Here is a 111,681-nt window from a genome sequence, read left to right on the forward strand (position 1 = left end):
TTTTGTCTCAGTCGGCTGCTCCGCAGCCTCCTTCGCAAAATCTGGACCAAAAAGTCCAAAAATATTCGTCTCAGGGCAGTTCGAACTCGATCGCCGCACCCTGACCGAAGCCGACGCACTCGGTCGCGATGCCGCGCTCGACGCCCTCACGGTTCATCTCGTGGACGAGCGTGACCGGCAGGCGCGCACCGGAACAGCCCAACGGGTGGCCGATGGCGATGGCGCCGCCGTTGACGTTCAGCTGGTCGTCCGGAATCCCCAGTTCTCGCTGGGAGTACAACGTCTGGCTCGCGAAGGCCTCGTTGATCTCGACGAGTCCGTAGTCGTCGATCTCGCGGCCGGCCCGCTCGAGCAACCCTTCAGTCGCCGGAACGGGGCCGACGCCCATCTCGGTCGGGTCGACGCCGGCGACGTAGCTGGTGCCGACTTCGGCGAGGACCTCGAGATCGTTCTCGTCGGCGAACTCCCGGCTGGTCAGGAGGACGCCGGCCGCGCCGTCGGCGATCTGGGAGGCGTTGCCGGGCGTGACGGTGCCGTCCTCTTTGAAGACGGTCGGGAGGTCTGCGAGCTTTTCGGGCGTCGTTCCGGGTCGCAGCCCCTCGTCCTCGTCGTGGACTCCGTCCTCAGTCTCGAGGGGGACGATCTCGTCGTCGAACTTTCCTTCCTCGGTGGCCTCGACGGCGCGCTGCTGACTCCGAGCGCCGTACTCGTCCTGTTCCTCCCGGGAGACGCCGTACTTCTCGGCGACCTTTTCGGCGGTCATCCCCATCATGAGGTTGGCCATTCCGTACTCCTCGTCGAGTTTCGGGTGCATGCTCCCGCTCTCGGCCGAACCCATCTTCACGCGGCTCATGCTCTCGACGCCGCCCGCGAACACCGCCTGTTGTCGGCCCGCGGCGATCGAGTCCGCCGCGCTGATGATCGCCTGTGCGGAGGACGCACACTGTCGGTCGATGGTGGTCGCGGGAACCCCCTCGCCGAGGTCGGAGAAGAGGGCGATCTGTCGAGCGATGTTCGCTCGCTGTTCGTCGCGCTGCTGTGCACAACCCCACATCAGGTCGTCGATATCGTCGCCGGAGAGACCGGTCTCCGCGAGCATCTCGTTGACCAGCGGGATGGACATATCCTCGCTCCGGAACTCGGACAGCGCGCCGTCTTCCCGTCCCTGTGCTGTTCGGACCGCGCTAACGATTACCGGCGTGGTGTCTGCCATGGTTTATCACCATCTTTGTATGCACATATAACTAGGTACATCGGTAAAATCTCCGACGATATGCTATCCACCGTAAACGTCACGCGGTGGTTTAGTTATCTTCGTTACGCAGCTCGATCGAGCGAGGCGCCGAGGTCCTCGAGCATCGCGAAGAAGCCGGGGAACGAGACGTCGACGTGGTCGGCCCCCTCGACGGTCGTCTCGCCGTCGGCGACCAGTCCCGCGAGCGCGAGCGACATGATGATCCGGTGGTCGCGACGGCCGGAGACCGTCGCTCCAACGAGGTCGGAGTCGTCGCCGTGAACCGTGAGCGAGTCGCGTTCCTCGGTCGTCTCGACGCCCATCTTGCCCAACTCCTCGGCCATCGCGCTCACGCGGTCGGTCTCCTTGAACCGGACGTGCTCGGCGTTCGTAATGTGGGTGTCGCCCTCGGCGACGGCCCCGAGCGTCGCGATCGTCGGCAGCAGGTCCGGCGTGTCCTCCACGTCGACCTCGATTCCCGAGAGCGGAGCGCTCGAGACGTCGATCGTTCCCGCCTCCCGGTCCCACTCGACGTCGGCTCCCATTCGGTCGACGATATCGACGATCGCGGTGTCGCCCTGCGCGCTCGGGTTCGCTCCCTCGATGCGCACCGCTCCGCCGTCCGCGCCGGCGATGGCACCAGCCGCGAGCGGATACGAGATCGACGAGAAGTCGCCCGGGACGGCGTACTCGCCGCCGACGGGTCGGTAGGACTGGCCGCCGTCGACCGCGAAGCCGTCGTCGGTCTTACGCGCGTCGACGCCGAAGTCGGCGAGCACCTCGAGCGTGATGTCGACGTACGGCGCGGACTTGAGGTCGGTCTCGAGGACGACGTCGATCCCCTCGTCGGTGACCGCACCGGCCATCAGGAGCGCGGTGATGTACTGCGAGGAGACGTCGCCCGGAATGGAGACCGTACTGCCCGACAGGGGGCCGGTGACGACCAGCGGGGCCTGGCCGTTTCCGCGCGTGCTGAACGCCTCGGTGCCGAGGTCTCCGAGCGCCTCGAGCAGCGGGCCCTGGGGTCGCGTGCGTAGCGATTCGTCCCCGGTGAGCACCGAGGTGCCGTCCGCGAGCGCGGCCGCGGCGGTCACGAGACGCATCGTCGTGCCGCTGTTGTCGCAATCGATGACGTCGGCGGGGACGTCGGGTCGGCCGTCGAAACCGCCGATTTCGAGGGTCCCGTCCTCACGTCGCTGCACGTCGCCGCCGAACAGGTCGACGGCGCGAGCGGTCGCCTGCGTGTCCGCGCTCCAGAGCGCGTCACGAACCGCCGCGTGGTCTCCGTAGCCCGCGGCGAGGATCGCCCGATGGGTGTAGCTCTTCGACGGCGGTGCCCGCGCCGAGCCCTCGACCCTCGAGGGCGTGATACTGACGTTCATGGTCGGTCTGTGGAGTGGCCGCCCTATACCGATACCGATCCGCGAAGTCGAACGCCGGCCGTCACGAGGTGAACCGTCGGTGCCGACCCGGGCGCACACTGCCACAGCGGTGGCTGGCTCAGTCACCGGATCGAAGTTCTCGTTCCCGCTCGAGCCGTTGACAGCCGAGGACCAGCGAATCGGGAATGTCGGTCACCTCCGATTGCAAGGCGTCGAAAACGACGGCGACCTCGTCGAATCGGGGGCCGCGGGAGGCGACGAACGGCTCGAGTTCCCACTCGATAAAGCCCATATCCGCCAGCATCGGGAGGTGTCGGTGGAACAGTTCCCGTCGGAGGTCGTCCGGATTCGGGGGCACGTTCGGGTTTACCGCGCTCTCCGGCAGCGGAACGGATCCGTCGGCCGGACTGTCGAGCAGGGAAACGATGAGTTGCCGACGCGGTTCGGCCGAGGCGGCCCTGAAAACGGCGTTCCAGCCGTGAATGACGCGCTTTCCGTTCTCGAAACGTACTCCGGTCATACTCGCTCATTCGAGCGATAGGACATAAACAATGGTGATGGTTGGGATCGTTCACGTTCAGTTTTCGAATTTAAAACGGCCGCTTCGGACGGTTCAGTACGCCGGCTCGAGTCGGACCGAACGTCTCACGGACAGCCGATCGACGCCGCAATCTCGCGGATCGGCGCGTCGACCGTCAGACTCGAAACCTCGTAGTTCAGGTCGTCACACTCCCAGAAGACGCTCTGGATTCGTCCATCGCGGTAGTACGCCGTCCGGTCGTCGATCTCGACTTCCTCGAGGACGTTCGAATTGAACCGTCTAACCTGCCGAACGACCACGAACAGTTCCCGAGCGACCGCGTTCGGATCGTTGTACCACAGCGTCGTCGTCGTTCCGAACCGTTCGGCCTTCTCGACGACGGTGACGCGATCCAGTCTGTACGCGTTTGGGACGTCGGGATCCGGCAGCTCGTACGGGACGGCGTCCGCCGCTTCTGTTCGCGACTCGAAGATGCCGTCCGGTTCGGGACCGTCGGTGACGACCCGTGCCTCCCTCGGCGGTTGGTACGTGAACGTCTCCGAGTCGGTTCCGTCGTCGATCGAGAGTCCCTCGTACGTGACCGAGACGCTGTATCGCGTCTCGCCGTCGTCCTCGACCGCGTTCCGCTCCCCGATCGGATACCGGTACTCGTCGTCGATCCAGATCGTCCGAGCGACGTCCAGTCCCTCGAGATCGGCCGTCGACAGCGGAATGACGTACGTCGTATCTCCGACGACGAGGTCGATCGAGCGACCGATATCGTCGACCGGCGGACGGGTTTCGACGACGTGTGCCTCGCGTCCGTCGACGGTCGTCGTCCCGTCGTACCCCAGTCGGTACTCGTCGAGGAGCGCCTCGAGGACGCGTCTCGTCCCGTCGGTGTCGACCTTGTACGGATGGTGCTGCAGGTCGACGATCCCCGTCTCCGGATTGTACTCCCACGTCCGTTCCCGGTTCGTCACCGTAACGGAGCCGACCGGCGCGTTCGGATCGGTCGACTCGAGCACCTCGATCCGCTGTTTAGCGGGCGGCGCTCGCACGACGTCCTCGGTTCGTTCGACGGTCCAGTCGGGGGTCTCGACCGACATCGTTCGACGCGCCGTGAGATCGGTCATTCGTCGACGCGTCTCGATCGCATCCTCGACGAGTGTTGCCGCGAACTCCTCGTCAGTGGGTTCGTCCGTCTCGCTACCGGGATAACTGACGCAGCCGGCCAACGCGAGCGTGGCTCCCGCCGCCAGAACCCGTCGACGGTCCATATGCGGGGAATGACTATCGTTAAATCATAAGTCTGTGGGTCCGAATCCAGTCTGCGATCGTTCGGCATCGACCGCGATCCGCGATATTATGTGCTCCCCGGCCACACTCCGACGCATGGATACTGCTGTCGACCTCTCCTCGTTACGGGAATCGCTCGAGGCGAACGGCGCTGACGGCTACCTGATCGACGACGACGCGTCGGACTCCGACCAGCGGTACGTCTCCGGCTTCACCGCGCCGGATCCGTACCAGACGCTCGTCACGCCCGAGGGCGTTCACCTGCTCGTTTCGGGGCTCGAGTACGGCCGCGCGAGCACGGAGTCGAGCGCCGATTCGGTGACGCGTCGAGCCGACTACGACTACCAGCAACTCGTCGCCGAACACGGCCCCTACGAGGCCAAGAGCCGACTGCTCGAGGCGTTTCTGGACGATCACGACGTCGACTCGCTGGCCGTGCCGCGGAACTTCCCGACCGGAACCGCGGACGGGTTGCGAGCGCGCGGCCTCGAGGTCACCGTCGAACCGGAGGGGATCGTCGAGGGGATCCGAGCGACGAAGAGCGACTGGGAACTCGCACAGATCGAAGCGACCCAGGACGCCAACGAAGCTGCGATGGCGACCGCCGAGGAGCTGATCGCGACGGCTGATATCGCTGACGACGGCACGCTCGTCCGCGACGGCGCGGCGCTCACGAGCGAACGGGTCAAAGAGGAGATCGAGATCACCCTGCTTCGCCACGGCTGCGGGCTCGACGACACCATCGTCGCCTGCGGCGCCGACGGCGCGGACCCCCACAACCGCGGCAGCGGCCCGCTCGCGGCCGACGAACTAATCGTGATCGACATCTTCCCGCGGGACAAGGAGACGGGCTACTTCGCGGACATGACTCGCACCTTCGCTCGCGGCGACCCGGGCGAGGAGGCTCGACGGCGGTACGACGTGACGAAGGAAGCCTACGAGGCCGCCCTCGAGGCCGTCGAGGCCGGCGTCACGGGGGCCGACGTCCACGGCGTTGCCTGCGACGTCATCGAGGACGCCGGCTACGAAACCCTCCGCAGCGATCCGAGCACCGACACCGGCTTCATCCACAGCACGGGCCACGGCGTCGGATTAGACATCCACGAACAGCCCAGCGTCTCGCCGTCCGGCGGCGAACTCGAGCCCGGCCACGTGATCTCGATCGAACCCGGCATCTACGATCCCGAGGTGGGTGGGGTGCGAATCGAGGATCTGGTGGTCGTTACCGAGGACGGGTACGAGAACCTGACCGACTATCGCGTGGGCCTCGAGCCGAAAAACGAGTAACGGTCCGCGGGTCGAGCCGAAACGCGAGTGACGAACCGGTCGACCGAACGTCACTCGGCTGCCGACTTGGGCGACGATTCCGCTCGCGGTTCGACCTCGAGCTCCTCCAGCTCTTCTAAGTCACCCTCCGCCGTCGCTTGCTCGATCTTCGCGATCTCCTCCGCGTAGTGGAGGAAGGTGTCGACGGAGGCGACCACGACGCGGGCCTCGATCGTCAGCAGCTCGATCCCGACGACGGAGACGCGCGCCCAGACGTCGATGACGACGCCCTTGTCGAGGATGCGGTCGAGCACTTCGGCGAGACTCGAGGAGTCGGGTCGTCGTTGTGGTGATGCCATTGTGATCTCCAGTTGAGCGTCCAGCGCGAGTTCGTTTCATTACACGGGCTGCATCGGCAAGCAAATATCCGAACCGAATCGCTGTAAACGGAACTCGGGATACGGAACGACCGCCGACCGATCGGTGACGCACCTCGTGGCACCGATCTCGACCAGCGGACAGTTCGGATCGACGTTCCGCCGTCGAATACCCGCGCTGTCTTCAGCACGACTCGACCGGTTCAGAGGCGTCCTCCGACCTCGAGCCCACTCCGTAACGCGGCGTGCAGTCGGCCTTCGCCGGCGACCCAGTCGCCGAGACAGTAGAGGCCCGACTCCTCTGCGCGTCGAAGGGGGTCGCGGTCGACGCCATCCTCCGGCAGCGCGTAGCGCCAGCCTTGGTGGTCCGTCCAGTCGGGCTCGAGCAGGCGCTCGTCCTCGACGATGGCCGCAGTGAGCTCGGCGAGTGCCTCGAGATTCGCCGCCGGATCTTCGTCGTACCGATCGGTGGACCAGTCGGGACTCGCTTGTACGATCAGCAGCGACTCGCCCTCGGGGACGTGGCCGGATTTGCACTCCTCCCGTGAGATCCAACCGATTTCGTGTTCCTTGTCGGTGTTGACCAGCGCGTAGTAGGGTCGCTCGAGTTCGAACGGGTAATGAAAGACGCCGGTCCAGATCGTTCGATACGGCACGTCGTCGACGGCGTCGACGAGTTCGTCACGGATCTCGGCGTCCCACGCCGCCGTCCGCAGCAACTCGGCCGTCTGCGGCGCGGGCGGATTCAGCAGAATCGCGTCGAACGGTCCCCACTGTTCTCCGCCGGCGTCCTCGAGCCGCCAGCGTTCCGCGCTGTCGTCCCGGATTACCGTCTCCACGCGCGTCTCGCGGTGGATCGTCGCGTCGGTATGGGCGAAGAGTCGCTTCGCGAGCTGGGTCAGTCCCGACTCGTAGCTCCACTTGTGCTCGTCCGCGTCCCGACCCACCGACACCTCGCCCGCGCTGTCGAAGGTCCAGACGGGATCAGTAACGTCGACCAGCCCGTCAGTGTCGAGCGTCTCCGTGAGCAACTCGACGACGCGCTCGTCGTCCGATTTCACGTAGTTCGCGCCGTAGTCGTAGATCACGTCGTCCCGGCGGCGGGTCGCCGCGCGCCCGCAGAGGCCGCGGGACTTCTCGAGGACCGTGATCTCGGGGTCGTCGAGTTCGTCCTCGAGCGCGTACGCCGCGGCTGCGGCCGCCGCACCGGCACCGACGATACCGATTCGTATCGTCATCAGTGTACGCTTCAGATCCCCACGTATTTGAGTTGAGGGTACGCCATGGCGACCGCATGCGACCGCGGACGTCACTTTGCGTCCAAGCCGACCTGTTCATACCACGTTCGGATCTGTTCGGGAAGTTCCCGATCCTCGCCTCCGAGTGCCGCGCGGGCATAGCCCCCCGTTCGAGAGAGTATTTCGACGTAGTACAGAAGCGCGATCAGCGCTTTGTGAAGGGGAGACAACGACTCCCACTCGCGACACTTCGATCGCAACACCGAACGAGGCGCGGGCAGATACGCTGACGAATCTCGGAGCCGAGATCCCTCACCGACTATCGATCCATACTGTGCGTCGAGTTGATACAGTCCCGTACCGGACTTGCAGCCCTTTGTGACGACCTCCAACAGCGACTCGCGAGCGGGATGTGTCAATGTAACGTTCGGACAGAAGCCGGTCTCGAATCCCAATGCAGACACCTCGACCCCGAAGACGACGTCCTCGCCCGCATCGAGGGTCGGATTGAACCGAAGGCCGGTTTCGAACACGCCGTTCCGAACTGCGAGGCTACAGGTTGGACAAAACCCGTATCGGGTCATGAACGCCTCGACGGGGAAGCGAATGTGACTGTCGTACCACCCCGCGACCGTCTCCGCCGCCCCCTCCCTGACGATATCGACGGGAAACCCCACGTAATCAGCGTCTCGAGCGGCAAAGAGGCCCGCGATTTTCAAGAGCCCGTTCTTCTCGATCGTCATATCCGCGTCGGTGAACAGTATGACGTCCCCGGTCGCTTCCTCGATCGCGACGTTCCGGGCGCTCCCTGGCGTCTCGTAATCGGTCTCCGTGTGGACAGTCACCTCGTCGATCGACTCCGAAAGCACCCCTAGCTCCGCTTCGGTCTCCCCGTCCGCTGGCGTGACCACCGTGTGGATTCCAACGGTCTCGTACGTAGCTGCCGCCACTGACGTCACTGTCTTTCGTATCCCATCGGGGTTATCGTAGACTGGGATGATGACCGAAATGTCGGGTAAAACCGACTCGTCACCCTCGTCTACGAAAGACTCGAGAGCAGACTCGTTGATCAGATACCGGTTCATTCGTTCGACTATTCGTACATATCAACCGTTCAAAAATCCCGCGTTCTGTCCGTATCGAGATATGATTTCGAACGACGACCGAACGATTTCGAAGTGACGGTCAATCAACGACCCGACGACCGGTTACACGGAGGAATCCCACGACTGCAGTTGTGTGGAGGCTGTCAGGATAGACGATACGTATCGAACTGTCTGGCCGCGCGAAGACACGAGACCGGTATCCCGGCGACGAGAAGGACGATCGTGATCCCGCTGAGGAGTTCGAGAGTGGATGGATCGACATCGAGAGCGTACGTCGAAAGGAGGCCCGTTGCGACGATCCGAGCCGTCTCATCCACGACGATCGCCGTTGCGTACGCTCCACAGATTACGACCATAGAAAACAACCAGAGGGTGTACTTACTCGGGAGCTCCAGATTCTTCGAACTGCTGATATCGACGGTTGTAACGCGTGGGAAGGTCGTTCCAATCCCAGTCGCCAGTGTCGCACTAGCAACGACGACTGCGGGAGCGGCAAAGCCTACACCGAGCAGTTCGGTCGGCGGCCGATTCGCTGCGACACCGGATCCAACCGCGAGAACCGACGTGACCGGGGCGACGACGATCGTTGCGGCCACAATCGACCCCCAAACGACCTGTAGGCCACTGGTCCGTGAGGTCAACAACAACGGTAGCGTTCGTCCTTGATTCCCCAGAACATTCGCAGTGAACGCGAGCCCGGCGAACCAACCGCCGTATCCGATCACGAGCCATGGCGTGTACCATGGGACGGATCCGGTCGTCAGCAACTGCTCGAAAAGCGGGATGGCTCCCAAAAGCGGGAACGCCCCATACGAGAGCGATGCTGGAGACCGATACCGCCGAAGCAGTGACACACGTGCAATCCCGTAGGCTTCTCGCGTTCTACAGAGCGATCCGAGGATTCGGGCGAACACGGTCGCATCCGTTCCATCGAGTTCGTCTGTCGAGTCTCGGGTCCCTCCGTCACCGTTAGCAATCTCCTCCACATACCAGGTGTGCCTGGCGGCAAAGACGGTTCCGACAATGCCAACGGGAACGAGTAGTACCGTTGCTGCCACCGCACTCGCTGCGTCGGCGCTCGAGACGTCTGCCCCGGGGACGGTTGCGAACGCGAGCGCCCCAAGCCAACCGAGCGGTGCCGAGGTGGAAACCGGCCGAACGATATCGACTACCGCGGTAAAGCCGCCGGTGAAGATCGTCGCGAAGTACGTGATACCGAGGACGACCCCGATAATCGGTTTGATCGCCTTGAGGTGACGGTACTGGCGGATGCCGCCGAGTAGCGTAACCCCGATCGGATACCCGATCAACCCGGAACTAACCGTGAGGACGACTCCGAGTGCGAGGCCGCTTAGGAACGGACGGACCGTTCCGACGCCGACCGATAAACCGAGATAAACGACAGCGATGGGCACGAACACGTATGGAGCCATCTTGACGATTTCAGTGAACAAGAGTCCGGGAGCGATGTCTCGTACCGGGCGCATCGTTAGGATGGCGCTTTTGTTCCCGATCTCGCCGTTCGATCCGGCACCGTCCGCGACGAAGAGACACACGGTGAACATCCAGCCGACGACGACGAGCGTCGTGGCCGTCGCAAGCGGCGGTGAACCGGTGACGAACGATTCACCGACATCGATCATCAACCGGTACGTGAACCACAGCCCGGGGGTCGCCAGAAGCGCAACGACGACGGTTCCGAGAAGAACGTAATCTTGGGCCCGCAGCCACCGAAGGTCCCGAAGTAATTCGATCCGTGAAACCGAAAGCCAAATCCGAAGGTTCGGGACGAGGCCCGATCCGGCCATCTCGTCCGAGGACGATTCGTTTCGCATCTGTGTCATCCGTGCATAGGTTGTGTTATCGGTCCGCTACTTGAATCCTGAAACTACAGGTACTGATACTCGGTGCTCGAAAGATACGACAATGGAACTGCCCTACTTTCGCGCTTCGATCAGTTCCTCGATGGACGCGTCCGCCGTAACCTCTTGTTCGGCTACCTCTGTGAGGGACGTTTGGTTGGACTTATACAGCTCTTCCCCGCTGTTTGCGACTCTCTGAGTCGCACCGTATCCGGCGACGAACGCGCCGGCACCGTATCCGAGACAGACGGGCGGACAGAGCATGGGTTTCTCTTCGTGGACCGCTTTCCCAGAAACGTCACTCGGAACCTGCTCCTGTGCGTTCACTTCGATAGCGTTCAGTTGTCTTTCGTCTTCTTCCGATCCACTGACGTGATTCTTCGAATTCACGTTCCTCGTTTCCATACTTCTATATCATGATCTGACTGAAATAGTATTAATCTAATGATCACGGCTACGCAAGTTGTGACGATCGAGTCGAAGTCAACCCTGCTTCACCGATCCACGCGGGCGGGAATCGGACGCGCAAAGAACGAATTTTCGGTTCAGTCTGCAGCCTGAACCGTTTCAACGATATCGTCGATCGATGCGTCGTCTTCGACTTTCTCGTCGATGTCTTTGAGTGGTTCCGGATTACCATCGATACACCGTTCTGTGTAACAGCCAGCCGCTGCGCCAGCCGCAAAGCCGGCACCGACATAGGCACCACAGACGTGCGGACAGAGTACGGGTTCCTCTCCGAGGGTCATTCCCTCGGTTTCTGACGGTATCTGCTCTCGTGCGCTCGCTTCTGCAACCGTTTCGTTTCGGTTATCACCTGTCATAGCCGTATTGCGATAAGATTTCTATTTTAGAAATTATTATATCTTTTGGAAAGAATAATGTATACAAATGTAAGAACCGACCTACTCGTGGGATTCAATTATTTCGTCGTCCGAAGCCAAAGACTCGAAGGAATGCCGTAGATGTTACCCGACTCGTACTCCTGGCCGATCTCGTCATAACTCTCGAACGCCTCCGCGAGTCGATCCGGGTGTTTTCGGTGCATGTAGTAAGTCGTCCAAAGGACTTCGAGGTCGTCGTTGTTCGTCAACAACGCTCGAACCAGGTACTGCTCGTTGAAAAACCAGCGACGCTCGGTGATCCATCGGCGCGGATACTGATACGGGATGAAGATATCATGGACGTGTACCAACACGCCGTCGCCGAGACGAGGGAGTGCTTCGAGAAACTCATAGAGGACATCGCTTCCGATCGTGGCGATGTGAGACGAGTCGATGAAGACGATATCGTTTTCTGACAGCGATTCGAATACCGACACCGGGACGTCCTGGACGTTCTCTTTGACGACCTCCGCATCGGTGTGGCGCTTTATGGATCGAGTCGGCGACGGATCGATAACGTAGTGATCGCACTCTTGCTCGTTTCGCTGGAGTGCCGCGTCTAACACCTGCGTCGAGTTACCACCGCCAATCTCAAGGATACACTCCGGCGAGTGTTCGCGGACCATCGAGTATGCAATTTCTGCATCGACGGATTCGAAGTAGCGGTTTTTAATTGCGAACCCGCTGTGTTCGTCGGACGACTCGATGAGCGCGAACTCGTCGTACTCGTTTTTGTACTTCGATTCGAATGTCGAAAGGAGTTCGAATTGTTCGTCGACACGGAGGTTGATGCCGGGCAAGTCCGACGGCTCTTCCCAGACGTCTGGGAGCGAGTGGACGTCCGGGATCGGCGACGACCAGTGGACCGGCGTCACGTGAATACCTAGTTTCTCCCACATGGCGAACGCGTCGACAGAGACGTATTCCGGCGAGGAACGGAGCAACTCTGCGATTGCGCCCTGTTCGGCCAGCGCGTTATCGATTTTCTCGGTGGCCTCCGGATACTCCTCTCGAATTGTTTCCGCGATTTCTCGGAGTTCGTCGTCGTCGAGTTCTTGTTTGAACCACAGATCCAGTCTGTGCATGCCATATCGTTTCATCGATGTAAAATAAATCTAGTTAATTAACTCGTTCAAGAATGGCTACTCGAGTGATAAACCACGAATAAGTAGTACCTGCAACTGATTCGGACTACGGACCCTCTTTCCACCAACTTTCGATACGAGTAATCACATATACTGTTGCTCATTTCCAAAAGTTTAAAATTAGCGTATTATCAACATTATTCTCGACATGATGGGGTCAATACCAATCGTAGTTATTCCAGTCGTAATGGGACTGTGGGTGCTCGCAACTATCGGAACAACGGTGGAAACGTGGAGCGACAATTCACCGCTATCCGACCGGTTAGGGCTCCTTACGTTCCTCATACCCAACTGGAACTTCTTCGCGCCGCATCCAGGACAGTACGATTACCACCTCCTGTATCGGGACAAACTCTCTGACGGAGAGGTCACGGCTTGGACCGAGACGACCGAACTCACGGATACGCCACAACGGTTGAAATGGCTCTGGAATCCGAACCTCTATCCGTCTAAGGGGCTGTTCGATGCGGGTCAAGAACTGACGAAGCGACTCGCGACCCCTGAGGAACCGATCGACATTGACGACGAACCCGAGGAGTCGGAGGGTGGAAACCTCCAACCGATCGAGTCGGACGATCATCTCCTAACGATCCAGTACATGATGATACTCAACTACGTCTCGAAGATGGACCATCGCGACGATGCGGAAAAAACGCAGTTTATGCTGATGCGTAGCAGCCTCCGCCAAGACGACGCCACGCCGATGTTCGTTTCTAACTTCCACAAGCTATGATCGGGATAGAGCTCACTACATTTATGACAGTACCGGAGATCGATCTCGAAACAGCAGTTCGTCTTATTACGGTTTTGACTGGACTACACTTGCTGTACAGTAGCGCCGAACTCTACAGTGTTCGCCGACAGTACGGCGTCGGCGGCTTCATGAGTTGGAAGGTCGTCTCCGTCTACGTCGGTAACATACGTGGAATATCGCTGTTATCGCCGCTTCTCGGCCGCTTTCCGACGCTGATACTCGTCCGGTTCTGCCTCGGCGGAGCGTTGATAGGGATCGGAGCGTTGGGATCGATGCTACCTCTTTACCAAGTCGTTCTCCCCGTAGCCGTCTTCGTCGCGCTCGTACTCGACGTTCTCGTGATCGTTCGCCACCCCGCGGGACTCAGCGGTGCGTTCGATATGTCGCTGGTTACCCACGCTGGATTATTCGTCGCGACGGCCATGCCGAACAACCGAACAATCCAACTTGCCGGAATACTCTTTATCGCCACGCAGGGGATTCTGGGGTACTTTTTGGCCGGTGTCGCAAAGGCCATCGGTAAGGAGTGGCGAACGGGCGAGGCTCTCGAGATGGTGCTCTCGACGAAGACGTGGGGTGACGACCGCCTTTACGAGCTGATTCAGAGCCATGCTTGGTTGAAACGGATCGTAGGGGGCAAAATCGTCCTCTTTGAAGTTCTGTTCCCGGTAGTGTTGTTCGTCGACCCGCAGATCGTGGTCGCCATCTTCGCAATCGGTATCATCTTCCACGTCGTCAACGCAGTCGTCATGGGGATCAACAGTTTCGTCATCATGTTTCCAGCAACCTATCCGGCTATCTACTACGCGAATCAGCTGATTCCGTGGACGATCGTCTAACGGATTCACCGGCTCACACGGAACTCGACCGTAGATACGGGTTTCGGTAGGAACCAGTCACGATCAGACTCGGTATGGCCGATCTCGGGTCCGGGTGTTCACACGTCGGAAAAATCGTCGTGCCCATCAATGGAAACGCCATCGGCAGTGATCGTCCCGATGAAAACGCCGTCTCCCGATTGAGTGTCCCTGCTGACACCGGACTGAACCGCTTTCGCCGCGAGACGAACTGCTGTGTCGACCGAGAGGTCGTCCTCGTAACGGTCTTCTAACACGCCATAAGCGAGTTGCATCCCGGAGCCGGTCGCCACGAAATCTTCACCGATAACGCCACCTGCAGTATCGACCGCGACGACGGAGATACCGTTCTCGTCGACGCCGCCGATCAGCGGAGAGATGTTCTGTATCTCGTGTTCTCGGACTAGATTCCCCGCGAGTGTCGCAAGCGATTCGATCGACAGCGGGTCCCCGTGTCGAATTTCATAGGAATCAGCCTCCTCGCGGAGCTGGCGTGCGAACGCGCGAGCGGGACCAATGTGTCCGACGAGAGTCATTGCCGCCGTCGGGTGGACCTTCGTTATTTTACGGAGGTTGCGATTTTCGACAAACGTTCCACCGTTGACCGTCGCCCGGGCATCGGTTGCGAGTACGACACCGTTGCGTGCAGTTAGTCCGACCGACGTCGTGCCCGTTTTCATCGCACCGGAGCCGCCGACGGCGTCCGTCAGCTCTCGTTCGTCCTGCTGTACGTCTGCCGCTCTCCCACCACGGTTTAGGTGCATTTTCGTCTAGTTAGAACAATAACAATAAAAATTTTCCGACCGGAAGTTTCGAACCGTCGGCCGCGACGGTCTCCGAGGCACTGGCCGTAGCGTTCGAAAAGGGATTTGTCCCCGTCTGGGCGTTCACTCGGCCACACAACCCAATAAGTCGTCCGGATGGGGAAGATATATATTAATGCAGAAAGTACATGTATCATATGAGCAACGCTGAAACTACGAGTGATTACGACTGGGCAACTGGAATGCGGTTTGCCGCGTTCTTTTTGGCGTCGCTAGTTCTTGTTTATGACGTACTAATCGGGATCTTACTCCTTGCACTCGTACTCATTCTCATCTCGGCGGTCGAACGCCGCTCAGACCAGTCGTGATATCGGGACGATGAGCCGTCGACTTCCGACTTCGTTCGAGGAAGTTGCTGGTCGATCTGTGAACGAACTTATCAGCGGCGGGTTGCTGGTGTTGTGTGCCTTCGTGGCCGTCACCGCTCTCAACGGCGTTTTCGAACCCAACAACGAACTGGTTGACCTCGCTCGAATTTGTGCGTACCTACTAGCCGCACTGGTAATGATCTTCGTGACCCCGCTTACCGGCGTCTTCGCACTCGTTGTATTCGAGTTGGCGTTTTCGTCGCCGCTTGACACCGGTGAGACCGCTTTCGCTATCGTCGTTTTCTGTCTCGTCTGGCTGCTCGTTTTCGGTGGCCGCGCGGAACGGGACCAGTCTGCCGAACGTTCCGGTCGATAGCGAAACCTTGACCCGTCTGACTTCTTCCCTCTCTAGTAGCCACTGATAGACAACCGGCGCACGCGGATCGGTCCGGCCGGTACGTTCGACGGACACCGGTTGAAGACCGTTGCAGTTATCCTGTGAGGACGACTGTCCGCCGTCGTCCACTCATAGGGATTCTCGTAGCCAACCGGAGATTCCGAGGCCTGGCCTTCGGCGGTGTCGCTCAGTTCTTCGTCGGAAAACTATGAACACTTACGATAATCCCTATCAGTAGTGACCGAGAACGCCGAGTTTTCGTGCCCGGCGTTGGCATAACTCGAAAATGCCGTATCCGACCACCAGATAACCGACACCGACGGCGACGAGGACGGTGACATCCGTCAGCGAGAACTCCCAGAGTCGTGTTCCGTTCCGCATCGCCGTCTGAATCATTTCGCTCCCCTTGGCGAGCGGGAGGAACTCCAACAACATGATCTCGAAAGCCGGTGCGCTGATAAGGCCGATAAACCCGAATTGAAGAAGCATCACCCAACTCTGGATGTTCTTGTAAAGAACAGTGAATCCGCCGACGGCGAACCCGATACCGAACACCGACGCAATGGTAAACACGAGTATCGGGATGATCGTCACGAGGTCGATACTGAGGGTCGTTCTCGTCGTCACTAGCATGATCAAGAGGATCAAAAACGCCGTGAGAAACGCGATTATCAGTTTCGCGATCGATTTGACGAGCATGATGACGCCGAACCCAAACGGCGTGAGTGCGAGACGTTCTAGGGTTCCCCAACTCGCTTCCATCCCGATTTCGTTCGCGATATTCGAGTAGGCGGTCAGAGACATGATCCACAGGAAATACCCGACGATAATCGCCTCTAAGGACTCGGAGAACCCGTCGCCGACGATCATCTGCCCACCGAGAACGATGATGCCGAACATCACGAGAAAACCGACTAACTGACCGGCGACTTCGACAGGGTACCGAAGGAAAAGAGTCACTTCACGCATGAAGATTGCGCGCGTCAACGTGATTACGCCGCCCCGTTTGGTGTTTGCTGTCTGCTCCGACATGGTTCTATTCGACGATCTCCATGAATATCTCTTCCAGATCAGCGTTTCTCGTTTCCACCGAAAGAAGCTGAATGTCCGTCCCCTCGAGATACGCCGTCAGTTCGAAAAACGTGGAAGTATCGGCGGCGACGACAAACCTGGTTCGATCCTCGTATCTGGTGAGTTCCGTCACAGTAAACCTCTCTCGAAGGTCGGCGGCCAACGCTTCGGAGAGGCTTCTGACGCTGAAACGGTACTCCTGTGTTTGGAACATATCGAGGAGGTTTTGGACCGTATCGTCGGTAACGATAGCCCCGTCGTTCAGAATGATAACACGGTCGCAGATGGACTGAATCGTATCCATGTCGTGGCTGGTCAACAGGACGGTGAGTTCGCGCTCGTCGACCAGTTGCCGAAGCTGTCGACGAAGCGTGAGCGAACTCTCGATATCAAGTCCAAGCGTCGGTTCGTCGAGAAAAACAACGGAGATGTCGCGGGCGAGTGCGCTGGCGAGTGCGACTTTTTGTTTCATTCCGCGTGAAAGGTTTCGCACCTGTTCATCGCGCTTGTCCAACAAATCCAGTTTGCGGAGCAGTCGTTCGTGCTCCTGTTCGATCGCATCGGGGTGTTCTCCGCCGACGCTGGCAAAGAATCGGAGATTTTCGTCGACGGTCAGCCGCCAGTAGTCGTTTCTGGCCCCTTCCATCATCGCGTCGATATCCTCGTAGACGGCCGTCGGATTCTCCGAAATGTCGTGGCCGTTGATCCGCACTGATCCGGAATCGGGATAGATCAGACCGAGAATCGACTTAATAAGCGTCGTTTTTCCTGCGCCGTTCGGTCCGAGAATACCGACGACGGAACCCGAATCCACGGTGAAAGAAACGTCGTCGACGGCGGTGACGACGTCGGTTCCGTTCTCGAACGTTTTTGAAACTCCTTCGATGGCGACTGCAGGCGTATCCGCTTGGTCGTCGCTCGGTTTGGATTGGTCGCCTGCCGACTGTTCCCGATCGCCGCCGGCGTCACGATCAAACAGTTCATTCATATTTTGTTCAAGTTAGCAATTATGTCTTCGACACTTAAATTTCATTAATGAAACGAGCAGAGTTGATCCCGGTGGTCTTCCTGCATCAACGACTGCGGAGAGCCATTGAAAAGACGGTTCGTCTGTCGTGGTGTGGCCGGCTATATAGTAACAACTGAAACGATTCACACACTGATCCCACAGCCGCCATGCGATCAGGTGTGCAGTGACTTTCAATGGCTACTCTGGCTTTCACGGTGGGCCGTACGAGCTAAGAAACGCCTCCACCAATCCTCCTTTGCTACTATCATAATACGTCCTAAACCGACAGTTTAATTGGTTGTATACAGAGTCAGTATGAATGATGTCATATGACAACCCTGCGGAAAAAGTGTATACGAATCAAGCCGAACTCTTTGCACCCATTCTCGAGAACATGGAGGAGGCAGGGTCCAGACAGGTACGAAACGTTTTGCAGACGATCAGAGAGAAACGCGGAGGACGGCCCGACCGTGTTCTCGATATCGGGTGTGGAATCGGCCGACACGCCATAGGGTTCGCCGAGGAGGGATGTCGGGTGGACGGTATCGACATCTCGGAGGCGTTCGTCAAGCAAGCACGGGAGAAGGCCGAACAGCGAGGGGTAGCCGACCGTGCATCGTTCGAAGTGTTCGATATGCGTGATCTCGACGAGTGGGACGAGAACTACGATCTGGTTACAAACCTATTTGATTCGTTTTGTTATTATGGGAAAGAAACCGACCGGGCCGTCCTCTCGAAAATCAACGACCTGCTCGAGGACGACGGCTACCTGTTCATGCAGTTAGGGAACAAGGAGGCGACGATCCGAAACTTCGAGGAGTCGACCGTCAAGGTGGTCAACGGGAACTTACACGTACAGCAAATGGAGTTCGACGTGAAAACGAGCCGCCTCAGCAGCACCATCGATGTCTTTTCTATTATCGACGACGGATACGAACACGAAGACACGATGGAATTCGAGCGACGGCTGTACGCACCCGCAGAATTTCGAGACATGCTCGAGACGGCCGGGTTCGACGAGATTACGATGATCGGCGAAGGGGCTAACCCCGGTCCGGAGTTGACCTTCGACTCGCCACGACTCGTCGTCTTGGCGACGTGATCCGGAGTAGCGCAGACAACAGCACTCACCGCCAATCAGTACTTGATCGTACAGTTGTTGCTGCAGTGGTCGGGGCCACGACAGTCGGTCGATGCTGCAAAATGAAGACGATTCGACGATCGATCGCTTAGTCGTCGGTTCGCGCCTCGAGCAACTCGTCGATGGATGCGTCTGCCGTAACGTCGCGTTCGGCCATGTCTCGAATAGCCAGCGACTGCTGTGCTCCGTTTGCCACCTCCTTGGTAGCAAGGTATCCGGTCGCAAACGCGCCGGCACCGTATCCCAGACAGACCGGGGGACAGAGCATCGGATTCTCGTCGTGAATCGCTTTGCCTGCTTCAGTCTTCGCGGCCACTTTCTCCTGTGCGGCCGCTTCGACATCATTGAGCTGGTGGCTCGTTCCGTTATCGGTCTCATCTCCGCTCCGAGGGGTGAGTTTACTACTACGTGACATCTGCGTATGATTTTACCAATGTATATTATATAAAATTACCGGCAACTAAGGAAATTCAGCGAAATACTATGGCTACTCACCTTGTTGATTAATGTTCGCCAGTGTCGTCGGAGAACGCAGTTGCAATCCTGACTCACCATCCGCCGGTGGCATCCATCGAATCCATTCGCGACCAGAGCGTCTGAACGCCGGACCGACCGAACAGCGACGCCACGGCCGTGAGATACTGCACTTTCGTCGCGTCGGGATAGTGGTACGCGTACTTTCCGTAGTGGTAGATCATACGCGGTGACCACCGTCTGTCGAGAAGCTCCAATTTGGCCAACAGGAAGTGCTTTCGCGACTGACCGTACTGTTCTATCGTGTCCGGCAGATGGTCATATACCTCGGCGTAGTGTTCGAACAGCGCGATTCGTCCCTCGATCGAATCTTCGGTGAGGCTCAAGCCGTGGTAGCCCTGCATCTCGACCAGTTTCTCTCCCACCGTCGAAAACCCGGTAACTGCGGCGAGTTCGATCACCACGGCGATATCGTCGTGCGGGAGCTCGCGCATGGGCGGAATCGCCTCGAGCGTGTCCCGTTCGATGAGCATTCCCGACAGCGAGAACGGTGCGACGAGGTTCATGAGCGTGAACTCAAGGACCGCTTCCGGATCGACTACCTCGTCGGAAGCAAAGAAGGGGTAGATCTGTTGTGGTGTAAGTAGACCGTCCATGATACAACACGCGACTCCGACATCGTCTTCGAGCGCCTCGACGAGTCGCGACAGTCCGCCGTTGACGACGACGTTGTCGTCGTCCAGAAAGTAGAGGTAGTCGCCGTCGGATATCGACGCACCGATATCGCGTGCGATTGCGACCTGCTCGAGTGCGTTATCGACGCTGAATGAGCGGATCGGGACATAGCGGACCCCGTATTCTTCTGCGACCGGTCGAGCCGTTTCGCGACCCGACATGTCGATGACGTAGATGTCGGCATCTACGTTCGGTTGATGGATGACACTCTCAATCGCACGCTGCAGTTGGTCGTTCCTGAAATAAGTGGTTATAACGACGCTTACCGTGCTCATGATTCGATCGAAATTGAGTCGTGATTGATTGATTTCGGTGTTCGTCCTCGGCTCATTGAAACTCCGTGGGCCAGTTTTCCACTCCGGCCACATGATTTTATCGAGTATCCTGGCTGTTCTCTATACGGATTGGCCTAATATAATATACAGCTAGCCAAACATAGCAGTGATTCTGTCAGCGAAGAACCTGCTGGCGTCTGCTGTAGGCGACCGAAATCGTCTCGAATCGACCTCTCGCGGCCGGTGCCGTCGCGCACGCGACCGACAGCGAAAGTGATCGTCCTGTTACGACGGCCGATGGCTACAGCTCGTAGGCCATCATCACCTCATCGACGCACTCCCCGTCGATTTCGTAATGGTCCCGCCGAATCGCCTCGGTGTCCCAGCCGTGGACGGTGAGGAACTCGAGCGCGCGCTCGTTGGTGATCGGCACGCTGTTGTACACCTTCCGGAAGCCGTTGGCTTCGGCCCACTCGACGCCGCGAGCGAGCAGTTTGGTACCGATGCCGTGCCCTCGGTACTCCTCGCGGACGCCGACCGTCTGTTGGGCCGTGCCCTGGGCGTGCTCGATCTGGGGCAGATCGAGGTGCGTCCAGCCGACGACGTCGCCGTCGACCGTCGCGACGAAGAACATCCGAGAGCTGACGCTGTTGTGACGGCTGACGGCGTCCTCGTAGAGCAGTTCCTCGGCGATGGTCTCCGCGACGACGTACGTCTCCGCGGCGGTCACGTCCCGAATCGTGTCGATGAGCCCGTCGAAATCGGCCTGCCTGCCGGGGCGGACGAGGAACGTGAGATCGTCGGTCTCGTACTCCGTGACCGCGCCGAACTCGAGGGCGATCTCGAGCGTTCCCTCCTCCTCTTGGAGATAGCCGTCCGATTTCAGCCCCTCGAGGTGTTCCCGGAACTCCTCGGAGGGGAGCGACACGACGTCCAGTAACTTGTGTCGCTTGACGGTCCCGTTTCGTTCGACGTACTCGTAGAGCCGTTTGCGTGCGTCCGAGGAAAACGCCGGTCGCTCCATCGCTCCCATAGGGTCGGTACGACGACCTCGGATTTAGAGCTTGGGTGGTATTGACACGCTATCGGCAGGTCGTCGACTCGACGGAACCGGTTACGTATCTCGTCGCTACCCCGACGATCGATCCACTGTGCGGACAGTCACTCGAGCGAATCGATCGAACGGCTTTTGCGATGCCGGGCGGTAGGAGCGAGCGATGGACGTACTGATCGTCGGCGCGGGCGCGATGGGGACGTGGTTCGGCCGCGCCACGGACGCCACCGTGACGTTCGCCGACGTGGACGCCGACGCCGCGGCCGGCGCGGCCGAACGGGTGGGGGCTGACGCCGAGACGACGGCGCTCGAGGGAACGGACAGTTACGACGTCGTCTGTCTCGCGGTGCCGATGACCCACGTCGCCGACGCGGTCGCCGATCACGCACACCGGGCGGAGCGGGCGATCGTCGACGTCTCGGGCGTGATGGGACCGCCGCTCGAGGCGATGGCCGAACACGCACCGGGCCTCGAGCGAGCGAGCCTCCACCCGCTGTTTGCGCCCGAACGGGCTCCCGGGTCGATCGCGGTCGTTCGCGACGAGTCCGGGCCGACGGTCGAGGCGCTCCTCGAGACCTTCGACGCGGGCGGCAACGATCTCATCGAGACGACGACGACGGAACACGACGACGCGATGGAGACGGTTCAGGCGACGACCCACGCCGCCGTCCTCTCCTTCGCTCTCGCCGCCGACTCGGTGCCGGACGGGTTCGAGACGCCGATATACGAGGGGCTTCGAACCCTGACCGAGCAGTTCACCGAGGGAACCCCGCGGGTCTACGCGGATATCCAGCAGACGTTCGACGGCGCCGACGCCGTCGCCGACGCGGCCGCAACCGTCGCCGACGCCGACGCCGAGGAACTCGAGTCGCTGTACCGCGAGGCCGCCAGCCAGTGGCAGCCCGACCCGCCCGCCGACGAGGCGGCAGCTCGGAGCGAGACGACCGACGACGCGACCAACGAGACACCCAAATGACCGACCAACGCGAGGCCGTCCGCTCGAACGCCAAGTATCTACGCAACGTCAGACCGATCGATCCCGAAGAAATCTGTGACTACATCGACGGGAGTCCCCACCCGGCCGTCGTTCGCCAACTCCTCCGAGAGGAGGCCCCAGACCTCGGACTGCTCGAGCGCGACGACGGCACCTTCGTTCCCGTCGACGACGAGCCGGTTCGACCGAATCGAGGTCCAGTCGAGCGGTTTCCCGCCGCCTACGAACGCCGGCTCGAGGACTTCCTGGTCGATCGCTACGGCGTCGACTGGCACGAGGACGCCACCGGCGACCTCCTGCGATCGACGGTTCGACGGTTCAAAGCCCGCTACCTCGAGCGCCAGCACGTCGAGTACGACGACGACGTCGCGGCGGGCTACGCGATCTACCACCTGCCGGGCTACTACGCCGCGGTGCAGTACGCGCTCGACGACCTCGCCGAAAGCGGGCTGCTGGGTCGGAATCTCCGCGTGCTCGACATCGGCGCGGGCGTCGGCGGTCCCGCACTGGGACTCTGTGACTACCTCCCCGACGACGCTCTGGTCGACTACCACGCCATCGAACCCAGCGCAGCCGCGGACGTCCTCGAGGAACTGCTCGAGGAGACCGGGCGGAACGTCCACCCGACGATTCACCGAACGACGGTCGAGGCGTTCGATCCGAACGTCATCGCGAACGGCGCCGACGGCGAAACCGGCGGTGCCGACCACGGCCTGGACGATAACGCGAGCAGTGGCGACGGAACCGCCAGCGGCTTCGATCCGACGGCGCCCGACGACGGGTTCGACCTCGTGATCGCCGCGAATGTGCTGAGCGAGCTCGAAGACCCCGTCGCCGTCGCGCGCTCCGCACTCGAGTTGCTCGCCCCCGACGGAACGCTGCTCGCGATGTCCCCCGCGGACAAGAACACGAGCATCCAGTTGCGCGAGATCGAACGAGAACTCGAGGACGAACGCCTGTGGACGCCCGAAGAGATGGGGGTCGGCGAGCGCGAGTCCGATGGGGATGTCGACGACGGCGACGGTGATGGCGACAACGTCGACGACGCCGGCCGACACGGACGGGTCACCGTCTACGGACCCACCGTTCGGCTCTGGTCGGGCGCGCGGCCGACGGACCGCGGCTGGTCGTTCGACGCCAGACCCGATCTCGAGGTCCCCTCCTTCCAGCGAAAGTTCGACGAGGCGACGCCCGAACACGACGAGGAACACGCACCCGGCGAGTTCGTCAACGTCGACGTCCAGTTCTCCTACTCGCTGTTGCGCCTCGATGGCCAACGGCGGCTGAACGTCTCGCTCGAGGCCAGCGACTGGGCGCGCATGACCGACATGGATCGCCACGTGACGAACCGGATCGATCTCGTCGCGGCGAAACTCAGTCGGTCGCTGAGCGGCGGCAGTGACGGCGACGACGGATACGGTAACGATTCGGGCCGTTCGAATCCGCTGTTCAAGATCAGCGACGGGAGCGAATCGATCGACCACTACGCCGTCCTCACCGGTGAAACCTCGCTCAATCGGCCATTACTCGAGGCCGACTACGGCGAGATCTGCTCGTTCGAACAGATCCTCGCGCTCTGGAACGACGACGAAGGGGCGTACAACCTGGTCGTCGACGAGGAGACGATCGTAGATCGCATCGGCTGAGGTCGGTTCACACCGCTTTTTCGTCCACGAATCACCTCGACTCGACGAGTAGTACGCTCCCGATCCGCCGAAGCGGTGGGCTTTTCGCGCCGGCCTCCGACCCGACAGCTATGAGCGATCCCCTCGAGATCCTGTTGACTAACGACGACGGGATCCAGAGTACCGGTATCAGGGCGCTACACGACGCCCTCGCCGAACACGCCAACGTGACCGTCGTCGCTCCGGCGACCGACCAGAGCGCTTGCGGCCGCTCGATGTCACACGAAGTCGACGTCGAAGAGCGCGACCTCGGGTACGCCGTCTACGGCACCCCCGCCGACTGCGTCGTCGCCGGGCTAGCCGAACTCGGCCCCGACCCCGACATCGTCGTCGCGGGCTGTAACAAGGGCGCGAACCTGGGCGAGTACGTCCTCGGCCGATCGGGGACGATCAGTGCCGCGGTCGAAGCTGCGTTCTTCGACGTCCCCGCCATCGCGACCTCGATGTACGTCCCGGTCTCGGACACGCCGCTGTCCGAGATCGACCTCGGTCCCGAGGAGTACGCCGAAGCGACCCGCGTGACGTCCTATCTGGTCGACAACGCGCTCGAGGCCGGCGTCTTCGACCACGCCGCCTACCTCAACGTGAACGTCCCGGTCGCCGACGGCGATCCCGTACCGATCGAGATCACCAAGCCCTCGAAACGCTACGAGATGGACGCCGAACGCGACGGGACGCGCGTCCACATGCGAGACCGCATCTGGGAGCGGATGGATCCCGACACGCTTCCCGATCCCGACGGAACGGACCGACGAGCCGTCGTCGAGGGACGAATCAGCGTCTCACCGCTCACCGCGCCCCACTCGACGAACCACCACGAGGCGCTCAGCGCGCTCGCTGAGGCCTATCTCGAGACTGGAAACCTACCGGAGTAATAATCTATTGGATCATCGTCACAACCGGGACTGATACTCCAGCGGCGAGAATGCACTGGCTACCGAACTGATTTGTATCGGGATGGTGAATCGTCTCCTATGACGAGCGTCGAGATCGAATACTGCGTCCCCTGTGGTTTCCTCGGGCGGGCCGAGAACCTCCAGCATGCGCTTCTGTCGACTTTCGGCGAGCAACTCGAGGCGGTGACGCTTGCGACGGGCGCGAACGGGGTCTTCGCGGTCCGTGTCAACGACGAACTCGTTTTCGAGAAGCACGAGGAGACGTACGACGTCGACGAGATCGTTCGTCGGGTGCGTGATCGGCTATGAGCACTGTGACCACGCACCAAGCATGTCGAGTCGTTGAAGTGATAACCGACTTGCGGGTCGCAAGGCCGTCGCTATTCGGTTACGGCGGTATTACGATAGTCATACCGTAACGAGCAGCGACAGGGATAGGTAACAAATGAAACAACAGTACACAAACGATGCGCGTTGGAACGGCGTTCGGTTCCGAAACGGGTGATCGACAATGGTATTCAATGCACTCTGGACCCGCCTCTCGTCGCTCTGGTCGAGCGATTCGACCGACGAGACGGCGGACGGCGACGCGAGGACAGACGAATCGGACGAGACGGACGACGAAACACTGAGTTACGCCGAGGAGATCGAGTACGGCGTCGACGAACGCGATCTCCCCGACGAGGACAAGATTCTCAGACTGCTCGTCAAACGCGGCGGTCGCGTCGATCGATCGACGGTCCGCAACGAGACCGGCTGGACGGACGACCACCTCGAGGAAGTCATCAGCAGCATGGAAGACGACGGCCAGGTCAGTGCGATCACCGTCGGTCGCAAGCGCGTTATCTGTCGGCGAGGATTCGAACCGAAAGGCTATCGCTCGCATCTCAACGAGTAGCGGCTACCGGCGATGGAGTCGCGTTCGGTGTTTCGATGGGACGGCGACTGACTATCGGGTATGTCTGGTGTTGAGCGATTCTGTTTCCGATTCCGTTCTCGTTCCGACCACGGGGTTTGCTGGATTAGGCAGTGTTCGGTGTCGAGGGTCGTTGCTCGAGCGCGAACGAACCGGAACAGGTCCGAAAACCGAGAGACGGATCGGCTCGAGGTCGACTGGCGCGACGATACCACCGATACGGGAACGCGTCTGTGGCGTATTCAGGCCGAATTCATTTCCATCGAACTGACCTACGTAGAGGTATGTTAGAACTCGCACTGTTGTTCTTCGTGATCGCGATCATCGCCGGCGCGCTCGGCGCGGGCGGCGTCGCAGGCATGTCCATGTCCATCGCAAAGTGGCTCGTACTGATCTTCCTCGTGCTCGCGATCATCTCGCTGCTACTGTGAGCGAGACGCGGGGAGCAGCCGGATTCCCACCGCGGGCGTCCTCGTAGCGCTCCTCCTCGCAACGACGTCGCTCCGTAGGGACACGCCGAGCAGCGGCAGCTCGTCGCAACGGACACTCGAGACGGATACCAGCAGGTGCCCCGAGAGAGTTCTGCTGTTAGGGCATCTGCTGATTACCGAGACGTCTGCTGGTTACCGAGGCGTCTATCGATGACCGGGACGCGTACCGACGGTCTCAGTGTGATCCGACCGACGATGACGTCCCGCAGTTACGCGGCGAGACCCACGGCCGGCGGTCGGTGTTCTCGTCGGACGTCGAATCCGAACTCACGGTCGCGAGATGAGGCGATTCCGGCGTTACCTGTGGGCGCAGGTCGACGACTGTTCTACTAGCAGGTCATCCCGACAGAGGACGCCGTCGACGAACAGCCGGCCGTCGCTCGTCAGCGTTACCTCGTGGTCGGCGATGTCGAACCGAAACGTCCACGTGCCGGTGTCGTGGCTGGCTAACTCCGTGAGGACCATCGGATTGATGTACTCGTAGAGGGTGTACTCGACCTCCTCTAGCTCGAGTCGGTCGGCTTCGGCCAACGCCTCGACGACGTCGACGATAATCGCATCCGGCTGTGAGTCCGTCGGTCTGTCTCGCTTCGGATCGTAGTTGGTCATCGGTTGGTCTGGATCTGCGTTCGCGTCGCGTTCGTCGGGCCGGCCACGCCCGGTCTTCTCCCCGCACCATCCCGCGCTTGCGTCGGCCGACTCTCGTATCGGTTTCGACCGAGACCCCGCCTCGAGTGCACCCCTCCGAGTCCGAACGAATCGGCGGCGGTCTCGATCCGCGGTTCTTGCCACCGCCGTCCCCGTCGTGTGCCGGTGTAATACGTTGCACTCCTCGAATCCCGGTTCACTGCCCGCACACGACCCCCAAACTGGTCGGTCATCGCTACGGATGGGGCGTCGAGGGGACCGTTATTAAATAGGATGTCACTAAATCTAACAGAAACGGATCGTTCGCTCGAGTACGGCGATATTGACCGATCCAGTGGCTCGAAACATTATATCAGGGCGCGTATCGTGACCCCGCTGACGAACGTCGTGTACTGCAATACGTATTCGAACGGATACTGAAACGACGGACTGGTTTTCGACGGAACCAGTATTCCACCGATCGTTGATTGTAACTCGAACGTGACGGACTTGGCATACTGACAAGTATACTACTTGATTCGGTGTCTTCGAACTTCCCGTGGTGGTATCGAACATGCCGGATTAGACAACAGTCCTGGTAAGAATTTCTCTTTTTCACCTGACGGTTTTTCGAGTAGAAAGTTTCATTCCAGCTATTCGCCTCTTCACATCGTGGGGATGGCACACAAAGACGACGTCACGCGGGTTCTCGCCGCGTGTGAGGACTGTGGTTCGGTTTACGCCGCACGAGAGTGGCCCGATGGGACCATTCGACTCATCGGACAGCAAGACTGTTCGTGTGGCGCGAGTACGTTCGTAGCGGTCGACGACGGAGGAGGAACGGACTCCGGAGCGAGTGCGGAGTAGCGTCTGCTGGTGTATCGATCTCGAGACCGGTTCGCCATTCGGTCGTCTCCTGAGCGACAGCGCCGCGACCGGTTGGGCTACTGCACATCGATACCGCGATACCGAACTCGCAATCTGTGAATACTCGGGACAGCCGAAGGACCGAAGATTTAGTGGTCCAGTTCCAACGTGCACCTCACATGCGTCTCAACACCGACTCGAGGTGGGCCCGATGATTCTCGACGATTCCGAGCGCCCCGCCGCGGAGTACGAGGCCTTAGCCGACGCGCTCGAGGACCTACGCGAGGAAGTGGCCGACGAACCGATCAAGGAGTCGCGACTCGAGGGGCTGTTCGACGAGGCGACGACGACCAATCCGAACATCTGGAACACGGTGACGGCGTTCATCGACGTCGAAGACGGCGAGGCAATCGTCACCGAAACCTCGAAACTCGCACAGGGAAGCTGGGCGCCCGAGATCGTCGACGACTGTGATGCGATGCTGACCGTCGATATCAACTACGGGCAGATGCCCGACGAGTTCAAATACACCGTGCTGAAGAAGTTGGAGGAGAAGATCGAGGAGGCTCGAGAACGGGCAACCGTCGCTCGGGACACGGATACGAGCGACGAGTAGGCTCGTCAATTATCCGGTTCGGACTCGAGCGGGAGCCACCAGAGGTGCCATCGATCCTCGACGCGATGGTGTTTCAGTATCCCGACTTCGACCATTGTGGAGAGTTGTTCGAACATTTCGTCGACCGAAACGTCGTGCTCGTCGGCCAGATACTGCGTGTTCACGACGGGTACCGGCGCGGTGCGGACCGATTCGACGACCGCTTCGGAAGATATCCGACCGCCGTCGGTGGACTTCCGGTCGGGGCCCGTCTCCGAGTGAGGGAGTCTGTCGGATGGCACAGCGTTCGTACTCGCCGCATCGTGTTGAATCCCACGTGGCGACACTGACGTTGCTCGCGGGGACGCGTGATTCGGTCGCGTCAGGTGTCGTCTTCCTCGATGTCCACACCTTGTGGTGTAGAACCCTGATTATAGCGGAAAAATTGGAGTGGACTCGCCGGGATTTGAACCCGGGGCCTCTCCCATGCCAAGGGAGTGATCTACCTCTGATCTACGAGCCCTCGTTCGCATTCCATCTTTTCCCACGGGAATAGATAAACCCCTCGAAACGCTCGAGCCACCCCTGACGGTAACACGCACAGTCCTCACGAACCCACATTCCAGTAGTTATAAGTTAATATCCAGACAAGACCAGTATGGAAGCTACGACTCCGATCCGCCGCAGGGGGCCTGCGCCGAAATGCCCCGGGTGTACCAGCACCCGAGACGTGGCTTCCAAGCGCTAGCTCGAAGCCATGATTACGTTCCGACCACGTCGATATAAACGTCCCGCAAGCCAGTCGCATCGCCTTCGGAGTACACCGCTCACAGCCAACGCTGGGACCCAGCATGAGTGAGGAAGAGCCTCACCCGTCAGTGTTGGGTCGGTGTCCCACCTTCGACGGTCAACTCGCGTGGGTCATCACGATGGGCCCGCACACCCACAACGCACAGCCCTGTGGCTGTCGGCTCAGCGCCCGTCAGATCAAGGCGTTGCTGTAGCCGCACGCGAGGCAGACCACCATTTTTCACATCAAACCCACGATTCTCGACTCGAGTCCAGTCTAGAAACCCTTTAGTCCGTCCGAGCGAAAGCGCTGGTGGGAAGCGCACGGCCGCAAATCTGACTGTGCCGTCCACTCTTTCGGACGGCTTGGGATTGCGGAAGTGCAACGGTAGTCGGATGGCCGACTATCGCACAATCGAGCGGTCAGTGCGGTTCCTATCCTCACCAATGGCACGAATGCATACCCGCCGCCGAGGCTCGTCCGGTTCGGACAAGCCAGCGGCAGACGAACCGCCGGAGTGGAGCGACGTCGACGCGGACAAGATCGAAGACCGCGTCGTCGAACTGGCAGAGCAGGGCTACGATCCCAGCCAGATCGGGATGAAGCTGCGTGACGAGGGTGTCACGGGCACGCCCATCCCGGACGTCAAGCTGGCGACCGGGAAGAAGCTCACCGCGATTCTCGAGGAGAACGACGCCAAGTCGGACCTCCCCGAGGACCTCGAGAACCTGATGGAACGCGCGATTCGACTGCGCGAGCACATCCAGGAGAACCAGCAGGACTACCAGAACAAACGCGCGCTGCAGAACACGGAGTCGAAGGTCCGCCGTCTCGTCACCTACTACCGAGGCAACGAGCTCGAGCCGGACTTCACGTACTCCTACGAGGTCGCGAAGGACCTCCTCGACGAGTAACCGCACCTCACTAATGTCCACAGAGGGTCGTTCCGCCGAGCCGTCGTCCGCCCCCGCCGCGAGCGTTCTCGAGAGTGCGGGCTTCGTCCACATCGTGGCACGAGCCGACGGCGACGCGCTCGCGGCGAGCGGCCTCCTCGCGAGGGCGCTTCGCGAACGCGACACGCCGTATCAGGTCAGCGTCGGACGGACCGTCGCGGACCGAACGGCACGCGTTCGCGATCGAGAGCCGGCGGCCGACGACGCCACGATCGGCGTCGGAGCCGTCGACGCGGATATCACGAGCCTCGAGACGGCCGATCGACCGGCCACGCTCGCGGCGCTCGACCTCGTCCGCGACCTCGACGCGACGCCGGATCCCGTACTCGCGCTCGCCGGCCTCGTCGCCGCCGACGTAGAACCGGGAGCCGGCGAGAGCGAGTGGCTCCTCGAGTCCGCCCGCGAACGCGGGCTCGTCGACCGTCGCCCCGGACTCGCGGTTCCGACTGCGGATCCGGTGGACGGACTCGCCCACTCGACGCGGCTACACGCGCCGTGGTCGGGCGACCCGGATGCGACGCGCGACGCGCTCGCGGGACTCGATATCGACCTCGAGGCTCCCGAGACGTACGACGGCGACGACCACCGGGCGATCGGCTCGGCCGTCGCACTCGACGTGATCGGCGACGACGACGCAGCCCCGGTCGCCGCGGAGACGATCCAGCGCGCGCTCCGGCCGTACGCGACGCCCGACCACGGGTTCGCGACGGTCGGCGGCTACGCGGACGTCCTCGAGGCGACGGCGCGAACGGAGCCAGGAACGGGCGCGGCGCTCGCGATGGGCCACGACGCCCACGAGCCGGCGCTCGCAGCCTGGCGAGCCGACGGCCGAGACGCCCACGCGGCGCTCGAGGGCGCGTCGACCGGCCGCTACGACGGGCTGTTCGTCCTCGGAATCGACGACGGGCCGGTCGACGCGGTCGCTCGAATGGCCGTCGCGTTCCGGTCGCCGGAGCCGTCGGTTCTCGCCGTCGGAAACGGCGAGGCCGCGGTCGCGACCCGGGGCGACGAGCGCCTCGGTGCGACCGTCGAGGCCGTCGCCCGCGAGTTCGAAGACGTCGGAATTCCCGACGTCGCCTACGACGGCGGCCGACGGCGCGGCTATCTCAGATACGACGCCGACGTGGACGAGTCGACGATCATCGCGACAGTGAGGGAGGTACTGTGAGCCGACGCGCGACTATCCGAACGAGCCACGACGACCCGGAACTCGTCGCACGGGCCCTGCGCCCGGATAACACCGACGAGATGGCGACCGAAGTCGAAGACGGCGCCGTCGTCACGCGAATCGAACGCGAGACGACCGGCGGACTCCACTCGAACGTCGACGACTACGTAGTCAACCTCGAGGTCGCAATCGACGTCGCTCGGACGGGACAGCACGGAGCCGAACAGCGCGACCGACCACAGGACACGGGGACCGTGTCCGACGCAGACAGCAACACCACACACGATACATCATGAGTGAACGATCAGTTTCACGAGCGAAACAGGAAAAGCGGTGGTACACCATCCTGGCACCGGAGCAGTTCGACCGGCAGGAACTCGGCGAGACCCCCGCTGACGAACCGGAGAAAGTATACGGCCGAACCATCGTCACGACGCTCGGCGAGTTGACGAACAACGCCAGCGAGAACAACACGAAGCTGACCTTCAAGGTCACCGACGTCGGCAGCGACTCGGCGTACACGGAGTTCGTCGAACACTCGCTGACGCGGGATTACCTGCGCTCGCTGGTTCGCCGCGGCGCCTCGAAGGTCGAGGCCTACGTCACCGTCCTCACGACGGACGACTACCGCGTCCAGATCCAGCCCGTCGCCTTCACGACCAAGAAGGCCGACGCGAGCCAGGAGAAGGCCATCCGCGAACAGATGGTCGCGATGATCGAAGAGGCCGCCGCCGAGCGCGACTTCGAGGAACTCGTCGACAGCGTCGTCGAGGGTCGCCTCTCCTCGGCGATCTACGGCGAAGCCAAGACGATCTACCCGCTGCGCCGCGTCGAGATCCAGAAGACGACCCTCGAGGCCCGTCCCGAGGAAGTCGCCGAAGAGGAAGCGACCGCGGTCGACGTCGACGAAGAAGACGTCGCAGCCGAGTAATCGGATCGAGACCCGATCCGCGATCGAGGAAGGCAGTCCACGTTTTTTGCGGAGCGATCGACGCGTACTCGAGCCGCCGCGCTCGGGTTGTTCGCGGCGGGGACCGCCCGCAGCGACGCGGAGGGAGCGGTGGTCGGCTCGTCGATCGGGGCTATGGGCCTCCGCCCGAGCGAGTGTCCGTCTATCGCCGCTGTTCTCGCTTTTAACACGGATCCGCCCGTACCGCCATCTATGACACCAACTCACTCGAGCGACGATCGGCGGGACTCGACCGTCCGATTCGAGTACGATCCCGCGACGATTCGGTTCGGTACCGGTTGCGTCGCGGAACTCGAGACCGAACTCGAGACGCAGGGACTCGAGCGCGCCCTGCTCGTCTGTGGCTCGACGGTCGGGAGCACGCCCGACGTGATCGATCCCGTCGAGGAGGGACTCGGCGACCGGCTCGCCCACATCTTCGACGAGACGACGCCGAAAAAGCGTCTGCAGACGGCCCTCGAGGGTCGCGACCGACTCGAGGATTACGACGCCGACGTCCTCGTGAGCCTCGGCGGCGGCAGCAGCCTCGACGTCGCGAAAGCTATCAGCGTCCTCGCGGCGACCGACCTCGGTCCGGCGGCCGCCGGCCGGGAGCTCGCCGAAACCGGTACGCTTCCGACCCCGGACGACGGGCTGATTCCGATCGTCGCAATTCCAACGACACTCGCCGGGGCCGACCTCTCGATGGCCGGGGGGCTTACCGCCTCGCCCGACTCGGGACCGGTCGACGAGGAGATCAGCGGCGGACTCTCGGCGCCGGGGCTGATGCCCGCCGCGGCGGTCTACGATCCGGAGCTGGTCGCGACCACTCCCGACTCAATCCTCGCGGGCTCCGCGATGAACGGGTTCGACAAGGGGATCGAGGCCATCTATTCGGCCGACGCGACGCCGGTGACCGACGCGACGGCCAGACACGGCCTCGAGAAACTCGAGGACGGCCTCCGCGCGTTCGGCGACGGCGACCGCGAAATCGACACGTTCGAGACGATCCTCGAGGGGATCGTGTTGGTCCAGTACGGCATCTCCCGACCCAGCGGGTCGCTACTCTCGATCGTCCACGCCTTCGGTCACGGGCTGACCCACACCTACGACGTCCAGCAGGGGGCCGCCCACGCCGTCGTCGTCCCGTACGTCCTCGAGTACCTCTTCGAGCAGGAGGGAGTCGACACGCGAGAGGGGATGCTCGCGAACGCGCTGGGCGTTGACAACGCCGCGGATCACGGCGCTGCGGTCGTCGAAGCGGTCACCGAGATTCGAGACGGACTCGACCTCCCCGCGCGGCTTCGCGACGTCGACGGCCCCGAACCCGACGAGTTCACCGCGGTCGCCGAGTACGTGCTTGCCGACCGGCTGATGGCGAACGTACCGCCGGGACTGGACCCCTCCGTCGAGGATATCGAGGGGATTCTCGAAGAGGCGTGGTAGGCGTACGGAGGGCGCGTGGAAGGCGGTAGGCGCTTGGCGGAGGTTTACCGGTGTTTCGCCGATCACCGAGTAGGCGTCGATTCCACTGCCTGCGGCGGGCTGGCGCCTCGGCGTGGTGGTTGGAGTCCGTCCTCAATCGGGGAGAGCAGCCACGCGAGATAAATCGCGAGAATCGTGCCGATCGCCGCCAGAACGAACAACACCGTCGGAACGGCGAGGTCGACGCCCTCGAGGAGCGAGAGTCCGAGGCCGCCGCTGAGAAGTGAGCCCATTGCGAAGTTCCGCACCCTCTCGGGGATGAGAGCACAGAGCCGTTGGCGCCAGTACGCCGCGTAACAAAAGCCACAGAGAGTCCCGAAGAGCACAGCACTGGGGCTCTCGAACGGATCTGGGAGCCCCGTCTCGCCCGTGACGACGAAGAGGAAAATTGGGAGTCCGATCACGAGCCCGGCGAGTTCGCCGCGGCGACCGTCCGGGGTCGTCCACCCATCGTCGTCGCGGAACCACTCGAGAAAGGAGACGGCCATTGCTATCGGGTTGGACGTGTTGATCAATAATTATGTCGGTGGGATCGACTGTGACCTGTGGCTCAACGGCTCGGTCTACTACTTGCCGGCTTCCTCGACGTACGACGGCCGCTCGGCGTACGCGATCGGATCCCGAACGCCGACGTTCTGGAACGCCTGTAGCCGGAACGCACACGAGTCGCAGGTCCCACAGGCTGGTTCGTTCTCGCGGTAACAGCTCCAGGTGTGTTCGTAGGGGACCTCGAGAGCAACCCCTCGCTCGGCGATCTCCGTCTTCGAGTCCTCGACGAACGGGGCCTCGATCGAGATCTCGGTCTCCGGTTTCGTCCCGACGTCGACGACCTGCTCGAACGCGTCGAAGAACTCGGGCCGGCAGTCCGGATAGCCCGCGAAATCCTCGCTGTGGGCGCCGATGAAGACGGCCTCGCAGTCGTTGGCCTCGGCGTAGGAGACGGCCATCGAGAGCAGGTTCGCGTTCCTGAAGGGAACGTACGAGGAAGGGATCTCGTCGCTGTCCATATCCGCGTCTTCGACGGCCAGCTCGTCGTCGGTGAGACTCGAGGCCCCGATCTCGGCGAGGTGGCCGGTCTCGATCCGCAGGAAGTCGGTAGCGTCGAGCTCGTCGGCGAGTCGGCGGGCACACTCGAGTTCCCGGTCCTCCGTTCGCTGGCCGTAGGAGGTGTGCAGCGCGTAGATCTCGTAGCCGCGGTCGCGAGCCTCATAGGCGGCGGTAGCGCTGTCCATGCCCCCCGAAAGGAGGACGACGGCGCGTTTCGAAGTCGATTCGCCAGTCGTGGGAGCGTCGGTGGTATCAGTCATTGCAAATCACGTCTCGGGGGCGTCGTTCCAGAGGTCGACGTGGAGTCGCGGCGTGTACCGGAAGCCGTGGTCCATCGCCAACTGGGCGACTCGAGCGCGGGTCTCCTCGAGTCGCTCCCGCGTCGCGCCTTCGGGCATCAGGAGGACGTCGTCGTCCCGGATCGGGACGGACGCCGCGTCTCGGAGGTCGGCGAGCAACTCGAGAATCTCGGGCATGTCCTCCTCGTCGGTGACGACGAACTTCAGTTGGAACTCGTAGCTCTCGACGAGGTCGGTGAGCGCCTCGAGATCGATCCGGTCGTTCTCGTGGCGCTCCGCCCACTCCCCTTCGCCCTGATTCGCGGCTCCCGTCGGTCGCCGCTCATCGCTCCGAGATTCCTCCGGAATCTCGCTCCTTGGATCGCGTTCGGGTGTCGGCGTACTGCTCTCGAGTTTCGGGCTGATCGACGCGAGATCGATCGGCGCGTCGCGGGAGATCGTCCCGTTGGTCTCGACGGTGGTGTGATAGCCGCGCTCGTCGAGCGCCTCGAGCAGGTCGACACAGCCCTCGTGGATCATGGGCTCGCCGCCCGTGAGGACGACGTGCTCGGCCTGTTCGTACGACTCGATCTCCTCGAGGATCGCCTCGAGATCCAGCCAGGCGTGGGTCGGCTCCCAGGAGGTGTGATAGGAGTCGCAGAACCAACAGCGGAGGTTACAGCCGCTCGTGCGGACGAACACCGACGGAACGCCGGCGAGCGTTCCCTCCCCTTGCAGGGAGTAGAACAGTTCGTTGATCGGGAGCTCGTCCGTCGACTCGCGGCCGCCCGCGTCGCCGTCGGTCGCGCTCGCTCGCGTCACCTCCCGATCGACCGAGTTCGAGACCGGCATCTCAGAACCGGCTCCCGCCGCAGAGTTCGCTCGTTTCGTTGACCTGAACGCCGATTTCGGTGACGTTCTCGGGCAGCGCGGCCTCGAGCTTTCGCTCCAGGATGACGCTCATCACCTCCGCCGTCGGCGGATGCTCGAGGACGATCACGCCGTCGTCGTCGCCGGCCGCCTCGAAGGCCTCCACGAGGGGGTCGCCCGCCTCGAGGAGGAACATGTGATCCCACTCGTCGATGACGTCGGTAATATCGCCTTTGTCGGCGACCCACCCCTCTTCGGTCAGTTCGCCGACGACGGTGACGGCGACCTCGTAGTTGTGACCGTGGGGTCGCGAGCACTTCCCGTCGTGGTGGAGAATCCGGTGCCCGGTGCTGATTCTGATCGGTCGATCCCGGCCGACGTGGAGAACGCGCTCGGTCCCGATAATCGCATCCTCGCCGCCGTCGGCACCGATTTCGTCCCGTCGATCGGACGTCGTTGCTCGTCCAGTCATATCATGGTATTCTCACAAGAGCACTTAACTGTGGTCCACTCGGTGCGTTGCCACACGAATGTGGACGGACAGGGCCGCAGGTACACGACTACGCACGGAAGGCTCGAGCGACGTACCGCACTCGCTAGCGAGCGAAATCTGAACGGCTCAAAAAGTACGAGGTCTCTGCGAGACCGCGGTCGGAACCGGCGAGCGTGGCGAAGCTACCCGGTCTCGACTCCGCCCGCACCACCTTCCACCGGGTAGTGACTACCTGCAGTCGTTCGCGAGCGACGCCTTCAGTCCTTGAGCTGATCCTGCAGCCTGTTTTTGGCTTCAGTTCGTCGTTTCCGAGAAAACTGCGGGCGCTCGTCGGAGAAGTCGACTTCGATTTCGTCGAGCGTCCGCCGATAGATGTTCGTCCGCCGGCCCTCTTCGGAGAGCTGTCGGCCCTCGCAGGTCAACAGTCCGGCGTCGACGAGTTCTTCGATGCGACGATAACACGTCGCGATCGGAATCTCGATATCGTTACTCAGTGCCTGTGCCGATTTCGGTGTGCCTGCAGCACAGAGAATCTCTGCGCTGTATTTGTTCCCGAGCGCTGAAAGAACCGTGGTCGAGTCCGCCTCGGGTCGTTCCCTCCGACTATGAGACATCGTTCACTGTGTACTGAATTATCAAGATTTAATCTTGTGGTTGTTTCGGGACCGGTTTTATAAGCTCGAGCGACGATCGTCGAACAGTATAGACGGCTGACACTGTGGCGTCGAGTACCAGCGCAGCGGTGACCGCGGGCCCGAACCGATACCTCGATACTCGTTTCACTCCGCGGCCCGAACGAGGCGTCATGAACGTCGCGGTCGTCACCGTCGGAGACGAACTGCTCGCCGGACGGACGATAAACACCAACGCAACCTGGCTCTGTGACCGGCTCAGCGACCGCGGCGTCTCGGTCGAGCGCGTCACAACGATCCCCGACCGAATCGGTGACATCGCTCGCGTCGTCAACGAGTACCGGGCCGAGTACGACGCCGTGATCGTCACCGGCGGCCTCGGACCGACGCACGACGACGTCACCATGGCGGGCGTCGCCGCCGCCGTCGGCCGCTCGCTCGAGGAACACGAGGGCGCGCTCGCCTGGCTCGAGGACGACGGCTACTCGCGTGCCGACCTGACCGAAGGGACCGCCGACCTGCCGACGGGAGCACGCGCGCTGCACAACGAGGCGGGGGTCGCACCCGGGGCCGTCCTCGAGGGCATCTACGTGCTCCCGGGCGTCCCCTCGGAGATGAAAGCGATGTTCGAGTCGATCGAGTCCGAGTTTTCGGGGACCGCGACGTACCGCGAGGAGGTCGTCGCCGACGAACCGGAGAGCGCCTTACTCGATCGAATTGCCGAAGTCCGAGACCGGTTCGACGTCGCGGTCGGCAGCTATCCGGGTGGATCGGTTCGGCTCTCGCTCGAGGGGACCGACGAGGCGACGGTCGCTGCGGCCGCAGCGTGGCTCCGCGAGCGCGTCGACGAACCCGAAGAATAACCGTCGACGTTCGACGGCCAGCGGTTCGTTATCGGTACAGATAGGCGAGCCAGCCGATCGTCACGAGCAGACTCAGTGCCAGGACCCCCCAGCCGGCGATCTCCATCGGCAGTTCCGTCTCCGCCTCGAGCACGGCGAACGCGAGTTGGTTCATGTTCGGCGGTGTGTTCCCATCCCTCTTAATCTTTCAGAATCCCGATGGGGAGCAGTTCTCGACGTCGCTCCGCGGGAGAGACGCCCGGCGGTCGTCGCCCGCTCCCTCCTGCGCCGAAAACACCACACGGCTTTTGGATCGGCTTCCCCTAACTCTGGTATGGAGTCTCTCGGTGTCGTCGTGAACCCGATCGCGGGAATGGGCGGTCGGGTCGGATTGAAGGGAACCGACGGCAAACTCGAGGAGGCGCGACGCCGCGGGGCCGAGCCGCGTGCGCCTGAGCGGGCGCGAGAAGCACTGCAAGCGCTTCACCGGCGGACACCGGAGGTGACCGTCTACACGGCCGCGGACGTGATGGGCGAGCGTGCGGTGCGAGACGCCGGTTACGACCCCGTGGTTGTCTACGATCCGGCAACTGCCGAGACGACCGCGGCGGACACGCGGGCGGCGGTCGAGGCCTTCCTCGAGCGCGACGTCGATCTCGTGCTCTTCGTCGGCGGCGACGGGACGGCCGTCGACGTCGCCCGGGTACTGGAGAAAGAAAGCGATGACGTGACGCCGATGCTCGGCGTCCCCGCCGGCGTCAAGATCTACTCCTCGGTGTTCGCGGTGACGCCAGCCGACGCGGGCAGAATCGCCGCGGAGTTCGACCGCGTCGCCGACCGGGAAGTCAACGACATCGACGAGGAGGCCTACCGCGAGGGGGAGGTCCGGACGGAACTGCGGGCCGTCATCCCGGTTCCCGTCGCGCCCGACGTCCAGTCGAGCAAGCAGGTCTCGAGCGGGAACGTCGACTCGCTCGCTGCAGGGTTCGCCCGCGAGATCGACGGGGAACGAACGTACGTCTTCGGTCCCGGCGGCACCGTCGGAGCCATCGAGCGGGAACTGGGAATCGACCCCTCGCCGCTCGGCGTCGACGTCTGGCGCGACGGCGAACTCCTCGCCCGCGACGCCTCCGAGAGCGAGATCCTCGCCGTTCTCGAGGGACCGGTGACGATCGTCGTCTCACCGATCGGCGGACAGGGGTTTCTCTTCGGCCGCGGCAACCACCAGCTCTCGCCGGCGGTCATCCGGCGCGCCGACGAGATCGAGGTCGTCGCCTCGGGGACGAAACTGGACGGCATCGACGCACTGCGCGTCGATACCGACGACCGCGAACTCGACGACGAGCTTCGCGGCTGGATGCAGGTCCGAACGGGGCGGTTTACGACCCGACTCGTGAAGCTTGTTTAAGGTATCGATAGGGGCAGCCCTCACAACCAACCATATTACTATCCGATTCAGATATAAGGATGGTATAGTCAAGATTAAGGTGTCGTCGTTCCATAGATGTCCATATGGAAACGCGGAAAGTGCAGCGACTGGGTCCGTCGACGCTTGCCATGACCCTCCCCGCAGAATGGGCGTCCGAACACGATGTCGAGAAAGGCGACGAGGTCTCCCTGCGAACCAGCGGGAAAGGGACGCTCACCGTCATGCCCGAATCGGCGAGCTCCGAGGAGACGGAGGCGATCATCCACGCCGACGACCTCGACGCCGACGCCGTCGAGCGCGCGATCGTCGCGCAGTACGTACTCGGCCGCCGCGTCATTCGGATCGACACCGAAGACGGCGCGCTCGAGTCCGACCACATCAACGCCGTCTATCAGGCAGAAACCCAGCTGATGGGACTCGGCGTCATCGAGGAGACCCCCGAGAGCATCTCGATCCGGTGTTCGGTCGATCCCGAGGACTTCACGCTCGACAACCTCTTAGAGCGCCTCGAGCGAACCGGACAGACGATGCGCGGCGAGGGCATCAAAGCGTTGGCCCACGGCAACCCCGATCTCGCCCAGCGCGCCCTGAACCGGGAACGGCAGGCGAACAAGATCTTCGTCCTCCTGCTTCGATTGATCTTTACGGCCTACCAGAACCCGAACCTCGCGCGTGCGGTCGGTCTCAACACCGGGTTCCCGCTGATCGGCTACCGATCGATCGCGAAGAACCTCGAGCTGACGGCGGACAACGGCGAGGACATCGCCGATATCGTCATCGAGACGGAGGGCCACAGCCTCAACGTCGATAGCTCGGTCATGCGCGACATCCGCGAACTGAACGAGCTGGTCGACGAGATCACCTCCCTCGCCGTCGAGGCCGCCGTCGAACGCGACTACGACAAGTCCAACCAGGTCCGAGCGATGTTCCACGAGATCTCCGATCAGGAGAAGGAGATTCTCGCCGAACTCCCCGAGATGGACAACGAGGATCTGCTTCGCGTTCGAGAGGTGCTCGTCAGCCTCCAGCAGACCGCTCAGTACGCGATGCGAAACGCCGAGATCGCGGCGAACCTCGCGCTGAACGAGGAGTCCGAACACACGACGATCAACTGAGGACGTCCCGTTCGGGACGACCCGTCGGGTCGGCCGTGTCCACCGATTTTCCGTTCCGTCGCTCGAGGCGACGAGACACGTTGCCGACGAGTGTCGACGAACTGGCCCGCGGGTATTTCGGTTCGAAAGGATAATCGGAACGGCTACCGCAGCTATAGCCGATGCGGGACCTCGCTCGTCGGATCGTCGCGCAGTTCGCGGTCGACCGACGAGTGCTCGCGCTGGCGTTCGCCCGGATGGCGGACGGCGTCGGCAACTCGTTTCTGATCATCGTCATCCCGCTGTACGTGGCGAGCGACATCGTCGGCGGGGCCACGTTCGGCCTCGAGGAGGCGATGGTGATCGGAATTATCCTCTCCCTGTTCGGCTTCCTGAACAGTAGCTTCCAGCCGTTTACCGGTCGCCTCTCCGACCGGGTGGGCCGTCGAAAGCCGTTCATTTTGATCGGGCTCGGCGGACTCGCCGTGACGAACCTCTCGTACATCTTCGCGGAGTCGTACCTCTCGCTGCTGGTGATCCGCGGCTTACAGGGCGTCAGCGTCTCCTTCATCGTCCCGGCGTCGATCGCGCTCGTCAACGAACTCGCGACGACGCAGGACCGGGGTGGCAACATGGGCGTCTACAACACGTTTCGACTGATCGGGTTCGGCGCCGGTCCCATCGCCGCCGGGGCGGTCGTCAACCTCGGACCGTACGCGATACCGACGGGCCTGGAAGTCACCGGTTTCGACGCGGTCTTCTACATCGCGACGGTGACGGCGCTGATCAGCTACCTGCTCGTCACTATCCTCATCTCCGACCCCGACGCGACGAAGGCGAACGCGGGCGCGGACCTCTCGATCGCGATCCGCGACCCGACCGGCAAACGGCTGCTCGATCCGATCTTTACCCTCGGCGTCGCCTCGCTGTTCATGGCGGCCGCGATCGCCCTGTTCGCGACGATTCAACCCCAGGTCAACGCTCGCCTCGAGCAGGGATCGACCTGGTTCGGACTCCAGTTCGCGGCCTTCATCCTCGCGCAGGTCCTGTTGCAGACGCCGATCGGTCGGGCCAGCGACTACTACGGACGACGGCCGTTCATCGTCGGCGGGATGATCCTATTGATCCCGACGACGCTCGTCCAGGGCTTTCTCTTCTCGTCGGAACTCATGTTCGTCGCTCGCCTCGCACAGGGCATCGCGGGCGCGATGGTGTTCGCACCGTCGCTCGCGCTGGCGGGCGACCTCGCAGGCGAAGGGGAATCCGGCTCGAAGCTCTCGATTCTGACGATGGCCTTCGGCTACGGGATCGCCATCGGCCCGCTCTCCTCGGGCGCGCTCGTCGGCTACGGCTTTTACGTTCCGTTCGTCTTCGGCACCGTCCTCGCCGTCTTCGGCACGATTCTCGTCTACACGCAGATCGAGGAGACGCTCGAGACCACGCGGCCGGTCCCGGTCGTCGGGAGCGATTGACCGAACGAGAGGCGAGCGCCGACCGGAGGCCGTACTCCTTTGGCACACGATACCGTACCAACTCGTATGACGACAGCCGACGAGTCGATCGAGCCCTTCGAACTGACGGTCGAAGCGGAGGCGATCGACGACCTTCGGGCGCGTCTCGAGCGGGGGCGCTGGCCCGACCAACTGCCGGACGCGGGCTGGGAGTACGGAACCGAACGCGAGACGCTGCGGTCGCTTTGTGCGTACTGGCGCAAGGATTTCGACTGGTCGGCCTTCGAGGGGCGCTGCAACGAGTTCGACCAGTACGCGACGGTGATCGACGGCCAACGGATCCACTGCTATCACGTTCGGTCACCCGAGCCGTCGGCGACTCCGCTCCTGTTGAGCCACGGCTGGCCGGGTTCCGTGATGGAGTTTCTCGACGTCCTCGGCCCGCTAACCGATCCGGTTGCCCACGGCGGCGATCCCGACGACGCGTTCCACGTCGTCGCGCCCTCGCTGCCGGGGTTTGGCTTCTCCGGGCCGACCACCGAACCGGGCTGGGACGTCCCGCGGATGGCCGACGCCTTTGCGACGCTGATGGACCGCCTCGGCTACGACCGCTTCGTCGCGCAGGGCGGCGACTGGGGCGCACTGATCACGGCGATTTTGGGCGCGAACTACCCCGATCGCGTCGACGCGATTCACACGAACATGGTCTTCCTGACGCCGTCGACGCTCACAGAGCCGATGGAACTGCTGGACGAGCAGGGACGGGCCGACTACGAGGAGACGAAGGAGTTCCGAGAGACCGGGACCGGCTACCACGAGATTCAGGAAACGAAACCCCAGTCGTTGGCGTACGGACTCACCGACTCGCCGGTCGGGCTCGCCGGCTGGCTCACGGAGAAGTTTCGCGCCTGGAGCGACTGCGACGGCGACCTCGAGTCCTCGTTCGATCGCGATCGACTGCTCGACAACCTGAGCGTCTACTGGCTGACGGAGACGATCGGCTCCTCGATGCGCGTCTATTACGAGACCGACGTCAGGTCGGCGACGCCCGACTCGGTCGACGTGCCGACGGGTCACGCGCGCTACCCCGCGGAGATCCACAAGACGCCGCGCGTCTGGGCCGAGGAGGTCTACGACGTCGTCCACTGGGCCGAGATGCCCGCAGGCGGACACTTCGCGGCGATGGAAGTTCCGGAGCTGTTCGTCGAGGACGTTCGGACGTTCGTCCGCGAAGTCGATCCGTAGCGCCCGTATCGGCGTGTGAGCGTCGCACAGAGGGGACTCGAGCCACCGATCGCTCCGTCGGCGCGGGGAGCGTCGGGACGCAACGCAAAAGTAGCGGATGCGCATACGGTTCGACGATGACGCTCTCGGAGGAGGCCACAGAACGACTGGCGGACGTGGTGGAGCTACAGCCGACGAAGAACTCGGAGCTACAGGAGCGATGGGACATGGACAGCGGCAGCGAGGTCCACCAGTACCTCGAGAACGAACTGGGCGACTACTACTTTCGCGACGACAACAGCCTGATCCGGGCGACCGCCGAGGCGAACGACCTCGTCGACGTCGAACCCGGAATCGAGAGCGATCCCGAAGACGAGGGAGTTCCGTCCCGAATCCGCGTGCCGGAGCTCCACGCCCAGATCGTCGCGGTGCTGGCCGGTCCCGACGACGAATCCGAGAGCGTGGTCTCGGTCCTCCACAGCCTCCGGGACGAGTTCGACGTCGACCCCGACTCCGAGGACGTCCGCTCGGGGCTGCAGAGTCTCCGGCGCAAGGGCGTCGTCGAGGTCGAGTACCGCACCGTCCCCACGTTCCGACTGGCCGTCGAGCGGGACGAACTCGAGGTCAGCATCTCGGACTGAGTGACGCGAGACGTTCGTCTCCGACTGGGAGGGCAACAGCGGCGTTTTCGGCGAAGCTACAGCCCGGGTCGTCGCCGTCGTCGCCGATCCTCGAGCAGCTGCCGACAGCGTTTTCCCGGCCCACCTTCGATCGGCCACCCCCGGGTTCGCCAGACCGGCGGCTCCGGTTCGAACGCGGGACAGCCGCCCGAACACTCGGCGGCCGTCTGGCAGCGGCCCTTGTCGGCGCAGTGCGGGCGCAGTTGACTGTCGTCCGCCGCGCGCAACTCGAAGTGTCGGCAGTCGGGTCGCATGGTGTCGACGAACGAGCGCCAGCCGCGCTCGTAAGCGCGCTCGGCGATCGCGAGCCGCTTCTCGGCCTTCACTGCGAGATCGACGTACTCGAATCGCGCCGCCGAGCCGTCTCGCTTGCCGCCCTCGGGCCGCTCGAGAATCCGCGTCCCCGGATCGTCGACGGCGAGGGCTCGGGGAAACCACTCGACCGCGGCGGTGAGCGCGTCGGGCTCGAGCGTCAGAATGCCCGCCTCGACCGGGAGCCGCTCGAACAGCGCGGGTTCGACGGCGTCGCCCGTCTCGCGCGTGGCGACCCAGACTTCGTCGGCCAGCCCCATCGCGACGTCGTACTCGAGTTGGGAACCCAACGCGCGCGCGGCACTCGCGTCGAGGTCGGGTTTGTTTTCGATGGCGACGATTCGCTCGAGCCAGTCGGGGTAGGGCCACTTCCGACGGATCTCGATGCGATTGCCGTTCTTTCTGGTCTCGAGGATACCCCGGTCGTCGGCTTCATGAATCGCCTCGCGGACGTAGCGCCACGGATAGCTGGGATGAGGGAGACAGTCGCGGTAGTAGGTCCACTCCGCGGGCGCGTTCTGGACGACGTGGAGGAGGTTGCCGTCGAGTCGCTCCGGGCCGAAGTTCGCGCGCTCGCGGAGGGCTTCGAGGTTGCACTCGAGAACGATCGTATCCCAGCGGCGGCGCTTCGTCCCGAGCTGGCGGGCGACGACGATCGCGTGGTCGTCGCTCGCGGCGTCGGGCGGCCAGGCGCGTTCGGCCCACCGGCAGGTCCGTAACTCGAAGCCGAACTCGGCAGTGTGACGAGCCACACCTGCCGTTCGGAGCGGAGAACGAAAAGCGCTACTCGATCCGCTCGCAGTGTCGATTGCGGTCGCTCACAGTCCGGATTGGGCGAGCCCTGACGGAGAGACACACCTCGGAGACCCTCTTCCTCGGGCGACAGTATTTAAATAGCAACTCTTATGAAATCTGACTGTAATCGGGAATCGTATGAAGAAACATCCCGCACCGCGACTCGGCACGAACGGCGACGTAATCGGTCAGCGAATCCTCGCCTTCCTGCTCGACGGGCTCATTATGGGGCTGCTCTGGGTCGTCATTATCGGACTCGGTGCCATCCTCGGTGACATAGCCTTTCTGCTCCTGTCGCTGATCGGCTTCGTCGGCGTTTTGGTCTACGCGTTCCTCCTCGAGGGACTCTACGGCTACACACCTGGAAAGTACATGCTCGGCTTGGTCGTCGTCAAGTCCGACGGCTCCGACTGCACGATCGGGGCGTCGATCCTGCGTAATCTGCTCTGGCTGATCGACAGCCTGCCGACGCTCAATCTGGTTGCGATCGTACTGATACTGCTCACCGACGAGAACCAGCGCGTTGGAGACTTCGTGGCGGATACGATCGTCGTCAAGCAGCAGTAATCGACTGCGATCGGCGAGCCAGCTATCGATGCTCTTCGCGGCAGAACGCGTGCCGCGTCGAGTACTCTTTCGGAACTGAGATCGACAAAACCGAGACTCGCAAGTCGGTCGGCACATGACCAATACTCGAACGGATCGGCGAGCATAAGGCTCGGACCGGACGGCGGACTGTCCCGATCGCGAGGATCGTGGGCCCTACTCTTCGTCTTCTTCCTCCCACTCGTCGAGGAACACGTGCGCGTCCTCTAAGATCTCCCGCGGCCCGTCCTGCGTGACGGTGTTGACCGCCTGCTCGTAGTCGCGCCACTGGAGGTCGCGGTGTTCGTTCGAAAGTTCCGCGCTCGCCTCGAAGGACTTCGCGATAAAGAGGTGAACGGTCTTGTGGATCGTCGTGCCGTTCGCCTCGAAGACGTAGTTGTAGTCCTTCCGGAAGCCGTCGAGTAGCCGGAACTGGTCGATACCTGCCTCTTCCTTTACTTCGCGGATCGCCGTCTGTTGTAGCTCTTCATCTCCTTCGACACCGCCCTTGGGGAACTCCCAATCGCCTGGGCGGCTCTTGAGTAGAAGATACTCGCGCCGGCCCCGCGTATCGCGGAAGAGGATCGCGCCTGCGCTCGTAGCTTCGACTGCCATTAACTTCGCTAACAGGTGCGACGTTAAGAGAATATCGGACTGTTCGTCCGCCGTAACGGAATCTCAGCAGGTTTTTACGCGCCGACCGTTCACGTTTGTACGATACCCCACATGACCTTCGTCACCCGTCTCACGCTCCAGAGCGGCGATCGAGCCGCGCTCGACGGCATCGTCGAGGACATCAAAACCTCCGCCGAACGCAAGGGGGCCGCGCTGAAGGGACCTCACTCCCACCCGCCGGAGAAATTCTCGGTTCCCCAGCGGTGTCGGCTCCACGGCGACGACGACCGGCGGTTCGACTCGTGGGAGTACACCGTCTTCACCCGCGAACTCGAGATCCACGGCCACGACAGTCTCGCGCGCAACATCGCCTCGCAGAACTTCCCCGATTCGGTACACATCGAGGCCGAAGTCGAGCAGATCCACGGCGCGGGCCGCGGAAACTGATACGGTTTGCTGTACCGATGTGTCGGTGGGACCGCGATCCGTCCTGCGGTCCCACCGGAACTGACGTACAGCAGAAAGTATGAGTCGTCCTCCCCGCAATCGCCGCCGCCGTCGGTGGTCGGTAGCATTTTCAGCGCTCACGACGAGGAGAAGGTATGAGCACGGACGATCTCGTTTCCCTTCGTCGAGACCTGCATCGCAAACCCGAACCCGCCTGGTGTGAATTTTACACCACCGCACGAATCGTCGCGGAACTCGAGTCGCGCGTCGACCTCGACGAACTCCACGTCGGACCCGACGCGATCGCGGGCGACCACCGGATGGCCGTTCCCGACGAGGCCGAACTGGCCGTCTGGCTCGAGCGCGCCCGCGAGGCCGGCGCCGACGAGGCCGTCCTCGAGCGACTCGAGGGCGGACACACCGGCGCCGTCGCCGTCCTCGAACGCGGTGAGGGGCCGACCGTTGGCCTCCGCGTCGACATCGACGCCCTCCCTCGACGGGAGAGCGACGACCCGGATCACGCACCCGCCGCGGAGGGCTTCCGCTCCGAACACGAGGGCGCGATGCACGCCTGCGGCCACGACGCCCACGCGACGATCGGCATCGGCGTGCTCGAGCGAATCGCGGAGAGCGACTTTCGGGGCACGCTGAAGGTGTTCTTTCAACCCGCCGAGGAGGTCGTCGGCGGCGGAAAGTCGATGGCCGAGAGCGAACACATCCGGGACGTCGACTCGCTGCTCGCGATCCACATCGGACTCGACCACCCGACCGGCGAAATCGTCGCCGGCATCGACGGCTTCCTCGCGGTCAAACACCTCGAGATCGAGTTTTCGGGCGAGTCGGCCCACGCGGGCGGCCACCCCGAACAGGGTCGCAACGCGGTGCAGGCGATGGCGACGGCCGTCCAGAACCTCTACGGTATCCCGCGACACAACGACGGCAAGACCCGGATCAACGCGGGCGTCGTCGACGGCGGCAGCGCCGCCAACATCATTCCGGACGAGGCGCGCATCCTCGCCGAGGTCCGTGGCGAGACGACCGAACTCATGAACTACATGGACCGGAAGGCCCGCCACATCGTCCGGAACGCCGCGAACATGCACGGCTGCGACGTCGAGTTCTCGACGGGTGCCGAAGCGCCGAGCGCGACGAGCGATCAGGAACTCGTCGATATCGTCGCCGACGTCGCGGGCCGGACCGAGGGGGTTTCGAGCGTTCTCGAGCGCGACGAACTCGGCGGCAGCGAGGACGCGACGTTCCTGATGCAGGCAGTGCAAGACAACGGCGGGACGGCCTGCTACGTCGGCATCGGGACCGACCATCCCGGCGGCCACCACAGCGCGACGTTCGACGTCGACGAGGCGAGCCTCGCCCACGGGATCGACGTCGTAAGCGGTGCGATCGAGCAGATCAGCCGCGAACAGGCCTGATCGACGCTTCTGGGTATTTCGCTTCGGCAACCGCGCACTCCGACGACGTGGAACGCCGTATCTGCCGGATCACGTAACAGCGAAGCGAATATGTATACTTCGTCAGAACGTAATCGGTAGCTAACGTATCGGTCGGAATCGAACCGACGCGTCTCGGCGCGTCGATTCGGACTCCACGGCGTTGGTCGAACAGTCCATGCGAGGAAGCTCTCAACGTCACGTTCGCGTCGGACTCTGGGCTCGAATGGTCGCCGCGAGTGCGTTCTTGCTCGCCGCGTTACTGGTACTGCTCGTCGCCGAGTTCCTGTTCGTGTTGCTCCTCGGCGGACTGATCTACTGGATTGCCCTCGGAACGGTTCTTCCCGTCCTCGCGTCCGTACCGACGGTCGCCGCCATCGTCGGCGTCGGCTGTTATCTCGGGCTCTGTCTCGCGGGCTACCACGCGGTTCGGGTTGCCTGGACGAATAGCCTCGAGTACGAGCCCACCGTCATCGCCTCGGAGATGGGGGCGGCGCTCGAGTCTGCTCGGCGACGGATGGACCGGCGAGGGACCGTCGCTATCGTCGCCACCGTACTGGCGCTCGTCGTCGCGAGTCGCTGGCTCGTCGAGCTGGTGGGTGCCGAACTGTTCTTCGTCCCCATTTCGGTCGTCGTCGCACTGATCGTCGTCGGTTCTCACTTCGTCCACACCGTACGCGCGGAACTGTCGGGCGACGTCGCCGTCCTGCGAACGCTCGACGACTCCGTGCACCTCTCGACCGACCTCGAGCGCGACCCCGAACTCGAGGCCATCCGCCGGCGCGTCGATCGACTGGCTCGGCAGGCGGACGTTCCGGCACCGACGGTCAAAATCGCCGTGACGCGAACGCCGACGGCGCTCACTGTCGGCTACCGTCCCGCTGAGTCGACGATCGTCCTCTCGCGCGGGCTGGTCAAAGAGCTCGACGAGCGGGAACTCGAGGCCGTGTTGGCCCACGAACTCGCCCACGTCGCGAATCGCGATGCGGCCATCATGTCGGTGATGACGATTCCGGCGGCGAAAGCCGAGGCGTTCCTCGAGCGCTACGACGGGGCCGGCTATCTCGGACTCCTCGCGCTCCTGTTGCAAGCACTCTCGCGGTGGTGTGTCATCGCCGTCGCTCGCTACCGTGAGTACGTCGCCGACGACGGCGCCGTCGCGATCACGGGTGAGCCGGCCGCACTCGCGGGCGCGCTCGAGACGCTCGATCGGTCGGTCGCCAGACGGCCCACGACGGATCTGCGACGCCACCGGACTGCAGCCGCGTTCTCGATCGTGCCGCCGCCGTGGGAGGAACACCGATTTTTCGACCGCTCGAGGCGATTCGTGGCTCGGCGGCTGCTCGGAACGCATCCTCCAACAAAAAAGCGGATCGAACGGCTGCGATTCGAGACGCCTGATTCGGCGACCACCGGCGGTCAGTAGCCGTCGTCTTCGTCGTCGTGGTCGTCGCCGTCGTGGTCGTCGTCCATGTCGTCGTGCTCGTAATCCACGACGACCTCGAGGTCGAAGGGTTCGTCAGCGGGGGCCGCGTCGGGCTCGAGGTAGCCGACAGCGAACGCCGAGTAGACGTTGCCGGCCGCGGGTTCGACGTCGAACGTCGCGACGACATCGCCGTCGTTGTCCTCGGTCGCGGGGCGGACCTCGAGCGTGTACGCGTCGGGGGCGACTTCGACGGCCGCGGCGTCGCCGAAGGCGGCGTCCTCGACCAGCACCGTCTCGCCGTCACCCACCGTCACGTCGACGGCGGGGGCGTCGGGCGAGGCGTGGACGAGGCGGACCCGGGCGTCCTCGCCGGGATCGCTCAGGTCGTCCTCGAGGACGACCGGGGCGAACGGCTGGTTCTCCTCGGCCAGTTCGCCGAGGGCGGCGATCGTGTAGTCGCCGTCGCCGACCTCGACTTCGTCGTCGAAGACGACGGTGTCGGCGTCGCCCGCAGCCGTGATCATCACGTCGTACGTCTCGGGCGGGAGCTCGAGGTAGTCGCTGACCGCGCGGTAGGGGACGTCCTCGAGGACGGCGTCGCCGTCGACCCAGACGTCGACGTTGGGCGCGTCGGGTGAGAGATGGGCGACGCGGACCCCGGCGTCGTGGTCGTCCATCTCATCCGCGTGTTCGTCGTCGTTGTGCTCGTCATCGTCGTGTCCATCGTCGGCGTGGTCGTTCCCGTCGTCCGCCGCGTCGTCGTCGCCGCCTAAGCAACCCGCAACTGCGATGACCCCGGTCGTGCCGATCAGTGACAGTGCACGTCGGCGTGTGTGGTTTTCTACCATCATCACGATATAACTGGCCGACAGGAATACCCGAAGCTCCTAACTAAGTAGGCTTTTGGCCAAATCATATTTACGTCATGAGATGGTTGAGATCGTCGAGAATCTACAACATCGGCCGGGCAGATACACATTTGTTCGAAGTTTACTGGCCGGGAGCGGACTCCGAGCACTGCGAGGAGTCCGCGACTCGGGGGAGGGCAGGCGGTTCACCGACAGTTACCGCGAGCGGGGCCGAAGGCCGAGCGAGCGGGCCGACGACTGATGTGAGCGACTAATAGGAGCGAGCGGAAGGAGGAGTGTCCTCGTGAGTGAAACGAACGAGGGCTCGGAAGTCGCAGCCCACGGAGCGAACGAAGTGAGCGAGTCGGAACGTCTTCCGGTGCTTTTGATCGAAATTTTATCGAGGGACATCGTGGTCGCGGCGTTTCGCGACCACGATAGACCGCAGAATAAAATTTCGGTGTTAGTACTTCGGCTCCGCCCCGGTCGTCTCGTACACCTGCTCCATCAGCTCGTCGCGGCGGTCCTGCCAGCCGGCGAGCCCCTCGGGACTGGTCGGGTACTGCTCGTAGTGGGCCAGCAGGTCGTCGGCACAGCGTTTGGTCTGGTAGAGGTTCCAGATGGTGCCCCAGTGGCCGCGGCTCTTGATCAGGGACTCGAGTTTGAGCTTCAGGCCGATATCCGTACTGCCGGAGTAGAGCGCCTCGGCGAGTTTGTCGCCCGGCATCGCGGCGAGCAGCCCCATCAGATCGTCGACGTCGATAGCCGTCGAGAGGATATTGTAGACGTCGAGCGCGGCGTATCGTGCGCCGAAGTGCTCCATGACGCGCTCGTTGTACTCCCAGAAGGTCGCCTCGCTGAAGTCGCCGGTCTCGAGCGCCTCGATCGCCTGATCGGCGGCGTACTTGCCGCCGTAGGCCGCGCCGGCGATGCCGCCGCCGGTGGTGGGGTTGACGTGACCCGCGGCGTCGCCGACGGCCATGTAGCCGGGGTGGACGGCCGAGTCATAGGGCCGGCGGGTGGGGAGGGCGGCACCGAGTTTGTCCTCGACTTCCGCGCCCTCGAACTCCGCGCGGTTCTCGAGGTCCTTTTTGAGATCCGCGACGAGTTTCATGGGTTCCTCGGTCATCTGGAAGCCCAGGCCGGCGTTGATCTCGGTGTCCGTCCGCGGGAAGTACCAGAGGTAGCCCGCGGCGCGCTCGGTCGGTTTGAACACGAGGGCGTCGTCCCATTCGACCGGCTCCTCGACGCGGACGATCTCGCGGTAGGCCGAGCAGAAGTGCGAGTAGTTGACGTTGGTATCGAAGGTGGAGTCGGCAAAGTCGACGTTGTCCTGTAACACCGACAGCGACCCGGCCGCGTCGATGACGATATCGGCTTCGTACGTCACTGGGTCGCCCTTTCGAATCGTGTCGACGCCCGTGACGCGGCCGTCGTCGGCCTGCCTGACGTTCTTCACGACGGTATCGTACTGGAACTCGACCCCGGTGTCCTCGGCGCCCTCGATGATGCGACGGCCGTACTCCCAGCGGTCGATGACCGCCAGTTCGCCGGGAACGGGAATCTCGAGGACGGTATCCTCCTGGGGAATCTCGAAGCGGCCGTGGTCGACGCCCGTGTTCGTGAAGGCTGGCTCGAGCTTCGACTTCGGGATCGCCTCGGGGAACGCGTCGGCACCCTTCAGTGCGTCCCCGCAGGCGATGTGGCCCGCCTCTGTCTCCGTCTTTCGCTCGAGAACGACGACGTCGTAGCCCTCGCGTGCGACGGTCGCTGCGGCGTAACATCCTGCAGTCCCGGCACCGACGACGACCACGTCCGGCGAGCGGGGCTCGGACGCGGCGGTGGCGGCGGACTGCTCCTGCGTGCTCATACCAACACAGTCCACACCACGGGAAGAAAACGTTTTATGTGTTAGCTGTCGGCTCGGCGAGCTCGGTGGCGCTCGCGTCGGTCGATCTGGCGATGGATCCTGGATTCGAGACGGAGACGACCGCGCGAACGGCCACTGACGAGCGATTTTCGTTGCGCTAGAGACGACAGATAGTGAATAAAGAGTTTTAGTGGGGTCTTTCGTAGCAGCCTGTATGACAGAGTACACGATCGAGTTCGTCGGAACCGGCGAGACGATCACCTGCACGGACAAGCAAACGATTCTCAGTCGCTGTCTCGAGGAGGGTATCGCTCAGGAGTACTCCTGCCGCGTGGGGATGTGTCTGGCCTGTTCGGCCGAGATTCTCGAGGGCGAGGTTACCCAGCCCGCAGCCCGGGGCCTGACCGAGGAGGAAGCCGAGAACTACGCCCTCACCTGCATGGCGCGCCCCCAGTCGGATCTGAAACTCGACCGAGGCAAGTACCCGCCGAGCATCGAGGGCGACCTCGAGAGCGAGGCCGGCGAAACGGGCGGCGCTGCGGCCGCGGACGACTGACGGATCTCACGGCCCGTGAAATCTCTCCTCTCTGTAGCCCGATAGTATCACGCCACACGGTTCAGTAGCGACTCGCCCACCTGATACCGGCGAACGTTCTCGCGGACCAACTCGGCGATATCGAGGTGGTAGCGGTTCGTCGCCGAGCCGCGGTGTGGCGTCACGATAACGTTCTCGAGGTCCCAGAGCGGCGACGACGGGGGCAGGGGCTCCGTCTCGAAGACGTCAAGCGCGGCGCCGGCGATAGTCCCCTCCTCCAGCGCTTCGATCAGCGATTCCTCGTCGACGAGCGGCCCGCGGGCGACGTTGATCAGGTAGGCGTCCGTCCGCATTGCGTCCAGCATCTCGGCATCGACCATCCCCTCGGTCTCCGGCGTGTGCGGGGCCGCGAGCGCGACGAACCGAGCGTCGGCGACGGCGTCCTCGAGCGCGGACGGGTCGTAGATCCGCGAGACCGACGGCACCGACTCCTCGGAGCGGCGGACGCCGACGACCTCCATGCCGAGGGCGTCGGCCCGCTCCGCGATGGCGGTGCCGATCGTTCCGAGACCGACGACGCAGAGCCGTTCGCCAGAGAGCGTAAACGGGCGCTCGTAGGCCGGGTCGTGCCACTCCCGTTCCCGTTGACGATCGCGATACACGTGCAGCAGTCGCGCCAGCGACAGCATGTAGCCGACGGCGAGTTCCCCGACGGTCTCGCCGTGGATCCCGGAGCTGTTGGTGAGCGCAACTCCGGCCGCCTCGTAGGCGTCGGTGTCGAACGCGTCGTACCCCGCGCGGATGCAGTGGACCCAGCCCGCCTCGAGAAACTCCGGGCGCGGTTCGAACGAGGCGACCGCATCCGTTGGGTCGTAGGACTCCTCGTCTCCGACGAGTTCGACCCGGACGTCGAGCCCGTCGAACGCGTCGACGAACGCCGCTTGTGGTATCTTCGTGCCGACCGATTCGTGCAGACACAGTCGCTCGAGTGAAGCCATCTATCTCGACTGACTGGCGTCGCCCGCAACAACGTTTTCGGGAGCCGTTCACCGACACGTCGGCTCCGCTGTGTGTACGAGGGTACGGTGTCGAATATCACGACACGCTCGAGTGACGAATATGGACTCCTCCCGGTCCTCTCCCGTTCGCGAGCGGGTGGCTGTCGACTGAAATCAGTCGACGAAGTCGATGTCTTCGCCCTGTGCGGGCGCTTCGGGCTGGACGGCCTCGCCGTCGGGCTTGCCGTAGATCTGCGGCGACTCGACGCCGGTGACGACGATCATCGTGCGCATGCTGCCCTCGAGGGACTCGTCGATCGAGGTCCCCCAGATGATGCGCGCGTCGGGATCGATCCGGTCGTAGATCTCCTCGACGACGCCTTCGGCTTCCTCGATGGCCATGTCGTTCCCACCGGTGACGTTGACGAGGGCGGAGCTCGCCCCCGAGATGTCGACGTCGAGCAGCGGCGAGCGCAGGGCGGTTTTGACCGAATCCTCGGCTTTCGCTTCGGAGTCCGATTCCCCGAGTCCGATCATCGCGACGCCACCGCGCTCCATGACCGTGCGGACGTCGGCGAAGTCGAGGTTGACGAGGCCGGGCTTCGTAATCAGTTCCGTGATGCCTTTGACCGAGCGCATCAGGACCTCGTCGCTCACCTTGAACGCCTGACGGACGGGCAGTTTGCCCACGGAGTCGAGCAGGCGGTCGTTCGGGACGACGATCACCGTGTCGCTCACGTCGCGCAGGCGCTCGAGGCCGGCTTCCGCGTTCGTGCGCCGAACCTCTCCCTCCGCGGTAAACGGCGTCGTGACGATCGAGATCGTCAGCGCGCCGGCCTCGCGGGCGGCTTTGGCGACGACCGGGGCGGAACCGGTTCCGGTACCGCCGCCCAGACCGGCCGTCACGAAGACCATATCGGAGCCGTCGATGGCGTCGTAGATGTCCTGCTGGCTCTCGAGGGCGGCCTCCTCGCCGACCTGCGGGAGCGAGCCGGCGCCGCGGCCGCTGGTCTTCTGTTTCCCCATCAGGATCTTGGTGTCGGCCTCGATCTCGACGAGGTGTTGGACGTCGGTGTTCGCGGCGACGAGTTTCGCGCCGTGAATCCCTTCCTCGTGCATTCGGTTGATGGTGTTTCCGCCGGCGCCGCCGCAACCGACGACGGTGATGTCGGTCTGAAGGTCCTGCAGCACGTCCTCCAGTTCGTCGTCGGTCATGGTTCCGGTCGGGTTCGATTCGTCTCCGGTCGGCGACTGCCCGTCCTGCGGTGGGGCATCGTCGGGGGCGCCTCCCGACTCCCCGTTTTCGGCCTCGTCGATGGCGTCGTCGATGATGGAGTCCATTCTTGACCCAGTCTAGAATATGGAGCATAATTACCTTTCCCCTACACGTCAGACGGATGTCTGACACAGTACGGAAAGATTACTGACCCACTGCTGACGGCTCAAATGCCGATACCGGGCCCGGTATGGGACCATTACCGCTCTATTCGGTCAGATTGGATCGGGAACTGAACAGTCTCTCTCGAGCGAACTCTCTCGGGCTTGATGGGTTCGCCGTCGACGGTGACTGACTCGCCGCTCGCGAGCGCGCCGAACTTCGGCCCCTCCGGAACTCCGGCCTCGAGCGCCAGCGCCGGGTCGAACGCGCTTCGCTCCGCGATCACGGCGTCGTCCTCGCGCGTCACCGAGTCGTACTTCTCCTCGAGGACGGTCGCCAGTTCCGCGACGATCGTCTCGCGCGCGCCCCCCGAATCGAGGGCCGAGTCGTCGGTTGAATCGTCGGCGCCGACGTCGGGTATCGCGACTCGAGCGCCGACTCGACTCCCGCCGTTTTCGGTCGTGAAGGCGACGGCGTTCGTCTCGACGATCTCCCGCACGCGGTCGGGATCGATCCCCTCCGCGGCGTCGACCAGTTCGGCCGGAAGATCGACGACGGTGAACGCGGCGTCCCGGCGATCACCGAACCGGATTCCGTCGTCGACGGTTCCGAGTGCGGACTCGACGTCGGCGACCAGGTCGAGCGAGCGGTCGCCGACCTCGCGCAGCCAGGTCTCGGTCACGAGCCGGCAGTCAAGTTCCGCGAGCGTCTCCTCGAGCACCGGCCACTCGCCGTCGAGCACGGCGATGTCGGTTCCGCTGGCGTCGAACGCCGCCTCGAGGACGTCCCGATGGGCGCTCGGATGTCCCATCGCCTCGAGCGCCCAGTCGGCCGCGACGTGACCCACGGCCCACGGCGTCTCGCGGACGATCCGCTCGAAGCGCGGGACGTAGTGGTTGCCGCCGAAGCCGACAAGCTGCCTATTCCGGTGCGGTTCGACGCCCCGAAGTTCGAGGATCGCGCGGGCGACGGCGGCCGCGCCCTCGGGGTCGTCCCACTGCTCGTCGTCGCTGCCGAGTTCGGCGAACAGCGACGGACAGCCGACGTCGGTGGGTCCGTGGTGGGTACACTCCAGCCCAACGTCGTAGTTGTCGGGAGCGTGCTCGTCGAACGCCTCGAGCAATCGAGCGAGCGCGTTCGGGGCCGCCTCGGCGACGGCGTCGTCCGCGCCGCCGAACTCGGCCGGGCCGAAGTTCCCCGTGACGTGGCCCGTCAGCAGCGGCCCCGTGTCGCCGGAGTGACGCGACGCGAAGACGAGCAGGTCGGGGTCGCAGTCGAAGGCGTCGGCGGGGCGCTCGAGTTCGAGGTGGAGGGCCTCGAAGGAGCGCAGTTCGACGTCGTCGAGTCGGTAGACGGTCCCGCCCCCTGCAGCCGCGGGCCGGGAGCCGTCGGTCGCGGTTTCCCAGTCGGCGAGTTCGCGGAGTCGGTCGCAGATGTGGACCGACGCGCGATCGGCCCGGCTCTCGACGATAGCGAGTGCAGTCATACTCGAGTAGGCGACCCGGGCGCCGGTAACGTCGTCGGTTTTCGATCGTTGTTCGCCGGCATTCCGGGTCGCTACCCCCGCTGTGGGATAAAGCCGTGGCGATGGCTACCATCGGTTTTTCCCGTTCGGGAATGGTCGTTGGTAACCTGCATCATCATTGGTGACGATTGACGATCCCCGACCGCGTACACCTACCTATGACTGATTCCCCGTCGAAGTGCGACGACTCAGCGACGGATTCCCCGTCGGAGAGCGACGACTCGACGAGCGAATCACCGTCGGGGATCGGCGACGGCCCGGACGACGCCGATCCGCCGGAAGACGCCGTGTTTCCGAACGGGATCGATCTCGACGTTCGTCAGCTGAGCGCTCTGGTCAGCAACCACGCCGTCTGGTTGCTCGACGCCGACGGTCGCGTCGCCACGTGGAACGAACGGGCGGCGGCGCTGACGGGATACGACGAGGACGAAATCGTCGGAACGCAGTATCGAGTCTTCTTCCCGTCGGAGAGCCGCGAAACCGGCCGTCCGGAGCAGCTCCTCGAGCGGGCTCGAGCCGAGGGTCGGGCCGAAGACGACGGCTGGCGACGCCGAAACGACGGGGATCGACGCTGGGTCCGCGAGGTCGTCGCCCCGATTCGAGACGACGACGGGGATGGAAACGGAGACGCAGCGGTCGATCGGAGCCGCGAGGGATCGTCGAGCGTGCGCGTCGGTGTGGGATGCGGTGAGGAAAGTGGCCACCTTCGGGGCTACGCGATATTCGTCCACGACCGGACGACCGAGTACGAACGGGAACGAGAGCTTCGGGAGGAAAAAGCGTTCACGCAGAGCGTCTTCGAGGCCCAACCCGACATCGTCTACGCGTTCGACGCCGACGGGAACTACGCCGAGTGGAACGATCGTGTGCCGGAGGTGACTGGGTACGACGAGGCGGAACTCGCCGACATGGCACCCCTCGAGTTCGTCGCGCCCGAACACCGAGAGCGGATCGCCGCCGCCATCACGCGGGTTCTCGAGGAGGACACCCACGTCACCGCCGAAGCGGATCTGCTGACGAAAGACGGCACCCGACTCCCCTACGAGTTCAACAGCGCGCGGATCACCGACGAAACCGGAACCGTCCTCGGCTTTACCGGTATCGGCCGGGACGTGAGCGATCGGAAGGCTCGCGAGCGAGAGCTGCGCGAGGAAAAAGCGCTCACGGAGAGCGTCTTCGAGGCCCAGCCGGATCTCCTCTACGCCTACGACACCGACCGCGGCCTGATCCACTGGAACGACCGGTTCGAGCAGCTCACCGGCTACGACACCGACGAGCTCGAGGGGATGAACCCACTCGAGTTCATCGCGCCGCCGGACCGAGAGCACATCGAACGCGCGATCGAACGGATCATGGACGACGGCGAGCGCGTCACCGAAGAGGGACGCGTGCTGACGAAGGATGGAGAACACATCCCCTACGAATTCAACAGCGCGCGGATCACCGACGAAACCGGGGCCGTCCTCGGCTTTACCGGCGTCGGTCGGGACATCACCGACCGAAAGATCCGGGAGCGAGAACTCGAGCGCCTCGAGCGACTCAACGCGACGATTCGAACGATCGACGAGACGATGGTCGCGGCGGAGACCCGCGACGAAATCGAGTCGGCGATCGTCGAGGCGTTCGCCGCCGCCGACGCCTACCGGTTCGCCATCATCGGCCGGGTCGACACCGGTGTAGCGCCCGATCGGCTTCCGTGGGAGCCACAGGCGCGGGCCGGCATCGATGCGGACGGCGTGGAAAACGTCCGCTCGTCGTTCGTCGACCCGACCGACGATCCGGACGAATCGCCGTTCGAGACGGGAACCGTCCACTGCTATCGACACCTTCGCGAGAGCGACGTCGACGAGCGACGAACCGACGCTCGGGATCGAGACTACGGCTCGGTGGCCGTCGTGCCGATCGTCGCGAGTGGGCGCGCGTACGGCGTGCTCGTCGTTGCAGCCCGCGAATCGGCCGCGTTCGCCGACCGCGAACGAGAGGTCCTCCAGGAGTTCGGCGGCACGATCGGGCACGCGATCAACGCGATGGCGGTCCGTCGACTCCTCTATCTGGACACCGTCGTCGAACTCGAGTTCGAGTCGACCGACCGGCAGGACGTCTGTATCGACCTCTCGGCCCGAACCGGCTGTCGCCTCTCCCTCGAGCACGTGTTGCCGCTGACCGACGAACGGTACGTCTACTACGTCACGGTCGGCGACGCCGATCCGGAACGGATCCGCTCGGTCGCGGGCGATCACGGGTCGATCAGCGAGGTCCGACGCATCGATACCACCGGCGACGACAGCCACTGGGAGTTCGTCGTTCAAGGTCCGACGATCACCGGCTTGCTCGCGGATTACGGCGCCCGAATGCGCTCGGAGGTCGTCGAAGACGGCGTCGCGAGCTGCGTCGTCCAGGTCAGTCCGGACGTCGAGGTTCGCGACGTTGTCGAGACGATGACGTCGGTTTACCCCGAGATGCGACTCGTCTCGAAACGCACGGACGAGCAGGCGGTCGAGCCCCGTGGCGACTTCCGCCGACGGCTCGAGCGCGAGTTGACGACGAAACAGCGAACCGCGCTCGAGGCGGCCTACTACGGCGGCTACTTCGAGTGGCCGACGCGAAACAGCGACGCGAGCGAAATCGCCGATCGGCTCGGGATCGCTCGCCAGACGTTTCACCAGCATCTCCGGGTCGCACAGGAGAAACTCCTCACGGCGTACCTCGACTCCGGCGAGACGAGTAACGGGTGACTGTCACGATTCTCTAGCTATATCTCCCGGTCATACCAGAGCACGCTGGTACACTCCTTTCCCGCACCCATCGTTTCTATCCGGCAATGAATTCGGACCTCGCTACCGAGCGAACGACTACTGCGTTCGACGTTCTCGCCGATTCCGGTCGCCGACGCGTGCTTTCGACGCTTCTCGAACAGGACGAGCCGCTATCTCTGGAGACGCTCGCGACCGACGTCGCGGTCCGGGTGCACGGGTCGCCGATCGTCACCGAAGCCCAGTCCCGGACGGTGCATATCGAACTCGTCCACAATCACGTTCCACGACTGCTCGACTGCGGTGTGCTTCGAGAGGTCGGTGACGACGAGACGCGTCGCGTCGCCCTCGCGGACCATCCGCTTCTCGAAGCCGAGTGGGTCACCCGTCTCCTCGAACCCCCGGCCGACGGACCCGAACACGACGAAGAGACGCTGAGTCGGACACTCGACGCGTTCCAGCCCGCACGTCGTCGAATCGCCTGTGCCGTCCTCTCGAGACACGACGAGTCGCTCCCCGTTGCCGACCTGGCTGCGATGCTCGCCGCTCGGGAGGAAGACACCCGACTCGTCGACGTCAGCGAGACGGACTGGGGTCCCGTCGAGACGACGCTCACGCACAATCACCTGCCAGCCCTCGACGACGTCGGCCTCGTCGAGTACGACGCCGCGAGCGAGACCGTCGGGCTCGCGACCGACGCCTCACAGTGGCGAGCGAACTGGCTGGCCGCGAGTCCGCTCGGGGAGATCACTGCGAGACTCGAGCCGGCCCGAAAACAGTTCGCCGACGGCGCGACGGGGACCGAATTCGATCCCGCGTCCGCGCTCGGTTCATCGGAGGTAGGTGCGTGCTGGACTATCGAGGGTCGAGCGAACGTCGTGAGCCGAGCCCACGACATCGCCGACAGCGCCGAGGAGGAACTGTTCGTGACGGTTCCGGACGCAGGGATGATCCAGAACCAGTGTCTCGAGCGCTGGCGGGCCGCGGCCGAGCGCGGCGTCGACGTCTACATCGGATCGCGGTCACAGGAGGTCCGGGACGTCGTTCGCTCCGCCGTCCCGCAGGCGACGATCTGTAAGCCCCAGTTCGACTGGCTGAACTACCCTCTCGACGGGGTCCACCACGGGCGCGTCGTCTTCGCCGACCGCGAACGAGTGTTGCTCGTGACGATCGACGACTCGAGTGCGACCGACAACCCGCACGTGACCGGGATTACCGGCGACGGATCCGAGAACGCCCTCGCGATGCTCGTTCGCGAACACGTCGGGCCGCGACTGGACCGACTCGAGTCCCGGTGTGCCGCCGGCGACTGGGACGGGCAGGCGACGCCGTTTCCGCTGTAAACTCCGTCTTCGAACAGTAGCGTCCGACTCGAGGGCCGATTCGACCGAAACCACCAGTGCTTAACGGGAGCCACCCACAGGTAGCGATATGATTCGAGGTGTGACTCATGGTCAGCAGTGAGGGACTCGGACGGCTCCTAATCGTCGTACTTGGCGCCGCGGTGTTCGCCGCCATCGGCGTCGCCCTGTTCGTCGTCGCGCCGTCGAACATGACGGACCTCGTCGGAATCGTCCTCGCGCTCGCGGTCGTGCTCGTCGGACTCCGCATCGCGGGGAACATCGCGAACTCGCTGTTCCCGGGCTACGACGTCGCCGAGGTCGCCGTCGAGGGACCGATCACCCGCGACGGCGGCGGCGGACGATTCCCCTCGAGTCCGGGATCGACCCCGGCAGACGACATCGTCGACCAGATCGACCGCGCCGACGAGGACGAGACCGTCGACGCCTTACTCCTGAAACTCAACACGCCGGGCGGCGAGGTCGTCCCGAGCGACGACATCCGGCTCGCGGCCGAGCGCTTCGACGGCCCGACGGTCGCGTACACGACGGACGTCTGTGCCAGCGGCGGCTACTGGATCGCCAGCGGCTGCGACGAACTCTGGGCTCGAGACGGCAGCATCGTCGGCTCGATCGGCGTCATCGGCTCCCGGGTGAACGCGAGCGACCTCGCCGAGAAGGTCGGCCTCTCCTACGAGCGCTTCGCCGCCGGGGAGTACAAGGACGCCGGCACCCCGCTGAAAGACCTCGAGGAGAACGAACGCGAGTACCTGCAGGGACTGATCGACGACTACTACGAGACGTTCGTGGAGCGGGTCAGCGACGGCCGCGACCTCGACAGCGAGTTCGTCCGGGACACCGAGGCCCGCATCTACCTCGGCGAGGAGGCCTACGAGATGGACTTGGTCGACCACCTCGGGACGCGCCGAGAGATCGAGACCGAACTAGCGGATCGGCTGGACCGGGACGAGATCTCCGTCGAGGAGTTCGAACCCGACCGGCCGCTGATGGCCCGCGTCGGCACCGGTGCCCAACAGGTCGCCTACGCGTTCGGCGCCGGTATTTCGGGGCTCGCGGAGGACCGCGAGTTCCGACTGCGGACCTGAGTCGACACCCGCCGTACACCGCCCACCAACAATTCGAACGAGTAAGTGGTTTTATCGTCACACAGCATGGAACAGCAACCGTGACAACGCTGGTCGTCTGTCTCGACCGGACCGACGACGTGGGACGCAAGACCGGTCTTCGCTCGCCCGTCGTCGGCTGGGAGGCAGTCCGCGCGCTCGTGACCGACGTCGGACTCGCGGATCCGGAGGATTCGGGAGTTAACTCCCTGCTCGAGACGTTGCGCGTCGCCCAGGATCTCCGCGACGAGAACGAGGAGGTCGTCGTCGCGGTCGTCTCGGGGGACCGAGAGTCGATGGTCTCGGCGGACCGAGCCGTCGCCAAGCAGATCGACGAACTCGTGGCCACGTACGATCCGGACTCCGCGGTCGTCGTCATCGACAGCGCGGAGGACGAGCGACTGGTGCCGATCGTCGAGAGCCGCGTGCAGGTCGACTCCGTCGACCGCGTCGTCGTTCGACAGGCGCGGGACATCGAGTCGACGTACTACCTGCTCAAGCAGTTCCTCGCCGACGAAGAGCTCCGCCAGACCGTGCTGGTGCCGATCGGGCTGACGTTTCTGGTCTTCCCGATGTTGGCGACGTTCCTCGGTCCCGCACAGGGAGCGGCCGCCATCACGACCGTCATCGGCGTCTTTCTGCTATACAAGGGGTTCAATATCGACGACTGGATAGCCAGAGTCGCCCATCAGGTTCGCGAATCGCTGTACTCCGGGCAGGTCTCGGTCGTCACCTACGTCGTCGCCGCCGGCTTGACCCTCGTCGGACTCTTCGCCGGGGTCCTCGGCGTCTCGAGTCTCGACGATCCACCGGGTGTCGTGATCCCGGCGATGCAGTTCGTCTTCGATGCCGTCCCGTGGCTCGCGATGGCCGCCCTAACGGCCAGCGCCGGCCGACTGCTCGACGAGGCCATCAGCGACGAGCCGATCCGGTCGTCCTTCCTCAACCTTCCCTTTATCGTCGTCTCCGTCTCGCTGGTGGTTCGCGGGTTCTCTGCGTACTTCCTCGAGCAACAGGGCGTCGAAGAGCCGTTCTCGGTGCCGGCCTACGAGTTCGGCGTGGTGTCGAACGAGAGCTTCGCGATCACGGCCGGCGAGCGACTCGCGCTGTTCGTCGTCGTCGCGATCGTGGTCAGTCTGGTCGGCGCGCGGGTCGCGTCGTACTTCAGCGGGACCCGAAACGAGGACGAGGCGGAGCTCGCGGACGGCTCCGGCTCGACGATCTCCGAATCGGATCGAGAGTCGAACGCAGACGTCCCATCAGAACTCACAGACGGCGGGCCCGCGAGGGAGTCGACACCGACGATCGATTCGGAGTCAGACGGCGACCCGGATTCGATGGAGTAACGCCCGCACAGGACGACTCGGTACCCATTTACTCCTGTACACGTACTGACGACCATGAGCGACACAGACGGCACGTGGGTGAGTCTCTTTTCGGGCGGCAAGGATTCCTCCTGGGCACTGTACCGGGCCCTCGAGGACGGACTCGAGGTCTCCCGGCTCGTCACCGTCCATCCGACGGGTGACTCCTACATGTATCACGTCCCCGCGACGGCTCTCGCCGCGCTCGCGGCTGAAAGCACCGGGATCCCGCTCGTCGACGTCGAGCCCGAGGACTTCGAGGCCGCCGACGCCGCCGACTCGGGAACGCAGGGCGACGACGAACTCGAACCGCTCGAGGTCGCGCTGACCGAACTCGATTCGGAACTCGAGAGCGGCATCGCCGGCGTCACCGCCGGCGCCGTCGAGAGCGAGTATCAGACGAGCCGCATCCAGGGGATGTGCGACCGACTCGGCTGTGAGCTGTACGCCCCGCTCTGGCAGGAGGAGCCCCGCGAACTCGCGGACGCGATGCTCGAGGCCGGCTTCGAGATCACAATCATCCAGGTCGCGGCCGAAGGGCTGGACGAGTCGTGGCTCGGTCGAACGCTCGACCGCGAGGCCATCGAGGAACTCGAGGAACTACACGAGGAGTACGGCGTCCACATCCTCGGAGAGGGCGGCGAGTTTGAGACCTTGGTCGTGGACGGGCCGCATATGGAGCAGCGGATCGGTCTCGAGTACGAGACCGAGTGGGAAGGAACGCGGGGACGGTTGCGGATTACGGATGCGCGGCTCGAGTAAGGGATTCTGCACCGCGAGTGAACGGAGTGAACGAGCGGCTCTTTTTCGATCTCTTCACGAGCAGAGCGAGCGAAGGTCAGCGGGAGCGAAGTTCTCGCCAGACAGATTTTTTGCGTGAGCGGTGGCGAACGGTGTGAGCCACCCGAACGGAAAAAAGGTGGTACTGAGACGGAGTGGGAGGGAACGCGTGGGCGGGTACGGATTACGGACGCACGGCTCGAGTGAAGAGTACTGTACCCAGAGTCGCGATCAGCCGTGATCGGCGGTCGATCCGTCCGCCTCGAGAACCACCTCGCGGTCGTCCGCGTCGGTGAACGTCCACCAGGCGAGCCGATCTATTTCCAGCGGCGTATACGACGACTCGAGCGCCAGCCACTCGCCGGAGGCGATGGTCCGCAGATCGGTCGCCGTATCGAGGGGAGACGACTCGAGGTCGTCGTCGACGGCGTTGATCAGCGCCACGACCGTCGAATCGGGCGTGATCGTCTCGATTCCCGCGAGCTGGCGGAGGGACTGAAAACTCGAGGGGCCGACGCCGGCGATCGATCCGACGGGATCTGCATCGTAGCGGTAGGGGTCCGCATCGCTTGCCCAGCCGACGAGCGCGGCCAGATCGTCGGCTTCCGGCCGTTCCGCGAGCACGCGGGCGGCCTCGAGCAGGACGTGGCGTTTTCGCTGCGCGCCGAACGCGTCGATCAGGCCCTCGTCCTCGAGATCGAGCGCCGCGAGCGCGTCGAACGAATCGATGCGGCCGGTCGTCACGAACGCCTCACGGAATCGTTCGACGGTCGGCTTGACGCCGCCGACGAACCCCTGGCCGGTCGTCGACGCGGCGGCCTCGGCCAGCAGGAGCAGGGGATCGTCGCCGCTCCAGCGGCGATGCTCGTGGAAGGCGGCTGCGAGCTCCTCGCAGGGAACGCCCTCGGCGTGCCGGTCGAGGATGGACTGCACCCTCTCGGACATGTAACTTGTCGACACACATCACACGGGAGACGTATAGCTGTATCGTCCAGCGGCGGCGTCGACTGCGGTTCGCTCGGTGGTGGGTGTGCGAACACCGGACGGTCTGCTCACTTCGGCGAACCGTTCGTAATCGTCGTGTGGGCTCCGATGAGCGCGCCGGCGAGATCCAGATCCTCGAGGTGGGTTCCCTCGTCGATGATCGAGCGACGGATGTCGCCGTTTCTGACGGTCGCCTTCGGGAAGATCACCGCCTGATCGAGGTTCGTGTTCTCGAGGGTGACGTCGGCCATCACGTGGACGTTGTCGCCGATCGTGGCGTTCTCGAGGGACGCCGAATCGTCGACCATCGACTCGCCGTCTAAGTGCCAGGCGACGGCGTCGAGGTAGCTCTCTGGGGTGCCGATGTCGAACCACGCGTCCTCGAACGTGTAGGCGTAGGTCGCCTCGCGCGCTTGGAGCCACTGGACGAACCAGCCGGGTTCGTCGGGGTTGTTCCCGTCCTCGAGGTACGTCGAGAGCAGGGTGAGCGAGTCGGCGGGGAACGCGTAGCAGGCGATCGAGACGAGCGTGCTCTTGGGGTCGTCGGGTTTCTCCTGAAAGTTGACCACCCGCTCGCCGTCGAGTTCGACCAGCCCGTAGGATTTGGCCTTCTCGCGCGAGCCGACGTCGTAAGCGGCCAGCGTCGGTGCCCCTCGTTGCTCGAAGTCGTCGATAAAGTCGGCGACGTCGAAGCTGATCAGGTTGTCTCCGGCGATGACCAGCAGATCGTCGGTGACGGTCTCGCGGTCGATCAGCTGGGCGAGCGCGCCGACGACGCCGAACTTGTCGTCTTCCTCGCTCGTCTCCTCGATCGACAGCGTCGGTTTGTCGAACTCGCTGTCGGCGAGGTGGGCCTCGAAGTCGGGCGCGAACCGCTCGTTCGTGCTGACGTAGACCTCGTCGATCCGGTCGTCCGCCTCGAGTTCGGCGAAGATACGATCGATGACGGTCGACTCACCGATCGGGAGGAACATCTTCGGCCGATGCTTCGTGATCGGCCACATCCGAGTCGCGTATCCGCCGGCAAGGACGACGGCCTTCATGTCACGGTGTTCACCTGCGCGGGGTAAGTGGTTTGTCCTTTCAGCAGTTCGCGAGTCGCCGAACGCGAGCGGGAGATGTAAGGGGCCGACGACCGTGCGTCCGAGTATGCGCGAGGCCGACGAAACGACGCGACAACGACTTGCAGACGCCCTCCGTGAAGACCCCGCAACGCCGAGCGAGCTCGCGGTCGAACTCGATCTCACCCCCCACTCGGTGCTCCGACACGCCGAACACGTCTTCCGGTCGGTGGACAGCGCGGAGACGGACGAACAGCTACTCGTCGCACCGCCGACGTGTCGCGACTGCGGTTTCGACGACTTCGACGACCTGCTGAACCTGCCGTCGCGATGTCCCAGTTGCAAGAGCGAGGCCGTCTCCGAGCCGACGCTGACGATCGAGTGAGACGTACCCCTCGGCTGGACAGTCACTTTTGGCTGACAACCTGAAACGGATTCGATACTAATATTTACCGTGGAGGCGAGAAACCGGTACGAACCCTCGAGCGACGGACGGTCGACTCCGCGCAGGTCCGACCGCCGCTCCCTCACCTCTCGTCTTCACGTCGCGGGAGGTCGTTCGTTCCGAGCGGTCTCACGGAATATACACATGACTGCCACACCCCCTACCGAGTCCGACTGCGTCGAGTTCGTGCTGGCGGTCCTCGACAACCTCGACTCCTGTGAGGCGTCGGCGAGGACGGTCGATCAGGCGTTCGGGCTGCTCTCCGACCAGCGCAGACGGCACTTCCTCGAGGTGATGCGCACGTACGGCGAATCGCTGACGCTGCCGGACGCCGCCGAGGAGGTCGCCGTTCGCGAAACCGGCTGTAAGGTGACGAACATCTCGGCCGAGCGCGTCCACGAGGTCTACATCTCGCTCTACCACGATCATCTGCCCCGACTGGTCGACGCCGGATTGCTCGAGTACGACCAGGAACGAGATCTGGTCTCCCCCGCGGCACTCCGTTGATCAGAATCTAGATTTTGACGTTCGACGTCGAGGTGAGGTCGTCGTCGTCGTCGATCGGCCCCTCGCCGACGAACGAGTAGTCGTCGTCGGTCAGATAGACGTCGCCGTCGTCGACGGTGATCTCGAGGTCGTTCAAATACGCGCCCTCGCAGGGGCCGTACGTACACTCGCCCGAGTCGCTGTCGAAGTACGCGCCGTGGTTGGCACAGACGAGTTCACCGTCTCGCATGGGGGCACCCGACCCTTTGTCGATCTTGATATGAGTGAGGTGTTGACAGTAGTTCAACCAGCAGGAGAGTTGCAGTCCGTCGGCGAGTTCTGCGGTCCGTTCGGTCTCACAGCCGTCGTGTAGGCCGTCATCGCAGCCGCCAGACGGACCGTCAGCGCCGTCGCCCGTGACGAGAATTGCCTCCCGTTCTTCGCCCTCGTCGTCTCTCACTCGAAAGAGCAGCGTCGACTCCGACGGCACCTCCTCGAGCGCGGCAATCCGCTCTGAGACGTCCATTGGCAACCCGGTTATCGACCGGAAATCCTGAACGTTTCGATATGGGACCCGTCTGACGCAACTTTAACACCCTGAGAACCAAACGACGGCCAATGGACTCCCTCCTCATCTACGGCTCGTACGGCTACACTGGTCGGCTGATCGCCCGCGAGGCCGTCTCTCGAGGAGGTTCGCCGGCCATCGCCGGTCGCGACGGTCGAGCCGTCGCGCGTCAAGCGGACGAACTCGGCGTCGAAGGACGCACGTTCGGCCTCGGTGACGACGTCACGTCCCACATCCGGAATTTCGACGCCGTGTTGAACTGTGCGGGCCCGTTCGTGAAGACGGTCAATCCGCTCGTCGAAGCCTGTCTCGAGACCGAAACCGATTACCTCGACATCACGGGCGAGTTCCGCGTCTTCGAGCGACTGCGACGACGAGACGACGCGGCTCGAGACGCGAACGTGACGATGCTTCCCGGCGTCGGCTTCGAGGTCGTCCCGTCGGACTGCCTGGCGGCGTTTCTCCACGAGCAGCTGCCGTCGGCGACCGGGCTCTCGTTAGGTGTCAAGGGGAACGGCCCACTCTCGCGGGGAACCGCCCGGACGTTCGTCGAACAGCTCGGAACCGACGGCGTCGTTCGTCGAAACGGCCGACTGATCAAGGTGCCGATGGGCTTTCGGACGCGCGATATCGATTTCGGTACCGGTCCCGAGCACGCGGTCTCGGTCCCGTGGGCCGACGTCGTCACCGCCGCACACAGTACCGGAATCGACTCGATCGAGGTGTACGCGGCCGTGCCGTCGTGGGCGACCCGGGGGATGGCCGTCGTCGACTCCCTGGGCTGGCTGCTCGAGCGACGCCCGATCAAAGGCGGACTGCGGCGGCTGGTCGATTCGCAGGCCGACGGTCCCGACGAACGGGAACTCGCCACCGATACGGCGACGGTCTGGGGAGATGCGGTCGACGAATCGACCGGCCGTCGCGCCCGCGCTCGAGTCCGCACGCCGAACCCGTACGCGCTCACGGCCGAGAGCGCGGTGACCGCCGCCGAACGGCTCCTCGACGGGCACGACCGGCCCCGAAAGCGGATTCCGGCCGGCTTCCAGACGCCGGCGTCGGCGTTCGGCAGCGAGTTCGTCCTCGAACTGTCGGGAACGGACCGCGAACTCCTCGCGGCGCCGAGCGAATCCGGAGAGCCCGAACGGTCGCCGCTCGAGTCCGACGATTAACGGTCAATTCTCGCCGGGCGTGCTGCCGCGCTCGTCCATCATCGTTTGCGTTCGCTCGATCCAGGCGCCGCGATAGAAGCCGATGGCGACGTAGACGGTCGCCCAGACGTAGTAGATCACGATCGATGCGTAGATCGCCGGTACGCCGTAGCCCAGATAGATGCCACCGACGGCGGAGACGCCGAGCATGCCAACGAACATTCCCGAGACGCGGGCGATGAGCGGCGTCTGCGTGTCGCTCCCGCTCGTGAGCGCGCCCGCGAGGACGATGTACAGCGCCGTAACGGGTGCGGCGAGCGCGTAGGCGCGAGCGAAGCCGCTCGCGTAGGACAGCGTCTCCGGATCGTCGGTGAACAACGCGACCAGCGGTTCGGCGGCCGCAAAGAGGACCGCGCCGAGCGTACCGATAGTTATCACGGCGAGTGCGGCGGCGGCCCAACCGTTGTACCGCGCTCCGGCGGGATCGCCGTCGCCCAGCGTCTGGCCGACGACGATACTCGTTCCGGTGCGATAGCCCCGGGAGAGCGGGCCGGTGAGTTGCTGGTAGACGCGGCGACCGATCTGGTAGGCGGCGTTTACCTCCGTCCCGAAGTACAGCAGGATCGAGTTGAACGGGAACTCGATGATGGTCGTCGCCAGCCCCTCAGCGATCCGCGGGGCGCTGATCGCGAGCAGTTGCCGCGTGATCGTCCACTGACGCGGGCGGACGAATCCCGCGGGCGTCCACGATCGCTGGATGGCTACGACGAGCACGACCGCGGAGAAGACGTTCCCGAAGGCGGTTGCGATACCTACGCCGACGATCTGTAGCTCCGGGGCAGGGCCGAGCCCCAGTCCAAGCACGAGCGTTCCGACGATGTTGAGCCCGTTCGAAACGCCGTTGACGTACATCGGGGTCCGCGTGTCGCCGGCTCCCTGGATCGACCGCGCGGCGACCAGCGTGACGTGTCTGGCGGGGGTCGTCGCGAAGATGATCGCGAGGTAGAGCCCGCCCATGCGGGCGACCTCCGACTCGGCCCCAAGTACGTCGATCGCCCACCGGCCGAAGAGGAAGCCGAACAGGACGAACGGTACCCCGGCGACTGCCCCGATCAGGATCGCCTGCGTGATCGCTTCGTCCCGGTTCGTCGTCGCGCCGCTGCCCGTGTCCTGACTCGAGAGTGCGATGACGCCGCTGCCGAGCCCCAGGCCGATCCGGAGCGGCAGCCGAGCGTAGAGGTCCGCCAGCCCGACGGCTGCCACCGCCGCGGGGGAGAACAGCGCCGTGACGACGATGTCCGTCGTCCGCATCAGCGTCCGGAGGAACTGTTCGACCATCACCGGCCACGAGAGGTCGAAGATGCGCCGCCAGACCGCGAACAGCCGTCGTCGTCCGCCGGGAAGCACACGAGAAGGTCGACTCCTTCGACGCTTGAACCTAGTGAAGGCGGCACTCGAGGTGAATCGTCGGCGCGGAACTAAGTGTGGCGGACGGGTCGCGGGACGATTGCGGTCGCGTTCGGGCTACGTTTCCGTGACTGATCGAGCCGCGCTTCCGCGACCGACAGTACTCACTCGTAACACGCCCGCTCGACGCGCTCGTCGTACAGCCGCGAGAGCCGTTCCGTAATCGGGCCGCCACCGATCGCTCGTCCGTCGAGCGTCGCGATCGGCCGCAGTTCCCAGGTGCGGTTCGTCAGAAACGCCTCGTCAGCGGCGCGAACATCCTCGAGTTCGTACCGACCGTCTCGAACCGGAACGTCGGCCTCAGCGGCCAGTTCGAGCACGATCGCCCGCGTAATCCCGGGCAACACGTCGCCGTCGGTCGTCGGCGTCTGCAGGACGCCGTCCCGGACGAAAAACAGGTTACTCGTCGCGCCTTCGGCGACGCAGCCCTCGAGATCGCACACGAGCGCTTCGTCCGCCTCACTGGCTTCGTCCTCGGTCGCGGCTCGCAGTTCCGCCCGCGCCAGAATCCCGTTGAGGTAGTTGTGCGTCTTCGCGGCGGCTGGAATCGACTCATCGGGGATTCGGCGGGTTTCGACCGTCCGGACGGTCGCCACGTCGTCCCAGACGGACTCGCCGTCGACTCCCCCGCGCGGAAGCGGTTTTGCGTAGATGACGACCGTCGGGTCGACCTCCGGCTGGGGCGTCAGTTTGCCCGGCTGGACGCCCCGCGTGATCGAGAGTCGGACGTAGGCGTCCTCGAGGTCGTTCGCCGCGAGCGTCTCGTCGATACGGCCCCGGAGGTCGTCGCCGGAGAGACCGTGTGCGAGCGAGAGCGCGTCGCAGGTGGCCTCGAGTCGCTCGAGGTGAGCCCCCCACTCGAAGATCGTCCCGCCGTAGGCGCGCAGGGTCTCGAAGGCGGCGTCTCCGTACCGAAAACCGCGGTCGTCGACGCTGACGGTCGCCTCGCTCGCGGGGACGAGGTCGCCGTCGACGTGGTAGATCGGGTCGCGCTCGTCAGCCATGCCGTTCCTCCGCGGCGAACCGACAGAAGTTCGCGATCATTCGCTTGCCGACCTCGAGCGAGATGCCGTCCCCGTCCGCAGCCCCGCCGTGACTGCGCGTGAGTATGCTCTCGGGGTGGAACTGGACGCCGATATGGGGCTTCTCGCGGTGGCGAACCGCCATCAACACGCCGCGCTCGTCGGTCGTCCGGGCCGTCTCGAGGAGTTCGTCGGGGAGATCCTGCCGCTCGACCGCCAGCGAGTGATAGCGCCCGACCTGGAAGGTCTCGGGAAGTCCGTCGAAGAGTCCGTCGCCCTCGTGATCCACCGTCGAGGGCTTGCCGTGGACGACGTGGGGTGCGTGGACGACTGGCGCCCCGTTGGCCGCACACAGGGCCTGATGTCCGAGACAGACGCCGAGAATCGGATACTCGGTCTCGGCGAACAGCGGGATCGAGATTCCGGCCTCCTCCGGCGTTCCCGGTCCCGGCGAGACGACGATGCCCGTGGGATCGATCGCCTCGACGTCCGAGAGGTCGATCTCGTCGTTTCGCCGGACCACGACCCGGTCTGCGACCTCGCCGGCGTCCTGCGACGGCGTCGCAGGGCCCGCAGAAATGATCGCTTCGGCGACGTACTGGACGAGGTTGTACGCGAAAGAGTCGTAGTTGTCGATAACGAGGATTCGGTTCGCAGCGCCCGTCGTGTCACTCATCTGTGTCACCTCCATCGGTCTCGAGCGCCATCCCGGCCCGCTCGCCGAGCGCCTCGTCGACGGCGGTGAGCAGCGCGCGAGCCTTGTCCAGCGTTTCGTCGTACTCGAGGTCGGGCTCCGAGTCGTGGACGATGCCCGCGCCGACGCGAAGGTGGTACTCCTCGCCGTGGCGGACCAGCGTCCGAATGACGATGTTGAGCGTCGCCCGCCCGTCGAAGCCGAAGATTCCCATACTCCCTGTGTAGGGTCCGCGTCGGGTCGCCTCGAGTTCGTCGATGATCTCCATCGTTCGGGGTTTCGGCGCGCCCGTGATCGTCCCGCCGGGGAACACCGCGGCGACCGCGTCGGCCAGCGTTTCGTTGGGCCGGAGACGCCCCGTCACGTTCGAGACGAGGTGCATCACCTCGGAGTAGCGGTCGATCCGTCGGTACTCCTCGACCTCGACGGAGCCGTACTCGCTGACCTTGCCGAGGTCGTTTCGCTCGAGATCGACCAGCATCGCGTGCTCGGCGCGTTCCTTCTCGTCGGTGCGCAGATCCTCCTCGAGCGCCGCGTCCTCCGCGGCCGTCTCGCCGCGCGGTCGCGTGCCCGCGATCGGTTCCGTGCGGAGGAACTCGCCGCCGCGCGCTCGCGGATCCTGAGCGGAATCCGGGGCGCGCGGTTCCCCCAGCTCGAGCAGCAGTTCGGGACTGGCACTCACCAGATCGGCCGCGCGCAACTCGAGCAGTCCGGAGTAGGGCGCCGGGTTGACCCGCCGGAGCGCGTCGTAGGCCGCGACGGGGTGGACGGCGGCCGGGGCGACCAGCCGCTGAGAGATGTTCGCCTGGAAGGTGTCACCGTCACGAATGTATGCTTTCACCTGGCGGACGCGGTCCGCGAACGCCTCGCGACCGCAGTCGCTCTCGAAGGTCGCCGCCGGTGTCTCGACCGCCGGCTCGCCGACGGTCGGATCGCCCTCGAGTGCGGCCCGCGCGAGTTCGAGCGCGCGCTCGCAGCCGCGGTCGTAGGCCGCTTCGACGGTGTCGTCGTCTGGAGCAGCCGCGTCACCATCGGCATCGAGAGCGAGTCGCGGACAGGCGGTCACTCGCAGCGTCACCCCTTCGGCGGAGTCGTCGACGGGTTCCTCCCAGGTGGCCAGCCGGTCGTAGACGCCGACCTCGAGTCGCGGCAGGTCGCGGTCGTCGTCGGCCGATTCGGGGAGTGCTTCGAGCTCCCGGACGACGTCGTAGGAGAGCCAGCCGACCGCGCCGCAGGGGTAGGGGACGTCGCAGTCGCCGCGAGCCAGTTCGTCCCGCTCGAGGAGTCCCTCGAGCGCCTTGAGCGTTGGCGAGCCGTCGTCGGTTCGCGGGTGCGTCACCGCGTCGGGACCGACCGTCAGCCGATCGACGGGGTCGACGCCGAAGTAGCCCCAGCCGGGTTGGCCGCCGGTCGTCTCGAGGAAGGCGCCGCCCGTTCCCTGTGGCGCACGGGCTCGACGGTAGGCGAGAAACGGATCGTCGACCGTGACTCGGAGTTCGACGGGAACGCGAATTCCACTGCTGTGCGTCGTCGAGTCAGGGGTCCCTCGAGCACCGGTCTCGAGCCGGTCGGTGAGGGCGGCTCGAAACGACTCGAGCGAGGTGACGACGCGCGGATCGCTCATGTGCCTCGAGAGGGGGTGGGAGCCTAATCTTCTTGCGGTTCGGGCGCGGAATCCGCATCCTCCAGAAACAGAAGTACTCGACCGTCCTCGTGACGGCCGGTAAATCGCTGAAGGGGTGAGAGGAGAGCGGTGGGACGATTCGAGACGCGGAGACGTTATCGGACTTCCGCGCGGTCGATCCAGCCCTGGAGGCGTTTTTCGGAGATATCGGTCTGTCCGGACAGTTCGGCAGCGTCCGCGCTGGCGAGGTCGGCGACGGTCTCGACGCCGGCACTCGCGAGGCGGTCGGCGTAGGCGGGTCCGATGCCCTTAATCGAGTCGACCGGCTCCTGAGTACCGGCGTCGTCCGCCGGCTCGTCCGCTTCGGCGTCGGATTCCGTCTCCGTTTCTTGCACCGAGTCCACGTCCGCGTCGTCGATGTCGGTCTCCGGTTCGGTCTCGTCGACGTCGGACTCGGATTCGGCTTCGTCTTCGGACTCGGTCTCGAGGTCGTCTTCCTCGACCGATTCCGGGTCGGAGTCGTCCGCCTCGATCTCCTCGGCCAGTTCTTCGGGCTCGGCCTCCTCGACCGGCACCTCCTCCTCGGAGATGTCGGGCGTCTTCTCGTCCGTCGGCGTCGCGTCTGCCGAGGACGGCCCCGTCGCTTCGGCGGGCTCGGCCGCCTCCTCGGGCCCGTCCGACGGCTCCGTCATCGAGTCCGTCGACGCCGCAGCGGTCGTCTCGGCGGCTGCCGATTCGTCGGCGTCAGCCGCTGCGTCGTCATCGTCGTCGGATTCGGTCTCCGAAGCGTCAGCGGGACTCGACGGCGCCGCCGGCTCCGACTCCGGTTCGGTCTCGGTCGTCGTCGATTCGGGTCCGTCCTCCTGTGCCCCTTCCCGCTCGACTGTTACCCCGACCTCTCGACTGCGCCCTCGCTCCGGATCCGAGTCACCGAACCCCAGCAGCGATTTTATCTTCTGGAGGATTGCCATTGTGCCGATATAGTTGGTTCCATCACTTAAATTCGCCTGATACGATCCTCTACCGGGTCGATACCGGGCCGATCCGTCGGCTCAGAGGTGTGCGCGGAGGGTCTCGTTCATCGCGTCGACCGGCGCGTCCCGCCCCGTCCACAGTTCGAGGGCCTCGACGCCCTGGTAGAGCAGCATCCACGCGCCGTCGACGGTCGTCGCGCCCGCGTCGGCCGCGTCCCGGAGGAGTCGCGTCTCGAGCGGCCGGTAAACCGCGTCCAGAACCGCCAACTCCCCGTGGAGGGCCTCGGCGGGCACCGGCGTCGCGTGCTCCTCCATCCCGACGCTGGTGGCGTTGACCAGCACGTCGGCGTCCGCGAGCAGGTCTGCGAGTTCGTCCGTCTCGAGTCCGTGTCCCGTCGCGTTCGGGACGTCCGCGGCGAGGTCGTGGGCCGTCGACTCGGTTCGGTTGGCGATTGCGACCGTCGCGCCCGCGTCGGCGAGGCCGAATGCGATCGCTCGGCCGGCGCCACCCGCGCCGACGACGACCGCGCGCGCATCCTCGACCGTCACGTCGTGGTCCCGCAGCGCGCGGAGCGCGCCGACCGCGTCGGTGTTGTGACCCGTCGGCGTCTCTCCGGTGAAGTCGATCGTGTTGACCGCGCCGATTCGGGTCGCGAGTTCGTCCGCCTCGACGGATTCGAGGACGTCCCGTTTGAAGGGGATCGTCACGTTCAGCCCCGTGATTCCGAGCGCTTCGGCCCCGTCGATCGCGGCCGCGATATCCGCGGGCTCGGGTTCGAAGGTAACGTATCGGGCCTCGAGACCGAGTTCGTCGTAGGCCGCTTCGTGCATCGGCGGCGACAGCGAGTGACCGACCGGATTGCCGAGCAACCCGAAGACGTCCATAGCCATACGGGACAGTCGATCCGGCGGGGATATAACGAGTGTGACTTCCAAGACGGAACCCCCAGAGTGTGGGAGTGAGTCCCGTCACTTATGGGGACATGCGCCGAACTGCCAGTATGAATCTCCTCGTGCCTATCGACGACTCGGAGCCGGCCCGCGCGGCGCTCGAACACGCGGTCCGCGAGTACCCGGACGCGACGATCACGGTGTTGCACGTCGTCGACGCGAACATGTCGCGGTACGGAGAAGGCGGAGTCTACGCCTACGAGTCGCTGATCGAATCGGGCCAAGAAGCCGCCGAGGACCTGTTCGAGGACGCCGCCGAGGTCGCAGCGGCCCACGACGCGTCGATCACGACCGAGACCGTCGTCGGCCAGCCCGCTCGAGAGATCGTCGACTACGCCGACGAGCACGAGATCGATCACATCGTCATCGGGAGCCAGGGTCGAGACGGTGCGAGTCGCGTCCTGCTCGGCAGCGTCGCCGAGCGCGTCGTCCGTCGGGCGGCCGTTCCGGTGACGATCGTCCGGTAAGGGTGGGAATCGCCGTCCGATCGTCGGGGACCACACTCAGTTCCGGGCCGCTTTTACGCTGTTCGCGTGTAGCCGCGGCCATGCTCTCCGGTATTCCGCTCTATCTGGTGCTCCTCGCCGCCGGCGTCGTCGCGCTGTACGCCGGCGCCGAGTTGCTCGTCGCCGGAGCCGGACGACTCGCACTCGGAATCGGCCTTCGAGCGGCGACCGTCGGCGTGACCGTGATCGCGTTCGCGACGACCGCGCCCGAACTGTTCGTCGCGACCATCGGCGCGCTGGACGTCTCGACCGACATCGGTCTCGGCGCGGTGATCGGCTCGAACATCGCCAACATCGGGCTGGTGTTGGGGCTGGCCGCACTGATCAAACCGCTGCAGATCAGCTCGATCGTCATGCGTCGGCACGTCCCGTTTATGCTGTTTTCGGCCCTCTTGCTCGTCGTTCTCGGTGCCAACGGAACGATCGGACGGCTCGAGGGCGCGATACTCCTCCTCGTTCTCGCCGGTTTCACGGGCTATCTGGTCTACTACGTCAGCGCGGATCCGGCACCGATGGTCGACGACCCGGAGGCCGGAGACGGGGTCGAGCTCCGAGACGTCGCGCTCGTCCTCGGCGGCCTCGTCGCGCTCCTGATCGGTTCGCGCTGGCTGGTCTCGGGCGGTACCAGCCTGCTCTCGGCGTTCGGCTTCTCGGATCTCTTCATCGGGCTCACCGTGCTCGCACTCGGCACCTCGTTGCCGGAGCTGGCGGCCTCGGTCGTCGGCGCCCTCCGCGGCGAGACCGGGTTCGCCATCGGCAACGTCGTCGGCTCGAACATCTACAACATCCTCGCCGTCCTCGGCATCGTCGCGCTGATCACGCCGATCGAGATCGCGCCGAGTACGCTCAGACTCGAGCTCCCGGTGTTGGTCGTCTTTACGCTCGTCCTGGTCGGAATGATGGGCTACGGTCGCCGGCTCACGCGCCTCGACGGGGCGGGGCTCGTCCTCGGCTACGCTATCTTTCTCTACCTCCTGTATCCGTGACAATCCTATATCGGTGACAACGGAACGCAAAACTGATCCGAACCGTCAGTCGTCGAGGTGCTGTGACGCCTGCGACGGCGGTGCGCCGTGGGGTTCTGCGGCGGGTTGGTCGGTCTGTTCCGGCGTGTCGCTCTCGACGACCGGCCGCGCGTCCTCGTTTTCGACGGTCTCGTCGTCGGCCGACGGCGTCGCTGATCTACTCGCTCGCCACGCCTGCACGAGGTTCAGTCCGTCCTGGAAGAACGGCGCCGGATCGTCGGCGACCGCGTAGTCGAATCGCGGCTCGCGAACGAGAGACGTTGCGACGTCACGCAGCGCGCCGACGAACGACGGCCGTTCGACCATCGGATACTCCTCCGTCGCGACGCTGTGGAGGTAGCTCAGCTCTCCCCGAAGCAGGTGGCCGCCCGTCCCGGGCTCGTACGTCGCATCTGACTCGACTCGCTGGCCGATCGCCTGCTGCCAGTAGTAGTACGGAAAGTCCGCGCCCGCAGTGACGGAAAACGGGAGCGACGACCAGAAGCGAGGGTTGATCTCCATGAGCTTGTACTCCTCTTCCTCGGTGTCGCGCAGGAACTCGACCATCGCGAGCCCGTGCCACTCGAGTTCGTCGAGCAGGTCCCGGCCGGCGGTCTCGAGGTCGGGATCGTAGACGGCTTCCCGGTAGGCGCTCGGGCCGCCGCAGTACTTCCAGCCGCGGCGCTGGCAGTGTTGGAAGGTAGCGACCGCCTCACCCTCGTCGTAGAGGGCGAAGAAGGCGAACTCCCGCGAGTCGGGGATCCGCTCCTGGACGAGCGGCACGTGGCCGCGTCGTTCGACGGCGGCCTGCAAATCCGGCGGCGAGCCCGGCCGCTGGTACTCCGTCGAGCCGATCTCTACGCGCCCGGTGTCGGTGCCGAGATAGCCGGGTGCGGCGACCGTATATCGTGGCTTCACGATCGTCTCGCTGTCCCAGTCGTCCCACTGGTCGAGCAGCGCCGTTTCGGGAACCGCCACGTCGGCCGCGTCGGCCGCGGCGAAGAGTTCGACGCGGTCCTGGACCTGTCGAAGCGTCTCGAAGTCGGGCCAGTTCGTGTCGACGACCTCGGCGAACGCATCTTTCCGGTCGGCGAGTACGTACACGTCCTCCTCGCGAACCGGGATAACCGTTCGAACGTCCGGCCGTTCGGCGAGTTCGAGCAACGCGTCACCGTATGCGGTGATATCGTCTGCCGGGTCCGGCACGCGGACGAACTCGTCACAGTACTTCGAGGCGGCTGCGGGCGTCGCCGGCGAGTCCGAGGCGACGACGGTGTGGACGCCGCGCGGCCGGAGCGACCGCAGGCAGGCGACGGTGCTCGGCGCGTCGATACCGGGGACGAGGACACCTGCGTCAGTTTTCTCTCGTTGCATGCGTGAAGAATGCTGATCGACTGTCATCGGTATGAGGTGGATACTTCGGATCGGTGGTCGGAATTCGAGTGCTGTTTCACGGACACGGTGTTAGTGGGCGAACCGCTGTTGCTCGAGTGCGGTGTCGGTGTACGCCCGACAGCTCCGGATCGTTTCGTCGTCGAGTTCGTAGACGTGGACGAACGCGATATCGAACGGGGCACCGTCGGCCGTCCCGACGTATGCTCCCTCTACTACGACGGTTTCACCCGCCTCCGTGAACCGCTCCGGAAGGGCTTGCAGGTGATCCGCCCCATCGCGGAGTCCCGCGGCGACGTTTTCGATAACGTCGTCGACACCCGTATAGGTTTGTTCCGTCGCCTCGCCGCTCGTCATCGTCGTCCAGCTGACGTCGTCGGCCAGCGCCGCAACCACGTCCGCTCGCCCACCACGGTTCGTAACGAAGCGGTTAAACCCGGCGTACAACTCGGTGAGCAGTTCCCGGTTCACCGTTCCCTCCGTCGGTCGATTCGTGTTCGCTTCCATTGTCCTGATATATCACGTCGATACCGCGAACGCACAAAATAGCTCACTCCGTTCACACGGCGTGAAAATACACTGCTCAAGGAAAGTAATCGCTGACCAGGTGTCAGTGCCAGCGGCGCGGGACAGCGATGGCTACGACGGGTGTCTCGAGACGCTGTGCGGTCCAAAAACGAGAGAAAACTGCAACTGCGCCGGTAGACGAGATCGACCTAGAGCAGCCCCGTCTTCTGGAGCTTCATCAGGTCCTCGGTGTCGAGGGTTTCGCCTTCCTTGAACTTCTGGTAAATCTCCTCGGCCTCCTCCTTGGCCTCCTCTTTCTTCTTGTCGCGCTCGGACTTGCGCTCTTGCTCTTCTTCCTTGTCCAGTTCGCGCAGACGCTTCTGGACGCGGACGAAGTCCTCGTGGTGCTGGTCGGCGGCCTCCTGGGCCTCGACGAAGGACTCGTGCATGTCGTCGGCGTCGTCGCGGATGTCGTCGGCCTCGCGATAGGCCTCGATCATCTGGTTGTGGTGCTCCTGGGCCTTGTCAGCGAGCTCCGTCACCTTCTGGTGGTGCTGGGAGGCGTCCGATCGCACTTCCTCGGCTTCCTCGACGAGCTCCTCGAGATCCTCGTTCTGATCGAGTTTTCCCTTCCGGTCTTCGTACTCCTCGCGTTTGCCCTCGATCTTCTCGATGAGCTCCTTTTCCTCCTCGCTCGAGAGGACTTCGGTCTGCTGTTTGAACTCGAGTTGCTCGATCTCCTCTTTGAGCTTGTCGAGGTCCTTGCCCTCGTCGAGCTCCATGTCCGATTTGAGCTTCTCGACCTTGTCGAACAGTTCGTTGGCCTCGGCGTTGAGCTCATTGCGCTTGTCCTTGTGCTCCTGAACCTTCTCGTTGAGCTCGTCGCGTTTCTCGCGGTGTTCCTGGGCTTCGTCGACTTTCTCGCGCGTCTTGGCGTTGAGATCGTCGCGTTTGGAAGCCCGGTCGGAGGCCATCTGGTTCAGCTCGTTTCGCCGGTCTCGCAGCTGCCCGGCCATCTTGATGAGCTGTCCTTTCGATTTGTTCTCTAGGTCGTCCTCTGTCAGTTCGATGTTTTTCGATTCGTCTACCATGTGTTAGTCAAACCTCTGTGCCATACCCGCACCGGAGCGCCGGTCACCCGCCTCGAGTACGACCCGTACCCGTCGGTCGGGTGCGTGTCGTAGGTGAGAGACGAGTGGCCGTGTACAGCGTTCGCTCAGGATCTGCGAAACCTCGGTGAATAAGTTTCCTGTCATCGATCGTCGAGCGATACGCGCCCCGGTGGCGTTCTGGTACTCACACCTACTGGCGCCTTCAATTTAAATGTACCGGTACGGTAACCCCTGAAAACAGTTAGCAGGGGCCTCCACGGACTGTGTCGGCCTGTAACATGGTTTTCGAGATGCTTATAAACGATACCGGTTACGGACCTGCCGTTCGCCGACCGTGACGGTCAGTTCGATTCGGGTCGCCGTCCCGGAGATCCTGGCCGTTCCAGCGGCCGTCGTCTCGAGGGGATCGACCGCGACCGTCGTCTCGCCCTCGTCGTCGTCGGCCACCCAGGAGACGGTCGCCTCGAGCGCGTCGTGCGTGTCGTTACAGAGCGTGATCCCGACGGACCCGGGCGTCGGCGGGCCATCGAGGACCGCCTGCACCGGCTCGAGCGACCGAGCGAGTGCGCGATACGCCGGCTTCTCCTCGCCGTCGTGGCTCACGACACCCATCCCGCCGCCGGGAGCCGCGTCACGGAGCGGAGGGCCCGTCAACAGACTCGACTCGTGGCGACGAAGCGTCTCCGCGACCGTCTTCAGCGTCTCCGTCTGATAGCGCTGGGACTCCTCGAGACCCGCGTCGGCCCCGACGCGTCGCTCGAGTACCGCCGCGTCGAACCCAGGAATCTCGGCGGGATCGGCGTCGCCCGAAGCCAGCGATCCCGCATCGAAGCCCGCGACGAGCCGTCCCAGCGTGCGATCGCGCTCGAGTAGCCACTCGAGGTCCGCGGCCGAGAGGTACTCCCAGCCGAGCGAGAGCCGCGTCGCGTCGGCGTCGGTTCCCGGCGGTCCGGTACTCGAGACGACGGCGGGAGAGCCCGGCATCGACTCGTCGGCGGCTTCGGCGGTGGATTCGGCGACCGTCTCCGCGACTCGCTGCGCAACTGCGTCGGCGACCGATTCGGCTGCACCGTGATCGACGTCCGCTCGCCGCGCGCGATAGCGGAACCGAAGTTTCGTCAGGAACCCGCTTCCGTACAGTCCGTCGAAGGGGGCAGACGACTCGTCAGAAACGCCGTAGATCGCGGCGCTCGGACGGTGGGCGTGCCGCTTCGCGAGCGTCGCTGCGAGCACGTCGGCTTCGTCGGTCGACGGCTCGTCGTTCGGTCCGACTTCCGCGACGTCCTGCCAGACGAGGAGTCCGGCCTCGTCGCAGGCTGCGTACAGTGACTCCGGGGGAACGTGCCCGTTCGCGCGCACGAACGTCGCGTTCGCGGCAGCGGCGCGTTCGACGTCCGCGACGGGGTCACCGCCCGGGAGCCGCGCGAACCCGCGGAGCCAAACCGGCCGACCGTTGATCAGGAACTCGTCACCGTCGCGTTCGACGTTGCAGAAGCCGACCGTCTTCGAAATCGCGTCGTCGCCGAGTTTCGCCCGCACCGTGTACCGATGCTGGGGACCGTACCCCTGCGGCCACCACAGCGACGGCTCGCGGATCTCGAGCGTGTCTGACACCGTCACTCGCTCGCCCGCGCCCACCCGAATCGGCACCCGCTGCATCGCCGCGCTCCCGCGAAACCCCTCCGGTCGCAGCGAGAGCGTGATCGCGTCGTCGACCGCCTCGCCCGCGTCGACCTCGCACTCGACGTCGATGACGCCGCCGTCCTCGGTGAATCGGGGACGGGCCTCGAGACGGCGACAGAACGTCTGCGGTCGGGCCTCGACGTCGACCGCCCACGGGACGCCGGACGTCCCGTGTTCGGTCGCATCGGTGGACTCCCCAGTGTCGACCACCGCGCTCGGGCGCTCACAGATGACGATCAACTCGTTCTCCGGTTGCGGGTCGAATACGGTTCGAAACGGACCAACGAACGGTTCGCGGTGACCGACGCAGGTTCCGTTCAGCCATATTTCGGCTCGAGACGCGTTCCCGCGAAGTTTCAGCAGTGCGCGATCGCGCTCGTCCGCGCGCGGATCCGCGACCGTCGTTCGGTAGGCCATCGGCTCCGTCGCGTCCGCGAACGACGCCCGCGTTCCGGGGACGGCGACCGACCGCCACTCCTCGACCGTCGGCGGGCTATCGTCGGTGTGTCCGTCGACGATTCCGCCGGTCCACTCGCCACTCATTGACACACCCACGGAACCCGAACGAAAAAGCCCTTCCGACGTATCGGCAGGAGCTAGAAGAGGTTCTCGAGGCGGTCGTCCGCGAACTGTTCTGCGGGGTCCGATCGCTCTTCTTCGCGTTCCTGAGCCCGGTTCGCCTCACGTGCGCGATCCATGAACGCCCGTACGCGATCGGAGCGTTCGGCCCCGCCGAGCAGGACCAGCGCGCCGAGTCGATCGCTGTCGAGCGGGAAGTCGCCCCCCCGGACCTGCATGCTGCCGGTCTCGTCCTCGAGCCAGCGGCGCGCGCGTTCGACACCTTTGCGGGGAATTCGGTCGGGTTCGCCGGCGATGACCAGCAGGGCCGCTTCGGCCGTCGTCGCGTCCGGGAGGCTCGTGCCCGTCAAGAGGGCCTGCCGGGAGACGCTCATGGCGGTGTTGATGTTCTCCGCGCTGTCCTCGCTCGCGAGTTCGGTCGCGTAGCCGAGCGCCGAGACGCCGCCTGCGCGGAGCGTGTTGATGACCTCGCTCGAGTCGACCACGCTTTCCCCGACGCCCTCGACCGCCTCGCCGGACGCGAAGAGGAGGCCGACCCGCTGGGCGATTTTGCCGTTGATCGTCTCGAAGGCGCCGTCCATGCTCTCGCCCTGTTCGTGCCACGCGTCGTTATCGATGAGCAGCGTCGAGTCGGCCTCGCGGATGAGCGTCTTCAGGGATCGACCGGCGTTGGCCTGGTAGAGCGCGCCCTCGTTCCGACCGGGGAGAACGCCGAGCGTATAGACCGGTACGTCGTAGACCTGCTGGAGGTGGTGGACGAGCACCGGCGCGCCGCCGCTGCCCGTTCCGCCGCCGAGACCCGCGACGACGAAAATAGCCTCGGCGCTCGAGGTGACGCGCCCGTCGAGCGCGCCGAGCACCTGCTGGATGTCCGACTGCATGACTTCGGTGCCGAGTTCGTTGTCGCCGCCGACGCCGTGTCCGTTGACGCGATCCGCGCCGATCAACAGGGTGTCGGCGAACTCGAGCGACTGGAGGTCCGCTTCCGCGGAGTTGACGGCCAGTGCGCCCTGAACGGCTCCGAAACCCATCTCCGCGTCGAAGCGGGTGAGCCGTTCAGCGACCTTGCCACCGGCCTGACCAACCCCGATCAGGGCAACTTTCATACGGATTTCATGTAAGCACGGGTAATTGAACGTTCCGGTGGACAAGTACATCGAGGGTGGACGAACGTACTCGTTCACGGACGAGGAGGTCAGCCAGCGGGGTGTCAGTATCCCCGCACGGACGACCCCGGCATCGCCAATATCGTAACAACTGAAACGATTTGCACACTGATCGCATAGCTCGCGGGTCGTTCCTCTCCGTCTGCTCACGGGCGCTGTGCGCCCGTTCGCATGGTCCCCGGGATCTCCGATCCCGCGCTACTCGTTTGTCGCGGTTCTCGCCCTTCGGCTCACGGATCACTTCGTTCCCCGCTCGCTTCGCGGTTCTCGCTCATTTCATTCGCTCCGAACCGCGCTCGCTCCGAATCGCGCTACTGTCGTGCGATCAGGTGCGCATTGACTTTCAGCGGCTACGATAACAATCCCTTTCAGCGAGATACCCGTTTCGTCGCACATGTTCTACGACCAGCGGATGACCGTCCCCGACTCGCCCGCCGACCTCCGCGCCGAGTACGAGGACGACCTGCGGGCCGTCGTCGACCAGCACGGAGCCGACGCCGTCGCCGAGCAGACCGACGTGGATCGGGACGCTGCCGAGGCGCTGCTCGAGTCCGAGTCACCCGACCTCACTATCGCAGAAGTCGCCCAGATTCAGTCGCTCGAAGCGGGCGAACCCGAGCCGGACGAGATGGTGACCATCGCCTGCGAGCACCTCCTGTTGGGGATGTCGACGGCCGTGCTCGACGTCGATTCCATCGAGAGCGAACTCGAGATCGAACTGGACGCCAAGGAAGTACAGCAGAAACTCGAACAGCGCGCGCCGATGTCGCTCGAGGAGTTCGTTCACATCCAGTACGTGATCGCCGACGGCGCGCCCTGACCGGGGTCGGCCGGCCGGTGGCGCACGTCCCACTCACGACGCCGTGAGTTTCTACACAATCATTACATATGATTATATTCTGAGATGGCGTACTAGCTCCGATTACGATGAAATCACCAACACGTATCGAGCAGCAGGTATCGACAGTGAGCGCGCGTCTTAGCGCGGTGGGACGATGAGTTTCGCCACGTCGACGAGGGCCGCCGGCAACCGAGTTCGGGGCACCGTCGAAGACGGTACGCACCGAGCGCGAAAGCCCGCGTTCTACTTCGTCACGGCCGCCTTCGTCGCGTTTCTCCTGTTCGCGCTGCGCGAATCGATGGTGATGGTCGGAACCGCCTGGACGGGCGGCTACGCGTTCCCGGTCCACCGCGTCCACCACATGATGATTGGCGGGATGCTGACGGTGTTCGCCGCGACGGTCGCCGTCCAGCTCTATCGCCCGGCGAAGCGAGTGGGGGCGCTCCAAGCCGCGATCGCCTTCGCGATTTCAGCGTTCGTCCTCACGGCCGTCGCCTCCGGTCTCGCGGCGGCCGGCGAGATCCTCGTCTTCATGGTTCCGGTCCTGCTCATCGCCCTGTTACACCCGGCTCGCAGAGAAATCCTGCCGAGCTTCGAGGGGATGGATACCCGGCTGGTCGCACTCGCCGCCATCGGCGCGCTCGGCATGGCGGCCGTCGCCGTCGGCGAGTACGCGAGCCACACGACGCTCACCAACGAACACGTCACGTTCGGTCACTTCGAGTTCATGCTGTTCGCGACCGTCTCGATCGGCCTGTTCGCGCTGCTGGGCGCCCTCCGACCGACCGGCTGGCGCGCACTGGTCTACGCCGCCGCCGCGATGGCCGTCCTCTTCGCCGCCGGCTCGCTCGCGTTCCCCGGAATCGAGCAGGGCTCGAGCCTCGGTACCGCCGGCGCGCTCGCAACCGTCGCGTGGGCCATCGCGTTCGTCGTCCTCGCGGAGTACGTCGACCGCACCGACTCGATCGAATCGGAATCGACCGACGCGGAACCGGCCCTCACGGAGTCGGCCTGAGCCGCGCTGACTCGGTCCAGTCGGACCGGTTCCGGGCGACGACCACACCGTGAACGGTTAATTTTCGCTTCGAACCTCGAGATTATGTACGCGCACCTACGAGACGACGTATGAACGTCGCAATTCTGGGCTGTGGCCACGTTGGCCTCGAGTTGGGCCGCCAACTCACCGAGCGCGGTCACGAGGTGACCGGCGTGCGTCGCTCCGACGGCGGCGTCGAGAAAATCGAGGCAACTGGATTCGACGCTGTCAAGGCTGATGTCACCGAACGGAATGCGCTCGAGGCCGTTCCAGACGTCGACGCCATCGTCTTCGCGGCCAGCAGCGGCGGCCGGGGCGCGAACGCAGCCCGCGAGGTCTACGTCGAGGGTCTGCGGACGGCCATCCAGCAGTTCGGCGAGCGCGAGAACGGCCCCGACAGGCTGGTCTACACCTCCTCGACGGGTGTCCACGGCGATCACGACGGCGACTGGGTGGACGAGGAGACCGAACTCGATCCGACCACCGAGAAGACCGCGGTGCTCGCCGAGGCCGAACGGATCGCCCTCGAGTTACCTCCCGAGTACGGCTTCGAAGGCACCGTCGCACGCTACGCCGGCCTCTACGGCCCCGGTCGCTACCGCCTCGAGCGCTACCTCGAGGGCCCGGTCACCGAGGGCTACCTGAACATGGTCCACCGCGACGACGCGGCGGGAGCCGTCCGCTACCTCCTCGAAGAGGACCTTGCGCGCGGCGAGGTAGTGCAGGTCGTCGACGACGAACCCGCCCCAAAGTGGGCGTTCGCCGACTGGCTGGCCGAGCAGTGCGGCCTCGAACAGCCGCCGAAGCAGACGAAAGCCGAGCGACTCGCGGAGGGAGACGTTTCGGAGGCCGGCAAACGCCGCATTCTGACCAGCAAACGCTGTTCCAACGACAAACTGCGGGAGCTGGGCTACGAGTTCGCGTACCCGACGTATCGGGAGGGGTACCGGGACGCGATCGATGACTATCTCGGTCGCTGACGGCGCTACCACGCCGATACGCGCAGATATTGACGACAAACGGTCGCCAGAGGGGGAAATTTCTTAGTGATTCACTTTGATTGTCGGGTATGAGCGACCGGGACCTCTCGATCAGCAGCGTCTCTCTCGAGCCCGACACGTTGCTGGTCGAGAGCGTCGTCGACGAACTCCAGGCCCTCGAGCCCCTGGTGCTCTCCCTGCTCGTCCTCGCGACCGTGGCCGTCGTCGTCGGCAGCTGGTGGGTCGTCCGCTGGTTTCGACGACCGCCCGGCGTCCGCATTCAGCGCTTGCTGGGAAACTACGACGAAATTGCGGTGTTGATGCACCCGAACCCGGATCCAGACGCTATGTCCTGTGCGATGGGAATCGCCCGAATCGCCGAGGCCGTCGACACCGAGGCGACGCTGCAGTACGCCGGCGAAATTCGCCACCAGGAAAATCGCGCGTTCCGAACCGTTCTCGATCTCGAACTCGAGTCGATCGAATCGAGCTCGCAGCTCGCCGCCGACGCCGTCGTCCTCGTCGATCACAACACGCCGCGCGGGTTTGCGGGCTCACAGACTGTCGAACCCATCGCTGTCGTCGACCACCACCCCGGCAACGGGGCTGGGACGGAGTTCACCGACGTTCGGACCGACTACGGTGCCGCGTCGACGATCCTCGTCGAGTATCTGGACGAACTCGGCGCGACGATGGCGGCGGAGGGCGGCAACGGGTTCGAGATCTCGGAGGAGCTCGCCACGGGGCTCCTGTACGGCATTCAGTCGGATACGAACCAGTTGACGAACGGCTGCTCGCGGGCCGAGTTCGACGCCTGCGCCTCGCTGTTTTCGGGTATCGACGAGGACCTCCTCGATCGGATCGCCAACCCGCAGGTCAGCGACGACGTTTTACGGGTCAAAGCGACGGCCATCACCGAAAAACGCGTCGAAGGTCCGTTCGCCGTCTGCGACGTGGGCGAGCTCTCGAACACCGACGCGATCCCGCAGGCCGCGGACGAACTGATGCACTTAGAGGGCGTCACGGCGGTCGTCGTCTACGGCCAGAACGACAACACGATCCACCTCTCGGGGCGCTCGCGGGACGACCGGGTCCACATGGGCGAGACCCTGCGCCACGCCATCAGCGACATTCCGATGGCCAACGCGGGCGGCCACGCCCGGATGGGCGGCGGACAGGTGTCCGTCGACCACATGAACGGGATCGGTCCCTCCGACGGCATCAGCAAACCAGAGTTCGAAGAGCGGCTCTTTTCGGCGATGGCCGGCGAACGGTAATCGACTGGTCCAAAGAATAAGACGGACACGAAGGGCAGCGACCGCTCGAGCGTGTCGCTTCCGTCGAATCGAATCCCCGCGTTCGAGTCGGAACCGCGCGCTACTCAGCGGACGGCGTTTCGGTGGTCCCGCGCGGTTCGCCTCCGTCGGTCGCCGCGAGGACGATCTCGCGAGCGTCTTCGAACAGCTCCTCGGCTCGCTCCGGATCGCGCGCCTCGGCCGTGATCCGAACGACCGATTCGGTCCCGCTCGGACGGACGAGCGTCCAGCCGTCGCCGTGATCGATCCGAACGCCGTCCAGCGCGTCGACCTCGAGATCCCGCTCTCGAACCGTCGCCTCGACGCGCTCCATGACGGCCGTCTTGTCCGTCACGTCGATCGACGTCCGGCGGATCGGGTAGGTCTCGAGGTCGTCGACCAGCCCGGCGAGCGAGCCCGCGCGTTTGGTCATCGCGGCGAGTTTCGCGGCCGCGAGCGGGCCGTCCGGGCAGAGCGTCTCCTCGGGCCAGATCCACGCGCCGCTCGGTTCGCCGCCGAAGACGACGTCGGGTTCGGTCGCCCGCTCCGCGACGTAGACGTCGCCGACGGCCGTTCGCGTCACCGAGGCGCCCGCGGCCGCTACCGCATCGTCGACCGCGAGGCTCGTATCCACCGGCGCGGCGATCCGGTCGCCGTCGCCGGCCATCTCCCGGGCGAACAGCGCGAGCAGGAGGTCTTTCGGAACGAACCGGCCGCGTTCGTCCACCGCCACCATGCGGTCGCCGTCGCCGTCGTGGGCGATTCCGAGGTCAGCGTCCGTCGCGCCGACCAGCCGCTGGAGGTCCTCGAGGGTCTCCTCGTTCGGCTCGCTCGGCCGGCCCGGGAAGCGGCCGTCCTGCTGGGCGTTGAGCGTTCGCACCTCACAGCCGAGGTCGACCAGGGCTTCCGCCGTGACGCTGCCCGCGCCGTTGCCGACGTCGACGACCACGTCGAGCCCCGAGAGGTCGTCGACGGTGTCCGTGATCGTCTCGGCGTGGCGCTCGAGCAGTCCCTCGTGGTGTCTCCGGTCGCCGATCCCGTCCCAGCGCTCGAGGTCGTAGCGCTCGTTCTCGACTCGGTCCGTGATCGCCGCGCGGCGCTCGGTGTCGAACGCCTGGCCGGAAGGCGACCAGAGTTTGATCCCGTTGTCCGTCTTCGGGTTGTGGGAGGCGGTGATCACGACGCCCGCGTCCGCGTCGAGCCAGTCGATGCCGCGGGCGACGGTCGGCGTCGGGGCGATCCCGATCTCGATAACGTCGCCGCCACACTCCCGTATCCCGGCGGAGAGTGCGTCGACCAGCATCGTCCCGCTCTCGCGGACGTCGCGGCCGACGACGACGCGTTCGTACCCCTCGGATGCCAGCGCACGGCCGACGGCGAGCGCCAGTTCGGCCGTTACCTCCTCGCCCACCGCCCCGCGAATTCCGCTCGTTCCGAACATAACCGGTGCTACCACGACCGGGTATATAAAAATCGGAACATCGTCCTGCGTTTTGAGAGCCCTTATCACGGGAGTCGACGATCGATTGAGACGTCGGACGATCTGAGGCATCCGTTCGTCCGTACAGCTGCGGGTGCGAACGTGTTCGCCCCGTCACCACCGATGGCTCCAAACGGGTCGCTTAAGTCTCTCGGCCGACGTAGCCCGGACACTAATGGAATTCTGCGACGAATGCGGTTCGATGATGAAAGCCGACGACGGGCTGTGGGAGTGTGGCAGCTGTGGCTTTACGAAGCCGAAAGGTGACGCGGACGAGTACATCGTGACGGACGACCAGGAGGCGAGCGAGATCATCGAGTCCTCCGGCGAGACCTCCCTGCCGGAGACCGACGCGCTCTGTCCCGAGTGCGGTCACGACCGAGCCTACTGGTACATGCAACAGATTCGGTCGGCCGACGAGAGCGAGACGCGCTTTTTCATCTGTTCGGAGTGCGAGCACAAGTGGCGCGAAGACGACAACTGACCGACTCGCCCGTCCTCACCATCCGTTCTCACCACCCATCCGGAACAGTAGTGTCGAACGGACAGCGACCGATCATCAGCCAGGCAGAATGTACCAGCCAAATTAATTTTGTCTGACGTACGTTTATGTGGCCGGACGGACCCCTAGGAGATATGTCGAAAAATCGCGTCGAGGAACTCGAATCGACGGTTGCGGAACTCGAGTCGACGGTAGAAGGGCTGACGGACGAACTCATCGAATCCAAGGAGCGCATTCGCGTGCTCGAGGCCGAACTCGACACCGAGTCGCCGACCCGCGTCCCCGAGCGACGCGGCGGCAAAGAAGCGGAGTCGGCGGACGAGGTGACACAGGAAGCCGCACCGGACGAGGTTGCGGAAGCCGCAGCCGATGCCGACGCCGACAGCGAGGAGGCGACGGCCCAGGACGAAGCGGAAGACTCAGGTAGCGACGACATTATTGTCGCATAACTGCGTGGCGACGGCGCGGCCGCGGTCGACCGTCGACGGTGTCGACGGCAGCCGACCCCGCGACGAAACTCGTCACGATCCCCGGGAGAGACGGAGGGCTCGAGAAGAGAATGTATATCAAGGCACTCGTTCTGGACAATTTCAAGAGCTTCGGCCGAAAGACGAAGATACCCTTTTACGAGGATTTCACGGTCGTCACGGGACCGAACGGTTCCGGGAAATCGAACATCATCGACGCCGTCCTCTTCGCGCTCGGACTGGCCCGAACGCGCGGGATCCGCGCGGAGAAACTGACCGATCTCATCTACAACCCCGGTCACGAGGACGGTAACGACTCCGGCGGCCCGCGCGAAGCGACCGTCGAAGTGATTTTAGATAACTCCGATCACACCCTCGAGCGGACGCAGGTCGTCAACGCCGCCGGCAGCGACGACGTCGGCGACGTCGACGAGATTCGCATCCGCCGGCGGGTCAAGGAGACCGAGGACAACTACTACTCCTACTACTACCTCAACGATCGCTCGGTCAATCTCTCTGACATCCAGGACTTACTCGCCCAGGCCGGCGTCACGCCGGAGGGATACAACGTCGTCATGCAGGGCGACGTGACCGAGATCATCAACATGACGCCCCACGCACGCCGGCAGATCATCGACGAGATCGCGGGGGTCGCCGAGTTCGACGCGAAGAAGGAGGACGCGTTCGGTGAACTCGAGGTCGTCGAGGAGCGCATCGACGAGGCCGAGTTGCGAATCGAGGAGAAACGCGACCGACTCGCCCAGCTCGAGGACGAGCGACGAGAGGCCCTGCGCTACCGCCGGCTCCGACGCGAGAAGGAGGAGTACGAGGGCTACAAGAAGGCGAGCGAACTCGAGGAGAAGCGCGCGGATCTCGAATCCGCCCAGTCGAAAGCCGAGGGGCTCGCGGAGGACTTAGAAGAACTCCAGCGCGAACTCGACGAGCGCGAAGGGACGGTGCTCCGCCTGCAGGAGGACCTCGAGGATTTGAACGCCGAGATCGAGCGGAAGGGCGAGGACGAGCAGCTGCGAATCAAAAGCGAGATCGAGGAGATCAAAGGCGAGATCTCGCGGTTCGAGGACAAGATCGAAGCCAGCGAGGAGGCGATCGAGGAGGCGGAATCCAACCGCCGCGAGGCGTTCGTCCAGATCGACCGCAAACAGGAGACGATCGAGGAACTCGGCGACGAGATGCGCGAGCACAAACTCGAGAAGGCCTCGATCACGAGCGAGATTCAAGAGCGCGAGACCGAACGCGACGAACTCGAGGCCGAGATCGACGCCGTCGACACCGAGTTCGACGAGCTCAAAGCGGATCTGTCCGACCGGAAGGACGATCTCGAGGAGGCAAAAACGACCAAGAACGACCTCCAGCGCGAGCAGGACCGCCTGTTGGACGAGGCGCGCCGGCGCTCGAACGAGATCAGCGAGAAGGAGGCGACGATCGAAGAGCGCCGCGAGGAGATCCCCGAAATCGAGAGCAAGCGCTCCGAACTCGAGCGAGAGCTCGAGAAGGCGGAGAAGAACCGCGCGAACATCGCGGGCGTCGTCGACGACCTCAAGGGAGAGAAACGACGCCTCCAGTCGGACGTCGACGACGTCGACGACGACATCCAGGCGAAACAACAGGAGTACGCCGAACTCGAGGCCAACGCGGGCGAGAGCGGCGACTCCTCCTTCGGTCGCGCGGTGACGACCATCCTCAACGCGGGGATCAACGGCGTCCACGGCGCGGTCGCCCAGTTGGGGACCGTTGCCGGCGAGTACGCCGTCGCCTGTGAGACCGCGGCGGGCGGGCGACTCGCGAACGTGGTCGTTTCCGACGACGTCATCGGCCAGCAGTGTATCGACCACCTCAAGTCGCGCAACGCGGGGCGGGCGACGTTCCTCCCGATGACGGACATGAGCCAGCGGCGGCTTCCTAACGCGCCCAGCGACCCGGGTATCGTCGACTTCGCATACAATCTGGTCGACTTCGATCAACAGTACGCCGGCGTCTTTTCCTACGTGCTCGGCGACACGTTAGTTGTCGAGGACTTAGAGACCGCCCGCTCGTACATGGGCGACTACCGGATGGTCACCCTCGACGGCGACTTAGTCGAGAAGAGCGGCGCGATGACCGGCGGTTCGGGCGGCGGGTCCCGCTACTCCTTTACCGGGGGCGGCGAGGGCCAACTCGAGCGCGTCGCGAAACAGATCACCGAGTTACAGGACGAACGCGAGGAACTTCGCGAAGAACTGCGTGACGTCGAGGAGCGACTCGACAACGCTCGCGACCGCAAGACCGACGCGGCCGACGAGGTGCGTTCGATCGAGAGCAGCCTCGAGAGTCTCACGGAGCGACGCGAGTCCGTCGAGGAGGAGATCGAGACGCTCGAGGACGACCTCGCGGAACTCGAGGACGAACGCGAGTCCGTCGACGAACGGATGACCGAGATCTCGGGCGAGATCGAGGAGAAGACGGCCGCGGTCGAGGCAATCGAAGCAGATATCGACGAACTCGAGACCGAACTCGCCGACTCGAAGATTCCGGAACTTACGGAACAGATCGAAGAGTTAGAAGCCGAGGTCGACGAACGCGAGGACCGCATCTCGAACATCGACAGCAAACTCAACGAGCTGAGCTTAGAGAAGGAGTACGCCGAGGACGCAATCGAAGACCTCCACGACGACATCGAGACGGCTCAGAACCGCAAAGCGGAGCACGAAGACCGGATCGAGGAGTACGAGGCGAAGATCGAGGACAAACGCGAGACGCTCGAGGGCAAACACGAAGCCGTCGCGGACTTAGAGGACGAACTCGCCGAGTTGAAAGACGAGCGCGGTGACCTCAAAGAGGAGCTCTCCGAGGCCCGAACGAGCCGCGACCAACAACAGGACCGGGTCAACGCCGTCGAGAGCAAACTCGAAAACACCCGCAGCAAAGTCGGCGACCTCGAGTGGGAGATCGAGAGCCTCGAGAGCGAGGTCGGCGACTACGACCCCGAGGACGTGCCGGATCACGAGACGGTCCTCGAGATGATCGAGTACCTCACCGCGGACATGGAGGCGATGGAGCCCGTGAACATGCTCGCGATCGACGAGTACGACGACGTCCGGAGCGATCTCGAGGAACTCGAGGACGCGCGGGCGACGCTGGTCGAGGAGGCCGAGGGCATCCGCGACAGGATCGAGCAGTACGAGACCCAGAAGAAGCGGACGTTCATGGACTCCTACGACGAGATCGCCGCTCAGTTTACGGAGATCTTCGAGAAGCTCTCGGAGGGGACCGGAACGCTGCACTTAGAGGACGAGGCCGATCCGTTCGAGGGCGGGTTGACGATGAAGGCCCAGCCGGGCGACAAGCCGATCCAGCGCCTCGACGCGATGTCCGGCGGGGAGAAGTCCCTGACCGCGCTCGCCTTTATCTTCGCCATCCAGCGACATAATCCGGCGCCGTTCTACGCGTTAGACGAGGTCGACGCCTTCCTCGATGCGGTCAACGCCGACCGGATCGGCGAGATGGTCGACGAGCTCTCCGAGAAGGCCCAGTTCGTCGTCGTCTCCCACCGCAGCGCGATGCTCGACCGCTCCGAGCGAGCGATCGGCGTCACGATGCAACAGGACAACGTCAGCGCGGTAACGGGCATCGACCTGAGCGACGGCTCCGACGAGGGTGAGGAGGTGCCAGCGAGTGACTAACGAGGAGGTCGAGGAGCCGGAGGCGACGACGGGATCCTCGAATACGCGAACGGAAAGTGACGCGAACCGTGAGCGAAGCGAACGGCCCGAGGAACCGGAGACGGCGACGGAGACGGAGTTTTCGAATACGCGAACGGAGAGCGACGCGAAGGGTGGACGAAGCGAACGGCGCGATGAGGATTTCTATACGGACGGCGGGAAGGACGACATTCCGCTGAATATCGCGGGTCACGAGGATCGGGAGCCGCCGGGATCTAACTCGAGCGACGCTCCCGAGTCGCCGGGCGACGGATCGGTCCTCGAGTTCTCCGAAGACGACGACCTGGGCGGGGATGTCGACGTCGAAGACGGGCAGGACGAAGACGACGAGGTCGAACCCGTCGAACTGCTGGTCCAACTCGCCAAGGACGGCGAGATCGACCCCTGGGACATCGACATCGTCGCGGTGACGGACAAGTTCCTCGAGGCGATCGAGGACGCCGACCTCCGCACCTCGGGTCGGGCGCTGTTCTACGCGAGCGTCCTTCTGCGGATGAAAAGCGACGAACTGTTCGCTCCCGACGAACCCGAGGAGGATGAACTCCCACCGTGGGAGGCGCCGTTCGCCGACGAGGGACCGATGGACGGCGGCGAGGACGGCAGCGATGGCGGCCCGCCCGGCTTCGACCCCGTCGAGGGCCTCGAGGCGGAGATGGAACGTCGCCTCGAGCGCAAGCAGGCCCGTGGGAAGCCCGAAACGCTCGACGAACTGGTGCGGGAGTTGCGCGGGGCCGAACGCGGCACCTGGTGGAAGGAGTCCCGAACCTACGACACGAGCGACTCGCCGCGGGGCTACGACCGCGGGATGCAGGAGCTGAACTACCACTCGGGCGACGACTTCCGGGTGGACGACGAGCCGACGAGCGACGACGTCACCCACACGACCCACGAGGAGGACATCGAAGCGGTCATCGACGACGTCGAGTCGGAACTCGAGTCCCAGTACGAACAGGGCCGCGAGGAGGTGCTGTACGCCGAAATCGATGGTATCGGCGGCACTCGCGTGATGACCTACCTGGCACTCCTCTTTCTCGCCCACCGGGGCCGGGTGCGCCTCGAGCAGGACGAACTGTTCGGCGATCTCTGGGTTCAGGACGCGACGGTCGAGACGGAAGCGACCGAAGCGGTTGCGGACTGACTCGAGCGGAGGTGAAACTGACGGGCGGTCGTGGGTAACCGACTGCGGAACTGCCACAAACGTTTACCGAGCGCCGTTCGAACGTCGGGTCGATGTCCAGACCAGCCGACGCGCGACCGGACGACGCGGCCTTTCGCGTCCGCGTCGAGACGTTTGCCCTCCTGCGGCGGCTACTCCCGGTCGGGGCCCTCGCGGGGTCGCTCGTCGGCCCGTTCGTCTTCGTCGACTCGAGCACCGCAGTCTGGCTCTCGATGGCGCTCTTCTTCGGGACGCTGTTCGTGTGTTGGACACTTCAGGGACTCCCGCTGTATCCGGCCCACACGTTCGGAATCGAGTACCGATTCGAAGACGAGCGCTTCGCGTCGGATCGGCGGCAGTGCATTCGCTGTGAGGCGGTGATCGAGGACGGAACGCACCGTCGCTACGCGCGTCAGTTCGTCGTTCTCGGGGTTCCGGTTCACACGCTCGCGTGGGGAGACAACGAGTTCTGTCCGGACTGCCTCGAGGCCGACCCGGACGTCGCAAGCGGCTCCGAATCACGAGAGACCCGCGAGTCGGCGCCCGGAGCGGGCGGGTCGGGGAACTCGAGGGAAGAGACAGAACGGACACATTCGGCCGGTGACACCACATACACCCAGCAGGCCGGCAAGGGGCCTGGAACCGACATTGTCCGCCGCATCGACCTCAACGACGAGCGGACGGCGCTCGAGGTCGAGCGGGCCTTCGACGGCGGCGACTCGTATTAATGTGTGTGCACGATAGTGGTTGACGATATCACACCTCACGAGAAAACAAGTAAGTCGAGCGATAGGCAGGTAGTATGTCCTCCGGCGAGTCGCCGGACGAGAGTGATCTCACGGAGGGGTCGCTCGTCCGGCCGATGTTCAAGTTGGCGTGGCCGCTCGTGGTCATCCAGCTCCTGCAGGTCGCCTACAACGTCGGCGACACCTTCTGGCTCGGTGCGCTCTCGCCCGACGCCGTGGGCGCGGTGAGCCTCGCCTTTCCGCTGCTCTTTCTGGTGATCGCAGTCGGTGCCGGCTTCACGACGGCCGGCGCGATCCTGATCGCCCAGCACACGGGTGCCGACAGCGGGAAGGGGGGTCTGATCGCCGGTCAGACCATCTCGTTCATCTCGATCGTCGCGGTCGTCCTCGGCATTATCGGCTACTTCGCGACCCAGCCGATGCTCGACGTCCTCCCCGCCGACAGCGACACCCAGGAGGCGATCCTCCCGCTGGCGGCTGACTACCTCCAGATCTTCTTCCTCGGCGTGCCCTTCGTCTTCGGCTTTTTCGTCTTCGCCGCGCTCATGCGAGGGTACGGTAACACCCGCGCGCCGATGCGGGTGATGTTCATCAGCGTCATCATCAACCTCGTGATCGACCCGCTGCTCATCTTCGGCGTCGGGCCGCTCCCACGCCTCGAGATCGCCGGCGCCGCCGTCGCGACCGTGATCTCTCGCGGGATCGCGACGCTGATCGGCTTCTACCTGCTGTACTACACGGATGTCGGTCCCGATATCGAGTTCGGCCACCTCCGTCCGCGCCTCGAGTACGTCTCCGAAATCACCCGGCTGGGCGTCCCGACGGCGCTCGAGCAGTCGATGACGGCGCTGGCGCTGGTCGGTATGACCGCGATGGTCGTCACCTTCCCGCCGGCGGTCGTCGCGGCCTACGGGCTGGGCAACCGGCTGATCTCGCTCGCGTTCCTGCCGGCGATGGGGGTGGGACAGGCGACGGACTCGATCGTCGGTCAGAACCTGGGCGCTGGCAAGGCCGAACGAGCCGAAAAAGCGACCTGGATCGCCTCGGGCGTCGTCGCGGGGATCATGTTCGTCGCCGGTGCGCTCGCCTTCCTCTTCCCGGAGCCGTTCGTCGCGGTGTTCCTCACGGCTGAAGAGGCGGGCCGCGCCGAGACCCTCGCATACGGCGTCACCTACCTCCAGTTTGCCGCGTTCGCGTTCGTCTTCATGGGCGTCATGCAGGTCATTCAGGGCGCGTTCCGGGGTGCTGGGAACACGAAGACGGCGCTCGCGTTCGCGGTTCTCGGTCTCTGGGTCGTTCGCGTGCCGGTCACCTACTACCTGATCTTCGTCGCCGGCTGGGGAACGACGGGGATCTGGACCGGCGTCATCGTCGGCGATATCGTCGGCGCAATCGCCGCCGTCGCGTGGTTTACGCGGGGCACGTGGAAGGAGTCGCTGCTCGACGATGGTGGCGACGGCGGGACGGATTCGATGACGGGAGCGACCGACTCGAGCGACGCCGAATCGGTCGCCGAGTAACGGACGCGTTGGATTCGGTATCTATCCGTTCGAAACGGTGTCGAAACCGATAGCGGGAATCGATGCGACGGCACGACCTCTCAACCACGAACACGTACTGCATTTCCTTCAACCCTAATCTGTTTGGAAAATCCCTCAAGCAGGGTGGTGATGTACGAGAGCGTATGCTCACGAACAGGGAGTCAACCGATGTGGACGACGGACCGAAGCAGTACCTGGTGACGTGCGAGAGTTGCTCGTTCGAACACGCGGCCGACGGTCGCGAGCGCGCGACGGCGATCGGCACGGATCACCACCGGGAGACGCACCACGAAGTCGTCGCCTTCGAGGTTCCGCCCTCGCTCGGGTCGCCGTAAGCTCCGTCCGGCCTCGAGTCGAACGCGGCCGCCTCGAGTCACGGCGTTACGGTCGCGTTCGGATCCGGTCGATCCGCCAGGCAATCGCGCCCAGCGCGTAAACGCAGTCAGTCGTCGCCGAGCGTCCACTCGCCCGGCCCGGCGGACTCGAGGACGTCGCGTCGCTCCATCTCGTTTAGCACTTCCGGAACCCGGTTCGGCTGGGCGATCTCCATCTCGATGCGATCGATGCCGTGGAACTCGGCGAGATAGTGACGGATCTCCTCCTGCGTGAACGACTCCTGTTCGGCCTGCTGCATCACGCCTGAGACGAGATCGACCATGTCTTCGATGAAATTCCAGGGGTAAACGATCCAGGTCCACTCGTCTAAGTGTTCGCCGACGTAGTCGGGTTCGAACTCGCTGGTTCCGAGCAACTGGAGCGTCGCGGTTCGAACCTCGCCGGCGCCCCGGTCGGTAACGTACTCGTGGGCGCGCTCGATGGAGCCGCCGGTGTCGGCGATATCGTCGATGATGAGGACGTCCTTCCCCTCGACGCTGCCCTCCGGCATGGGGTAGCGGACGGTGGGTTCGCCGCTCTTCTCGGCGGTCCCGACGTAGTGTTCCATCTTTAGGCTCGTCAGGTCGTCCAGCCCGAGGAAGTCACAGAGACAGCGGCCCGCGAACCAGCCCCCGCGGGCGAGCGCGACGACGACGTCGGGTTCGAAGGCATCGTCGCGAACCTCGTCGCCGACGTCGCGACACAGGCCGTAGATGTACTCCCAGGTAGTGATCGTACAGTCGAAATCGTCCGGTAGATCGGACATCTGTTGGCACCTGTTCGGTCGCAGGGTGGCGACGCTCATAAGTGGGCTGAAACCCGCCGTCCTCACTGCGTGTCGCGTTCGATTAAATTCAATACGTAGCGGTTAGGATATTGTGTAGAACGGTGCAATAGCCCATGCCAACCACCCAGGACTACGAGTACCTTCTCGAGTGCAAGAACGTGATCGGCGTCGACTACGACGAGCGGGAGGACCGAGTAACCGTCTTCGTCACCCAGAAGGAGTCGGACGACTGTCTCGCCGACGAAGACCACGTCGCAAAGCGCGTCGCCGACGCGGGCGACGACGTGACCATCGACGTCGTGGACGCGGGCTACGGCGAGGAGCGCGAGGGGTTCGACGCGCTGTCGATCTACGAGACGGTCCCCGAAGCCGCACCCGGACGCGAGGGACGCCACCGACCCGTGCCCGCGGGCGTCAGCGAGAGCAACGCGAACCTGACGGCGGGAACCGCCGGTCCCTACCCGGCTCGAGTGACCGATCCCGGCGACGGAGACGTCGTCTGGCGCGACGACATCGAGCCGGGAGACCTCGTTCGACTCTCGAACAACCACGTCTACGCCCGCTCGAACGAAGCGGACCCCGGCGCGCCGATCCGCCAACCCTCGCCTCGCGACGGCGGCACCGAGGACGACGCGGTCGGCGACCTCGTCGGCTACGTCCCCATCGAAGAGGGCGTTCGGGTCGACGTCGCCGCTCGGTCGGCCGGCCCGGATCGGGACGCGGCCGACTACTTCGAACTCGAGGATGCGTGGCCGACCGGCGTTCGCCGCGATGACTACGAGACACTACGTGGCGAGACGGTGACGAAAACGGGGCGTACGACGGGCGTGACGGATGCCGAAATCGAGGCGACGAGCGCCAGCGTTCGCGTGAACTTCGGCGACGAGCACGGGCCCGTACTGCTTCGCGAGCAGTTAGTCACCGGCTCGATGTCCGAGGGCGGCGACAGCGGGTCGCCGGTATTTCTCGAGGACGGTGCGCTCGTCGGCCTGCTCTTCGCCGGCTCTGCCGAGCAGACGATCTGCAACCGGATCGGACTGGTCGAGTCCGAACTCGGCGTCGAGATTCTGACGGCGGAGCCGGACGCGAACGGCAGTACCGACGGAAGTGACGAGGTCGCCGTCCACACGACGACGCTCGATCACACCGTCTCGGTCGACCTCGAACCGTCGTCGCTCTCGCTCGAGTCGATTCGGTTCGAGGATCGGATTCGGCCCGGCGAGCGCGTCGAGGCTGCGGTCACCGTCGGTGCCGAGCCCGGGACGTACTGGCTCGCCATCGAGGACGAGCGGACGACGGTTACGGTCCCGAAGAACGGCGACGGCGATGGATCTCGAGGACGAGCGACGGCAAGTATTCTCGTCTCGGTCCCCGACGATGTCGACGACTCGCTGACGGTTCGGATTCGCGGTGGACCCGTCGGGTCGCTCGAGTGAGCGGTCGGAGGCGTGCTACGGACGTCAGCAGTGTGTTAGGATGGCGCGACGAGGCGAAAACAGAGGAAGTTCGGACGAGTCGCCTCGTACTCGTACCGTTCCGGGTTCGCCTCGCGGTACGCTTCCGTCGGCGTCGGTTCGAGCAGTCGGTCGAGCCGGAACCCGGCCTCGAGCGCGGGGGACAGCATCGCGGAGAGCGGGCGACGGTACGCCGGAACGTCGACCTCGCTACCGAAGGCGTCCCACGTCGCCGAAACCAGTTCCAGCTCGTGATAGTTCTCGGCGTCGTCGTACTCCTCGAAGTCGGCGTGGGGATGTTGCACCGAGCAAACGATCCAGCCGCCGGGAGTCAGGACCCGGCGGAGTTCGCGAAACAGCGAGGCCCACTCTTTCACGTAGTGAAACGCCAGCGAACTGGTGACGCCGTCGAACGCATTATCAGCGAACGGAAGCTCTCCCTCGAGATCGGCCCGAAGGAAGTCGGCATCGGGGACCCGTCCCCGTGCGTACGCGAGCATCTCGCGACTCGCGTCGAGACCGACGACGGTCGCACCGCGATCGGCGAGTTCGTCCGCGAGGTGACCGGCACCGCATCCGGCGTCGAGAACGCGTTTCCCCTCGGTCTCGGGGAGCAAGGAGAGCGTTGCCGGCCGTTCGAGATAGGCGTTCGACGGCTTCGTATCGCCCTCGCGGTCGTACCCCGCCGCGAGTTCCTCGTAGGCCCGCTGGGCTATTGGGTGGTCCGGCGTCTCGGGCATTAAACGCACAGATACACCGTTCGCATACAAATCTGTACATCTTCCGCGCTGGGTTCGACGGCGTGCTACCAGTGTTTGTTCGCGCGATCTACGGCCAACGTCAGAGCTATATAACTCGATGATACAACCTAGTTGTCAATGGCGCAAACACAGATCCAAGCCGCCCGCGAGGGGACGGTTACCGACGCGATGAAACGGGTTGCCGAACGGGAGAACCGAGAGCCGGAGTTCGTCCGAGAACAGGTCGCCGAGGGACAGGCCGTGATTCCGGCGAACGTCAATCACGACGCGCTCGATCCGATGATCATCGGCCGCGAGTTCGCGACGAAAGTCAACGCGAACATCGGCAACAGCGAGACGACGAGCGACCTCGAGGAGGAGTTGCGAAAGCTCCACACCGCGGTCCACTACGGCGCGGACACGGTGATGGACCTCGGCACCGGGAGCGATCTCGACGAGATACGCGAAACGCACGTCGACCACTCGCCGGTGCCGATCGGCACGGTGCCGCTGTACGAGGCGGTAAAGCGAGCGGGAGGTCCCGAGGAACTCACGACGGAGCTGTTGCTCGAGGTCATCGAGAAACAGGCCGAGCAGGGCGTCGACTACATGACCATCCACGCCGGCATTCTCGCGGAGCACTTGTCGCTGACCGACGGCCGCAAGACGGGAATCGTCTCCAGGGGCGGGTCGATCATGGCGTCGTGGATGGTGAGCCACGGCGAGCAGAACCCGCTGTTTCAGGTGTACGACGAGATCTGCGAGATCTTTGCCGAGCACGACGTTACCTTCAGCCTCGGGGACAGTCTCCGGCCGGGGTCGCTGGCCGACGCCTGTGACGAGGCTCAGTACGCCGAGTTGGACACCCTTGGCGAACTGACCCGTCGCGCCTGGAAGTACAATGTACAGGTGATGGTCGAAGGGCCGGGTCACGTTCCGATGCACAAAGTCGCCGAGAACGTCGAGCGCCAGCAGGAAGTCTGTGACGGCGCCCCGTTCTACGTCCTCGGCCCGCTCGTGACCGACATCGCGCCCGGCTACGATCACATCACGAGTGCCATCGGTGCCGCGATGGCCGCCGAGGCCGGCGCGGCGATGCTCTGCTACGTTACCCCGAAAGAGCACCTCGGGCTCCCCGACGAGGAGGACGTCCGCGACGGACTCGCGGCCTACCGAATCGCCGCCCACTCCGGCGACGTCGCGAACGAACGCCCCGGCGCGCGCGACTGGGACGACGCGCTCTCGGAGGCCCGCTATAATTTCGAGTGGCGCGAGCAGTTCGGCCTCGCGCTCGACCCCGACCGCGCCCGCGACTATCACGACCAGACGCTCCCCGAGGACAACTACAAGGAGGCCCGCTTCTGCTCGATGTGCGGCGTCGAGTTCTGTTCGATGCGGATCGATCGAGACGCTCGAGAATCGCGCCGCGGTTCTCGAAGCGGTCAGAGTCCAGAGGGATCCGACCAGCCACGCGAGGGCGGCGAGATGAACCGACTCGAGTCGACGACCGATCTCGAGGCCTCCCCCGCAGCCGAGGTGAATCGCCCGCCGGTCGGGACGCACGATTCCGACGCTCTATCGGCGGTCGGAGACGACAGTCAGTCCGTCGAGCAGGCCGGCGACGACTGAGAATCGGTCGAGGAACCGTGCCGTCCGGATCGGCGGCCACGACAATGCCGAGGACAGCAGATTGATACGTTGGTCGTCCCACGGGGAAGGTATGGACACGATTCGGATCTTGCAGGTCGACGCCTTTACCGACGAGCCGATGGCGGGGAATCCCGCCGGGGTCGTCCCCGAGGCCGATGGACTCTCCGACGATCAGATGCAGTCGATCGCCGCCGAGATGGCCGTCAGCGAGACGGCGTTCCTTCGTTCGAGCGAGACCGCCGACTATCGCATTCGGTACTTCACCCCCACCCAGGAGGTCGACCTCTGCGGGCACGCGACGATCGGCAGCTTCGCCCACCTCCACGACGAGGGGCTCGAGGCCGGGACCTACACCCTCGAGACGAACGTCGGCGAACTCGAGATCGAACTCGAGTCGGACGGAACGGTCTGGATGACGCAGGACACCCCGCAAATTCGCGAGGTCGACGTCGGCTACGGCCGCGTCGCCGACGCGCTCGGCGTCGGTCAGGCGGCCCTCGAAGGGGCGAGCGACGACATTCCGCTCGCGGTCTCCTCGACCGGCCTCTCCTTCCTGATCGTCCCGATCACCTACCTCTCGGACCTCGGAAGCGCCGATCCCGATATGCACGCGATCGAGAAGTTGACCGAGGAGGTTGACGCTACCGGCGTCTACCTCTTCACGTTCGACGCGCTCGACCGCGAGTCGACGCTCCACGGCCGAATGTTCGCCCCGGGAGCCGGCGTGCCCGAGGACCCGGTCACCGGCACCGCGAGCGGCTCCGTCAGCGCGTATCTCGACCGGTTCGGCGCGTTCGACGACGACTTTCCCGACGAACTCCGCCTCGAGCAGGGCCACTACGTCGACCGCCCGGGGCTGGTCCGGGCGCGCGTCGGGAGCGCAGTCGAAGTCGGCGGGCGCGGCGTGACCGTCCTGGACGGCTCGCTGGTCGTCCCCGAGGACGACGAGGACGAGATTCTCGAGGCTTGATACGGTTTGCTGTAACGGTTTGTCGGTGGGACCGCAGGGCGAATCGCGGTCTCACCGGAAATGACTTACAGCAGACAGTATGTGTCGGTCGCGGATCGTATTACTCGCGTTCGTCGCGTTCGACGTCGTCCGCACGACTCCTGCCGGATGCGACACCCGAGGACCGCGGCGTCGAAACCGGCTCGGATGTTGATCGGTCCCTCGCGTCGCCAGTCGACGTGTCGCGTCGCGTCTCGTCGCTCGACCGAGCAGGCCGGGAGTCCGACTCGAGGAGGTCGCGTTCGTCGAACGCCGCAGTAGTCTCGCCGCGTTCTAACGCCTGTATCTCCCGCCTCGTCTCCGCGATTTCGGCCTCCATACTGGCGAGACGCTCGTCGAGGTTCTTCAGCGTCACGCGCGACCGTCCCTTCGAGCCGAGTTTGCGGGCCGCAGCGCGGCCGGACGCACGAGGGAGCGTAAAAAAGAGCGCGTACGCCTTACCGAACTGCCAGACGACGATACCGAGCAGGCAGAACAGCAGCGTGATCGACGGGTTCGCCTGCTCGATCGCGGGCCCTGGATTCAACGGGTCCGCGAAGAGCAAGAGGAGCGCCGTTCGAAAGCCGGCGATGAACCCGAACGCGACGACCGCTACGCCGGCTACGAGCGCACCGACCGTGAGCGCCCGGTAGATGATCGCCCACCGGACGGGATGGCTGAGATCGAGATCCATGCCGGAGACAGTCACCAGATCGGTATAATCGCTTTGACCGATACGGTCGGGTAGTGACACCTCCTGTGGCGTTCCGTTGCGATTTTAACACAGCGTCGACGACGGCGTGAAAATCAGTGCGCTCCGCCGTCGTCGATGTTCTCGAGCGCCGTCAACGCCGCCTTCAGCACCTTTCGCTCGCTCCGACGGAGGTTCATCGAGACGGCGGTCTTCGAGATATCGAAGTGATCCGCCAACTCCTCGAGCGTCGTCTCGCGCGGCGTCTCGTAGTAGCCCGCTCTGGAGGCGGCCTCGAACGTCGTGCGTTCGGTCTCGGTGAGAGATCGACAGCCCTCGAGCAGTCGCATCGCGCTATCGGAGTTCTCCAGTAAGTCGAACAGGGCTGTCGGGCCGAGCTGGTCGCGATCCTCGACGGTGAAGTCGTTGTGTCGCTCGAGTTCGGCGAGCGTGCGATCCTCGTCGCCGTCGTCGTCGAAGCCGACGTGCCACCGTTCGCGGCCGTCTTCGATCCGGAACGGGCCGGTGATGTAGCCGCCGTTCCGATCGATCGTTCGCATCGCGTTCGTCTCCTCGATCGTCGTGCCGATCTGGGCGACGGCGTCGCGCTTCGAAAGGATGTAACACTCCGTCATGTTCGGGTGCTCGCGAAGTTCGCGGAGTCCGGTCTCGAGTGCCCCGGCCGTCTCCCCTTTCGCGATGAGCCGGGTCTCGAGTGTTTCGTCGTCGGTGTCCAGTTGCCACTGGACGGCCGAGAAGGCGATATCGACGTCATCGGTCGTGTCGATGAACGGACAATCGTACTGTCGCATGTCGATATCGAGATCGATCATTACTAGGTGGGAAATCACATACAAGGTCTTAATATTTACCATCAGTAATCATATCCCTATGTCTCGAATGTACCAGTATCAATGACAGATCGGTGCAGTTTCTCTCGAACGTGAGCCAAGAAGCCAATTTCGGGAATTGCACCGCTGTGCAGACACCGGCACGAACTGCAAGCGAAAACGACCGTTGATATGTTAACGGACGGCTTTTAGCGCGTGCCAAGGTAACGTACATCGAGCGAAAGCTATGTCTCAGGATCAGGTGACCCCACCGACGGTGACGGAAGACGATATTCAATCAATCGACGACGACGCGTTCACGAGTCGGAACGTCTGTCTCGTCACGGGCGGCGGATCGGGGATCGGCAGAGCGACGGCCCTCGCCGCCGCCGGAAACGGACTCACGGTCGCCGCGACGGACATCGACGAGGACGGCCTTCAGGGGACGATCGAACGCGGCGAGGAGCTCGGTCTCGAGGGCGATATCGAATCGATCGTGGGGGATTTGACCGACGACGCTCACCTCGAGCGGATCGTCGAGGAGGCCGCAGAGTACGGCGATCTCAAGTACCTCGCGAACGTCGCGGGGATGCAACACATCGACTCGATCGAGAACTTTCCGATGGAAACCTACGATCGAATGCACGAGATCATGCTTCGAGCGCCGCTCTATCTCTCGAAGCTCTGCATGCCACACTTCCGGGAGACCGAGGACGGACGGGGCTGTATCGGCAACATGTGTTCGGTTCACGGCCACTACGTCACCAGCGACAAGGTGGGGTACAACGTCTCGAAGTTCGGCCTTCGGGGACTCACGCAGTCGATCGCCGCCGAAGGCGACGGCGACATTCGCGCGTTCTCGATCAGCACCGGCTACGTGAAGACCCCGCTCGTGACGGACCAGCTCGCGGACACCGCAGAACAACGCGGTATCTCCGTCGACGAGGTGATTCAGGACGTGATGCTCGGCCAGTCCCGCGTCAAAGAGATGATGGAACCGGTCGACGTCGCCAACCTCTACCTGATCGGCTTCTCCGATCTCGGCCGCCACCTCGACGGCGGCGACCTAGTGTTTGATGGCGGCATGACGCTAACGTACGAGTAACGATGACAGGGAACACTACCGATCCGAGTCTCGAGGACGTCGACGAGATCGTTCACGAACCGAGTCAAGAGTTCGTCGAGTCGACGAACGTCTACGAGTTCATGCAGACGTACGGGATCGACGACTACGACGACCTCATCGAGCGGACGACGAGCGAGGTCGACGGCATCGAGGAGTCGGGCGTCGACTGGTTCTGGGACGAACTCGTCGACTACCTCGATATCGAGTTCTACGAGGGGTACGATGAGGTACGGGATAACAGCAAGGGGCCGCAGTTCACCGACTGGTATCCCGGCGGGGAGCTCAACGTCGCCCACAACGTCGTGGATCGCCACGCCGCCGTCGACGAGGAACGGCGAAATAAGGTCGCGACGATCTGGGAGGGCGAAGACGGCGAAGTCCGGGAGGTAACCTACCACGAACTCCACCGGCAGTCGAATCAGGTCGCGAACGCACTCGAGGAACGCGGCATCGAGACCGGCGACACCGTCGGACTCTACATGCCGATGGTCCCGGAGGTCGTCTCGATCCTCTACGGCTGTTTCAAGGCCGGCGCGATCGCGGTCCCCATCTTCTCGGGCTTCGGCGTCGACGCGGCTGCAACCCGAATCGCGGACTCCGAATGTTCAGTGTTGTTCACGGGTGACGGGTTCTATCGACGTGGGAATCCGGTCTTCCTCAAATCGGCGGCCGACGAGGCCATCGAGGAGGCCGGCCACGTCGAGGACACGATCGTCTTCGACCGACTCGGTTCCAGCGACACGGCCAGCGAGCACGAAATTCCGTGGGACGACGGCCGCGACGAGTGGTGGACCGACGCCGTCGAAACGCAGGACGACGCCTACGAGTCGAAGTCGCTCGACTCGAGCCAGGAGTCGATGCTGCTGTACTCCTCGGGGACGACGGGCAAACCGAAGGGGATCGTCCACACCCACGCGGGCGTGCAGGTCCAATGCGCGAAGGAGGTCTACTTCGGGATGGATCTGAAGCCCTCGGACCGCTTTTTCTGGGTCTCCGACATCGGCTGGATGATGGGGCCGTGGACGCTCATCGGCACCCACACCTTCGGCGGGACGGTCTTCATGTACGAGGGCGCGCCAGATCACCCCGAACCCGACAGATTCTGGGAGATGATCGATCGACACAAGCTGACGCAGTTCGGCATCTCGCCGACCGCGATTCGCGCGCTGCGAAAACACGGCGACCGTCAGACGCCGTCTGACGAGCCATCCGGCTCCGACGGAGCCGGAGACGACGACTGGCTCTCCGGGCACGATCTCTCCTCGCTCCGTCTCCTGGGATCGACCGGCGAGCCCTGGGACCCCGAATCCTGGCTGTGGTTCTACGAGAACGTCGGCGGCGGCGAAGCACCGATCATCAACATCTCCGGCGGCACCGAGATCTGTGGCTGTTTCCTGATGCCGATGCCGACCGAACCGCTCAAACCCTGTACGCTCGGCGGGCCGGGGATCGGGATGGACATCGATATCGTCGATCAGCAGGGGAATTCGGTGAAGGAGGACCACGAGCGCGGCTTCCTCGTCGCGAGGGACTCCTGTCCGTCGATGACGAAATCGCTCTGGTCGGGCGACGAGCGCTACCTGAAGGAGTACTGGTCGACGTTCGAGGACATGTGGAACCACGGCGACTGGGCCCAGCAGGACGAAGACGGCTTCTGGTTCCTCCACGGCCGGGCCGACGACGCGCTCAACGTGGCCGGCCGAAAGGTCGGCCCCGCGGAGGTCGAGGGTGCGCTCATCGACCACGAAGCCGTCAATCAGGCCGCGGCCATCGGCGCACCCGACGACACCACCGGAACCGCCGTCGTCACCTACGTCGTCCTCGAGGACGGCTACGAGGAGACCGACGAGTTGCGCGAGGAACTGCGCGCACAGGTCGGCGAGGAGTTAGGGAAGCCGTTCCGGCCGCGCGAAATCCTGTTCGTCGATGAGTTCCCCAAAACGCAGTCGGGCAAGATCATCCGGCGGGCGATCCAGGCCACGTACACGGGCGAAGACTTGGGCGACATGAGCAGCATCGAGAATCCGGCGGCGCTCGAGGAACTCGAGGACGCCAGATAGGCGACTCCGTCCCGTTACGTTTTACCCCCACGGGCCCGAACCGCCTCCAATGACTGCCCAGACCGTCCAGCAGGGCGACCTCGTCACCGTCATCGGCCTCGAGGTCCACGTCCAACTGGAGACCGACACGAAGATCTTCTGTGGCTGTTCGACCGACCGGACCGACGAACCCAACGAGAACGTCTGTCCGGTCTGTCTCGGCCTACCCGGCGCGCTCCCGGTCCTGAACGAAGCCGCCGTCGAGGGGGCCGTGAAGATCGGCAAGGCGATCGACGCCGACATCCCCGAGGAGACCCGATTCCACCGGAAGAACTACTACTACCCCGACCTGCCCAAGAACTTCCAGATCACCCAGTACGACGAGCCGATCTGTCAGGAGGGCGAACTCGAGGTCTCCGTCGAGGGCGATCGCCGGACGGTCGCGATCGAGCGCGCACACTTAGAGGAGGACCCGGGCAGCCTCCAACACGTCGGCGGCGGTGGCGGCATCGACTCGGCTGAGTACACGCTCGTCGACTACAACCGCGCGGGGACGCCGCTGATGGAGATCGTCACGGCTCCCGACTTCCGCAGTCCGAGCGAGGTTCGAGCCTTCCTCGCGAAACTCGAGGAAGTCCTCGAGTACCTAGGCGTCTTCGACGCCGAACGGGACGGCAGCCTGCGGATCGACGCCAACCTCTCGATCATTCCCGAAGAGGAGATCGAAAGCGGCGACGTCACCGACATCGGCGCGGAGGCACTCGCCGCAGCGAACCGCACCGAGGTCAAGAACATCTCGAGTCACAAGGGCGCCGAGAAGGCCCTGGCCTACGAGGAGACTCGCCAGAAGAACGCGATCCAGCGCGGGCGCGCGGTCGAACAGGAGACCCGCCACTGGGACGAGTCCCGCGGGATCACGGTCTCGATGCGATCGAAAGAGGAGGAGAAGGACTACCGTTACTTCGAGGAGGCCGACCTGCCGCCGCTGCAGGTCGCCCACTGGAAGGACGAGATCTCGATTCCGGAGCTCCCCTCGGCGCGACGCGAGCGCTTCCAGGACGAGTACGGGCTGAACGAGGAGGCCGCCTCGAAGCTGACCTCGACGAAGCAGGTCGCGGACTTCTACGAGGACGTCGCGAGCGAGTTCGATCCCGATCTGGCTGCGACGTGGGTCGCGGACAACTTGCTGGGCGAACTCAACTACCGCGATATGGCGATTACCGATCTCGAGGGGCGCTTCGAGGAGGTGACGCGACTCGTCGAACTCGTCGCGGAGGAGGAGATCACGGCGAAAAACGCCCGCGAGACGGTGCTGCGATCGATGCTCGACGACGAGAAGGCTCCGGACGCGATCGTCGAAGACGAAGGGCTCGGCAAGACCGACGAGGACGAAGTCCAGCAAGCGGTCGTCGCGGCCATCGACGAGAACCCCGACGCCGTCGACGACTACGCGTCGGGCGACGACGGGGCGATCAACTTCCTCGTCGGGCAGGTCATGCAGAAAACTGGGGGGAGTGCGGATCCGGGTGACGTGAATCAGTTGCTTCGGGCCGAACTCGAGGGATAGGTACTGTACCCGTACGAGAATCGATGTCTCACGGTGGATCGTCGAGACCGTTCGGGTCGGTGGTCGCTCCGCTATCGTACATCGCTCTCCACAGTTTGATCGTTGCTCTGGCAACGTACTCGACATCCGAGACGCTGATGCACGACGCCTCGACATCACCGTCGTCGTTCGATGCATCCGGTGGTGGGTGGAAATGTGACTCATCGCTCGGCGCCGTATAATCGTGTGGGTGGAAATCCCACCGTAGATCTCGGCCATCGTCTGTGTAGTGGATGTTGTAATCTCCATCGACCGTCCATCCAACGTCGAACCTCCCAGACGTCGCATCCCCGATGCCGTCTGAGAAAAAGATACGTAGCTCTTCAGGCTCGATCGGATCATCGAATTCGGCCCGTGCTAACGGCTCCTGTGCGATGACCTCGTCGCGAAATGTGATCAGTCCACGACGATCAGTTGCACCGCGTATCGAGTGAGATTCTGAGCTGTGGCTCCCTGGCGACATCGCTATGCGTCCGCCTGCCGGTCGACGATATCTTCGGCCTGGTCGAGCGCGAGTGCGACTTTCGCGAAGCTGAGGTTTCGCTCGGTCGTCTTCCACGTTCTAATCATCTCCTCGTCGAGCTCCGTATCGTTCCACGCGATGTCCTCTGGGCTATCCACGCCAGTAGTCTCCTGAAACCCTCTGATCCGCTCTCTCATCTCGTTTACCTTCTGAAGCAGCGTCTCCGAATCCGTCTGATCAGCTATATCTCGGGCCTGCTCTAAGACTAACGACTGCCACGATCGAAGGTACAGCGTCGCACCGCTCGTCGGATCCGACGTTTTCTCGACGAACCCATCGTCTGCGAGATCCTCGAGGTGAGAACGAGCAGTGGATTCTGCGACCAACGCTCGGTCGGCAATATCACGTGCCGTCTCACCGTCATACGTCCCTCCAATTATCGACTTCACTCGCTGAAACGCTGTTGTATCCTCCTTCCACTCCTCTTTAACTACGTCATTAACATCAGCCATGCCCACGGAACACTACCGCACGAGTAATAATCAATCTGCGGGTCAGTATATCAATCTCAGTGAGCCATAGTCCCTGTGATCTCCACGACTCGAACCACCCATCGAGAGGCTCACTAATCTCGATCGATTTTGCCTGCCGCTTGTCGGCGACGACGCCACTATCGTCCATCCGTGGAGGAGAATTCGGAGGTCCCAGAATCGGCGTTCCGCTACCAGTACAGTTACCAACGGACGACGTGTGCAGTGTCGACATGGACCGTATCACGTTGGGGAACGACGAGTTCGAAGGGCGTAACAACGCGTACGTCCTCGCCGGCGAGGAGAGCGAGACGCCTCCGGAATCTCGTAGAGGCGGCGAAGCTGGCGACGACGAACTCACGCTCGTCGATACCGGACTCGCGACGGAAGGGATTCGAGCGGAACTGCGGGAGGGACTGGCCGAACGCGGCTACGCGTTTTCCGACGTCGACAACATCGTTCTGACCCACTTTCACGTCGATCACACGGGACTCGCCGGCGAGATTCAGGCCGAAAGCGGCGCGACGGTGTACGCCCACGAGGCCGACGCGCCGCTGATCGAGCAGGATCCCGACGCGGTGGCTGCCGTAGAGGAGCGGCGACGGGAGTACCTCGAGCGGTGGGGCGTCCCCGACGACGCCCAGGAGACGTTGCTGGAGTTCTTCGAGCAGGCCGCCCACCTCGAGGGCGAACCGGCCGAGGTCACGCCGATCGAAGACGGCGAGGTGCTCGAGGTCGGCGGTCGAACGCTCGAGGCGGTCCACGCACCGGGACACGCGGCGGGGCTCTGCTGCTTCGAAATCGAAACGGACGACAGATCGGAAGCGTTCGTCGGCGACGCCGTCCTCCCCGTCTACACGCCGAACGTCGGGGGCGCGGACGTCCGCGTCGAGCGCCCGCTCGAGCGGTACCTCACGACCCTCCGACGACTGGCCGATCGCGAGTACGACCGGCTCTGGCCCGGCCACCGCGATCCGATCGACGACCCCCGGGACCGGGCGCTCGAGATCGTCGACCACCACCGCGAGCGAAGCGAAAAGGTCCTCGGGATCCTCGAGGACCACGGCCCGGCCGACGCCTGGGAGGTGAGCGGACACCTGTTCGGAGAGCTCGAGGGAATCCACATCGTCCACGGACCGGGTGAGGCGTTCGCACATCTCGATCATCTCCACCACGAGGGCGTCGTCTCACTCGAGGGAGACACGTACCGAGCGTGAACGACACGGTTACTTTCAGTACACTCGAGCGCATCGTCCGGTAATTCGTCGATATTTTCCGCTGTAAGGAGATCGTTCCGCAACCGCTTCTATTCGTGTATTGTTATCGTCAGACAATAGTAGTCTGTTAACTACCCTCATCTTTAATATAGCGTGATTGGAAAGGAAGGACGGAGAGCCAATAGTGGTGAACAATGGTTAACAATGGTCGAAAACGCGGTGGACGATCTGGGATTGG

112 protein-coding genes and 1 tRNA gene (1 of these 113 only partly in view) are annotated in these 111,681 nt (G+C 64.0%); 58 read left to right on the forward strand and 55 right to left on the reverse strand.

Annotated elements, in window-relative coordinates; genetic code table 11:
* Positions 1-70: 70 nt before the first annotated feature.
* From BLT08_RS06235 to BLT08_RS06250, 4 genes are all read right to left on the reverse strand, one after another.
* Positions 71-1,213, reverse strand: a complete 1,143-nt coding sequence (locus BLT08_RS06235) for a thiolase family protein (protein ID WP_090303961.1) — start codon at positions 1,211-1,213, stop codon at positions 71-73.
* A 104-nt stretch (positions 1,214-1,317) separates the two neighbouring features.
* A complete protein-coding gene (gene aroA, locus BLT08_RS06240; protein WP_090303964.1) occupies positions 1,318-2,616 on the reverse strand; it encodes a 3-phosphoshikimate 1-carboxyvinyltransferase in 1,299 nt (432 codons plus the stop codon).
* Positions 2,617-2,734: 118 nt separating this feature from the next.
* The gene (locus tag BLT08_RS06245) at positions 2,735-3,136 is read right to left on the reverse strand and encodes a hypothetical protein (protein WP_090303966.1); all 402 of its coding nucleotides are present in this window, start codon (positions 3,134-3,136) and stop codon (positions 2,735-2,737) included.
* 125 nt (positions 3,137-3,261) lie between these two features.
* Positions 3,262-4,416 carry a LolA family protein gene (locus BLT08_RS06250; protein ID WP_090303969.1) on the reverse strand — a complete coding sequence of 385 codons (1,155 nt, stop codon included), beginning with the start codon at positions 4,414-4,416 and terminating at the stop codon, positions 3,262-3,264.
* Between the two features lie 115 nt (positions 4,417-4,531).
* On the opposite strand from BLT08_RS06250, the gene BLT08_RS06255 reads away from it, so the two are divergent.
* Complete coding sequence (locus tag BLT08_RS06255; protein ID WP_090303972.1) at positions 4,532-5,722, forward strand: M24 family metallopeptidase; 1,191 nt, start codon at positions 4,532-4,534, stop codon at positions 5,720-5,722.
* A gap of 50 nt (positions 5,723-5,772) precedes the next feature.
* Here BLT08_RS06255 and gvpA read toward each other — a convergent pair whose 3' ends face one another.
* The 7 genes from gvpA to BLT08_RS06290 form a co-directional block, all read right to left on the reverse strand.
* A complete protein-coding gene (gene gvpA, locus BLT08_RS06260) occupies positions 5,773-6,060 on the reverse strand; it encodes a gas vesicle protein GvpA (protein ID WP_090303974.1) in 288 nt (95 codons plus the stop codon).
* 221 nt (positions 6,061-6,281) lie between these two features.
* On the reverse strand, positions 6,282-7,316 hold the full coding sequence (locus BLT08_RS06265) for an NAD(P)/FAD-dependent oxidoreductase (protein WP_090303976.1): 1,035 nt from the start codon (positions 7,314-7,316) through the stop codon (positions 6,282-6,284).
* Between the two features lie 71 nt (positions 7,317-7,387).
* Entirely contained in the window at positions 7,388-8,401 is a 1,014-nt protein-coding gene (locus tag BLT08_RS06270) for a glycosyltransferase family 2 protein (RefSeq protein ID WP_090303979.1), read from the reverse strand.
* A 164-nt stretch (positions 8,402-8,565) separates the two neighbouring features.
* The gene (locus tag BLT08_RS06275; RefSeq protein WP_139171282.1) at positions 8,566-10,230 is read right to left on the reverse strand and encodes a hypothetical protein; all 1,665 of its coding nucleotides are present in this window, start codon (positions 10,228-10,230) and stop codon (positions 8,566-8,568) included.
* 129 nt (positions 10,231-10,359) lie between these two features.
* Positions 10,360-10,689, reverse strand: coding sequence for a hypothetical protein (locus BLT08_RS06280; RefSeq protein ID WP_090303984.1), 330 nt, complete (start codon positions 10,687-10,689; stop codon positions 10,360-10,362).
* A 140-nt stretch (positions 10,690-10,829) separates the two neighbouring features.
* Entirely contained in the window at positions 10,830-11,108 is a 279-nt protein-coding gene (locus BLT08_RS06285) for a hypothetical protein (protein WP_139171283.1), read from the reverse strand.
* A 98-nt stretch (positions 11,109-11,206) separates the two neighbouring features.
* A complete protein-coding gene (locus BLT08_RS06290; RefSeq protein ID WP_175529246.1) occupies positions 11,207-12,253 on the reverse strand; it encodes a class I SAM-dependent methyltransferase in 1,047 nt (348 codons plus the stop codon).
* A gap of 247 nt (positions 12,254-12,500) precedes the next feature.
* On the opposite strand from BLT08_RS06290, the gene BLT08_RS06295 reads away from it, so the two are divergent.
* Together BLT08_RS06295 and BLT08_RS06300 are read left to right on the forward strand one after the other, a co-directional pair.
* Positions 12,501-13,046, forward strand: a complete 546-nt coding sequence (locus BLT08_RS06295) for a hypothetical protein (RefSeq protein WP_090303991.1) — start codon at positions 12,501-12,503, stop codon at positions 13,044-13,046.
* A complete protein-coding gene (locus BLT08_RS06300) occupies positions 13,043-13,906 on the forward strand; it encodes a hypothetical protein (protein WP_090303993.1) in 864 nt (287 codons plus the stop codon). The genes BLT08_RS06295 and BLT08_RS06300 overlap by 4 nt, the downstream gene beginning before the upstream one ends.
* A gap of 98 nt (positions 13,907-14,004) precedes the next feature.
* Here BLT08_RS06300 and BLT08_RS06305 read toward each other — a convergent pair whose 3' ends face one another.
* Positions 14,005-14,688, reverse strand: coding sequence for a hypothetical protein (locus BLT08_RS06305; protein ID WP_090303996.1), 684 nt, complete (start codon positions 14,686-14,688; stop codon positions 14,005-14,007).
* A gap of 197 nt (positions 14,689-14,885) precedes the next feature.
* Here BLT08_RS06305 and BLT08_RS22890 point away from each other — a divergent pair, with 197 nt between their 5' ends.
* Positions 14,886-15,056, forward strand: coding sequence for a hypothetical protein (locus tag BLT08_RS22890; protein ID WP_175529247.1), 171 nt, complete (start codon positions 14,886-14,888; stop codon positions 15,054-15,056).
* Between the two features lie 181 nt (positions 15,057-15,237).
* Here BLT08_RS22890 and BLT08_RS22515 read toward each other — a convergent pair whose 3' ends face one another.
* The 3 genes from BLT08_RS22515 to BLT08_RS06320 form a co-directional block, all read right to left on the reverse strand.
* Complete coding sequence (locus tag BLT08_RS22515) at positions 15,238-15,582, reverse strand: hypothetical protein (protein WP_139171284.1); 345 nt, start codon at positions 15,580-15,582, stop codon at positions 15,238-15,240.
* A gap of 102 nt (positions 15,583-15,684) precedes the next feature.
* Entirely contained in the window at positions 15,685-16,485 is an 801-nt protein-coding gene (locus BLT08_RS06315; protein ID WP_090304001.1) for an ABC transporter permease, read from the reverse strand.
* Between the two features lie 4 nt (positions 16,486-16,489).
* Positions 16,490-17,512, reverse strand: coding sequence for an ABC transporter ATP-binding protein (locus tag BLT08_RS06320; protein WP_090304003.1), 1,023 nt, complete (start codon positions 17,510-17,512; stop codon positions 16,490-16,492).
* 370 nt (positions 17,513-17,882) lie between these two features.
* On the opposite strand from BLT08_RS06320, the gene BLT08_RS06325 reads away from it, so the two are divergent.
* Entirely contained in the window at positions 17,883-18,635 is a 753-nt protein-coding gene (locus BLT08_RS06325; RefSeq protein ID WP_175529248.1) for an SAM-dependent methyltransferase, read from the forward strand.
* 127 nt (positions 18,636-18,762) lie between these two features.
* Here the strand turns inward: BLT08_RS06325 and BLT08_RS06330 are convergent, their stop codons facing one another.
* From BLT08_RS06330 to BLT08_RS06340, 3 genes are all read right to left on the reverse strand, one after another.
* On the reverse strand, positions 18,763-19,089 hold the full coding sequence (locus BLT08_RS06330) for a hypothetical protein (RefSeq protein ID WP_139171285.1): 327 nt from the start codon (positions 19,087-19,089) through the stop codon (positions 18,763-18,765).
* A 133-nt stretch (positions 19,090-19,222) separates the two neighbouring features.
* On the reverse strand, positions 19,223-20,251 hold the full coding sequence (locus BLT08_RS06335; RefSeq protein ID WP_090304012.1) for a glycosyltransferase: 1,029 nt from the start codon (positions 20,249-20,251) through the stop codon (positions 19,223-19,225).
* A gap of 208 nt (positions 20,252-20,459) precedes the next feature.
* The gene (locus tag BLT08_RS06340) at positions 20,460-21,191 is read right to left on the reverse strand and encodes a GNAT family N-acetyltransferase (RefSeq protein WP_090304014.1); all 732 of its coding nucleotides are present in this window, start codon (positions 21,189-21,191) and stop codon (positions 20,460-20,462) included.
* A 184-nt stretch (positions 21,192-21,375) separates the two neighbouring features.
* Here BLT08_RS06340 and BLT08_RS06345 point away from each other — a divergent pair, with 184 nt between their 5' ends.
* The 6 genes from BLT08_RS06345 to BLT08_RS06370 all read left to right on the forward strand — a co-directional run bounded on the left by BLT08_RS06345 (position 21,376) and on the right by BLT08_RS06370 (position 26,134).
* Positions 21,376-22,188, forward strand: a complete 813-nt coding sequence (locus tag BLT08_RS06345; RefSeq protein ID WP_090304017.1) for a prephenate dehydrogenase/arogenate dehydrogenase family protein — start codon at positions 21,376-21,378, stop codon at positions 22,186-22,188.
* Positions 22,185-23,852 (forward strand): small ribosomal subunit Rsm22 family protein, encoded by a 1,668-nt coding sequence (locus BLT08_RS06350; protein WP_090304020.1) that lies wholly within the window; start codon positions 22,185-22,187, stop codon positions 23,850-23,852. The genes BLT08_RS06345 and BLT08_RS06350 overlap by 4 nt, the downstream gene beginning before the upstream one ends.
* A 110-nt stretch (positions 23,853-23,962) precedes the next feature.
* Positions 23,963-24,766 (forward strand): 5'/3'-nucleotidase SurE, encoded by an 804-nt coding sequence (surE, locus tag BLT08_RS06355; RefSeq protein ID WP_090304023.1) that lies wholly within the window; start codon positions 23,963-23,965, stop codon positions 24,764-24,766.
* A gap of 99 nt (positions 24,767-24,865) precedes the next feature.
* Entirely contained in the window at positions 24,866-25,096 is a 231-nt protein-coding gene (locus BLT08_RS06360; RefSeq protein ID WP_090304025.1) for an Rdx family protein, read from the forward strand.
* Positions 25,097-25,298: 202 nt separating this feature from the next.
* The gene (locus BLT08_RS06365) at positions 25,299-25,685 is read left to right on the forward strand and encodes a helix-turn-helix transcriptional regulator (RefSeq protein ID WP_090304028.1); all 387 of its coding nucleotides are present in this window, start codon (positions 25,299-25,301) and stop codon (positions 25,683-25,685) included.
* Positions 25,686-25,987: 302 nt separating this feature from the next.
* Positions 25,988-26,134, forward strand: coding sequence for a DUF1328 family protein (locus BLT08_RS06370; protein ID WP_090304030.1), 147 nt, complete (start codon positions 25,988-25,990; stop codon positions 26,132-26,134).
* A 357-nt stretch (positions 26,135-26,491) separates the two neighbouring features.
* On the opposite strand, the gene BLT08_RS22895 is transcribed toward BLT08_RS06370, so the two are convergent.
* Positions 26,492-26,803, reverse strand: a complete 312-nt coding sequence (locus BLT08_RS22895; RefSeq protein WP_175529250.1) for a HalOD1 output domain-containing protein — start codon at positions 26,801-26,803, stop codon at positions 26,492-26,494.
* Between the two features lie 1,096 nt (positions 26,804-27,899).
* Here BLT08_RS22895 and BLT08_RS06385 point away from each other — a divergent pair.
* Entirely contained in the window at positions 27,900-28,304 is a 405-nt protein-coding gene (locus BLT08_RS06385; RefSeq protein ID WP_090304036.1) for a hypothetical protein, read from the forward strand.
* 5 nt (positions 28,305-28,309) lie between these two features.
* Here the strand turns inward: BLT08_RS06385 and BLT08_RS06390 are convergent, their stop codons facing one another.
* Complete coding sequence (locus BLT08_RS06390; RefSeq protein ID WP_090304039.1) at positions 28,310-28,585, reverse strand: hypothetical protein; 276 nt, start codon at positions 28,583-28,585, stop codon at positions 28,310-28,312.
* A 149-nt stretch (positions 28,586-28,734) separates the two neighbouring features.
* Positions 28,735-28,806, reverse strand: a tRNA-Ala gene (locus BLT08_RS06395).
* 328 nt (positions 28,807-29,134) lie between these two features.
* On the opposite strand from BLT08_RS06395, the gene BLT08_RS22900 reads away from it, so the two are divergent.
* The 6 genes from BLT08_RS22900 to BLT08_RS06420 all read left to right on the forward strand — a co-directional run bounded on the left by BLT08_RS22900 (position 29,135) and on the right by BLT08_RS06420 (position 33,589).
* Complete coding sequence (locus tag BLT08_RS22900) at positions 29,135-29,287, forward strand: hypothetical protein (RefSeq protein ID WP_175529251.1); 153 nt, start codon at positions 29,135-29,137, stop codon at positions 29,285-29,287.
* A gap of 232 nt (positions 29,288-29,519) precedes the next feature.
* Positions 29,520-29,987, forward strand: a complete 468-nt coding sequence (locus BLT08_RS06400; RefSeq protein ID WP_090304042.1) for a 30S ribosomal protein S15 — start codon at positions 29,520-29,522, stop codon at positions 29,985-29,987.
* Positions 29,988-30,000: 13 nt separating this feature from the next.
* The gene (locus BLT08_RS06405; protein ID WP_090304044.1) at positions 30,001-31,194 is read left to right on the forward strand and encodes an exonuclease; all 1,194 of its coding nucleotides are present in this window, start codon (positions 30,001-30,003) and stop codon (positions 31,192-31,194) included.
* On the forward strand, positions 31,191-31,490 hold the full coding sequence (locus BLT08_RS06410) for a KEOPS complex subunit Pcc1 (protein ID WP_090304047.1): 300 nt from the start codon (positions 31,191-31,193) through the stop codon (positions 31,488-31,490). The genes BLT08_RS06405 and BLT08_RS06410 overlap by 4 nt, the downstream gene beginning before the upstream one ends.
* Positions 31,487-32,125: a 30S ribosomal protein S3ae gene (locus tag BLT08_RS06415; protein WP_090304050.1), complete on the forward strand. Its 639-nt coding sequence runs from the start codon at positions 31,487-31,489 to the stop codon at positions 32,123-32,125. Before BLT08_RS06410 ends, BLT08_RS06415 begins: the two co-directional genes overlap by 4 nt.
* A 231-nt stretch (positions 32,126-32,356) precedes the next feature.
* Complete coding sequence (locus tag BLT08_RS06420) at positions 32,357-33,589, forward strand: iron-containing alcohol dehydrogenase family protein (protein WP_090304052.1); 1,233 nt, start codon at positions 32,357-32,359, stop codon at positions 33,587-33,589.
* Positions 33,590-33,651: 62 nt separating this feature from the next.
* On the opposite strand, the gene BLT08_RS06425 is transcribed toward BLT08_RS06420, so the two are convergent.
* From BLT08_RS06425 to BLT08_RS06445, 5 genes are all read right to left on the reverse strand, one after another.
* Positions 33,652-34,116 carry a hypothetical protein gene (locus BLT08_RS06425; protein WP_090304054.1) on the reverse strand — a complete coding sequence of 155 codons (465 nt, stop codon included), beginning with the start codon at positions 34,114-34,116 and terminating at the stop codon, positions 33,652-33,654.
* A gap of 78 nt (positions 34,117-34,194) precedes the next feature.
* Positions 34,195-34,935, reverse strand: a complete 741-nt coding sequence (gene queC, locus BLT08_RS06430; protein ID WP_090304057.1) for a 7-cyano-7-deazaguanine synthase QueC — start codon at positions 34,933-34,935, stop codon at positions 34,195-34,197.
* A gap of 6 nt (positions 34,936-34,941) precedes the next feature.
* A complete protein-coding gene (locus tag BLT08_RS06435; protein ID WP_090304061.1) occupies positions 34,942-35,805 on the reverse strand; it encodes a 7-carboxy-7-deazaguanine synthase QueE in 864 nt (287 codons plus the stop codon).
* Position 35,806: 1 nt separating this feature from the next.
* Entirely contained in the window at positions 35,807-36,295 is a 489-nt protein-coding gene (locus BLT08_RS06440) for a 6-pyruvoyl trahydropterin synthase family protein (RefSeq protein WP_090304064.1), read from the reverse strand.
* 278 nt (positions 36,296-36,573) lie between these two features.
* On the reverse strand, positions 36,574-36,930 hold the full coding sequence (locus BLT08_RS06445) for a winged helix-turn-helix domain-containing protein (protein WP_090304066.1): 357 nt from the start codon (positions 36,928-36,930) through the stop codon (positions 36,574-36,576).
* A gap of 191 nt (positions 36,931-37,121) precedes the next feature.
* Between BLT08_RS06445 and BLT08_RS06450 the strand changes: the two genes are divergently transcribed.
* On the forward strand, positions 37,122-37,811 hold the full coding sequence (locus BLT08_RS06450) for a competence/damage-inducible protein A (protein WP_090304068.1): 690 nt from the start codon (positions 37,122-37,124) through the stop codon (positions 37,809-37,811).
* A 28-nt stretch (positions 37,812-37,839) separates the two neighbouring features.
* Here the strand turns inward: BLT08_RS06450 and BLT08_RS23575 are convergent, their stop codons facing one another.
* On the reverse strand, positions 37,840-37,965 hold the full coding sequence (locus BLT08_RS23575; RefSeq protein WP_006091941.1) for a hypothetical protein: 126 nt from the start codon (positions 37,963-37,965) through the stop codon (positions 37,840-37,842).
* 159 nt (positions 37,966-38,124) lie between these two features.
* On the opposite strand from BLT08_RS23575, the gene BLT08_RS06455 reads away from it, so the two are divergent.
* The 5 genes from BLT08_RS06455 (at position 38,125) to BLT08_RS06475 (ending at position 43,629) form a co-directional block, all read left to right on the forward strand.
* Complete coding sequence (locus BLT08_RS06455) at positions 38,125-39,198, forward strand: ATP-NAD kinase family protein (protein WP_090304071.1); 1,074 nt, start codon at positions 38,125-38,127, stop codon at positions 39,196-39,198.
* Positions 39,199-39,302: 104 nt separating this feature from the next.
* Positions 39,303-40,334 (forward strand): phosphate signaling complex PhoU family protein, encoded by a 1,032-nt coding sequence (locus BLT08_RS06460; protein ID WP_090304074.1) that lies wholly within the window; start codon positions 39,303-39,305, stop codon positions 40,332-40,334.
* A 161-nt stretch (positions 40,335-40,495) separates the two neighbouring features.
* Positions 40,496-41,785: an MFS transporter gene (locus BLT08_RS06465; RefSeq protein ID WP_090304077.1), complete on the forward strand. Its 1,290-nt coding sequence runs from the start codon at positions 40,496-40,498 to the stop codon at positions 41,783-41,785.
* A 66-nt stretch (positions 41,786-41,851) separates the two neighbouring features.
* On the forward strand, positions 41,852-43,009 hold the full coding sequence (locus tag BLT08_RS06470; protein WP_090304081.1) for an epoxide hydrolase family protein: 1,158 nt from the start codon (positions 41,852-41,854) through the stop codon (positions 43,007-43,009).
* 116 nt (positions 43,010-43,125) lie between these two features.
* Positions 43,126-43,629 carry a DUF5797 family protein gene (locus BLT08_RS06475; RefSeq protein WP_090304084.1) on the forward strand — a complete coding sequence of 168 codons (504 nt, stop codon included), beginning with the start codon at positions 43,126-43,128 and terminating at the stop codon, positions 43,627-43,629.
* Between the two features lie 56 nt (positions 43,630-43,685).
* Here the strand turns inward: BLT08_RS06475 and BLT08_RS06480 are convergent, their stop codons facing one another.
* Entirely contained in the window at positions 43,686-44,732 is a 1,047-nt protein-coding gene (locus BLT08_RS06480) for a DUF5787 family protein (protein ID WP_090304087.1), read from the reverse strand.
* 181 nt (positions 44,733-44,913) lie between these two features.
* Between BLT08_RS06480 and BLT08_RS06485 the strand changes: the two genes are divergently transcribed.
* A complete protein-coding gene (locus BLT08_RS06485; RefSeq protein ID WP_090304089.1) occupies positions 44,914-45,342 on the forward strand; it encodes an RDD family protein in 429 nt (142 codons plus the stop codon).
* Positions 45,343-45,537: 195 nt separating this feature from the next.
* On the opposite strand, the gene BLT08_RS06490 is transcribed toward BLT08_RS06485, so the two are convergent.
* Positions 45,538-45,975: a bis(5'-nucleosyl)-tetraphosphatase gene (locus BLT08_RS06490; RefSeq protein WP_090304091.1), complete on the reverse strand. Its 438-nt coding sequence runs from the start codon at positions 45,973-45,975 to the stop codon at positions 45,538-45,540.
* Positions 45,976-46,086: 111 nt separating this feature from the next.
* On the opposite strand from BLT08_RS06490, the gene BLT08_RS06495 reads away from it, so the two are divergent.
* The 3 genes from BLT08_RS06495 to BLT08_RS06505 all read left to right on the forward strand — a co-directional run bounded on the left by BLT08_RS06495 (position 46,087) and on the right by BLT08_RS06505 (position 49,296).
* Complete coding sequence (locus BLT08_RS06495; protein ID WP_090304093.1) at positions 46,087-46,422, forward strand: uS10/mL48 family ribosomal protein; 336 nt, start codon at positions 46,087-46,089, stop codon at positions 46,420-46,422.
* Between the two features lie 155 nt (positions 46,423-46,577).
* Positions 46,578-47,852, forward strand: coding sequence for an amidohydrolase (locus tag BLT08_RS06500; RefSeq protein ID WP_090304096.1), 1,275 nt, complete (start codon positions 46,578-46,580; stop codon positions 47,850-47,852).
* A gap of 244 nt (positions 47,853-48,096) precedes the next feature.
* Positions 48,097-49,296: a M48 family metallopeptidase gene (locus BLT08_RS06505; protein WP_090304098.1), complete on the forward strand. Its 1,200-nt coding sequence runs from the start codon at positions 48,097-48,099 to the stop codon at positions 49,294-49,296.
* Here the strand turns inward: BLT08_RS06505 and BLT08_RS06510 are convergent.
* Both BLT08_RS06510 and BLT08_RS06515 read right to left on the reverse strand, forming a co-directional pair.
* Positions 49,290-50,144 (reverse strand): DUF4397 domain-containing protein, encoded by an 855-nt coding sequence (locus BLT08_RS06510; protein ID WP_090304100.1) that lies wholly within the window; start codon positions 50,142-50,144, stop codon positions 49,290-49,292. The genes BLT08_RS06505 and BLT08_RS06510 overlap by 7 nt on opposite strands.
* Before the next feature lie 463 nt (positions 50,145-50,607).
* On the reverse strand, positions 50,608-52,014 hold the full coding sequence (locus BLT08_RS06515; protein ID WP_090304102.1) for a geranylgeranyl reductase family protein: 1,407 nt from the start codon (positions 52,012-52,014) through the stop codon (positions 50,608-50,610).
* A 214-nt stretch (positions 52,015-52,228) separates the two neighbouring features.
* Here BLT08_RS06515 and BLT08_RS06520 point away from each other — a divergent pair, with 214 nt between their 5' ends.
* Complete coding sequence (locus BLT08_RS06520; protein WP_090304105.1) at positions 52,229-52,570, forward strand: 2Fe-2S iron-sulfur cluster-binding protein; 342 nt, start codon at positions 52,229-52,231, stop codon at positions 52,568-52,570.
* 47 nt (positions 52,571-52,617) lie between these two features.
* Here BLT08_RS06520 and ddh read toward each other — a convergent pair whose 3' ends face one another.
* From ddh to BLT08_RS06535, 3 genes are all read right to left on the reverse strand, one after another.
* Complete coding sequence (gene ddh, locus BLT08_RS06525) at positions 52,618-53,547, reverse strand: D-2-hydroxyacid dehydrogenase (RefSeq protein ID WP_090304107.1); 930 nt, start codon at positions 53,545-53,547, stop codon at positions 52,618-52,620.
* A gap of 174 nt (positions 53,548-53,721) precedes the next feature.
* A complete protein-coding gene (gene ftsZ, locus BLT08_RS06530) occupies positions 53,722-54,888 on the reverse strand; it encodes a cell division protein FtsZ (protein ID WP_090304109.1) in 1,167 nt (388 codons plus the stop codon).
* A gap of 134 nt (positions 54,889-55,022) precedes the next feature.
* Positions 55,023-56,411, reverse strand: a complete 1,389-nt coding sequence (locus BLT08_RS06535; protein ID WP_090304111.1) for a D-aminoacyl-tRNA deacylase — start codon at positions 56,409-56,411, stop codon at positions 55,023-55,025.
* Positions 56,412-56,608: 197 nt separating this feature from the next.
* Here BLT08_RS06535 and BLT08_RS06540 point away from each other — a divergent pair, with 197 nt between their 5' ends.
* The 5 genes from BLT08_RS06540 (at position 56,609) to BLT08_RS06560 (ending at position 63,793) form a co-directional block, all read left to right on the forward strand.
* Positions 56,609-59,185: a PAS domain S-box protein gene (locus tag BLT08_RS06540; RefSeq protein ID WP_090304113.1), complete on the forward strand. Its 2,577-nt coding sequence runs from the start codon at positions 56,609-56,611 to the stop codon at positions 59,183-59,185.
* An 86-nt stretch (positions 59,186-59,271) separates the two neighbouring features.
* Complete coding sequence (locus BLT08_RS06545; protein WP_090304115.1) at positions 59,272-60,546, forward strand: DUF7344 domain-containing protein; 1,275 nt, start codon at positions 59,272-59,274, stop codon at positions 60,544-60,546.
* Positions 60,547-60,653: 107 nt separating this feature from the next.
* Positions 60,654-61,649 (forward strand): signal peptide peptidase SppA, encoded by a 996-nt coding sequence (gene sppA, locus BLT08_RS06550; protein WP_090304117.1) that lies wholly within the window; start codon positions 60,654-60,656, stop codon positions 61,647-61,649.
* Positions 61,650-61,729: 80 nt separating this feature from the next.
* Positions 61,730-63,013 (forward strand): DUF373 family protein, encoded by a 1,284-nt coding sequence (locus BLT08_RS06555; protein WP_090304119.1) that lies wholly within the window; start codon positions 61,730-61,732, stop codon positions 63,011-63,013.
* A gap of 54 nt (positions 63,014-63,067) precedes the next feature.
* The gene (locus BLT08_RS06560; protein WP_090304121.1) at positions 63,068-63,793 is read left to right on the forward strand and encodes a diphthine--ammonia ligase; all 726 of its coding nucleotides are present in this window, start codon (positions 63,068-63,070) and stop codon (positions 63,791-63,793) included.
* A gap of 249 nt (positions 63,794-64,042) precedes the next feature.
* Here BLT08_RS06560 and BLT08_RS06565 read toward each other — a convergent pair whose 3' ends face one another.
* Together BLT08_RS06565 and BLT08_RS06570 are read right to left on the reverse strand one after the other, a co-directional pair.
* On the reverse strand, positions 64,043-64,756 hold the full coding sequence (locus BLT08_RS06565) for a hypothetical protein (protein WP_090304123.1): 714 nt from the start codon (positions 64,754-64,756) through the stop codon (positions 64,043-64,045).
* A gap of 107 nt (positions 64,757-64,863) precedes the next feature.
* Positions 64,864-65,838, reverse strand: coding sequence for a nucleotidyltransferase family protein (locus BLT08_RS06570; RefSeq protein ID WP_090304125.1), 975 nt, complete (start codon positions 65,836-65,838; stop codon positions 64,864-64,866).
* A 106-nt stretch (positions 65,839-65,944) separates the two neighbouring features.
* Between BLT08_RS06570 and BLT08_RS06575 the strand changes: the two genes are divergently transcribed.
* Positions 65,945-66,241 carry a transcriptional regulator gene (locus tag BLT08_RS06575; protein WP_090304128.1) on the forward strand — a complete coding sequence of 99 codons (297 nt, stop codon included), beginning with the start codon at positions 65,945-65,947 and terminating at the stop codon, positions 66,239-66,241.
* A gap of 204 nt (positions 66,242-66,445) precedes the next feature.
* Positions 66,446-66,808 carry a DUF7344 domain-containing protein gene (locus BLT08_RS06580; protein ID WP_090304130.1) on the forward strand — a complete coding sequence of 121 codons (363 nt, stop codon included), beginning with the start codon at positions 66,446-66,448 and terminating at the stop codon, positions 66,806-66,808.
* 7 nt (positions 66,809-66,815) lie between these two features.
* On the opposite strand, the gene BLT08_RS06585 is transcribed toward BLT08_RS06580, so the two are convergent.
* On the reverse strand, positions 66,816-67,313 hold the full coding sequence (locus tag BLT08_RS06585) for a Rieske (2Fe-2S) protein (protein ID WP_090304132.1): 498 nt from the start codon (positions 67,311-67,313) through the stop codon (positions 66,816-66,818).
* 92 nt (positions 67,314-67,405) lie between these two features.
* On the opposite strand from BLT08_RS06585, the gene BLT08_RS06590 reads away from it, so the two are divergent.
* Positions 67,406-68,524 (forward strand): saccharopine dehydrogenase family protein, encoded by a 1,119-nt coding sequence (locus BLT08_RS06590; RefSeq protein ID WP_090304134.1) that lies wholly within the window; start codon positions 67,406-67,408, stop codon positions 68,522-68,524.
* 3 nt (positions 68,525-68,527) lie between these two features.
* Here the strand turns inward: BLT08_RS06590 and BLT08_RS06595 are convergent, their stop codons facing one another.
* From BLT08_RS06595 to BLT08_RS06620, 6 genes are all read right to left on the reverse strand, one after another.
* Positions 68,528-69,841: an MATE family efflux transporter gene (locus tag BLT08_RS06595; protein WP_394328194.1), complete on the reverse strand. Its 1,314-nt coding sequence runs from the start codon at positions 69,839-69,841 to the stop codon at positions 68,528-68,530.
* Between the two features lie 233 nt (positions 69,842-70,074).
* Positions 70,075-70,974, reverse strand: coding sequence for an aminotransferase class IV (locus tag BLT08_RS06600; RefSeq protein ID WP_090304140.1), 900 nt, complete (start codon positions 70,972-70,974; stop codon positions 70,075-70,077).
* Entirely contained in the window at positions 70,967-71,668 is a 702-nt protein-coding gene (locus BLT08_RS06605) for an anthranilate synthase component II (RefSeq protein WP_245724169.1), read from the reverse strand. Before BLT08_RS06605 ends, BLT08_RS06600 begins: the two co-directional genes overlap by 8 nt.
* Positions 71,661-73,310 carry an anthranilate synthase component I family protein gene (locus BLT08_RS06610; protein WP_090304145.1) on the reverse strand — a complete coding sequence of 550 codons (1,650 nt, stop codon included), beginning with the start codon at positions 73,308-73,310 and terminating at the stop codon, positions 71,661-71,663. The genes BLT08_RS06605 and BLT08_RS06610 overlap by 8 nt, the downstream gene beginning before the upstream one ends.
* Positions 73,311-73,465: 155 nt before the next feature.
* Positions 73,466-74,281, reverse strand: coding sequence for a helix-hairpin-helix domain-containing protein (locus tag BLT08_RS06615; RefSeq protein ID WP_090304148.1), 816 nt, complete (start codon positions 74,279-74,281; stop codon positions 73,466-73,468).
* Positions 74,282-74,362: 81 nt separating this feature from the next.
* Entirely contained in the window at positions 74,363-75,169 is an 807-nt protein-coding gene (locus tag BLT08_RS06620; RefSeq protein WP_090304150.1) for a shikimate dehydrogenase, read from the reverse strand.
* A 116-nt stretch (positions 75,170-75,285) separates the two neighbouring features.
* Here BLT08_RS06620 and BLT08_RS06625 point away from each other — a divergent pair, with 116 nt between their 5' ends.
* Positions 75,286-75,702 carry a universal stress protein gene (locus BLT08_RS06625; protein ID WP_090304153.1) on the forward strand — a complete coding sequence of 139 codons (417 nt, stop codon included), beginning with the start codon at positions 75,286-75,288 and terminating at the stop codon, positions 75,700-75,702.
* 80 nt (positions 75,703-75,782) lie between these two features.
* Complete coding sequence (locus BLT08_RS06630) at positions 75,783-76,727, forward strand: calcium/sodium antiporter (RefSeq protein WP_090304156.1); 945 nt, start codon at positions 75,783-75,785, stop codon at positions 76,725-76,727.
* A 45-nt stretch (positions 76,728-76,772) separates the two neighbouring features.
* On the opposite strand, the gene BLT08_RS06635 is transcribed toward BLT08_RS06630, so the two are convergent.
* The 5 genes from BLT08_RS06635 to BLT08_RS06655 all read right to left on the reverse strand — a co-directional run bounded on the left by BLT08_RS06635 (position 76,773) and on the right by BLT08_RS06655 (position 83,124).
* Positions 76,773-78,119, reverse strand: a complete 1,347-nt coding sequence (locus BLT08_RS06635) for a carboxylate--amine ligase (RefSeq protein ID WP_090304159.1) — start codon at positions 78,117-78,119, stop codon at positions 76,773-76,775.
* Positions 78,120-78,209: 90 nt separating this feature from the next.
* Positions 78,210-78,644 carry a nuclear transport factor 2 family protein gene (locus BLT08_RS06640; protein ID WP_090304162.1) on the reverse strand — a complete coding sequence of 145 codons (435 nt, stop codon included), beginning with the start codon at positions 78,642-78,644 and terminating at the stop codon, positions 78,210-78,212.
* 209 nt (positions 78,645-78,853) lie between these two features.
* Positions 78,854-79,735 carry a coiled-coil protein gene (locus BLT08_RS06645; protein WP_090304165.1) on the reverse strand — a complete coding sequence of 294 codons (882 nt, stop codon included), beginning with the start codon at positions 79,733-79,735 and terminating at the stop codon, positions 78,854-78,856.
* Between the two features lie 315 nt (positions 79,736-80,050).
* Positions 80,051-81,982 carry a glycoside hydrolase family 2 protein gene (locus BLT08_RS06650; RefSeq protein WP_090304167.1) on the reverse strand — a complete coding sequence of 644 codons (1,932 nt, stop codon included), beginning with the start codon at positions 81,980-81,982 and terminating at the stop codon, positions 80,051-80,053.
* A 53-nt stretch (positions 81,983-82,035) separates the two neighbouring features.
* The gene (locus BLT08_RS06655; protein ID WP_090304169.1) at positions 82,036-83,124 is read right to left on the reverse strand and encodes a tubulin/FtsZ family protein; all 1,089 of its coding nucleotides are present in this window, start codon (positions 83,122-83,124) and stop codon (positions 82,036-82,038) included.
* 454 nt (positions 83,125-83,578) lie between these two features.
* Between BLT08_RS06655 and BLT08_RS06660 the strand changes: the two genes are divergently transcribed.
* From BLT08_RS06660 to BLT08_RS06675, 4 genes are all read left to right on the forward strand, one after another.
* Positions 83,579-84,004 carry a DUF5791 family protein gene (locus tag BLT08_RS06660; protein WP_090304171.1) on the forward strand — a complete coding sequence of 142 codons (426 nt, stop codon included), beginning with the start codon at positions 83,579-83,581 and terminating at the stop codon, positions 84,002-84,004.
* A gap of 175 nt (positions 84,005-84,179) precedes the next feature.
* Positions 84,180-85,040, forward strand: coding sequence for a hypothetical protein (locus tag BLT08_RS06665; RefSeq protein ID WP_090304173.1), 861 nt, complete (start codon positions 84,180-84,182; stop codon positions 85,038-85,040).
* A 110-nt stretch (positions 85,041-85,150) separates the two neighbouring features.
* Positions 85,151-86,041 (forward strand): SDR family oxidoreductase, encoded by an 891-nt coding sequence (locus tag BLT08_RS06670; protein WP_090304176.1) that lies wholly within the window; start codon positions 85,151-85,153, stop codon positions 86,039-86,041.
* Positions 86,042-86,130: 89 nt separating this feature from the next.
* Positions 86,131-87,318: a DHH family phosphoesterase gene (locus BLT08_RS06675; RefSeq protein WP_090304178.1), complete on the forward strand. Its 1,188-nt coding sequence runs from the start codon at positions 86,131-86,133 to the stop codon at positions 87,316-87,318.
* A 100-nt stretch (positions 87,319-87,418) separates the two neighbouring features.
* Here the strand turns inward: BLT08_RS06675 and glmM are convergent, their stop codons facing one another.
* Positions 87,419-88,777, reverse strand: a complete 1,359-nt coding sequence (gene glmM, locus BLT08_RS06680; RefSeq protein ID WP_090304180.1) for a phosphoglucosamine mutase — start codon at positions 88,775-88,777, stop codon at positions 87,419-87,421.
* A 214-nt stretch (positions 88,778-88,991) separates the two neighbouring features.
* On the opposite strand from glmM, the gene BLT08_RS06685 reads away from it, so the two are divergent.
* The 7 genes from BLT08_RS06685 to BLT08_RS06715 all read left to right on the forward strand — a co-directional run bounded on the left by BLT08_RS06685 (position 88,992) and on the right by BLT08_RS06715 (position 97,282).
* Positions 88,992-89,300 carry a transcription factor S gene (locus tag BLT08_RS06685; protein WP_090304183.1) on the forward strand — a complete coding sequence of 103 codons (309 nt, stop codon included), beginning with the start codon at positions 88,992-88,994 and terminating at the stop codon, positions 89,298-89,300.
* Between the two features lie 152 nt (positions 89,301-89,452).
* Positions 89,453-89,767 carry a DUF7518 family protein gene (locus BLT08_RS06690; RefSeq protein ID WP_090304186.1) on the forward strand — a complete coding sequence of 105 codons (315 nt, stop codon included), beginning with the start codon at positions 89,453-89,455 and terminating at the stop codon, positions 89,765-89,767.
* Positions 89,768-89,877: 110 nt separating this feature from the next.
* Positions 89,878-93,465, forward strand: coding sequence for a chromosome segregation protein SMC (smc, locus tag BLT08_RS06695; RefSeq protein WP_090306033.1), 3,588 nt, complete (start codon positions 89,878-89,880; stop codon positions 93,463-93,465).
* Positions 93,458-94,642, forward strand: a complete 1,185-nt coding sequence (locus tag BLT08_RS06700) for a segregation and condensation protein A (RefSeq protein WP_090304188.1) — start codon at positions 93,458-93,460, stop codon at positions 94,640-94,642. The genes smc and BLT08_RS06700 overlap by 8 nt, the downstream gene beginning before the upstream one ends.
* Before the next feature lie 92 nt (positions 94,643-94,734).
* The gene (locus tag BLT08_RS06705) at positions 94,735-95,388 is read left to right on the forward strand and encodes a DUF8108 domain-containing protein (RefSeq protein WP_245724170.1); all 654 of its coding nucleotides are present in this window, start codon (positions 94,735-94,737) and stop codon (positions 95,386-95,388) included.
* A 74-nt stretch (positions 95,389-95,462) separates the two neighbouring features.
* On the forward strand, positions 95,463-96,926 hold the full coding sequence (locus tag BLT08_RS06710; RefSeq protein WP_090304191.1) for an MATE family efflux transporter: 1,464 nt from the start codon (positions 95,463-95,465) through the stop codon (positions 96,924-96,926).
* Between the two features lie 164 nt (positions 96,927-97,090).
* Entirely contained in the window at positions 97,091-97,282 is a 192-nt protein-coding gene (locus tag BLT08_RS06715; RefSeq protein ID WP_090304194.1) for a hypothetical protein, read from the forward strand.
* Positions 97,283-97,389: 107 nt separating this feature from the next.
* Here BLT08_RS06715 and BLT08_RS06720 read toward each other — a convergent pair whose 3' ends face one another.
* Positions 97,390-98,088, reverse strand: coding sequence for a phosphoribosyltransferase (locus BLT08_RS06720; RefSeq protein WP_090304197.1), 699 nt, complete (start codon positions 98,086-98,088; stop codon positions 97,390-97,392).
* A 134-nt stretch (positions 98,089-98,222) separates the two neighbouring features.
* On the opposite strand from BLT08_RS06720, the gene BLT08_RS06725 reads away from it, so the two are divergent.
* Complete coding sequence (locus BLT08_RS06725; protein ID WP_090304199.1) at positions 98,223-99,545, forward strand: chymotrypsin family serine protease; 1,323 nt, start codon at positions 98,223-98,225, stop codon at positions 99,543-99,545.
* Between the two features lie 35 nt (positions 99,546-99,580).
* On the opposite strand, the gene BLT08_RS06730 is transcribed toward BLT08_RS06725, so the two are convergent.
* A complete protein-coding gene (locus tag BLT08_RS06730; protein WP_090304202.1) occupies positions 99,581-100,303 on the reverse strand; it encodes a class I SAM-dependent methyltransferase in 723 nt (240 codons plus the stop codon).
* A gap of 138 nt (positions 100,304-100,441) precedes the next feature.
* Here BLT08_RS06730 and thiC point away from each other — a divergent pair, with 138 nt between their 5' ends.
* Both thiC and BLT08_RS06740 read left to right on the forward strand, forming a co-directional pair.
* Complete coding sequence (gene thiC / locus BLT08_RS06735) at positions 100,442-101,932, forward strand: phosphomethylpyrimidine synthase ThiC (protein ID WP_090304205.1); 1,491 nt, start codon at positions 100,442-100,444, stop codon at positions 101,930-101,932.
* 91 nt (positions 101,933-102,023) lie between these two features.
* Positions 102,024-102,923: a PhzF family phenazine biosynthesis protein gene (locus tag BLT08_RS06740; protein ID WP_090304208.1), complete on the forward strand. Its 900-nt coding sequence runs from the start codon at positions 102,024-102,026 to the stop codon at positions 102,921-102,923.
* Between the two features lie 100 nt (positions 102,924-103,023).
* Here BLT08_RS06740 and BLT08_RS06745 read toward each other — a convergent pair whose 3' ends face one another.
* Entirely contained in the window at positions 103,024-103,635 is a 612-nt protein-coding gene (locus tag BLT08_RS06745) for a hypothetical protein (RefSeq protein ID WP_090304211.1), read from the reverse strand.
* A 113-nt stretch (positions 103,636-103,748) separates the two neighbouring features.
* Entirely contained in the window at positions 103,749-104,465 is a 717-nt protein-coding gene (locus BLT08_RS06750) for a helix-turn-helix domain-containing protein (RefSeq protein WP_090304213.1), read from the reverse strand.
* A 244-nt stretch (positions 104,466-104,709) separates the two neighbouring features.
* Between BLT08_RS06750 and BLT08_RS06755 the strand changes: the two genes are divergently transcribed.
* From BLT08_RS06755 to gatB, 3 genes are read left to right on the forward strand one after another with little or no spacing between them, the layout of a single operon-like run.
* A complete protein-coding gene (locus tag BLT08_RS06755; protein ID WP_090304216.1) occupies positions 104,710-105,567 on the forward strand; it encodes an SDR family NAD(P)-dependent oxidoreductase in 858 nt (285 codons plus the stop codon).
* Positions 105,568-105,569: 2 nt separating this feature from the next.
* Positions 105,570-107,648 carry an AMP-binding protein gene (locus BLT08_RS06760; protein ID WP_090304219.1) on the forward strand — a complete coding sequence of 693 codons (2,079 nt, stop codon included), beginning with the start codon at positions 105,570-105,572 and terminating at the stop codon, positions 107,646-107,648.
* Between the two features lie 49 nt (positions 107,649-107,697).
* Positions 107,698-109,194: an Asp-tRNA(Asn)/Glu-tRNA(Gln) amidotransferase subunit GatB gene (gatB, locus tag BLT08_RS06765; protein WP_090304222.1), complete on the forward strand. Its 1,497-nt coding sequence runs from the start codon at positions 107,698-107,700 to the stop codon at positions 109,192-109,194.
* A gap of 28 nt (positions 109,195-109,222) precedes the next feature.
* Here gatB and BLT08_RS06770 read toward each other — a convergent pair whose 3' ends face one another.
* Both BLT08_RS06770 and BLT08_RS06775 read right to left on the reverse strand, forming a co-directional pair.
* Entirely contained in the window at positions 109,223-109,696 is a 474-nt protein-coding gene (locus BLT08_RS06770) for a toxin-antitoxin system TumE family protein (RefSeq protein ID WP_090304226.1), read from the reverse strand.
* Positions 109,697-109,698: 2 nt separating this feature from the next.
* Complete coding sequence (locus BLT08_RS06775; protein WP_090304229.1) at positions 109,699-110,208, reverse strand: DUF7342 family protein; 510 nt, start codon at positions 110,206-110,208, stop codon at positions 109,699-109,701.
* Positions 110,209-110,459: 251 nt separating this feature from the next.
* Here BLT08_RS06775 and BLT08_RS06780 point away from each other — a divergent pair, with 251 nt between their 5' ends.
* On the forward strand, positions 110,460-111,443 hold the full coding sequence (locus tag BLT08_RS06780; RefSeq protein WP_090304231.1) for an MBL fold metallo-hydrolase: 984 nt from the start codon (positions 110,460-110,462) through the stop codon (positions 111,441-111,443).
* A gap of 194 nt (positions 111,444-111,637) precedes the next feature.
* Positions 111,638-111,681 carry the beginning of an ABC transporter substrate-binding protein gene (locus BLT08_RS06785; protein WP_175529252.1) on the forward strand. 1,264 nt of this gene lie beyond the right edge of the window, so 44 of the gene's 1,308 nt are visible here — the first part of the coding sequence; the start codon lies at positions 111,638-111,640; its stop codon lies off the right edge, out of view.

Source organism: Natronorubrum texcoconense (assembly GCF_900100335.1).
Lineage (GTDB): Archaea > Halobacteriota > Halobacteria > Halobacteriales > Natrialbaceae > Natronorubrum > Natronorubrum texcoconense.

What these genes read in the sequence shown, in the direction of transcription:
- BLT08_RS06235 (WP_090303961.1), bottom strand. Translation starts at nt 1,213, where the DNA reads ATGGCAGACACCACGCCGGTAATCGTTAGCGCGGTCCGAACAGCACAG.
- aroA (WP_090303964.1), bottom strand. Translation starts at nt 2,616, where the DNA reads ATGAACGTCAGTATCACGCCCTCGAGGGTCGAGGGCTCGGCGCGGGCA.
- BLT08_RS06245 (WP_090303966.1), bottom strand. Translation starts at nt 3,136, where the DNA reads ATGACCGGAGTACGTTTCGAGAACGGAAAGCGCGTCATTCACGGCTGG.
- BLT08_RS06250 (WP_090303969.1), bottom strand. Translation starts at nt 4,416, where the DNA reads ATGGACCGTCGACGGGTTCTGGCGGCGGGAGCCACGCTCGCGTTGGCC.
- BLT08_RS06255 (WP_090303972.1), top strand. Translation starts at nt 4,532, where the DNA reads ATGGATACTGCTGTCGACCTCTCCTCGTTACGGGAATCGCTCGAGGCG.
- gvpA (WP_090303974.1), bottom strand. Translation starts at nt 6,060, where the DNA reads ATGGCATCACCACAACGACGACCCGACTCCTCGAGTCTCGCCGAAGTG.
- BLT08_RS06265 (WP_090303976.1), bottom strand. Translation starts at nt 7,316, where the DNA reads ATGACGATACGAATCGGTATCGTCGGTGCCGGTGCGGCGGCCGCAGCC.
- BLT08_RS06270 (WP_090303979.1), bottom strand. Translation starts at nt 8,401, where the DNA reads ATGAACCGGTATCTGATCAACGAGTCTGCTCTCGAGTCTTTCGTAGAC.
- BLT08_RS06275 (WP_139171282.1), bottom strand. Translation starts at nt 10,230, where the DNA reads ATGGCCGGATCGGGCCTCGTCCCGAACCTTCGGATTTGGCTTTCGGTT.
- BLT08_RS06280 (WP_090303984.1), bottom strand. Translation starts at nt 10,689, where the DNA reads ATGGAAACGAGGAACGTGAATTCGAAGAATCACGTCAGTGGATCGGAA.
- BLT08_RS06285 (WP_139171283.1), bottom strand. Translation starts at nt 11,108, where the DNA reads ATGACAGGTGATAACCGAAACGAAACGGTTGCAGAAGCGAGCGCACGA.
- BLT08_RS06290 (WP_175529246.1), bottom strand. Translation starts at nt 12,253, where the DNA reads ATGCACAGACTGGATCTGTGGTTCAAACAAGAACTCGACGACGACGAA.
- BLT08_RS06295 (WP_090303991.1), top strand. Translation starts at nt 12,501, where the DNA reads ATGGGACTGTGGGTGCTCGCAACTATCGGAACAACGGTGGAAACGTGG.
- BLT08_RS06300 (WP_090303993.1), top strand. Translation starts at nt 13,043, where the DNA reads ATGATCGGGATAGAGCTCACTACATTTATGACAGTACCGGAGATCGAT.
- BLT08_RS06305 (WP_090303996.1), bottom strand. Translation starts at nt 14,688, where the DNA reads ATGCACCTAAACCGTGGTGGGAGAGCGGCAGACGTACAGCAGGACGAA.
- BLT08_RS22890 (WP_175529247.1), top strand. Translation starts at nt 14,886, where the DNA reads ATGAGCAACGCTGAAACTACGAGTGATTACGACTGGGCAACTGGAATG.
- BLT08_RS06315 (WP_090304001.1), bottom strand. Translation starts at nt 16,485, where the DNA reads ATGTCGGAGCAGACAGCAAACACCAAACGGGGCGGCGTAATCACGTTG.
- BLT08_RS06320 (WP_090304003.1), bottom strand. Translation starts at nt 17,512, where the DNA reads ATGAATGAACTGTTTGATCGTGACGCCGGCGGCGATCGGGAACAGTCG.
- BLT08_RS06330 (WP_139171285.1), bottom strand. Translation starts at nt 19,089, where the DNA reads ATGTCACGTAGTAGTAAACTCACCCCTCGGAGCGGAGATGAGACCGAT.
- BLT08_RS06335 (WP_090304012.1), bottom strand. Translation starts at nt 20,251, where the DNA reads ATGTGGCCGGAGTGGAAAACTGGCCCACGGAGTTTCAATGAGCCGAGG.
- BLT08_RS06340 (WP_090304014.1), bottom strand. Translation starts at nt 21,191, where the DNA reads ATGGGAGCGATGGAGCGACCGGCGTTTTCCTCGGACGCACGCAAACGG.
- BLT08_RS06345 (WP_090304017.1), top strand. Translation starts at nt 21,376, where the DNA reads ATGGACGTACTGATCGTCGGCGCGGGCGCGATGGGGACGTGGTTCGGC.
- BLT08_RS06350 (WP_090304020.1), top strand. Translation starts at nt 22,185, where the DNA reads ATGACCGACCAACGCGAGGCCGTCCGCTCGAACGCCAAGTATCTACGC.
- surE (WP_090304023.1), top strand. Translation starts at nt 23,963, where the DNA reads ATGAGCGATCCCCTCGAGATCCTGTTGACTAACGACGACGGGATCCAG.
- BLT08_RS06360 (WP_090304025.1), top strand. Translation starts at nt 24,866, where the DNA reads ATGACGAGCGTCGAGATCGAATACTGCGTCCCCTGTGGTTTCCTCGGG.
- BLT08_RS06365 (WP_090304028.1), top strand. Translation starts at nt 25,299, where the DNA reads ATGGTATTCAATGCACTCTGGACCCGCCTCTCGTCGCTCTGGTCGAGC.
- BLT08_RS06370 (WP_090304030.1), top strand. Translation starts at nt 25,988, where the DNA reads ATGTTAGAACTCGCACTGTTGTTCTTCGTGATCGCGATCATCGCCGGC.
- BLT08_RS22895 (WP_175529250.1), bottom strand. Translation starts at nt 26,803, where the DNA reads ATGACCAACTACGATCCGAAGCGAGACAGACCGACGGACTCACAGCCG.
- BLT08_RS06385 (WP_090304036.1), top strand. Translation starts at nt 27,900, where the DNA reads ATGATTCTCGACGATTCCGAGCGCCCCGCCGCGGAGTACGAGGCCTTA.
- BLT08_RS22900 (WP_175529251.1), top strand. Translation starts at nt 29,135, where the DNA reads ATGAGTGAGGAAGAGCCTCACCCGTCAGTGTTGGGTCGGTGTCCCACC.
- BLT08_RS06400 (WP_090304042.1), top strand. Translation starts at nt 29,520, where the DNA reads ATGGCACGAATGCATACCCGCCGCCGAGGCTCGTCCGGTTCGGACAAG.
- BLT08_RS06405 (WP_090304044.1), top strand. Translation starts at nt 30,001, where the DNA reads ATGTCCACAGAGGGTCGTTCCGCCGAGCCGTCGTCCGCCCCCGCCGCG.
- BLT08_RS06415 (WP_090304050.1), top strand. Translation starts at nt 31,487, where the DNA reads ATGAGTGAACGATCAGTTTCACGAGCGAAACAGGAAAAGCGGTGGTAC.
- BLT08_RS06420 (WP_090304052.1), top strand. Translation starts at nt 32,357, where the DNA reads ATGACACCAACTCACTCGAGCGACGATCGGCGGGACTCGACCGTCCGA.
- BLT08_RS06425 (WP_090304054.1), bottom strand. Translation starts at nt 34,116, where the DNA reads ATGGCCGTCTCCTTTCTCGAGTGGTTCCGCGACGACGATGGGTGGACG.
- queC (WP_090304057.1), bottom strand. Translation starts at nt 34,935, where the DNA reads ATGACTGATACCACCGACGCTCCCACGACTGGCGAATCGACTTCGAAA.
- BLT08_RS06435 (WP_090304061.1), bottom strand. Translation starts at nt 35,805, where the DNA reads ATGCCGGTCTCGAACTCGGTCGATCGGGAGGTGACGCGAGCGAGCGCG.
- BLT08_RS06440 (WP_090304064.1), bottom strand. Translation starts at nt 36,295, where the DNA reads ATGACTGGACGAGCAACGACGTCCGATCGACGGGACGAAATCGGTGCC.
- BLT08_RS06445 (WP_090304066.1), bottom strand. Translation starts at nt 36,930, where the DNA reads ATGTCTCATAGTCGGAGGGAACGACCCGAGGCGGACTCGACCACGGTT.
- BLT08_RS06450 (WP_090304068.1), top strand. Translation starts at nt 37,122, where the DNA reads ATGAACGTCGCGGTCGTCACCGTCGGAGACGAACTGCTCGCCGGACGG.
- BLT08_RS23575 (WP_006091941.1), bottom strand. Translation starts at nt 37,965, where the DNA reads ATGAACCAACTCGCGTTCGCCGTGCTCGAGGCGGAGACGGAACTGCCG.
- BLT08_RS06455 (WP_090304071.1), top strand. Translation starts at nt 38,125, where the DNA reads ATGGAGTCTCTCGGTGTCGTCGTGAACCCGATCGCGGGAATGGGCGGT.
- BLT08_RS06460 (WP_090304074.1), top strand. Translation starts at nt 39,303, where the DNA reads ATGGAAACGCGGAAAGTGCAGCGACTGGGTCCGTCGACGCTTGCCATG.
- BLT08_RS06465 (WP_090304077.1), top strand. Translation starts at nt 40,496, where the DNA reads ATGCGGGACCTCGCTCGTCGGATCGTCGCGCAGTTCGCGGTCGACCGA.
- BLT08_RS06470 (WP_090304081.1), top strand. Translation starts at nt 41,852, where the DNA reads ATGACGACAGCCGACGAGTCGATCGAGCCCTTCGAACTGACGGTCGAA.
- BLT08_RS06475 (WP_090304084.1), top strand. Translation starts at nt 43,126, where the DNA reads ATGACGCTCTCGGAGGAGGCCACAGAACGACTGGCGGACGTGGTGGAG.
- BLT08_RS06485 (WP_090304089.1), top strand. Translation starts at nt 44,914, where the DNA reads ATGAAGAAACATCCCGCACCGCGACTCGGCACGAACGGCGACGTAATC.
- BLT08_RS06490 (WP_090304091.1), bottom strand. Translation starts at nt 45,975, where the DNA reads ATGGCAGTCGAAGCTACGAGCGCAGGCGCGATCCTCTTCCGCGATACG.
- BLT08_RS06495 (WP_090304093.1), top strand. Translation starts at nt 46,087, where the DNA reads ATGACCTTCGTCACCCGTCTCACGCTCCAGAGCGGCGATCGAGCCGCG.
- BLT08_RS06500 (WP_090304096.1), top strand. Translation starts at nt 46,578, where the DNA reads ATGAGCACGGACGATCTCGTTTCCCTTCGTCGAGACCTGCATCGCAAA.
- BLT08_RS06505 (WP_090304098.1), top strand. Translation starts at nt 48,097, where the DNA reads ATGGTCGCCGCGAGTGCGTTCTTGCTCGCCGCGTTACTGGTACTGCTC.
- BLT08_RS06510 (WP_090304100.1), bottom strand. Translation starts at nt 50,144, where the DNA reads ATGGTAGAAAACCACACACGCCGACGTGCACTGTCACTGATCGGCACG.
- BLT08_RS06515 (WP_090304102.1), bottom strand. Translation starts at nt 52,014, where the DNA reads ATGAGCACGCAGGAGCAGTCCGCCGCCACCGCCGCGTCCGAGCCCCGC.
- BLT08_RS06520 (WP_090304105.1), top strand. Translation starts at nt 52,229, where the DNA reads ATGACAGAGTACACGATCGAGTTCGTCGGAACCGGCGAGACGATCACC.
- ddh (WP_090304107.1), bottom strand. Translation starts at nt 53,547, where the DNA reads ATGGCTTCACTCGAGCGACTGTGTCTGCACGAATCGGTCGGCACGAAG.
- ftsZ (WP_090304109.1), bottom strand. Translation starts at nt 54,888, where the DNA reads ATGGACTCCATCATCGACGACGCCATCGACGAGGCCGAAAACGGGGAG.
- BLT08_RS06535 (WP_090304111.1), bottom strand. Translation starts at nt 56,411, where the DNA reads ATGACTGCACTCGCTATCGTCGAGAGCCGGGCCGATCGCGCGTCGGTC.
- BLT08_RS06540 (WP_090304113.1), top strand. Translation starts at nt 56,609, where the DNA reads ATGACTGATTCCCCGTCGAAGTGCGACGACTCAGCGACGGATTCCCCG.
- BLT08_RS06545 (WP_090304115.1), top strand. Translation starts at nt 59,272, where the DNA reads ATGAATTCGGACCTCGCTACCGAGCGAACGACTACTGCGTTCGACGTT.
- sppA (WP_090304117.1), top strand. Translation starts at nt 60,654, where the DNA reads ATGGTCAGCAGTGAGGGACTCGGACGGCTCCTAATCGTCGTACTTGGC.
- BLT08_RS06560 (WP_090304121.1), top strand. Translation starts at nt 63,068, where the DNA reads ATGAGCGACACAGACGGCACGTGGGTGAGTCTCTTTTCGGGCGGCAAG.
- BLT08_RS06565 (WP_090304123.1), bottom strand. Translation starts at nt 64,756, where the DNA reads ATGTCCGAGAGGGTGCAGTCCATCCTCGACCGGCACGCCGAGGGCGTT.
- BLT08_RS06570 (WP_090304125.1), bottom strand. Translation starts at nt 65,838, where the DNA reads ATGAAGGCCGTCGTCCTTGCCGGCGGATACGCGACTCGGATGTGGCCG.
- BLT08_RS06575 (WP_090304128.1), top strand. Translation starts at nt 65,945, where the DNA reads ATGCGCGAGGCCGACGAAACGACGCGACAACGACTTGCAGACGCCCTC.
- BLT08_RS06580 (WP_090304130.1), top strand. Translation starts at nt 66,446, where the DNA reads ATGACTGCCACACCCCCTACCGAGTCCGACTGCGTCGAGTTCGTGCTG.
- BLT08_RS06585 (WP_090304132.1), bottom strand. Translation starts at nt 67,313, where the DNA reads ATGGACGTCTCAGAGCGGATTGCCGCGCTCGAGGAGGTGCCGTCGGAG.
- BLT08_RS06590 (WP_090304134.1), top strand. Translation starts at nt 67,406, where the DNA reads ATGGACTCCCTCCTCATCTACGGCTCGTACGGCTACACTGGTCGGCTG.
- BLT08_RS06595 (WP_394328194.1), bottom strand. Translation starts at nt 69,841, where the DNA reads ATGGTCGAACAGTTCCTCCGGACGCTGATGCGGACGACGGACATCGTC.
- BLT08_RS06600 (WP_090304140.1), bottom strand. Translation starts at nt 70,974, where the DNA reads ATGGCTGACGAGCGCGACCCGATCTACCACGTCGACGGCGACCTCGTC.
- BLT08_RS06605 (WP_245724169.1), bottom strand. Translation starts at nt 71,668, where the DNA reads ATGAGTGACACGACGGGCGCTGCGAACCGAATCCTCGTTATCGACAAC.
- BLT08_RS06610 (WP_090304145.1), bottom strand. Translation starts at nt 73,310, where the DNA reads ATGAGCGATCCGCGCGTCGTCACCTCGCTCGAGTCGTTTCGAGCCGCC.
- BLT08_RS06615 (WP_090304148.1), bottom strand. Translation starts at nt 74,281, where the DNA reads ATGGCAATCCTCCAGAAGATAAAATCGCTGCTGGGGTTCGGTGACTCG.
- BLT08_RS06620 (WP_090304150.1), bottom strand. Translation starts at nt 75,169, where the DNA reads ATGGACGTCTTCGGGTTGCTCGGCAATCCGGTCGGTCACTCGCTGTCG.
- BLT08_RS06625 (WP_090304153.1), top strand. Translation starts at nt 75,286, where the DNA reads ATGAATCTCCTCGTGCCTATCGACGACTCGGAGCCGGCCCGCGCGGCG.
- BLT08_RS06630 (WP_090304156.1), top strand. Translation starts at nt 75,783, where the DNA reads ATGCTCTCCGGTATTCCGCTCTATCTGGTGCTCCTCGCCGCCGGCGTC.
- BLT08_RS06635 (WP_090304159.1), bottom strand. Translation starts at nt 78,119, where the DNA reads ATGCAACGAGAGAAAACTGACGCAGGTGTCCTCGTCCCCGGTATCGAC.
- BLT08_RS06640 (WP_090304162.1), bottom strand. Translation starts at nt 78,644, where the DNA reads ATGGAAGCGAACACGAATCGACCGACGGAGGGAACGGTGAACCGGGAA.
- BLT08_RS06645 (WP_090304165.1), bottom strand. Translation starts at nt 79,735, where the DNA reads ATGGTAGACGAATCGAAAAACATCGAACTGACAGAGGACGACCTAGAG.
- BLT08_RS06650 (WP_090304167.1), bottom strand. Translation starts at nt 81,982, where the DNA reads ATGAGTGGCGAGTGGACCGGCGGAATCGTCGACGGACACACCGACGAT.
- BLT08_RS06655 (WP_090304169.1), bottom strand. Translation starts at nt 83,124, where the DNA reads ATGAAAGTTGCCCTGATCGGGGTTGGTCAGGCCGGTGGCAAGGTCGCT.
- BLT08_RS06660 (WP_090304171.1), top strand. Translation starts at nt 83,579, where the DNA reads ATGTTCTACGACCAGCGGATGACCGTCCCCGACTCGCCCGCCGACCTC.
- BLT08_RS06665 (WP_090304173.1), top strand. Translation starts at nt 84,180, where the DNA reads ATGAGTTTCGCCACGTCGACGAGGGCCGCCGGCAACCGAGTTCGGGGC.
- BLT08_RS06670 (WP_090304176.1), top strand. Translation starts at nt 85,151, where the DNA reads ATGAACGTCGCAATTCTGGGCTGTGGCCACGTTGGCCTCGAGTTGGGC.
- BLT08_RS06675 (WP_090304178.1), top strand. Translation starts at nt 86,131, where the DNA reads ATGAGCGACCGGGACCTCTCGATCAGCAGCGTCTCTCTCGAGCCCGAC.
- glmM (WP_090304180.1), bottom strand. Translation starts at nt 88,777, where the DNA reads ATGTTCGGAACGAGCGGAATTCGCGGGGCGGTGGGCGAGGAGGTAACG.
- BLT08_RS06685 (WP_090304183.1), top strand. Translation starts at nt 88,992, where the DNA reads ATGGAATTCTGCGACGAATGCGGTTCGATGATGAAAGCCGACGACGGG.
- BLT08_RS06690 (WP_090304186.1), top strand. Translation starts at nt 89,453, where the DNA reads ATGTCGAAAAATCGCGTCGAGGAACTCGAATCGACGGTTGCGGAACTC.
- smc (WP_090306033.1), top strand. Translation starts at nt 89,878, where the DNA reads ATGTATATCAAGGCACTCGTTCTGGACAATTTCAAGAGCTTCGGCCGA.
- BLT08_RS06705 (WP_245724170.1), top strand. Translation starts at nt 94,735, where the DNA reads ATGTCCAGACCAGCCGACGCGCGACCGGACGACGCGGCCTTTCGCGTC.
- BLT08_RS06710 (WP_090304191.1), top strand. Translation starts at nt 95,463, where the DNA reads ATGTCCTCCGGCGAGTCGCCGGACGAGAGTGATCTCACGGAGGGGTCG.
- BLT08_RS06715 (WP_090304194.1), top strand. Translation starts at nt 97,091, where the DNA reads ATGCTCACGAACAGGGAGTCAACCGATGTGGACGACGGACCGAAGCAG.
- BLT08_RS06720 (WP_090304197.1), bottom strand. Translation starts at nt 98,088, where the DNA reads ATGTCCGATCTACCGGACGATTTCGACTGTACGATCACTACCTGGGAG.
- BLT08_RS06725 (WP_090304199.1), top strand. Translation starts at nt 98,223, where the DNA reads ATGCCAACCACCCAGGACTACGAGTACCTTCTCGAGTGCAAGAACGTG.
- BLT08_RS06730 (WP_090304202.1), bottom strand. Translation starts at nt 100,303, where the DNA reads ATGCCCGAGACGCCGGACCACCCAATAGCCCAGCGGGCCTACGAGGAA.
- thiC (WP_090304205.1), top strand. Translation starts at nt 100,442, where the DNA reads ATGGCGCAAACACAGATCCAAGCCGCCCGCGAGGGGACGGTTACCGAC.
- BLT08_RS06740 (WP_090304208.1), top strand. Translation starts at nt 102,024, where the DNA reads ATGGACACGATTCGGATCTTGCAGGTCGACGCCTTTACCGACGAGCCG.
- BLT08_RS06745 (WP_090304211.1), bottom strand. Translation starts at nt 103,635, where the DNA reads ATGGATCTCGATCTCAGCCATCCCGTCCGGTGGGCGATCATCTACCGG.
- BLT08_RS06750 (WP_090304213.1), bottom strand. Translation starts at nt 104,465, where the DNA reads ATGATCGATCTCGATATCGACATGCGACAGTACGATTGTCCGTTCATC.
- BLT08_RS06755 (WP_090304216.1), top strand. Translation starts at nt 104,710, where the DNA reads ATGTCTCAGGATCAGGTGACCCCACCGACGGTGACGGAAGACGATATT.
- BLT08_RS06760 (WP_090304219.1), top strand. Translation starts at nt 105,570, where the DNA reads ATGACAGGGAACACTACCGATCCGAGTCTCGAGGACGTCGACGAGATC.
- gatB (WP_090304222.1), top strand. Translation starts at nt 107,698, where the DNA reads ATGACTGCCCAGACCGTCCAGCAGGGCGACCTCGTCACCGTCATCGGC.
- BLT08_RS06770 (WP_090304226.1), bottom strand. Translation starts at nt 109,696, where the DNA reads ATGTCGCCAGGGAGCCACAGCTCAGAATCTCACTCGATACGCGGTGCA.
- BLT08_RS06775 (WP_090304229.1), bottom strand. Translation starts at nt 110,208, where the DNA reads ATGGCTGATGTTAATGACGTAGTTAAAGAGGAGTGGAAGGAGGATACA.
- BLT08_RS06780 (WP_090304231.1), top strand. Translation starts at nt 110,460, where the DNA reads ATGGACCGTATCACGTTGGGGAACGACGAGTTCGAAGGGCGTAACAAC.